The organism is Clostridiales bacterium (assembly GCA_017569285.1).
GTDB lineage: Bacteria > Bacillota > Clostridia > Christensenellales > Aristaeellaceae > Aristaeella.
In genome coordinates, this window is record CP069419.1 from 2,305,629 (window position 1) to 2,420,971 (window position 115,343).

Below are 115,343 nucleotides of genomic sequence, written 5' to 3' on the forward strand. Positions count from 1 at the left end.
ACTATCATGAAGCCGGCAAGGTTGTGCTGGAGAAGACCGGCAAGCCGATGTGCACCTGGGAATCCACCGACTGCTGGAGCCTGTATCCCCTGGTAAACCAGCACGGCGGCGACTGGCTGACCTACGATGGAGAGGTCCGGATGGACGAACCCGTGGTTATCAGTACCCTGGCGTTCATGAAGAGCATGCTGGATGACGGAACGGCTGTTCCGGCCCCCGGCGGATTCCATCACGCGGAAGAATACTACGGTGAGATGAACGGAGGCGCGTTCGCTTCTGTGTGCATGCCGTTCTGGTACCTGAACCGCTTCACCGACTATATGCCTGACTTGTCCGGCAAGATGAAGGTTGCTCCGATGCCCCTGTGGTCTGACGGCGGACACAAATCCGCGCAGATGGGCGGTACAGGCACCGCGGTCGTGAAGACCAGCGCCAACGTGGACATCGCCAAGCAGTGGCTGGCCTACGCGACCCTGAGCTTCGAAGGCTGCGTCAAGACCTGGACGATCCTGGGATTCGACCCGATCATGACCGACGTCTACGGCGCGCCCGAGATGATGGAGCCGAACAAGTTCTTCGACTACTACGGAAATGACATCTTCGACGTGCTGAAGACCGTGCTGGATGATATTCCGGACACCTGCATCTCCGAATACTTCCCGACGGCCAGCGACATCGTCAAGAGCCAGATGGCGTATGACCTGGTCATCGGCGGCGGTGATCCCGAAGAGATTGCCAAGAACTGTGCCCAGGAACTGAGAGACGCGATCGACTAATGAATCCTGAAAGGGGCCGGCCGGCGGGAATCCCCGGTCGGCCTCTTCCTGTTTTATCCAGTTTTCATGAACGGAGGCGATACCATGCAGCAGGCTGCACAAAGAAAACCGAAGGGCGCAGCCGCCTTCTTCACCAACAGGAAAGTGGTTCCCTATGTGTTTGTTGCGCCCTTTGTGATCTATTTTCTCCTGATTTACCTGTATCCGACGATTTCGACGATCCTGATGAGCTTCCAGCGGATTGACGGACCCACAACGAGCACATGGATCGGGCTGAAGAACTACGAAAAGCTTTTCTCCCGGAATTTTATCCAGGCGCTGGAAACAAGCGCCCGGTATGCCTTCTGGGATGTGATTGTGCTCACATCGGTTCCCCTGCTGTTCGCGGTGCTGCTGCATTCCGCGTTTGTCAAGGGATCCGCGTTCTTCAAATCCCTGTTCTTTATCCCGGCACTGACATCCATCGTTGTGGCCGGCATTGTGTTCCGCCTGGCGTTCGGCACACAGGATACCGCACCGGTCAACGCGATGATGATTGCCCTGGGAGGGGAGCCGCGGAAATGGCTGATGTTTGCGGACAGCGGCAACTTTGTGTTGATTGTGCTGACCCTGTGGCGCTGGATGGGCGTCAATATCATCTACTACCTGTCCGGGATCCAGGCAATCCCGAACGACCTGTATGAAGCGGCCGAGATCGATGGGGCCAATCCTATCCAGAAATTCTTCAAAGTGACACTTCCCGGCATCAGGCCGGTCCTGATATATGTGATCACCATTACCGTGCTGGGCGGATTTGCCATGTTCACGGAATCCGTGGCACTGTGGGCCCAGAACAATCCCGGAGGCGTTGGCCGGACGATTGTCGGCTACCTGTACCAGGTGGGGATCAGCAAAGCTAACATGGGAATGGCTTCCGCGGTCGGACTGACCCTGCTGGTGCTGGTCCTGGGTGTGAACCTGATCCAGCTGGTGCTGATGGGATTCTTCCGGAAGGAGGATGCCTGAGATGAAAATGAAAAAGCATTTCAACAAGCGGAAAGCATTCCTCTCCTTCCTGGCGACGAGCCTGATGGTGCTCTGGGCGTTTATCGCCATGCTTCCCTTTGTATTCATGTTCTGCAGTTCGCTGAAACCCGGTGAGGAGATGCTCCGGAAAGGCCTGAGCCTGTCCATTGAACCGGGCGTATCCTCCTTCAGCAACTACAACGCGCTGAACACGTACCGGGACGGTATCTACTGGCACTGGTACAAATCCAGCGTGATCATCATGGTGCTGCAGACGGTGATCGGCCTGTTCTTCGGGTCGTTCGTCGGATACGGCCTGGCCATGTATAACTTCAAAGGCCGGAACCTGATCTTTACCCTGGTGCTGGTTGTGATGATGATCCCCTTCGAGATCCTGCTGCTGCCGCTGTACCGGATGCTGATCCGTGTGAAGCTGGTGGACAGGTACTTCGGCGTGATCCTGCCGTACCTGGTTCCGCCGTTCATGATCTTTTTCTTCCGGCAGTATGTGCTCGGCCTGCCCAAAGAACTGCTGGAAGCCGGCCGGATTGACGGCTGCACTGATTACGGGGTGTTCTTCCGGATCATGGTGCCGATTATGATCCCGGCCTTCGGCGCCATGACAATCCTCAGCGGCATGAACAGCTGGAACAACCTGCTGTGGCCGATGATCGTGCTGAGCTCCAATGAGAAATTCACCATACCGATCGGAATGGGCACAACGATCACTCCCTACGGGAACGCCTATGACGTGCTGATGCCCGGCGCAGTGATGGCGGTGGTGCCGATTATAATCATTTACCTGTGCGCCCAGAAGACCTTCATTGCCGGCCTGACCGCCGGCAGCGTGAAGGGCTGACCTTTCAGGCAAGGAGGAACCATAAATGAAGAAAGCATCCATGATCCTGGACCGGGACTACCGGATCGGCCGGGTGGACCCGCGGATCTTCGGCTCATTCATTGAGCACCTGGGCCGCGCGGTATACGGAGGAATCTATGAACCGGGCCATCCGCTTGCGGATGAGGCCGGATTCCGGAAAGACGTGATCGAAAAGGTCCGGGAGATCGGCGTGCCGATTGTCCGGTATCCCGGCGGGAACTTTGTTTCCGGCTTCAACTGGGAGGATTCGGTGGGTCCCCGGGAACAGCGGCCGAAGCGGCTGGACCTGGCCTGGTTTACGACGGAAAGCAATGAAGTGGGCCTGCATGAATTTGCCGACTGGGCGAAAAAAGCCGGCAGCGAGGTGATGTATGCCATCAACCTGGGCACCCGCGGACCGGAAAATGCCCGGGATATCGTGGAATACGCCAATCATCCCGGCGGAAGCAAGTTCAGCGACATGCGGATCCGGAACGGGCGGAAGGAACCGCTGGGCATCAAAATGTGGTGCCTGGGCAACGAGATGGACGGTCCGTGGCAGATGGGGCACAAAACCGCGGCGGAATACGGGCATATTGCCAATGAAGCCGCCAAGGTGATGAAATGGGTGGATCCCTCCATCGAACTGGTGGCGTGCGGTTCCTCCTCTTCCCAGATGCCGACCTTCGGGGACTGGGAACTGACCATGCTGGACGCGTGCTACGAGAATATTGATTATGTATCCCTGCACCGCTATTACGGCAATCCGACGAACGATACCCCGGGATTCCTGGCCCGGAGCATGGACCTGGACGATTTCATCCATACGGTGATTTCCATCTGCGACGCGGTGAAGGGCAAGAAGCACCTGAAAAAGCAGGTGAACCTGTCCTTTGACGAGTGGAACGTCTGGTATCATTCCAATGAGCAGGACAAGGAAATCTGGAAGCGGGAGAAGTGGGGACCCGCCCTGCCGCTGCTGGAGGATATCTACAACTTTGAGGACGCGCTGCTGGCCGGCAGCATGCTGATCACCTTCCTGCGCAACGCGGACCGGGTGAAGGTGGCCTGCCTGGCACAGCTGGTGAACGTGATCGCCCCGATCATGACCCGGAACGGCGGCGGATGCTGGGCGCAGACGATCTTCTATCCCTACCTGCACGTGAGCCGCTACGGCCGCGGCACCGCCCTGAAGGCGATCGTGGACACGCCGGTGTACGACTGCACTGACTACGAAGGCGTTCCGCTGGTGGACGCCACGGCAACGCTGGGGGATGACGGCAGCGTGACGGTGTTCTGCGTGAACCGGGATATGAAGGAGGACTTCACCCTGGACCTGGACCTGCGGTCCTTTGGCGGGATGAAGCTGGCGGAGCACATCCTGCTCCACCATGACGACGTGAAGGCTGTGAACACGGAAGAGAACCCGGGCAATGTGGCCCCGGCGGCCGGCCCCGGCGGAAGCATCGACGGAGGACGGGCGGAAATCCGGCTGCCTGCGCTGAGCTGGAACGTGATCCGGTTTGAAAAAGCCTGAGCCCGGAAACGGACAGTATCAAGAAACCCTTCGCCGCGGAAAGCGGCGGAGGGCTTCTCTTTTTTCCGGGATTGTGGTACTGTATGGGCAATTGCGGAGGGTGATGAAATGACGGTGAGGAACAGGTCGGTGCTGTGCGTTTTCCTGGCGTCCATGTGTTTCAGCACCGGCGGGCTGTTTATCAAGCTGGTTCCCTGGTCGCCGCTGGCGATCAACGGCGCGCGGAACCTGATCGGCGCGGCGGTCATCGGGATCTACCTGCTGGCGACCCGGCACCGGCTGGTGTTCAGCCAGCGGGTGTTCATCGGCGCACTGTCGATGATCGGCGTGACGACGCTGTTTGCCCTCGCGAACAAGATGACCACCGCGGCGAACACGATCGTGCTCCAGTTTACCGCCCCGGTATTTGTGATCCTGTTCATGGCGGTGATTTACCGCCAGAAGCCGGGAAGGCTGGACGTGATCATCTGCTTTCTCGTGCTGCTGGGAGTGGTCCTGTTCTTCGTGGACGGGATTCAGGCCGGAAACCTGGCGGGAAATATCATCGCGGTCCTGTCCGGCATCTGCTATGCCGGCGTGTTCATGATGAACACCGGGAAGAACGCGGACGCGATCTCCTCCTGCTTCCTGGGCCAGCTGGCGGCAGGAATCATCTTTACGCCGCTGTGCTTCGGGGAAACGGATTTCTCCCTGCCGGTCGTGGCGGCTGTGGCGGCCCTGGGCGTCGTCCAGGTGGGCGGGGCGTATATCCTGTTCTCCATCGGGATCAAAAACACACCGGCGGTGACCGCCAGCCTGCTGACCGGCCTGGAGCCGATCATGAACCCGCTGCTGGTGGCGGCGTTCTACGGCGAACGGGTGTCCACCCTTTCCATCATCGGATCGGTGATCGTGGTCTGCTCCATCCTCACGTACAACGTCTGCCTGACCATGCGGAAGCCGGCCGGCAATGAACCCGGATGAAAAAGGATTTAAATGCCCGGCTGTCAAAGTAATAAGGCAGCGGCAATGACAATATATAAAACAAAGCCCGGGCGTTCCCGAAGGGGAGGCGGCCGGCGCTGAAGAGATGGGGAGAAGATGAGCAGCCAGGAACGCAAAATGCGGGTATCCTTTGATCTGGACGAGGTGCTGTTCGTCTCCCCGAAGACGCACAAAACCGAGCCGGCGCTTCCTTTTCCGCTGCGGAATTTATTCCCTGAGCGGCTGCGCCTCGGTACCCCGGAGCTGATCTGGGAGCTCCAGATCCAGGGATATGAGGTGTGGATCTACACCTCCTCCTTCCGGTCGGAAAGCTATATCCGCCGGCTGTTCCGCTGCTACGGCGTCCGCCTGGACGGGATTGTCAACGGGGACCGCCACCTGAAGGAAGTACAGCGGGACAACAAAACGGTGCTGCCCCAGAAGCTGCCGAACCGGTACCGGATCTCCCTGCATATCGATGACGAGGCCGTGATCTGCACGGCCGCCGGCCAGTACGGCTTCCGGGCATACCAGCTGAACGCCCAGGATGACAACTGGAAGGAGAAAATCCTGGAGCAGGCGGACAAGATCCGCCGGCTGGAGCATTTTGATGAGCCGGGAAAATAAGGGAAACAGCAAACGGCCGGGAGGGAATGCCCCTCCCGGCCGTTGATATTTTCCTGCCGGATGCGAATCAGGAAAGATCCTCCAACAGGAGTTCCGCTTCTTCCTTCATCTCGAAGAGCAGGTTGCTCCGGTCTTTCCACAGCGCCTGCTGGCACTTGATTGCTTTCATGGTGTTGCGGATCCGGCCGATGAAGGCCTTCAGGCTTTCGGCGTCCATGCCTTCCAGCTGGGAGATATCCATCCGCTCCAGCTCCTCATCGGTAAATACCTGATCCTCCTCAGACGCGAGGAGACGGCCCTCACACAGTTTCTCCAGCTCATCGAAGGCGTCATCGATCCGGCTGTAGGGCACATAAAACTCCCGGAACATGCTGGTTTTTCCGAGGGTGGTGACCATCCGGAAGGGGATTTCCCGGTACCTCAGCGCTTCCGCGAAAACCGAGGAATGGTAATTGGCCAGCACGACGATCAGGCACTCATCCGTGCTTTCGGGCAGCCGGGTTTCGGTTCCCCCGCAGCTGGGACACTGTTTGGTTTCAATGATCCGTTTGCATCTCGTACATAAACGCTCCATATCAAAATCCTCCATTTTTGATATACGGCAGGTTCTTTTTGCCGGATCCCCATATATATAGACGCAGAAGAGCTGCTTTTTATCCCTTTTCCGGAAGATTTTTCTGAAAAAAACCCGGCCGGGAGGATCATTCCTCCGGCCGGGCCGGATTATGCCGGTTATTCCTGCGGGGATTCCGGAACCAGGAAAGTGGTGACGGAGTATGGCGCCAGCACGGCGGTGAACCCGTTCCCGTCGGTATCCGGACCCGGAACATCAGCCCAGCGCTCCCCGCTGGCCACGGCGCCGCTGGTGCGGACAGCCTGCACATGGGTTCCCGCCGGAACGGCGCTTCCGAAAGCGGAAAGATCCACGCGCAGGGTCGTCTCCCGGTTCTCTGCGTTCATCGCAACCACTACCAGGCGTTTCCGCTGCGGGTCTTCCGCGGACACCGCGTCCCCGTCCACGGCCAGCAGGCGGCAGCCGGGCCGGATATACCGGGTGAACTGGCCGAATACATAATACTTCATCGTCAGGACCAGCCGCTCCCGGTCATGGTCCGCCACCGCGGTGCCCCAGTAGCCGCCTTTGATATTGACCATTCCGGAATCTTTGCGGCCGAGGTATCCGTCCCTGCAGATATGGCTGTCGATGACCTGCCAGAGGATCCAGGCGGAAGGCGTCAGGCCGTTCAGGTCCGTGATGATCTCCCGGGCCAGCCAGAGGCCGGCACCCATTTCCCCGGCATTTTTGCCCAGGGTTTCCCCACCGTCCACCTCGGACATCCAGAGGTTTTTGCCCTTCGCGAGCGCCTCCCGGCGCAGGGCGTCCCGGCCGGTGCCGGAATAGGCGTGGGTATCCACCCGGCTGACGGCGGCCAGCGCTTCCGGGGACAGCATGGAGAGGGAACGGGCCTGCAGGTCGATGCTGGTTTCATCCGTCCCGGCAAGCAGGATATCATCCAGGCCCTTTTCCCGGAGCTTCGCGGCGGCGGCCGTGAGGATCCGGGACTGGCTTTCGCCGGGATCAAAATGGCAGCCCTCCTGTTTCGGGCTGTATGCCTGCCAGTAGGCGGTATCAGGCTCGTTCATGGGGGAAAGGCTCTGGAAGCGGATGTTCCATTCGGTGCTGAAATGTTCCGCCACATCCGCCAGGTATTGGGCGAAAGCGTCATACGCGTCATCGCGCAGGTTGTTTTTGGAAGGCGTCACAGCCCCGGAGGAGCAGCCGGAAACGGTCATGAAATACGGCGGGGAATTGGAGAACGCCTCCACGATCATATCTTCCCCGGCCTGCAGGCAGGCGGACAGCACGTTCCGCTGGTTTGCATCCTGCGACCAGTCGTATTCCCAGGTATACGTACCGGAGGATTCGTCATAGGCCGGGTTTTTCCAGAAGCCCGGCATCATGGAATCGGTCCGGAATATGTGGTTGTGCGACGGGTCGTCCCCGCCGCCGATATTGTAGCGGAGGATGTTCAGGCCCAGGCCGCTTTCCGGGCTGCAGAAGGCGTCCGCGGCCAGGCGGGAAAGGACGTCCGAATACCCGATCCGGTTGGCCCACCAGCACAGGCTGGTGCCCCAGCCCTGGAATACGCCGCCGTTGAATTCGGACGTATTCCGGGGATCCAGTGTAACGGTCCGGTCCGCTGCCGGCACGGCAGGTCCGGCGCAGGAGGACAGCAGGCAGCCCGCCATTACCAGGGTCATGCATTTTCCCAGTTTATTCATCGGTGGTATATCTCCTTTTCCGGTTGATTCATTATACAATGAACCGTCCGGAAAAGCATCCGGAAACCGTCCGGAAGTTTTCATAAATCCTTCACAGAAGGAACAGAAAACAATAACGCAGCCGGGATATGATACAGTTACAGCAGAGGAGAGATCTGCAGAGGCTCCTCGATCATATAGATCACTGGCCCGCTGCGGAGGAAAAGGATTCCGAACCGCAGCGGGCCAGACGATTGGCCGGAAACACCCGCATGCCGGCGGGAGTTCAGCGGCACAGAAAAACCCCGGGTCCTGTTCTGAAACGGATCCGGGGTTTTTGCGTGCGTCCGGGAGGCCGGGATTTATTTGATTCCGGTCAGGGCAATGCCCTCGATGAACTGCCGCTGGAAAATGGCATAGATGATAATCAGCGGGATCGTGGCCAGCATGGCGCCGGCCATGATGCTGGGATAGTCCGTAATATACTGCCCCTGCAGGTAGCTGAGGCCGGCGGAAAGGGTCATCTTGGCCTTTTCCGTGTTGACGATCATGGGCCACATCAGGTTGTTCCAGGCAAATCGCAGCGTCAGTACGCCCAGGGAGACCAAGCCGGGTTTGATCAGCGGAAGCATGATCCGCAGGTAGGTCCTGCCGTGGCCGCAGCCATCAATCCGGGCGGCGTCCTCCAGCTCCAGCGGAATGGTCATGAAGAACTGCCGCATCAGGAAGGTGCCGAAGGCGCTGAACAGGTTGGGAAGGTAGATAGCGTGCAGCGTATTGAGCAGCTTCATCTTCTGGATGATCAGGTACTGGGGCAGGATCAGGAAAGAGCTCGGGATCATCAGCACGGACAGGCAGAGGACGAAAAGGAAATTCCGCCCCGGGAACCGGATCCGCGCGAAGGCATACCCGGCAAGCGAGCACAGCAGGAGCTGGCCGGCTACAATGATCACGGAGGTGAGGATCGTGTTCCAGTACATCTGGAAGAAAGGCAGCTTATTGCCCAGGGAAGTATAGGCGTCCGTATTCCAGGCGCGCGGAAGGATGGACGGCGGGATGGAGACTGCCTCCATCGAGGTTTTCATGGAGGTCAGGAACATCCAGACGAACGGGGCCAGCGTGATGACGCAGCCCAGGAGGAGCACGATATAGATCACGATCTTTCCGTATTCGGGACGCCTGCGGGGATGTGTGCGGCGGATTGCTGTATCCATTGCTGCTGCCTCCTTTCCTCAGTCATAATGGACCCATTTTTTCTGCATCCGCATCTGGATCAGCGTGAGCACCATGATGATTACGAACAGCAGCACCGCGATTGCGCTGGCATAGCCCTTGGCGGAATATTCAAACGCGTTCCGGTAGAAGTACATTACGATGCTCTGGGCATACTTCATGGCGATGCTCTTTGTCGGAAGCATCATATAGATCGTATCGAAAATCTGGAGCGTGGAGATCACCGTTGTGATGACCACGAAGAAGAGGGTGGGCGTTACCAGCGGAATGGTGATGCTGAGGAACTGCCGGATCTTGCCGGCGCCCTCCAGCTCCGCCGCCTCATAGTAGGTGGAGGAGATTCCCTGGATGCCCGCCAGCAGGATGATCATGTTGTAGCCGATGCCCATCCAGATGGACACAATGCTGATACAGACCAGAACTGTGTCCTTGCCGGAAAGCCAGGGCTGCGGAGTACCGCCGAGGGACTTGATCAGGTGATTCAGGATGCCGAAATCCCCGTTGAAGATCCAGCGCCAGACCATGGCAATCGCGGCGGCCATGGTGACCGTGGGAATGAAGAAGATGACCCGGAATACATCGCGGCCCCGGATCCTCGTGTTCAGCAGCGCGGCAAGGATCAGCGCGAGAACAACGGTCAGCGGGATGATGATCACCGCATACATCAGTGTGTTGCCCAGGGACTGCCACATTGTGCCGTCCTGGAACATTTTGGTATAGTTGCTCAGGCCGGCCCAGGAGGAACGGTTGAAGGCGCCGACATTGTACAGGCTGTCCCGGAATACTTTGAAAACCGGATAAAAGTAGAAAATGCCCAGGCCGGCGAGCAGCGGCAGGATCATGCCGTACCCCCATGCCCAGTCAATCCGCTTCTGCCGGTTGATATGCACTCTGGCTGTCATGCCGGTACCTCCTTTGTTCAGGAATGCCCGGCCCGGGAACCGGGGACGGTTTCCGGGCCGGGGTGTGAATTGCCGGGATGAATGTTTTTACTGTCCCAGACGGGCCATGATGTTGTCACAGGCTTCGTCCACGGTAATCTCGAGGTTGAAGGCCCGGACCAGTTCTTCCCACATGATGTCGCCCCACTCGAGGACATAGGCGGAGGAGGGGTACACATAGGAGTAGTTGGCTGCAGCGTCAGAGAAGATCTTCATGTTGTACTGCGGATAAGCATCGAAGAACTTGTCGGAGTACTCCATGTAGGAGGTGATCACGATACCCGTGGGAGCCAGCTTCTCATTGACTTCAGCGCCGGCCAGGTAAGCGAGCCATGCGTACGCTTCGTCCGGATGCGCGGAGAAGACGGAGAGGCAGTTGGCCTTGCCGTGGATGACGGAGGCACGGTTGCCGCTGGACATCAGGGGCAGTTCCACCACGTCGCAGACATCCTTCACGGTGGAGTCATCGGAGGCATAGTAGGCAACCAGCCAGTCACCGGAGAAGATCATGCCCAGCTTGCCGGCCATGAACCGGAGATAGCCTTCGGTTTCTTCCAGGGAAGCTTCAGAGGGGGATACGTTTTCCTTCATCAGGTCAACCCAGCACTGGATGCCGGCGCGGGTCTTCGGATCGTTGAAACCGAACTTGTCGCCGTCCACGAACCAGCCGCCTTCCGCGAACACAGTGTTGTAGAATCCCTGCTGGTCACTGTAACCCGCGGCGATGCCGTAGATGTCGTCTCCCAGGGCATTGATCGCCTTGGCGGCGGCCGTCAGGTCTTCCCAGGTCCATTCGGGGGTGGGGTAGGCAATGCCGGCCTGGTCAAACAGGGCTTTGTTGTACCACAGGCCGATGGTGTCGTAGTCCATCGGGATGCCGTACTGCACGCCATCGAAATTATACATCTCATTCATGGCTTTGGGATAGTTGTCCAGGCTGATGTCGGAATTCGCGATCCGCTCATCCAGGGGCGCCAGGATGCCGCCGGAAGCGTACTTCTTGATGTTCACGCCGTTCATATGGAAGACGTCCGCGATGGACTCGCCGTTGGCGGCGGCTTCCAGCTTCGTCCAGTACTCACCCCAGGCGGTGGGCTCCAGGACGATGGTTACGCCGGGGTGGGCCGCTTCGAAATCAGCCTTGCACTGCGCGTAGAAATCATCCAGGGTGCTCTGCCAGTAGGCGTAGTGGATCTCGATGTTTTCGGCGCAGGCAGTTCCGGCCACGCCGATGACCAGGGAAAGGACCAGGATCATCGTGAGCATTTTGACCAGTTTCTTCATGTGTTTTCCCTCCTAAAAAATAATGAATGAAATATGCTCTGTCCGGCTTGCCGCCGGCAAGATTCATCTGGTGCGCAGCCTTTCCGTCCAGGCTGCCATATCCACGGCCTGTCCCGTTTTCCGGGATTCTTCCGCCGCAAAGGCGAGCAGGTGGCTCTCCACGGAACGGGAGATCTCCGATGAGGCGGCGGTTCCGCTGCCCAGGGCAGCCAGGAACGCCTTCACCAGGCCGACATCCCCGCCGCTGTGCGCGCCGCTGACCTGCCCGATCAGGATCCGCTCCTGCTCAGCGTTTTCCGTTACGCTGGAGCGGAAATGGCTGACTGTGATTTCACCGGGATCGTCATCCCCCAGAATTTCCCCGTGCTCGCACATGATATGGATGGTGCGGTGCATGCGGTCGGTCATGCCGCAGAGGGTGAACACGGCGGTGGCGCCGTCCTCATACTCCATGGCCACGCTCTGGTGGTCGCACACATCATTGTCGCAGCGGAACACGCAGCGCCCGTAGGGACCGGTCCGGAGCGCTTCCATAATACCGGATTCCGTCTGGTCTTCGGTCAGCACCTGGGCGGGCCATTCCCCGATGACGGGAAGGTAGGCCTTCCGGGCATCGAAGCGGCAGCTTTCCGCAACCGGGCAGTCCAGGCAGCGCCCGGCACTTCCGGCAGGCGCGTTCTCCGGACGGAAGAAGGAAAGGCTTCCCGTGGAGTAGATGCGCCGGACGCTTTTGCCGGCGAGCCAGAGCAGCAGGTCCATATCATGGCAGCTCTTCTGCAGGATGATGGGGCTGGAAAGCTTCTCATTCCGCCAGTTTCCGCGGACAAAGCTGTGGGCAATATGGTAGTTGCCGATGTTTTCGGTATGATCGATGGAGATGATCTTCCCGAGCTCCCCGCTGTCCAGGATTTCCTTCAGCTTCCGATAGAAGGGGGAGTAGCGCAGCACGTGGCAGACGACGACCCGGCGGCCGAGCCGGAGGGCGGTATCCGCAATGGCCAGCGTTTCCGCCGGATCCGGGGAAATCGGCTTTTCCAGCAGGAGGTCATACCCGAGCTCCATGGCCCGGATAGCCTGGGAGTAATGATCCCGGTCCATGGTGGCAATGATGGCGGCATCCGCCATGCGCGGGCGGCTGAGCAGGTCTTCCGCGGTGCGGAAGCAGGCGCTCTCCGGGAGACTGAACGCAGTCCGGGCAGCTTCCCGCCGGGCATCGTCCGGCTCCGCGACGGCGACCACCGTGTGCCCCTGTTCACAGGAATAACGGGAATAGATCATACCGCGCTGCCCCGCGCCGATGAGAATCAGGTTCATCTCAGGATGTCTCCTCTGCAGTTTGTTTACTAAACAATATCACACGTTGCACGAAAATGTCAATAATGTTTCTTAAAAAATCCAGAAAATACATGTTTTTGTTTCGTAACACCTTGACAGGGGGAGGGCCGGGACTTATGATAGAAACAGATGGAAACATATAGCGGTTTCAGTGGAAAGGAGAACTGAAATGGCGAATATCCGCGATGTCGCAAAGCGGGCGGGCGTTTCACCCGCCACCGTATCCAGGGTGCTGAACAACAATCAAACCTATAAAATAACGAACGAAACACGCGAAAATGTGTTGCGTGCCGTTACCGAGCTGGGATATACGCCCCTGATCAAAAAAACCGACCGGTCCGAACGGGAAGCCGTGGACCAGCGGTTCTCCATCGGCTGCCTGCTGGCGACCACCCGCGGCAAGTACAGGGATCCGTATTACCTCTCCCTCCTCAGCGGAATTGAGGCTGAGATGGAGAAGCAGGGCGGCGTGGTTTCCCTGATCCATACCGAGCAGGAGCTGGAGGATCCGGAGATCCTGAACCGGACGCTGGAGGCAGGCTTGGACGGCCTGGTGATGATGCGCCCCCTGGAGGAACCCCTTTTCAACCAGCTGCGGGAGCGGATTCCGCATATCGTTGGAATTGATACCGGGCATATGCCGATTGACAATATTGAATATGACCATTTCCGCGTCAGCCGGATGGCGGTGGAGTATTTATATGGGAAAGGATACCGGGAGATCGGGTTTATCGGCGGCGGCGCGGGAAACCAACCCATGCGGCGCTCCCGCCGGTACCGCAGTTACCTGGAGACGATGGCGGAGCTGGGGCTGGAAGTCCGCCCGGAATGGGTCCTGGACTGCCAGTGGGATGACCGGAAATGCATGGAACTGGTGGAAGCCGCGGCGGCCGGCCCGGGACTGCCCCGCGCGATTTACGCGTCCAGCGACCTGATGGCGATGGCGGCCCTCCGGGCGCTGTACCGCCTGGGCATCCGCGTTCCGGACCAGGTGGCGGTGATCGGGATGACGGATATTGAAATGAGCCAGTATGCCAATCCACCCCTGACCACGATCCATGTGCCGGTGGAGGAGATGGGCCGGACCTGCGCCAGGGTGCTTGCGGAACGGATCCGCGGCGATGAATCGCTGCCCAAACGGATCATCCTTCCTTCGGAACTGGTTCCGCGCGATTCCGCCTGACGGATTTTCCGGCGGAAGCCCGGCGGGAACGGAAACCGGAAACAGGAGAGAAAGACATGGAAGAAATCATTCGGCTGTTCCGGACGGAAGGAACACCGGTCCGCTGCGTACCGCACGGATCGGGGCATATCAATCAGACCTGGCTGGTGGAGACCGACCGATCCCGCCGGTATATCCTGCAAAAAGTGAATACGGCCACATTTCCCGACGCGGACGGGCTGATGCGGAATATCATCCTGGTGACCGGACACCTGCGGAAGAAGGATCCGGCCCCCGGGCATGTGCTAACGCTCGTGCTGACGGCGGACGGGGAGTACTATATCAAAAAGCCCGGGAATGAACTCTGGCGGATGTATGATTTCATCAGCGGCGGCATCTGCCTGGACCGGGCGGAGAACCCGGAGGATTTCCGGCTGAGCGGCACGGCGTTCGGGCGCTTCCAGCAGCAGATGGCGGATTTTCCCGCGGGGGAGCTGACGGAAGTGATCCGCGGTTTTCACGATACCCCCGCAAGATACGCGGCGCTGCACCGGGCCGTCCGGGAGGACCGGGCCGGCCGCCTGGCGGGCGTTCGGGAGGAAATCGATTTCTGCCTGGAACGGGAAGAAGGCGCGGGCCTGATGGTGTCGATGCAGCGGGCGGGAGAACTGCCGCTTCGGGTGACGCACAATGACACGAAACTGAACAACGTCATGCTGGATGAAAAGACCCGGCAGCCGCTGTGCATCCTGGACCTGGATACGGTGATGCCCGGGCTGGCGGGCAATGATTTCGGCGACGCAATCCGCTTCGGCGCATCCACCGCGGCGGAGGATGAACCGGACCTGTCCCGGGTGCACCTGGACCTGAAACTGTACTCGGCGTTTGCGGAGGGCTTCCTCGGGGCCTGCGGAAAGGACCTGACCGAAGCGGAACTGGAGACGCTGCCGGACGGCGCGCGCTTGATGACACTGGAAAGCGCCGTGCGCTTCCTGACCGATTACCTGGACGGGGACGTATATTTCCATACGGCCCGGCCGGAGCATAACCTGGACAGGACGCGGACCCAGACTGCCCTGGTGGCGGAAATGGAAGCAAATGAAGGCCGGATCCGGCAGATGATGCGGCGGATCCGGATGGAGGAAGGCATATGATCCGGTTTGGAACAGGCGGATGGCGGGCAGTGATCGGGGACGAATTTACAAGGGAAAACATCCGGCGCATCGCGGCGGCACTCGCCCGGCGGATGCAGGCGGAAGGCTGCGCGGAACAGGGAATCTGCGCCGGCTATGACCGGCGGTTCCTGAGCCGGGAGGCGCTGATCTGGTTCTGCCAGGTGCTGGCAGGCGAGGGAATCACGGTTTATTTTGTCAACATGAGCTGCCCCACGCCGCAGGTGATGTTTACCGTAAAGGAAAAGAAGCTGCCCTACGGGGCAATGGTCACGGCCAGCCATAACCCGGCCATCTGGAACGGGATCAAGCTGTTCACCGCGGGCGGCCGGGACGCGGCCATAGAGGTAACCGAAGCCATCCAGGAGACCGCCAACCGCCTGAAGGATGAAGAAATCGGGGAGATGGATTTCGAGGAAGCGAAAGCGGCGGGAATCATCCGGATCATTGATCCGCGGGACGCCTACCTGGATTCTATCCTGAAGCAGGTCAATACGGAGGCCATCCGGAAGCGCAGGCTGCGGATTGTGCTGGACCCGATGTTCGGCGTCAGCCTGACCGGGCTGCAGACGATCCTGTATACCTCCCGGTGCGATATCGACGTGATCAACGACCGGCATGACGCATTCTTCGGCCGGCACCTTCCGGCACCGAACCCGGACACCCTGGTGGACCTGCAGTACGCGGTGAAGGAGCACCGGGCCGACGTGGGCATCGCAACGGACGGAGACGCCGACCGCCTGGGCATCATTGACGAGAAAGGCAACTACATCACGGCGAATGAGACGCTGGCGCTGCTGTACCTGTACCTGCTGGAGCACAAAGGCTGGAAGGGACCTGCGGTGCGGAACATCGCCACCACCCATATGCTGGACCGGATTGCGGAGGCGCACGGCGAGAAGAGTATCGAGGTGCCGGTCGGCTTCAAGTATATTTCCGCGGGGATGGAGGAGCATGACGCGCTGATCGGCGGCGAGTCCTCCGGCGGCCTCACGGTGCGCGGGCATATCGCCGGCAAGGACGGCCTGTACGCGGCCAGCCTGCTGGTGGAGATGCTGAGCGTCTCCGGAAAGAAGCTCAGCGAGCTGGTGCAGGATCTGTATGACCGGTACGGCGAGATGCACTCCGCGGAGTATGACTGGGCGCTGACCGTGGAAAAGAAGGAAGAAATCCGCCGCCTGATGATGGAGGAAAAGAAACTGCCGGACTTCGGGAAGCAGGCGGACAGGGTCAGCTATATGGACGGCTGCAAGGTGTATTTCCCGGACGGGTGGGTGATCCTCCGCTTCTCCGGCACCGAGCCGCGGATCCGGATTTTTGCCGAAGCGCCGACGGTGCAGGAAGCGGAAGCCCTCGTGCGGACGATGGCTGGCTTTACGGGACTGGCGTAAAACAATAACCTGGAATCTTCCGGACAGTAAAGGACCCGGGAAGCAGCGCTGCTTCCCGGGTCCGTGCTTTTTTATTCAAACGTCATCAGGCCGAAATCCTGCGGCCGGTGGAAGTCCGGCGTTTCGGAGGCGACCGGGTTCCAGGCCAGGTAATGCTCCTGCCGGGTCAGGTCGCCGCATTTATACACATTGGCCCGGAGGTTTCCGGTGAAGGTGAAGTCCGGCCAAAACAGCCGGAGGAACGAAAGCGGGATCCGATAAAAAACCTCCCATCCGTCCGGAGTTTTCAGCGGGCGGATCGCGAACAGGGTATCCATATCCCTTCGGTACAGGACGGTGCGGTCACCGCGTCCGCGGCCGAACCCGGCGTGCAGGCAGCCGTTGGGATTGATTTCAAAATTGAAGTACCGGTCTTCGTTCTCCGGCATAAAGAAGAACTCCAGGCAGCTGTCCCGGAAGACTGGGGAGAGGGGAGCGGTATACTCCGCACGGATGTTTTCCTCCACTGCGCGCAGGTGCACAAAAAGGAACTGCGCATCGTAGCAGAACTGCCCGAAGGCGCGGATGCCGCAGTCCGGCTTCCAGAGGATCCGGCCGGCTTCCAGCTCCGGAACGGCCGCCCAGTCCGGCTCTCCGGCAGCGGACCGGATCCGGTAGGGATTTCTGATCTCATCCATATTCCTGTTCCTTTTCACAATCTTATAGCTTTTGATTCGCCGCGGAGGGAGACATATACCGGTCAAACACCGCCTGGATTTCATCCGCGATGGCCGCACTGGACGCCAGGATGGCGGCGGGACGGTCATAGCGCATTTCCACGGGCTCCAGCGGCATGGAAACCACCCCGCCGGCTTCCCGGACGATGAGGCTTCCGGCCGCGTAATCCCACGGCTTCAGGTTTAGCTCGAAGAAAGCGTCGTGGCGCCCGCAGGCCAGGTAGGCAAGGTCGATCGCGGCGGAACCGCTCCGGCGGACGTCGGCGCAGGAATGCAGGTACGCCAGGGCCAGCTCCATGCTCTTTTCCGCCAGCTCCGTATGGTACGGGGCGGTGCCGAACGCGACCAGGGCTTTGTCAAACGGGGTTTCGGAAACATGGATTTCCTTTCCGTTCATGCTTGCCCCGCGGCCGGCTTCCGCGTAGAACATCTCCTGCATGTAAGGCTGCCAGATGAGGCCGACGGCCGGTTTCCGGTTTTCGCACAGCGCGATGGATACGGCGCTGCACCGGTAATCATGGATCAGGTTGGTGGTTCCGTCCACGGGATCGACGATCCAGGTCGGCGCGTCGGTCAGGGCGCCGTTTTCCTTCTCCTCCCCGATGACCTGGGAGCCGGGAACCAGGGCAAGGAGCGCCTGCTGCAGGTACTCCTCCACCTCCCGGTCGACATTGGTGACGAAATTCGCGTGGCCTTCCTTCTGGTCAATCTGTGAAAGGGACCGGGCGGAAAAGAAATCCCCCGCGGTCCTCGCAATCTGCATCAGTTGTTCGCGCATCGTGTTTCCTCCGGTTTCCTGTATCGACAGACTATTATACCATGCCGGCGGGCCGGTGTGGTATAATCAACGGGCATACCGGAACAAAAAAAGGAGAGGAAAGCGGATGCAGGCTGTATATCATCTTCCGGGACTGTTTGAGTTTTATGAATTATACCGGGTATTCCTGCCGCTTTTCCGCGAACACCGGAACTGGTTTTATGACTGGTGCACCATCGGCTCGGTTTACGGCGCGCCGGCCGGCTGCCGCTGGGACGGGGGCCGGGCCGGATTCGGGGAGGCAAAGGCAGGGGACGCGGCAGGGCTGATGCGGGAATACGGCATCTCGCCCCGGCTGACCTTCAGCAATTCCCTGCTGCGGGAAGGGGACCTCGCTGACCCGGAATGCAACCGCCTGTGCGCCCTGTTTGAAAAAAGCGGGCCGGTGCCCGCCGGGGTGATCCTCACCTCGGACCTGCTGCTGGATTACCTGCGGGAGAAGTATCCCGGGTTCTACTTCGTTTCCTCCACGACCAAGGTGCTGGATAATTTCCGGCAGCTGGAGGAAGAACTGAAACGCCCGGAGTTCCGCTTCGTGGTGCCGGATTTCCGGCTGAACAGGGAGCTGGAACGGCTGATGGCCCTGCCGGCGGAACTGAAGGGCAAGGTGGAGTTCCTGTGCAACGAGGCGTGCTGGTTCGACTGCCCGGACCGGAAAGCCTGTTATGAGAACGTGTCCCGGAAGAATCGGGGAGAAAACTGCGAAGATCATATCTGCGTATCCCCGTATGCAGACAGGGGATACCGGTTTTCCGACGCGATGGAAAATCCCGGATTCATCGGCATCCGGGAGATCCGGGACAACTATATGCCGAACGGGTTTTCCCACTTCAAGATCGAGGGACGGAGCCTGGGCAGCGCGGTGATCCTGGAGTTCCTGCTGTACTATATGACGAAGCCGGAATACCAACTGCGGGTGCGGGAGGAAATCTACCTGGACAGTTCACTGGACCTGTTCTGACGCAAGAAAAATGACAGCCGGGAGAATACGGGCATCTGCGGCCGGATCTGTGGTATAATGGAACCGGAAAGACAAATGAATAAAGAAAGCCAGAGGTATTCATCCGATGAAGAGCATCCGCAGCGTATACAAGATCGGCCATGGTCCCTCCAGTTCCCATACAGTCGGCCCTTATAACGCCGCCAGGCGATTCGGCATGCGGCATCCGGAAGCGGACGGTTTCCGCGTGACGCTGTACGGATCACTCGCGTTCACAGGGGCCGGACACGGAACCGGGAAGGCCATCCTGTCCGCACTGCCGGGGGCGGAAATCCGGGTGGATGATACCCGGAAGGACCTTCCGCATCCGAATACCATGCTTTTTACCGCTCTGAAGGACGGGCAGGAAACTGAAAGCGTGCGGGTCTTTTCTGTGGGCGGGGGATCTGTCCGCTTTGAAAACGAGCCGGATGATGAAGAACGGGAAGTATATCCGGAGAAGAACCTGACGGAGATCCTGGAAGTGTGCCGGAAGAGGAACCTGACGCTGACGGAACTGATCCGTGAGCGAGAGGGGGAAGGACTGCAGAAATACCTGGCGGAATCATGGCAGGCCATGCGTGAAGCGGTTCAGCGCGGTATCCGGGCGGAGGGAACGCTTCCCGGCGGACTGAATGTGCAGCGGAAAGCCAGAATCCTGTTTGAGAAACGCTGCTACAACGAGAGCGCCGACGTGACCATGAACCGGCTGATCGCGGCTTATGCATATGCGGTGAGCGAAGAGAACGCCAGTGAGAATATCGTGGTCACGGCGCCGACATGCGGCAGCTGCGGTGTGATTCCGGCCGTGTTCTACTATATGCAGGAAGACCGGGGCTTTCCGGAAGCGGAGATCCTGGACGCCATTTCGGTCGCTGCCCTGGTGGGCAATGTGATCCGGACAAACGCCAGCATATCCGGAGCGGAATGCGGATGCCAGGCGGAGATCGGAAGCGCGTGCTCCATGGCCGCGGCAGGACTTGCGGCCCTGTACCGGCTGAACCTGGAACAGACGGAATATGCCGCGGAAATTGCGATGGAGCACCATCTCGGCCTGACGTGCGATCCGGTGAACGGACTGGTGCAGATTCCCTGCATTGAGCGAAACGCGGTTGCCGCCATGCGTGCGATCAGCGCGGTGAACCTTTCCCGCTTCCTGTATGAAACGCGGAAGATTTCGTTTGACACGGTCATTGACACAATGTACCAGACCGGGAAAGACATGGATGAAAAGTACCGGGAAACTTCCCACGGAGGGCTTGCCCAGCTGTACAAAATCTGAGCGGGGAGAAAAACAAAAACGAAGCCGGAAGGAGAAATCCTTCCGGCTTCGCTGTGCCTGCCGCCGGCGGTTACGCCCGGTTCAACGGCACCCAGATGTACACCTTCATATCATCGGAGCCTTCTTCCGGGGGAAGATAGACCTCAATATCATACTCCCCGGCCAGGGTGTATCCCTGCAGCGCCGGAAGCCATTCCGACCAGATCTTCGTGTTGGTGTCCTGCAGTGTTTTGATGGTGCAGGGGAACTGCGCCCACAGGCTGCCGGGGATCACCCGGGTTTCGCAGCCTTCCGGCACATCTTCCCACGGGAAATAGAGATCCGCGATCCAGTAGTCAAAGTCCTTTCCCTTCATGTCGATGCATACGCCGAAGGTGCCCATGATCGGCCGGTCCTTTCCCTGGGCCAGCCACTCATCCCAGAACTTCGGGATCTCCTGGTAGCTGGTGTCGGAATTGAACGGCCGTTTCACGCCGACAATCGTAAACGGTGCTTTTTCAACAATACGGTAATCCATCATACTGCCGCCCTCCATTGTGATTTTGATGTGCAGCGGGGCAAACGACCGCAGGGACGCGCCGGGTTCCCGGGCCATGGACGGGGAAACGCCATGGAAGCGCAGGAAAGCCTTAGTGAAGCTGTCCGGGGAATCATAGCCGTACTTCAGCGCGACGTCGATCACCTTCGCACCGGTCCGGGCCAGTTCCTGGGCGGCCTGCGACATCCTGCGCGCACGGATGTATTCGCCGACCGTCATTCCGCACAATGCGCCGAAGATCCGCTGGTAATAGAAGGGAGACAGCGCCGCTTTCCCGGCGATCTCCTCAATGTCCAGCGGGTCGGTCAGGTGCTCCTCGATAAAGTCGATTGAATGCTGGAGTCCTTCAATCCATCCCTGCATGGTACTCACCTCCGTTGCGCAGTCAGTATAACAGGACGGGAAAACGGATGCCCGACTTTCCGTGCCCTCATGGAACGGGTGGGGGAAATGGATCAATGAAACGGGGAAACGGTCAATCCCGCTGCGTTATCCGACAATGATCCTGGAAGAAACGGATGCCCGGACCAGGTCTTCGGACGCGGAAAGGCCGAAATAGGGCGTTCCGTCCGGCCGGAAGTGCACCCGCCGGATTCCGTCGCACCGAAGCATTTCGGTCAGGCTGGTCTCCGCGTGGTAGGCGATCATCAGTTCACCGTCGCTGCCGGTAAAAAAGGAGTTGTGGCCGGGACCGTATTCGCCGTCCACAGAATAGAACGTCAGGACGGGAGTGATGCTCTTATTCCAGGAGCGGAGGTCCAGCAGGTCGCTGCCGGAATCCGTGGTGAGCAGGCCCAGCGCATAGGTGTAGCGGTTTGCGGAACCGCCGGAGTAGGTCAGGAAAACCTTTCCGTCCCGCAGGAAGGCATACGGCCCTTCGTTGTTGATGGTTCCGGCGACGTTTTCCCAGCCGAGCAGCGGGCGGGTCAGCAGCACCGGATCGCTGGTAAGCCGCCAGGGCTCCCGCTCATCGATAGAGGCGATATACAGCATGGATCCGGAATCCAGCGGCGTTCCGATGTGCTCACGGTAGGACCAGACAACATAGGAACCGCTTCGGGCGCCGATATAAGTCATGTCCAGGGTGATCGCGGCATCCGCCAGCGGGCTTCCGTCTTTCCGCACCACGCGGACCGGGTTTTCCCAGCCGTCCGGATCGGTGATCCGCCCGGCTTTTTTCTTTTTCATCATATGGCACTGCGGACCCCATTCATGGCCGCTGACCGCGAACAGGATATACAGTTCACCGCCGATCACATGGAACTCCGGCGCCCAGAAGGTCTGCTCAAAACCGCGCTCCGGACTGAACGGAAGGATCAGGTGTTCCGTGATTCCCTCCGCAAAGAGCCCTTCGACGGTTTTGGCTTCCCGGACATAAAGGCCGATATCATCCAGGTTGTCATTGGTGGAGATGTAGTACCATCGGCCTTCCCAGCAGAAGATTACGGGATCCCCGTACCCTTCGGCCAGCGGAAAGCGGAAGGACTGCTGGGAAACAGTTCCCTGCGCGGTGCAGGTGCCCGGCCGGTCAAAGCAGACGGTATCCGGATCCCAGGCGATCTCCTTTTTCCGGACGGAGCCATCGCTGTACCGGATGAGGGCGGGGACGCGGGCCAGGTCCTGCATGCTTTCCGCGCGGATCTCCTCCGGGACGCCCGTTCCGGTATGGACAACCGGACTCCAGAAGCGCAGCGCGGTTTCCGCCAGGGCGCGGCTGACGGCCAGGGAGCCGGAGGTACGGCCGGAAGGAAGCGCATCCGTGTCCACCAGGCCGGCCGGTTCAAAATGGACCAGGTCCCGGGTTTTCCACAGGAGCAGTTTTCCGGCGGCGGTTTCGTCCGCATCGCCGTTTTCATAAACCCGTTCGCCGCAGATACCGATCGTGCCGTCCTCCAGGCGGAAGATCCCGGGGTTGCGGACGCCCACGGGGACGATCGTATTGCGGTCGGAAATCCGTCCTTCCGCAAAGAGAATACCGTAGTTTTTGTTGAAGGGGACCATCTCGGTGTCTTCCGCCTCAAAAGCCAGGTGGATGCTGCGGGCCAGGCCTTCCGGATAGCTTTCGGCACTGACGGGCCGGGTGTATACATGGATGACGGCCCGGTCATCCTGCCACGTTTCCCCGGCCAGGCCCTCCAGGATGGAACCGCATGCCCAGGGCATCAGCGCGAACCAGGTGGAAGCCGGGGAACCGTCCGGCCAGGTTTCGGTGAGCAAGCCTTCGCAGTGGCAGAAGCGTTCGGACATCCATCCGGTTTTCCCGTAGCCGAATTCCCTGTCCCGGGTGTTGTGGCACTGGCAGCTCCACAGGACGGTGTCTTCCAGGCGGCTGCGGACATACGCGTCCTCCCTGAAACGCAGGTAATACCGCATTTCGTCCATCACGGAGGAGGACATCGGGTGGATATGCGGATTGGTGACGGAAGTGATGCTGCCGCCGCAGCTGGACCAGCCGACGGTGCTGAGCGGCGGCACCCGGACCGGCGAATTGTAACAGAACTTGAAAAGGTATTCATAGTACAGCGCGTCCCGCAGGTGGTTCAGCAGTTCCTCCTGCCCGGCGCGGCCGTCGGGTTGATCCGCACACCGGATTTCGTGCAGGTTGCGGACCGCGCGGATATAGGCCAGGATCCCTTCGGAATCGATATTTTTGTCAATGTCCAGCGGGCCGCCGTAGCATTCTTCATGCCGGACATAGGTACCATGGTACCATTTTTCGCTTTCCAGCAATCCGGGGAGGTAAGCCCGCTCCCCGGTGAGGCGGCAGTACATCGCAGCCGCGGCCAGGCACCATGCGCCGGAGAAGGAGTCGTATTCCAGGCCGGCGCCGGTTTCCTCCGAAAAGATGTAGGGGTACTCGCCCGTGCTGCTGCGGCTTTGCTCCGTGCGGGCGATCACATCCCGGGCGAACGCGAGCCAGTCGGGATGATCCGTGCCGCATGCTTTTTCCAGCTCGTATGCCTTCAATACCAGGTAAACGCTTTGGCCGACCAGGTAAGCCGCATGCCCGGGAACCGGCTGCTTGTCATACCACCAGCCGCGGTTGCTCCACCGGCCGTCCTGTTCCGCCGTGAAGGGCAGGCCGTTCCGGCTGTTCACGCAGCTGCGCACAATATGGCCGATACAGTCCAGCGCCTGGGCGCGCATCGTTCCGTCCCCGAGGCGGCGGGCGGACATCAGCATCGGCACCGCGGCTGAGAGGCCGTTTGTCCACGAGACAGAGGGGAGAAGGCGGTTTTCGAAATGAGTGCCCCGGTCAAACACAAAACCGGAATAGCAGTGGGCATCCGGAATCCAGGCATCCCGGGAGATGGCGGAGGCGATGTCCCGGACGGTTTCATAGACGGAGCCGGCCCTGCGCGGCGATTCATGCCAGAGCGTGTAAACCTGCTTCAGGATGCTGTGGATTTCCCGTTCGTCCCCGGCCGGGCAGTCGAAACAGTACAGGGTAACGTCAACGGATTCACCCCGGCGGAGAATGAAGCAGTTTTCATCCGGCTGCCTGCGCGGCAGGATATGGTGGGAATCCACAAACAGCCATGGCGCGTTTTCATAGCCCAGGGTGTACCATACTTCGCCGTCCGCAAGAGAACAGCCGAATCCCGCGTACTGGTCAAAGTCCCCGCAGGATCCGGGCTGCCATGCGGCGCGGTTCCCGTCCCGGCGGATATAGTACGGCGATGCGGAAATGCCCCGGACCCTTCCGTCCAGGAACATCAGCGCGCAGGGATGGGAAAGCCGGTCGCTGCGGACCATCCACCAGGGAGAGGCCGGGAAGCCGCCGTCCATCCGCAGGCGCGGCGTTTTGCTGTCGGTTACCAGGGGCGCGCTGCCCCGGTTGGTGCCGAACATGAACCCGGGCAGGTAAAAACGGGCGGAAGGATCCGGGCTTTCCGCACGCATGGCGATCCGGATCACACCGGCAAAGTCAGAATCGGCCGTGACACGGATTTTCACTTCCGCGGGGCTGGCAGGTTCCGGCCGGGTCATCTCCCAGCGGAGGGAATGCCGGCTGAGCGGTTCGTAAGCTTCCGGCCCGCCTTTTGTGCGGGCAGCCAGTCGGAGGTCCATATGCGTCACCCTGCCGGCGCGGCAACGGCAGTTCCGGGAATGAAAACGGGAGCCGCCTGATTTCCCGTAATCAGCCGGGATCCCGTCCCGGCGGTTATGGATCGATTGAGTGCTTTTGAATGCCTGTATTATACCGGAATACCCGCATGATTCCAAGTATTATGGCGGGATTTCATGCGGAGGGACGAAGTGAAAATGCTGCCCGGCCTGCGGGAACGGGCTTTTTCTGCTTGCCCAAAGCGGCCTGTACCGGTTATCATAGGCACAGGAATGAAAAACGGCCGCGGGCCTGAAAGAGGATACGGATATGCAGAAATGGGTTCATGAAAATCCGGAAATACTTCATATTGGAACGCTGGAAGCCCGAAATGAGTTTACGCCTTTCGCTGCCGGACAGGATCCGTTCCGGCCGAAGGAAGAATCGTCTCTTCGCATGTCCATGAACGGGCAGTGGGATTTCGCGCCTTTTGAATCGCCTGAAGACGCGCCGGAGGAGTGGTGGCTTGCGGAGCCGGTGCGGAAAATGCCGGTACCCGGGAACTGGGAGATGAACGGGTACGGAAAACCGGTATACGTGAATATCCGTTATCCCATTCCCTATGACCCGCCCTACGTCCCGCAGAAAAACCCCACCGGCGTCTACCGGCGTTCCTTTTCCGTACACCTGCAGCCGGGGGTCCGCTGGCTCCTGAATTTCGAGGGAGTGGACAGCTGTTTCTACGTCTGTATCAACGGCCGGTTCCTTGGTTACAGCCAGGGAACCCACAATACCAGCGAATTTGACGCGACGCCGCTCCTGGAAGAAGGAATAAACGAGCTGGCTGTGATGGTGCTCAAATGGTGTGACGGAACCTACCTGGAGGACCAGGATAAATGGAGGATGTCCGGTATTATTCGGGACGTATTCTTTCTCCTGCGCCGGGAAAAACAGATCCGCAGGTATGAGATCACCCAGCAGGTCCAGGGTGGCCAGTGCCGGCTTCGGGTGAAATGGCAGGGAGAAGCGCCGGTCACGCTGGAACTGTCGGATCCGGACGGCCGGCTGGTTGAAAAAGCTGAGAACAAACAGAAGGAACATGTATTTCATATCTCTGCCCCCCGTCTCTGGAACGCGGAAGATCCGAAGCTGTATTCCCTGGTCCTGCGGACACCGGAGGAAGTGATCGGGGAGCGTATCGGCATCCGGACGCTGGAAATCCGCCGCGGGGTTTTCTGCGTCAACGGGCAGCCGGTGAAACTGCGGGGTGTCAACCGGCATGAGAGCCATCCGGTCACCGGCGCATATGTTACCCGGGAAGACATGCTGCAGGACCTGTACCTGATGAAACGCTTCAATATCAACGCCATCCGCACCTCCCACTATCCGCCGAACGCGGAGTTCCTGCGCCTTTGCGATGAGCTTGGGTTTTATGTAATCGATGAGGCGGATATCGAATCCCACGGAAGTGTGGAAGCGTCCCTGACCACGGATCATGATTTCGATTATTCCGGGATTGCGCTCCTGGCTAACCGGAAAGACTATGAGGAGGCCATCCTGGACCGGATCCGGTGCATGGTGGAAAGGGATATCAACCGTTCCTGCGTGGTTTTCTGGTCAATGGGGAATGAGAGCGGATACAGCCTGGCGTTCGAGCATGCGCTGCGCTGGGTCGGGCAGCGGGATCCGTCGCGCCTGCGGCACTACCAGAGTATCCATATGCTGAAAGGCGCGCCTGTGCCCAATGAAAGCGCGGACGTGCTGGACATGGTTTCAACGATGTATGCCTCGCCGGAACAGATGGAGAAGTTCCTTCACAATGGGAGCGAAACCCGCCCGTACTTCCTGTGCGAATATGCCCATGCCATGGGGAACGGCCCCGGGGGAGCAGAGGCATACTGGCAAAAGATCTACGCGAATCCGCGCCTGATGGGCGGCTGCGTGTGGGAATGGTGCGATCACGGAATCCGGATCGGAACGGAAGCGGACGGAACGCCCGTTTACCGGTATGGCGGGGATTTCGGCGAGCAGAACCACGACGGGAACTTCTGCATCGACGGACTGGTATTTCCGGACCGGACCCCGCACCGCGGCCTGCACGAAATCGGACAGGTTTACCGCCCGGTCCGGGTGGAAAAGAAAGGAAAGCACTATATTTTCCGGAATATGCTGTCCTTTACCGCCGCGGAGGAGGTCCTTTCCTGCCGCTATGTGATGGAACAGGAGGGAATCACCTGCGGAGAGGGAACCGTTGCCCTGCGGCTTCCGCCGCTGGGAGTTCAGGAAGTGATGCTGCCGGAGAACACGGCCGGCAGCGGAAGGACGGTATGTTTCTTCTTTGAGGCAGCCCACAGCACGCCGTGGCGGAAGCAGGGGGAAACCGTCTGCTTTGAGCAGGTTCGCCTGTCTCCCCCGCGGGCCCGGATTGAAAAGCCTGCCCTTTCCGGCGGGGCTCTCCCGGAAATCCATGAGGATCCAGCCGGGATCCGGGTCCACGCGGACCGCTTTGAATACCGGATCAGCCGGGAAACCGGGCTTCCGGAATCGATCCTCCTGGACGGAAACGAACTGCTTCTGTCCCCGGCACGCTGGAACGTCTGGCGCGCTCCGACGGATAACGACAGCCCGTTCCGGCACAAATGGGAACGCTTTCACCTGTATGACCTAATCCCCCGGGTGTATGAAATCAGCCCGGAGCGCCGGGAAGACGGCGTTGTGATCCGGACAAGGTGCTCCCTTGGATGGCAGAGCCATATGCCGCTGATCCATATTTCATACCGGCTGACGATCCACGCAAACGGCGCCCTGGAAATGAAAGCGGACGCGCAGGTGGCGGAAGGCCGTCCGCCCCTGCCCCGGTTTGGACTGGCTTTCCGGCTGCCCGCCGATATGGAACAGGCGGAATACATGGGATTCGGCCCGGGGGAAAGCTACGCGGACAAAAAGGAAGCCAGCCGGTGGGGGATGTTTACGGAAAAAGCGGATGAAAGCAGGGAAAAGCATATCCGTCCGCAGGAATCCGGCGCACATACCGGATGTACGCTCCTGGACGTTGTGGGAACGTCCGCTGGCCTTCGGATCATATCGGACGCGCCCTTCTCCTTCCGGCTGACCCATTATGACCCGGAAAAGGAAACGGCTGCAAAACACCGGGATGAACTGCAGCCGGAAAAGGAAGTATATCTGTTCCTGGATAAGGCGCAGGCGGGAATCGGCACAGGCAGCTGCGGACCGGTTCCGGCACCGGAATTCCAACTGGCAGGGAAAAACATGCAGTTCCGTTTTTGCATGGAACCATATACACGCGTCGAGCATGGGGAAAAGGATAAGTGAAGCGGAAAAACTGCCCGGCCTGCGGGGCCGGGCAGCGTGATGAGTGAAAAGTGAAAAAGGAGAAACCCCAGGAAACTCATGTACAAGTTTCCTGGGGTTTTGATTTACTTTGCGGTAATGTGCGGTACTTGATCGCAGCACCGCAAACTTTATAGTCGCGACTCCACAACCGTGGAGCTCGCTCCTTAAAGTTTGAGAATGACGCTGACGAGACTCCCCGCACTGCGGGTCGTCAGCGTCATTCCCATTCGATTGTGCCCGTAGGCTTAGGCGTGAAATCATACAGGACGCGGTTGACGCCCTTGACTTCGGTGATGATGCGCTTGACGATGTGCTGCATCAGGTCGAAGGGGATGTTCTCCACGGTGGCGGTCATGGCATCCTTGGTGTTGACCGCACGGATGATGACAGGCCACTCATCGCAGCGGACGCCGTCCCGCACGCCGACGCTCTTGACATCCGGGATGACGGTGAAGTACTGCCACACCTTGTTCTGCAGGTCGTTCTTCAGGAACTCTTCGCGCAGGATGGCGTCGCTCTCGCGGACGGCTTCCAGGCGGTCCCGGGTGATGGCGCCCAGGCAGCGGACTCCCAGGCCAGGGCCGGGGAAGGGCTGGCGGTATACCATGCCGAAGGGCAGGCCCAGGGCCACGCCGACGACACGCACTTCATCCTTGAAGAGGAACTTCAGGGGCTCGACGAGCTCGAAGTCCAGGTCCTCGGGCAGGCCGCCCACGTTGTGGTGCGCCTTGACGGGACCGCTTTCCAGGATATCGGGATAGATGGTGCCCTGCGCCAGGAACTTGATGTTGTCCTGCTTGCGGGCTTCTTCCTCAAAGACGCGGATGAACTCGGCACCGATGATCTTGCGCTTCTGCTCGGGGGCGGAAACGCCGGCCAGCTTGTCCAGGAAGCGGTCCACGGCATCCACGTAAACCAGGTTGGCGTCCATCTGGTTGCGGAAGACTTCGATGACCTGCTCCGGTTCGCCTTTGCGAAGCAGACCGTGATTGACATGGACGGCGACCAGCTGCTTGCCGATGGCTTTGATCAGCAGGGCCGCGACGACGGAGCTGTCCACACCGCCGGACAGGGCGAGCAGGACTTTCTTGTCGCCGACCTGGGCCTGGATCGCGGCAACCTGTTCCGCGATGAACGCTTCGGCCAGCTCGGGTGTGGTAATCCGTTCCATGTTTTCAGGGCGCTTGTTGTTCTCCATTTTACATCCTCCCGTTAACAGCAAAAATGGGGTTCAAATCATACCATAACAGAATAAAAAAAGATGGCAGATGTGTCAATCGGAAATCATGACAAAAGAATGAAGTGATTTTTTCAAAAAAAATAATTTTTGGAAAGGCAGCGAAACTATTAACCAATCTGTTAACTAACATTAGCTGAAATATCGGAAAAACAAAAAATCACAGGCCTTTTGGTTTACAGGATGAATAACAGAGAAAACCTTTGCACACCAACGTTTGCGGGTATTGACAGAATGAAATTCCTGGGTTTATAATGCAGGCAATCAGAGGTTAACATGTTAACCTAACAATTAAAGGAGGAAGACCCAATGAAGAAACTGTTGTCCCTTGTTTTGGCACTGTGCCTGGTCCTCGGTATGGCTTCTTTCGCCATGGCGGAAGATGAGCTGCCCACCTTCGACCAGATCGTGCTCGGAGAGAACACCGACCTGGCCGCGAAAATCCATTTCGCGTACCACCGGACCGACATCCCGGACAAGCTGAACGGCTATGTGGAAGAGTTCCGGAAGACCTACCCCAACATCGAGATCGAATATGAACTGATCACCGACTACGCCGAGAACGCCCTGCTGCGGGTCGACAACACCGACTGGACCATCATGGGCATCCCCACCGTGCAGAAGGATGAGCTGTCCAAGTACTTCGTGCCGCTGGGTTCCCTGGAGACCCTGGACGGACTGTACAACTTCATGAGCTCCCAGTCCTTCGAAGGCGTGTGCTACGGCATCCCCTCCACGGGCAACGCCAACGGCGTGCTGTACAACAAGCGGATCTTCGCGGAAGCCGGCGTGACCGAGCTGCCCAAGACCCCCGATGAGTTCATCGCTGCCCTGAAGGCCGTGAAGGAAAAGACCGACGCGATCCCGCTGTACACCAACTATGCTGCCGGCTGGACCATGGGTGCCTGGGACGCCTACATGGGCGTTGCGGCTACCGGCCGTGCCACCTACATGAACCAGGAACTGGCCCACACGAAGGATCCCTTCGCGGACCAGGGCAACGGAACCGGCCCCTACGCCGTGTACAAGATCCTGTATGACGCGGCTGCCGAAGGCCTGATCGAAGACGACTACACCACCACCGACTGGGAAGGCTGCAAGCCGATGCTGAACAACGGCCAGATCGCCACCATGGTGCTGGGCTCCTGGGCCTTCACCCAGATGCGTGACGCCGTGGGCGGCGAGCATCCCGAAGACGTGGGCTACATGGCGTTCCCGATCACCATCGACGGAAAGCAGTATGCTCCCGCCGGCGGCGACTACAACTTCGGTATCAACGCCAAGGCCTCCTATGAAGAGAAGCTGGCTTCCCTGTACTACCTGAAGTGGCTGACCCATGAGAGCGGATTCGCCTACAGCGAAGGCGGCGTGCCGATCGACAAGAACGGCGAATATCCGGACCTGTACGCGGCTTTCGACGGCATCGACATGCTGTCCGACGCGGACGCCCTGGAAGGCGAGGAGACCCTGCTGAGCGAAATGAACGCCGAGTCTGAACTGAACTTCAACAACGCCGGCAACACCAAGGTCCAGGAGATCATCGAACACGGCTTCAACCATGACAAGTCCTTCGACGACATCATGGCTGACTGGAACGAAGCCTGGAGCGAAGCGCAGGCTGCGCTGAACGTTGAGGTCAAGTAATTCCCGGATACATGAGAACCCCCGGCGGGGCCATGAGCATGGCTCATGACCCCGCTTTTTTTCAAGCGACCCGCACATCGGAGGTGTGATCCATGAGCTTCGTCGGTACAGTCCAGCCGGACCTGCGGCGGAAACGCGTGAACTGGCAGAAGGTGCTGGTGATCGTCCTGTTCGCCATCGTCCCCCTGTTCCTGCTGATGCTGTTTACCTATGTCCCCTTCGCGAAGATGATCCAGTTCAGCTTCCACAACATGAGCTACACGAAGGACAAGGGCTTTGTGGGGCTGGACAACTACCTGCGGATATTCACCAAGGAAGAGTACATCGGGGCCATGCTGCTGAGCCTCTACTACATGGCGGGCGCGGTGGTCCAGCTGGCGCTGGCGCTGTTCCTGGCCTCCGTGCTGAGCCTGGAGCGGATCCGGGGATCGGGCATCTTCAAGGCGATCCTGTTCTTCCCGTTCCTGGTCAACGGCATCGCCATCGGGTATATCTTCAAATACTTCTATACCCGGGGCTTTGTGCTGGACTCGGTGCTGCAGGCGATCGGCATTCCGCTGGAGAGCCTGCCGTACTGGCTGCGGGACCAGAGCATCAACAACTGGTCGCTGGTGTTCACCTCCGTATGGAAGTACTGCGGGCAGAACATGGTGCTGTTCATCGGCGCGATCGCGTCCATCGATCCCACGCTGTATGAGGCGGCGACGATCGACGGGGCGAACCGCTGGCAGCAGTTCAAGGCGATTATCCTGCCGGGCATCAAAACGGTGTTTATGCTGAACCTGATCCTGTCGATCACCGGATCGCTTTCCGCCTTTGAACCGGCATACGTCGTGGGCAGCATGGGCGCGAACGGAACAGCTACGTTCTTCATCAAGATCCACCAGATGGCACACGTGTCGCAGAAGGTCGGCCAGGCCTGCGCGATGGCGATGGTGCTGATGGCGCTGATCCTGCTGTTCACGGTGCTGCAGCGGCTGTTCTTCCGGTATGTGATGAAGGATTCCGAAAACACGTTCAACGCCAAGGCCAACAAGGCCAAGGCGCTGTGGTGAGGAAGGGGGAGAGCGGAATGACAAACGCGGCGATGGCAATCCGAAACACCAACAACGGCGCCCGGACAAAACGGATTATCATCCGGACGCTGGAATACCTGGCCATCCTGCTGGCCTGTTTTATCGCGCTGCTGCCCATCTGGTCCTCCTTCACCACGTCCTTCAAGACGGCGGAGGAATACGGAACGACCAACGCGATGGCGCTGCCGCAGAACTGGCTGAACTTCAGCAACTATGCCCAGGTATGGACGGAGGGCGACATGCTGCGCGCCTTCCTGACCTCGGCCTCGGTGGTTGTGGTGGTCGTGGCGGTTTCCGTGATGATGGGCTCCATGCTGGCGTATGTGCTGAACCGGTTCCGTTTCCCGGGCAACGGGCTGATCCGGAACCTGTTCATGATCGCGACGCTGATTCCCGGCATCGCGATGCAGGTGACCACCTACCAGATCATGAAGGACCTCGGGTTCCTGAACTCGATTGTCGGCTACATGATCCTGATGAGCGGAACCGACGTCATCTCCATCTACATCTTCCTGCAGTATTTTGAAAACCTGGACGGCGCGCTGGACGAATCGGCGGTGCTGGAGGGCTGCACGTACTTCGGTGTGTTCTTCAAAATCCTGCTCCCGCTGACCAAGCCCGCGATCATCACGGTGGCGGTGCTGAAGGGCGTCGGGGTTTACAATGAATATTACAGCGCGAACCTGTATCTCCAGTCCAATTCCTGGCGGACGATCTCCACGGCGCTGTATTCCTTCTCGGGGCCGTTCAAGAGCTCCTACAACATTATCTGCGCCGGCGTGCTGCTGACGCTGATCCCCAGCCTGATCGTTTTCCTGATCTTCCAGAAGCAGGTGTACGCGGGGCTCGCCAGCGGCTCGGTCAAGGGTTGACAGGGCCCTGCGCAGGGTTATAATATGGTTAACAGAATGATTAACAATTAAGGAGCACTTTATGTTCAGGGATGAGGTACGGGAACATCTTGAGCAGAAAATCATTCCGTTCTGGCAGAACCTGAAGGACGACGTGTCCGGCGGCTTTACCGGTTATGTGGGAGAAGACCTTCGCCCGGACAAAACGGCGGACAAGGGCTGCATCCTGAACAGCCGGATCCTGTGGACATTCTCCACCGCGGCCAAAGTGCTGAACCGGGACGACCTGCGGGCGTACGCGGAACAGGCGTACCGCTTTGTGGACCGGTTTGAGGACCCGGAGAACGGCGGGGTGTACTGGTCGGTGACGTATGACGGAAAGCCGGCGGACACCACCAAGCATACCTATTGCCAGGCTTTTGCGGTGTACGGGCTGGCGGCCTATTACCGCCTCACGGGATGCCAGGGCGCGCTGCGGAAGGCGGTCCGGCTGTTCCGGGTGATCGAGGAGAAGTGCCGGGATGAAAAGGGCTACCTGGAAGCGCTGAACGCGGACTTTACCCCCGGCAGCAATGAAAAGCTGAGCGAGAACGGCGTGATGGCCTCCCGCACGATGAATACCCTGCTGCATGTGATCGAAGCCTATGCGGAGCTGTGCCGGGCGTATCCGGACGAGGAGGTCCGCATGGCCGGGGAAAAGGCACTGGAGCAGTGCCTGCACACGATTTACAATCCCGCGAAACGGCGGATGGAGGTTTTCTTTGACGACGACTTCCGCCCGCTGCTGGATATGCAGAGCTACGGGCACGACATCGAGGGCAGCTGGCTGCTGTGGGACGCGGCGGAAACGCTGCTGGAGCCGGAGAAGCTGAATGCGTACCAGGAGATGTGCCTGGACCTGGCGGAGAGCGCGACGGAACGCGGCTTTACGGACCACGGGCTGCACTATGAGATCGTGAACGGCGAGGTGAACACCGTCCGCGCCTGGTGGCCCCAGGCGGAAGCGCTGCTCGGCTTCGCGTTTGCCCTGGAGATCACCGGGGACGCGGTGTGGGCGCAGCGGATGCGCACGCAGTGGAACTATATCCTGCGCGCGGTCGTCGATCCCCGGGAGGGGAGCGAATGGCTCAATGAGATCACCGAGGAAGGGGAATCCCTCCACAAGCCGCTGGCGGAGGAGTGGAAGTGCCCCTATCACAACGGGAGGATGTGCCTGCGGCTGTACCAGCTGGAACTGCCGGAGGGACTCTAATATATCATCAGGGAGACAAAACCAGTGAAGAGACCAACCATGAGGGACATCGCGAAGGCCGTCGGGACCAGCGCGGTGACCGTATCCAAGGCCATGGCCGGAAAACCGGGCATGAGCGACAAGCTGCGGGCGAAAATCCTGAAGAAAGCCGCGGAGATGGGATACGAATATCCCGGCACGGATCGTGTGGTGCTGCGGCAGCACCTGGACATCGGCGTGCTGATTCCGGACCGGTATTTTGAAACGGAATCCTTCTACGCCCAGATGTACAAGAAGCTGATCCAAAAGCTGAGCGAGCAGGGACATTTCGGCCTGCTGGAGATCCTGAGCGCGGAGGATGAGGAGAAGCTGGTTCCGCCGATGCTCATCCGCAGTGGAAGGGTGGACGGCATGATCCTGCTGGGCGAGCCGTCCAAGGCATACTACCGCATGATCGCGCAGCAGAACACGCCGGTGGTCTTCCTGGACTTCTATGACGAGCACGGCAGCGCGGACGCGCTGGTCGGTGACAACCTCTACGGCTGCTACCGCCTGACCAGCCACCTGATCCGCATCGGGCACCGGAAGATCGGCTACGTCGGCAGCGTGCGGGCCACGAGCAGCATCATGGACCGCTTCCTCGGGTACTACCGGGCGATGCTGACGCACAACCTGCCGGTGCGGCCGGACTGGATCATCCCGGACCGGAAGGACAACGGCGAGCTGATCCCGATTGAACTGCCGGAAGAGCTTCCGACCGCCTTCGTGTGCAACTGCGACGTGGTGGCCATGGCCCTGATCCGCGCGCTCAATGAGCACGGATACCGGGTGCCGGAGGACGTTTCGGTGACCGGTTTCGACGATTTCGTGACCGGGCCGGAACCGGAGATCCGCCTGAGTACCTTCAAGATCAACACGCCCGCCATGATCGAACTGGCGGTGAAGACGATGGCCGAGCGCTGCAGCGGCGCGCACGGCCCCTTCGGCCGCACGGTTATCAGCGGCCAGCCGGTCTACCGGGATTCGGAAATCCCGCTGGAGACATCAATTGAGGATTGATGGTCTCCACCCAATATATTTTTAGGAGATTCCGCGTCTGCGGACGCGGCCAGGGCTTTCCTTTTATTTGACGCTTAAACCGCCTTCATCCGCCACTGGCGGCGGCGGTATAAGCGCCCCGGACCTTCGGTTGGATACTTATTTGTAATTTCGAATTAACCGTAAAATGAATTCAGGAGGAAGAAGAAATATGAGCAAGGTAAAGATGATCAATGTGGACGCGCTGCCGAACATTCCCTGGCAGGACCGGCCGGCGGACCTGAAGACGGAAAGCCCGGTATGGCGCTATTCCGAAAACCCGGTGATGGGCCGCAACCCCACGCCGGCCATCGCGCGGATTTTCAACAGCGCCGTGGTGCCGTGGGAAGACGGCTTCATCGCGGTGCTTCGCGGCGAGCAGATCAACGGTGTTCCCTATGTCTACCTCGGACATTCGAAGGACGGCATCCACTGGGACGTGGAAAAGGAAAAGGTGCCCTTCACCGATGAGAACGGCAACCCGAAGATGCCTAACTACGCGTATGACCCCCGCCTGGTGAAGGTGGAGGATACCTATTACATCATCTGGTGCGGCGATTTCTACGGCGCGTCCATCGGCATGGCGAAGACGAAGGACTTCAAGACCTTCACCCGGCTGGAGAATCCCTTCATTCCCTTCAACCGCAACGCGGTGCTGTTTCCCCGGAAGATCAACGGCACCTACAAGCTGCTGAGCCGCCCCTCCGACAGCGGCCACACCCCCTTCGGCGACATCTTCCTGAGCGAGAGCCCGGACATGGTGTACTGGGGCAAGCACCGCCACGTGATGGGCAGCGGCGGGGAATGGTGGCAGGGTGTCAAGATCGGTGCCGGCGCGGCCCCGATTGAGACCAGTGAAGGCTGGCTGATGTTCTACCACGGCGTGGCCACCACCTGCAACGGCTTTGTGTACTCCATGGGTGCCGCGATCCTGGACATCAATGAGCCCAGCAAGGTGCTGTACCGCTGCGCGAACCACCTGCTGACGCCGGAAGAGCCTTACGAGACCACCGGCTTTGTGCCGAACGTGGTGTTCCCCTGCGCGACGCTGCAGGACGGCGAGACCGGGCGCATCGCGATCTACTACGGCGCGGCCGATACCAATGTTGGCCTGGCGTTCACGACAGTGGATGATGTGGTGAAGTACATCAAGGAGCACAGTGTCCTCCATTACGGTGACGACGTCGCGGTTCATAACTATTGATAACTTCCCCTTCCCCTGCTCCGCACCCTCAATAGTCGCAACTCCACACTGTGGAGACTGCTCCTTTTCGGGTGACCTCACCACCGACGAAACTCCTGCCAATGGCAGTCGTCGGCGGTTCGCCCCCTTCCCCGCAAACAAACAGGCAGCAGTTTGATGTTGGCTGATGCGGGGACGGGGATTAGTTAGGGGTGGGGCTTCGCCCCACAGCCCTTCCGTGGACATGCTGCTTGATTTGCAGTACAGGCGGGCTTTGTTTTGATAAAAACAGGCAGAAAGAAAGGTTTTGCCATGAGAAGCAGAAGTTTTGATTCCCTGATGGAAGCCTACGAGCGGCTGCTGGCGCGGCCGAACCCGGCGGACGAGCATTTCTACAACGGGCTGTACATCCGCTACCGGAACCCGGTGCTGACGCGGGAGCATATCCCGCCCTTCTGGATGTACGACGCGAACCCGGATACCAATCCCTTCATGATGCAGCGGCTCGGCGTCAACGCGACGATGAACAGCGGCGCCATCAAGCTGAACGGGAAGTACTGCATGGTGGTGCGCGTGGAAGGCGCGGACCGGAAGAGCTTCTTCGCCGTGGCGGAAAGCGACAAACCCACCGAGGGCTTCCGCTTCCGGGATTACCCGGTGATCCTGCCGGACACGGAAAAGCAGGAGACCAACGTATACGACATGCGGCTGACGCAGCATGAGGACGGCTGGATCTACGGCGTGTTCTGCTCCGAGAGCAAGGACGAAAACAACCCGGACCTTTCCGCGGCGGTGGCCGCGGCCGGCATTGTCCGGACGAAGGACCTGGAAAATTGGGAACGCCTGCCGAACCTGAAGACCCTGCGCTCCCCGCAGCAGCGGAATGTGGCGCTGCATCCGGAATTCGTGGACGGGAAGTACGCGTTCTATACCCGCCCGATGGACGACTTTATCGAGACCGGAAGCGGCGGCGGTATCGGCTTCGGCCTGTGCGACGACATCACGCATCCCGTGATTGACGAGGAGAAGATCCTTTCCCGCCGGAAGTACCATACGATTACCGAGAGCAAGAACGGCGCCGGCGCGGTGCCGATCCGCACGGACCGGGGCTGGATCCATATCGCCCACGGCGTGCGCAACACGGCCGCGGGACTTCGGTATGTGCTGTATGCCTTTGCCACCGACCTGAAGAATCCGTCGAAGATTATCGCGGAGCCGGGCGGACTGCTGCTGGGACCGCTGGGGCGCGAACGCACCGGCGACGTGAGCAACGTGGTGTTCACCAACGGCGCCATCGCGGATGACGACGGCAAGGTGTATATCTACTATGCCTCCTCCGATACCCGGATGCATGTGGCGGAGACCGACGTGGACCGCCTGACTGACTATGTGTTCAACACGCCGGAGGATCCGCTGCGCAGCTCGGACTGCGTGCGGCAGCGGGCGGAGCTGATCCGGAAGAACCTGGAATACCTGAAGAACAGGGGATAAGCCAGCCATATGGAAAAGAAGCTGAAGCCGTCCGCACTGTTTACGGACGGCGCGGTCCTGTGCCGCGGAAAGGAAATCCGCCTGTTCGGCGAGGCTGCCGAAGGTGTGTGTGTTTCCGCTGCCCTGACGGACGCGGCGGGAAAACTGCTGGCGCGGGGCGAAAGCACTGCGCGGGACGGGAAGTTCCTGATCAGCCTGCCACCGCAGGAGGCGCAGGAAGGCTGCCGGATCACCTTTGCAGCCGGCGCGGAGACCGCGGAAGCGGGGGACATCGCCATCGGCGAAGTGTACCTGGCCGGCGGGCAGAGCAATATGGAACTGGAGCTGCAGTACGCGCTGGAAGGCCCGGAAACCCTTCCGGACCTGAAGGACCTGCTGCTGCGGTTTTTCAACGTGCCCAAACAGGCGTATGACGACGGGAATGAGCCGCAGTTTGACCGCACCCGCTGGCACATGGCGGACCCGGAGAATGGAAAGTATAACAGCGCTGTGGCAACGCTCTTCGCGCGGAAAATGCGGGAAAAGCACCCGGATATCCCGCTGGGGATCATCGGATGCTACTGGGGCGGGACCTCCGTCACCTGCTGGATGGATGAGGATACCCTGCGGGAAACCGGCGAGGGCGTACGGTATACCGAAAGGTATAACCGGGAGTGCGGCGAAAAGACCATCGAACAGTTTCTCCGGGAAGAAAAGGAATGGCGGCGCACGATGGACGCCTGGGACAAAACCGTCGCGGATTTCAAGGACGGGCATCCGGGATGCACGTGGCCGGAAATCACCGCGGCCTGCGGACCGTGCCCGTGGTTCCCGCCGAAGGGACCGGGGTCCCCGTTCCGGCCGCACGGCCTGGTGCATATGATGTTCGACAAGGTATGCCCGGTTTCGCTGACCGGTGTGCTGTATTACCAGGGCGAGGAAGACGCCGGGCAGACCGACCGCTATGATGAGCTGATGGCGGCCATGATCCGGCTGTGGCGGAAAAAGCTGCGCGCGCCGGAGCTGCCTTTCCTGTTTGTCCAGCTGCCGATGTGGCTGGACTTCGAAGCGGAGGATACCTTCCAGTGGGCGAAGACGCGGCTTTCGCAGGCCGCGGTCCGGGACGCCGTGCGGAATATCGGGATGATCTGCCTGCTGGATGAGGGCGAATACGGCAATATCCACCCGGTGAAGAAACGCCCGGTGGGCGAGCGGCTGGCGGAGCTGGCCCTGGCGATGGCCGGCGAAAACGGGGAAGTCTCCCCGCGGGCGCTGGACATGTACGCAGATGGGGATACCCTGGCGGTCCGCCTGACGCAGCCGGTGAAAACATCCGACGGGGAGGCCCCGCGCCTGCTGGAAATCGCCGGCGGGGACGGAAAGTTTGTTTCCGCGGAAGGCGAAATCAGCGGAAATACCCTGCGCCTGAAGGCGGAAGGCATCAAGCATCCGGTGAAGGCCCGGTACGCCTGGACGGACTGGTCCGACAAGGTGAACCTCTTCGGCGGAAACGGACTGCCGCTGGAACCGTTCAGCCTGTAAACTGAGAACAACCCTGACGAGAGGGGCTGCCTGTATGAAAAAACTGAATCTGTGCGGAACATGGGAAATGACCGGGGAGGACGGACACAGCTTTCCGTCCGAAGTGCCGGGCAGCGTACTGAATACCCTGCTGGAGCACGGGGAAATTCCCGATCCGTTTGACGGAATGAATGAGTTCACCGCCTGTGCCGAAACCCGGCGCAGGTGGTGTTTTGCGCGTTCCTTCCGCGTGACCGCGGAAGAACTTGCACATGCGCACGCGGACCTGGTGTTTGAGGGGCTGGATACCCTGGCGGCGGTGGAGGTGAACGGGCAGGAAACTGCCCGCACGGACAACATGCACCGCACCTGGCGCTTCCCGGTGAAGGAACTGCTGAAGGAAGGGGAAAACAGCATCCGCATATCCTTTGATCCCGCGATGGACTATGTGGAAAACGCGGCGAAGGAAAACCCGGAGGTATCCTGGGACGGCGGAAGCGAGCTGAAGGGCACCGGCTTCCTGCGCAAGGCACACTACATGTTCGGCTGGGACTGGGGCCCCCGGCTTCCGGACGCCGGCATCTGGCGCCCGTGCCGGATTGAGTTTTACGACAGCCGCCTGGAGGACATCCGCATCCGCCAGGTGCACAGCGAAAACCGCGCGGACCTGGAAGTCTGTATAGAAACCGGCGCGGAACGGGTATCCCTGGAGCTGCTGGACCCGGACGGCAATCCCGCAGCCGCCGCGGAAGGAATGCCCGGGGAAACCATCCGACTCACCGTGGAGAACCCGCGGCTATGGTGGCCGAACGGCCTGGGCAGCCAGCCGCTGTATACCCTGAAGGCGGCCGCCCTCACCGGCGGAAAGGCGGAAGACGAAAAGACCCTGCGCGTGGGCTTGCGGACGATGACCGTTTCCCGGAAGAAGGACGAATGGGGCGAAAGCTTCGCCCTGTGCTGCAACGGGGTGGACTTCTTCGCCATGGGCGGGGACTACATCCCGGAGGACAACCTGCTTTCCCGGGTGACGAGGGAGAAGACGGAACAGCTGCTGAAGGACTGCCGGGACTGCCATTTCAATTCCATCCGCGTATGGGGCGGCGGCATCTATCCGGATGAGACGTTCTTTGACCTGTGCGATGAGATGGGACTGGTGGTATGGCAGGACCTGATGTTCGCCTGCAACACCTACAAGCTGACGGACGCTTTCCGGGAGAGCATTGCCCGGGAGGCGGAGGACAACATCCGCCGCTTCCGGCACCACGCGTCCCTGGGGCTCATCTGCGGCAACAACGAGATGGAAACCGCCTGGCTCAGCTGGGGCGGGGTGAAGGACCAGCCGGAATACCTGAAGCAGGATTACCTGGAGCAGTTTGAGCACCTGCTGAAGGACGTATGCGCGAAGGAAGCGCCGGACGTGTTCTACTGGCCGTCTTCGCCGTCCTCCGGCGGCGGGTTTGACGACCCGAACAGCCTGGACCGGGGCGACGTGCACGACTGGTCTGTGTGGCACGGGCGGCGGCCCTTCTCGGATTTCACGGAGCGGTATCCGCGGTTCTGCTCGGAGTTCGGCTTTGAGTCGTTCCCCCGCATGGATACGCTGAAGACCTTTGTGCATGAGGAACGGGAGATGAATCCCTTCTCTAGGGTGATGGAAAGCCACCAGAAGTGCCGCAGCGGCAACGCGACAACGCTGTATTACCTGAGCCAGACGCTGCGCTACCCCTTCTCCATGGAGAAGCTGGCCCACGCGAGCCAGTGGCTGCAGGCGGAGGCGGTGCGCGCGGGCGTGGAACACTGGCGGCGGAACCGCGGCCGGTGCATGGGCGCGATTTACTGGCAGGTAAATGACTGCTGGCCGGTGGCCAGCTGGGCGAGCATCGACTCCCTGGGCCGGTGGAAGGCCCTGCAGTACCGGGCACGGCATTTCTTCGCGCCGACGGCGGTCACGCTGTGCCGCGGGGAAAACGGATATACGGTCCATGTGACCAATGAGCGGCGGGAGCCTTTCCGGGGTACCGCGCAGTGCGTGGTCCGGGACGATGAAGGCCGGAAGCTCCGCGAGCTCCGGCTGGAAGCGGACTGCCCGGCAATGGCCAGCGTGAAGGCCGGCGAAGTCCTGCCGGAAGGCGGGGAAGAGCCGGAGATCGTGCAGTGCGTCCTGCTGGACGGGGATGGAAACCCCGTGAGCGAATGCATGGAACTGGGCACGCTGCCGAAGTATTTCCCCTTCCGGGAGCCGAAGATCCGGATGATCCGCTCGGGCCGGCAGGTCACCCTGCAGGCGGACACCTTCTGCACGGGCGTGGAGCTGCAGGCCGGGGAGGCAAGGTTCTCGGATAACTGGCTGACGCTGTATCCCGGGGAAGCCCGGACGGTAACCGCGGACCGGGATTTCAGGGAAGATGAACTGCGGGTACTCTGGCTGGAATAAGGCGGTACGAACAAAAAACAACGGAAACCGTTGACAAGCAACGGGGAAAAGCGTAAACTCCCGTTAAAGGCTTTGAAGGAGAGGGCAACAGGAATTCGGCCATCAGAGACGCGGCGGTTGGTGCGAGCCGCGGGAAGAACCTGTCAGCTGTCGCTCCGGAGCCGGAAGGAAGAAAGCGGAAACGCGAGTAGAGCCTTCCCGAACCAGCCGCGTAAGGGCAAAAGGGCTTGACGGAGCCTGAAGGGGCGGTTTTTCAGGAAACCGCAATTTGAGTGGTACCGCGGGTATGATATTCCATGCTCGTCTCAAAGCAATCCTTTGAGACGGGCATTTTTTCATGCGGGATATTGGAGGGCTTTCCGAGAGATTGGGGGGCTTTCCGCAAGGAATCGCACGCGCACCGCGGGCGGGATCCCCGCCTCGCGCACCGCGCGCGGCAGCGCCCACCCCCTTCGGATCTCATAAGGATTAAACTTTGAAACCGTTATTTAAATCTTTGAGAAGATTTCGCATCTGCGGATGCGACCAGGGCTTTCCGATCGCCCTGGACCTTCGGTTAGGAGGTTGTTGAGTATGGCACAGATGACGGGACTGAACTTCAAGATCCAGGAGATGGCACACCGGATCCGGGAACTGCGCGAGATTGAAAACCTCACGATTGCGGAGATGGCCAGCAAAACCGGCGTGACGGAACAGGAATACATCGACTGCGAAATGGGCCGGTCAGACCTGAACTTCGCGTTCCTGTACCGCTGTGCGCTGGCGTTCGGCGTCGACGTCGGCGATATCATCGAGGGCTCCAGCCCGAACCTGAACTCCTTCACGGTGACCCGGAAGGGCGAAGGCCAGCGCATTGAGGAAGCCCACGACATGATCTACTACAACATGGCGGCTTCCTTCCGGAACCGGATCGCGGAACCCCTGTACGTACAGGCGGCCTACAGCCCGGAAGCGGAGAAGGAGGATATCAAGCTGACCACCCATGAAGGGCAGGAGTGCGATATCGTCATCGAGGGTTCCCTGAAGGTGCAGGTGGGCGAGCATATCAGCATCCTGTATCCCGGCGACTCCATTTACTACGATTCCGGCACCCCGCACGGCATGATCGCCGTGGGCGGCAAGGACTGCCTGTTCTACGCAATCGTCCTGAACCCCACCGGCGCCCCGATTCCGGAACTGACGCCGGAGAAGGCCATGCCCGGCACCGCCCTGCAGGAGTTCCCGGCGGAGAACGGCCGCACCCGTGTGTGGCACCGCTATGCCGACGTGGAAAAGGACGAGAACGGCACGCCAACGAAGATCACCTTCAAGAATACCGAGAAGTTCAACTTCGCCTTCGACGTCATCGACGCGATTGCGGACGAAGTGCCGAACAAGCTGGCCATGCTGCACCTGGACCGGGAGAAGAACGAACACCGGTTCACCTTCAACGATATGAAGCGCGCGTCCAACCGCTGCGCCAACTACTTCAAGTCCCTGGGCATCAAAAAGGGCGACCGCGTGATGCTGGTGCTCAAGCGGCACTACCAGTTCTGGTTCTCCATCCTGGCGCTGGAGAAGATCGGCGCCATCGCGATTCCCGCCGTGGCCCAGCTGCAGGAGCATGACTTTGAATACCGCTTCAACGCCGCCGGCGTGAAGGCGATCATCTGCACCGCGGACGGGGATACCGCCCACCAGGCCGACCTGGCCGCGAAGAACGCGCCGGGCCTGGAACTGAAACTGATCGTGAACGGCACGCGGGAAGGCTGGCACAACTTCGACGAGGAATACCAGATGTATTCCACCCATTACAACCGCACCGAGGATACCCCCTGCGGCGATGACCTGATGCTGATGTACTTCACCTCCGGCACCACAGGCTATCCGAAGATCGCGGCCCACAGCTACAAGCACCCGCTGGGCCACCTGCATACCGCAAAGTACTGGCACTGCGTGAACCCGAACGGCCTGCACCTGACGATTTCCGACACCGGCTGGGCCAAGGCCGGCTGGGGCAAGATTTACGGCCAGTGGCTGTGCGAGGCGGCAATCTTCGTATACGACTTCGATCGCTTCGACGCGGCGGATATCCTGCCGCTGTTTGCCCGGTACAATATCACCACCTTCTGCGCGCCGCCGACCATGTACCGCATGCTGTGCAAGCAGGACCTGAGCAAGTACGACCTGAGCTCCGTGACCCATGCCTCCAGCGCCGGCGAAGCGCTGAACGCGGAGGTTTACCGGCAGATCGAGAAGCAGACCGGCCTGCAGATCATGGAAGGCTTCGGCCAGACGGAAAGCACCATGATCATCGGCAACCTGGCCGGCGCGAACCACAAGCTGGGTTCCATGGGCAAGGTCGCCCCGATCTACCATGTGTGCCTGCTGGACGCGGACGGCAACCCCGTTCCCGACGGTACGCCGGGTGAGATCTGCGTGGATATCTCCAACGGTATCCCGATCGGCCTGTTCCGCGGCTATTACCGCGACGAGGAAAAGACGAAGGAAGTCATGCACGACGGCTGGTACCATACCGGCGACCTGGCCTGGTGCGATGAGGACGGCTTCTACTGGTACGTGGGCCGCGCGGACGACGTCATCAAGTCCAGCGGGTACCGCATCGGGCCGTTCGAAATCGAGAGCGTGATCATGGAGCTGCCCTACGTGCTGGAGTGCGGCGTGAGCGCGGCACCCGACGAGGTGCGCGGCCAGGTGGTCAAGGCCAGCATCGTGCTGACCAAGGGCACGGAGCCGACCGAAGAGCTGAAGAAGGAAATCCAGAACTACGTCAAGCAGCACACCGCGCCGTACAAGTATCCCCGGATCGTGGTGTTCCGCGACGAGCTGCCCAAGACCGTCAGCGGCAAGATCCAGCGCGCGCTGCTGTAACAGAACCGGTATTATATTGCTCCCTCCATGGAAAACAGTTAAACTGTTTCTATGGAGGGTTTTTTGAAATACAGCCGGCCAAAAAGAAATTTCCATAGAAGAAAACCATTTGTCATTCTGATTCGTCATATAGACGGAACCTGAAAAAGCGCTGTTCAGGAGGGTCTTCGTGCAGCGGACGCGCAAACGAAGATGTGGAGGAGAATAATGTCGTGGATGCTTTGATGTTTCAAGCGGAAGTCAGGCGGATTGAGAAGCTGCTTTACCGCGTCGCGTGGTCCTATATGGGCAATAACGCGGATGTGGAGGACGCGGTACAGGATGCATTGATCAGGGCCTGGGAAAAGAGGGACACGCTGCGGGACCTGAAGCAGTTCAGGCCGTGGATGGCGCGGATCCTCACCAACCGGTGCCGGGACATGCTGCGAAAACGCAAAAAATGGAGCTTCATCCCCCTGGAGGACGCTGCCGCACAGGAAGTGGAACCGCCGGAACCGGATTCGCCGGTGCTGGAGGCGGTGGGGAAGCTGAAGCCGGAGCTGAGGACCCTGGTGACGCTTCATTATGTGGACGGATACTCCATACAGGAAATGGCGGAGGCCCTGGGAATTCCGGAGAACACCGTCAAAACCCGTATGAGGAGCGCACGGAGACAGCTGGGCAGGACCATTCTCCTGGAAAGGGGGGCAGAATGATGAATACCGATGAATTCAAAAAGCAGCTTGCTTCTGTAACCCCCGATGTTCCGGAGCATTTCCACAACCGGGTGGAAATGACGCTGGAGAATATCGTTTTACAGGAGGCACAAATGAAAGAAAGTACAAAACAGGCGATTAAAACCGCCGGACGGTTCAGCGGACGCACGCTGGTGATCGCAATCGCCCTGGTGGTCATGATCGCCGCGGCGGCGCTGGCTGCGACCCAGTGGAACCTGTTCGGGCAGCTGCCGCACCTGGCCGGTGAATCACCGGTGAACGCGGACAGCGTGATGCAGAAGGACCTGCATACGGAAACGGTCAACAATGTGGAGATTTCGATTAAAGAAGCCGGATATGACGGCCGCACCCTGCTGATCCAGCGCAGCTACCGGATACCGGATGCGGAAGAAGCCTTCGGCAAGGAAGAAATGCTCGGTGACGTCGAAGAGAAACTGTATAAAGACTACCATGTCGGCTGGTGGATCGACCATATCTGGTTCAACGGGAAATGCATGAATATGCCGAGCGGCTCGGAAAGCATGATCTCCGGCAGCGACGTCCCCGGGGAAATCATCATCACGGAAGCCTGGCGGCTGTACGAAGAAGGCGTATACCTGGACGGGCCGACGGAGATCAGTATGCCGATCGGGGAAATCCAGGATATCGACAACTATTACCATCATCCAGAGAAGAAGGACGCGGACGGAAACCTGCTGGTACCGGACAAGGGCATGGTGACCTTCACCTTTGATCCCGGGGACGTGCAGTCCCGGGTGAAGACCTTCCATCCGGAGCAGGAAGCCGTGCTGCCGGAACTGACAGCGAAGACTGTGGACGCGACGTTCACGCCTCTGATGACCTACATTACCCTGGATATCAAGGTCAATCCGGAAACCATGGCGGCTTATATCGAGGAGAACGGGGCATATGTCCTCGACGATGACGGAACTCCCCTGTGGGAACGAGACGAACTGGATATCGTGGATCCATGGGCGATGAGCCTGGCCCTGGTGGACGGCAGCGGGAATATCATGTTCCCGGATCATGACGGCTTTGACAGCGACTGGGCAACCGGCGCGTCGTTCCTGTACCCGTACCTGGAAATCATTCCGGATGAACTCTGGATGGCGCCCGTGGACGAGGAAGACGGAACCGTGGATATGAGCCGCGCCGTGCTGGTGAAGCCTGCGAACGAGTAAATGAAAGAAAGCCGGAAGGGGGCGCAGGGGTGCCTGCGCCCCTCTGACAGGAGGAAGATATGATCAGGAGAATTGCTGCCGGTATTCTGGCATTACTGGTGCTGCTATCCGCATCCGCAACGGCTGAATATGAACAGTACCGGCTGGAAGTGCCCGAGGAAGGGGACGCGGTGCAGCTATGGGAGGTTTTTCCGCTGGACGCGCATAACGTGATTGTCCGGGTATACTCACCGGAGGTACCGTGGCATGTGGACTGGTACCGGGACGGGAAAAAAATCCGGAGCCTGACGACGGGCGGAGACTATGACCGGAAGACGCCGCCGGAACCGGTGATCGGGCCGGAAGGCCTGGTCTGTATGCTCTGCCGGATTCCATCTGAAGAGGGAGCTGCGGAAAAATGGCCGCCGCTCAACGCGACAGCCCGGTGGGAGGACAGCGGGCTGACGGAGGTGACTCCTTTCAGCGAACGCGTGAAGGCGACGCGCTGGGATAACCGGATTATTATTTATGAAACGGAAGAAGCGGACCGGATCTGGTACAACGGAACAGACACGTTGGTCAAACGTAAACTGGCAGACAAGCTGCATTCAAGTTATGCGATTGCCCTGGAAGACGGCGTCTTTATAATGACATACCGGGATTTCAGCATCCCGGACGGGCCAATCGAAATGATCTGCCTGGATCACGGGGAAGAGCGGTACAGGCTGGATGATGAATTTTCCAGGAATATGCTGCCGGACGGAAAGGGAGGATTCTACTCCGCCCGGTGGGAGTATGTTGAATGGACGTCCAGGCGGGACTCCTCCCCGGTGCGCCTGCTGCATGTGAATCGGGACGGGCAGCATGACCGGACCTGGAACCTGCAGGGGGACAAGGTGGCCCTGACACCGGACCGGACTTTTTATGATCCACAGGCAGGAACGCTGACCATATACGGCAACGCGGTGAACACCGCCCGGAAGGTCCTCGCGGTTTTCGCCATGACGCTGGATGATGGCATGAACATCACTTCCCTGGACGTACGGAATATTGATCCGGATTACATCGGGTGCGAAGCCAAAACATACCTGACCCCGGACGGCGTTCCCTATGTTTATCTCTTTGACCGGGATCACAAGGACAGGATCTGCCCCGCTGTGATTCCGTTCTCCCTGGCTGGGCAGAGCAATGACGATTACGGAATCACAATCCGCCCGGCGGAGTGAAAGCGGAACAACCGGCGAAGATAAACCTGGAAACATAACTGAATCGCGACGGGCCGGAAGCCGGGAAGGCTTCCGGCCTTTCTGCGGACCTGCGGGTGTTTCTTATTTTCTGAATCGGGACTGTTCACGGAAGCTTCCGGCCGGTATAATCGGCAGTGGAAAAAGAAGCGGAGAATTGTTTCCCCGCAGGTGCGGGAGGCTCCGGAGGACATACAGGAGGCTATGTATGACGAAGGTACAGTTTTATGACCGGGTGGACGACGGGAAGCTCCGGTTTGCGGTGATCATTACCCGGACGGAGGGACACTGGGTGTTCTGCAAGCACCGGGATCGTGACACCCTGGAAGTGCCCGGGGGACACCGGGAGCCGGGAGAGGGTATCCTGGATACCGCGAAGCGCGAGCTGTACGAGGAAACCGGAGCCATCGACTTCACCATGGAGCCGGTCTGCGTCTATTCGGTGACGGCGCCCGGGAATTTCGACGGGCAGGAGACCTTCGGCATGCTGTTTTCCGCGGACGTGCGGGAATTTGAAAAAGAACTCCACAGCGAGATTGAACGGATTGTGATCCGGGATGACCTGCCGGAGGCGTGGACGTATCCGGAGATCCAGCCGCTGCTGATGAAGGAATGGGAAAGGCGGACCGGCAAGGGCGGACAGTGAATCGCCATCGCGGGGAATAGAAGGAATATTTATCGCTTCGGCAGGATAACGGATGCGGGCAGGTGAACTATATTCTGACAGGAAAATTCTGTCCGGTTTGGAGAGACCGAAAAAAGAATATGGAGGATTGTTTCCTATGCGCGGCCTGAAAATTGTCCTGAGGATCCTGACGGTCCTGCTGGTCCTGGTACTGCTGGTCGGCCTTGCCGGCTTCCTGATGTTCCGCCACCGTTCCAGCCCCAATGACATCATCCACTATGAGACGAGCAACTCCTTTATTACGGGGAAGACCCAGGTGAGCGCGCACCGCGCGGGCGGCGGCATCATGCCGGAAGAAACCATGATGGCGCTGAAGAACTGCACGAAGGACGTGGACTTTTCCATTGACGTGTTTGAGTTTGACCTGCACCTGACAAAGGACGACGTGCTGGTGCTGCTCCATGACAACGAGATGGACCGCACCTCCGACAGCGTGGAGGTATTCGGGCGCGAGCATGTGCGGCCGGAGGAAATGACCTTCGACGAGCTGCGGAAGCTGAACATGGGCGCGAAGTTTGTGAGCGACAGCGGGGAAAGCCCCTATGCTAACCTGCACGGGGAAGACGTGCCGGATGACCTGCGCATCGTGGCCCTGACGGAAGCGCTGGATTACCTGGAAAGCATCGGCCGGTACTACTACATCATCGAGATCAAGAACGGCGGGGAGATCGGCTTCCGCGCGGTGGACCAGCTCTACAGCGAGCTGAAGGCGCGGGACATGGTGGACCGCGTGGCGTTCGGATCCTTCCACGGGGAAGTTTCCGAATATAAGGACAAAACCTATCCGGACCTGATGCGCGGCGCGTTTGCCGGCGAGGTGATCAATTTCTACCTGGCGGCCGCACTGAACAAGCAGGATTATACGCCGCCCTGCGGGATCCTGCAGCTGCCCTTCAACGACCCGAAGGAGAGCAAGTATATCAACCTGGGCACCGCCCGGGTGATCAACTACGCACACGCGCACAACATGGCGGTGCAGTACTGGACCGTGAATGATGAGAAGGACATGGCGTACCTGCTGTCCATCGGTGTGGACTGCATCATGAGCGACTATCCCGACCGCCTGTGGCGCGTGAAGCAGGAAATGGGCCTCAATCCATAACACGGAACATGCCGGAGCTGTATGGCTCCGGCTTTTTGGCGCAAAGCGGGAACCCGGAAAAAGCCGGCAAAAAAATATGGGGAAATCCGCGCCGGATATGATATAATCACCTTACAGAAAAAAGAATAAGGGGGCTTGGCGATATGTGGTACAATCCGCCGGACGGACAGCGCAGGGACAGTTTCCATAACGGAAGCTGCGCGGACGCGTATGACTTCCTCGGCGCGCATCCCGTGGAGGAAGACGGGGAACTGAAATGGCATTTCTCCGTCTGGGCGCCCAATGCCCGGGCTGTATCCCTCGTGGGCGAGTTCTGCGGCTGGGACCGGGAAGCTTACCCCATGGAAAAACAATATGACGGGATCTGGGAGCTGCGGCTGCCGGACGCGCTGTTCCGCCCGGAACGCGACCCGGAGCGGTACAATTACCCCGAAGCGGCGGACCGGCTGCGCACGTATAAGTACGCGGTCCTGTGCGCGGACGGGGAATGGTATATGCGGGCCGACCCCTACGGGTTTGAAATGGAGATGCGGCCCAGCAACGGCAGCCGGCTGCGGAACCTTTCCGGGTATGAATGGCATGACAGCGAATGGATGGAATCCCGGAAGGAAGGGGAGCCCATCCGCAAGCCCATGAATATCTATGAGATGCACCTGGGCACCTGGCGGCGGGGAGAAGGCGGGCGCATCCTGAACTACGCCGAGATTGCCGATGAGCTCGTGCCCTACCTGCAGGACATGGGCTACACGCACGTGGAGTTCATGCCGGTGATGGAGCATCCGTTTGACGGCTCCTGGGGTTACCAGGTGATCGGCTATTACGCGCCGACCTCCCGCTACGGCACGCCGGACCAGCTGCGGTACCTGGTGGACAAGCTGCACCAGGCGGGCATCGCGGTGATCCTGGACTGGGTTCCCGCGCACTTCCCCAAGGACGAGGCAGGCCTGCGCCTGTTTGACGGAACACCCTGCTATGAGCACGCGGATTCCCGCCGGGCGGAGATGCCGCAGTGGGGAACGCTGCTGTTTGACTATGCCCGGGGCGAGTCCGCCAGCTTCCTGAAATCCAATGCGCTGTTCTGGCTGAAGGAATACCATGCGGACGGCCTGCGCTTTGACGCCGTCAGCTGCATGCTGTACCTGGACTTCGGCAAGGATCCGGGCCAGTGGCTGCCCAACCAGTACGGCGGGCGGGAAAACCTGGACGCGATCCGCTTCCTGCAGACCCTGAACGAGACCGTGAACCGGGAATGCCCCGGCGCGATTACCGTGGCGGAGGAATCCACCGCGTTCCCGAAGGTCACCCATCCTGTGGAGGAAGGCGGCCTGGGCTTCAGCTTCAAATGGAACATGGGCTGGATGAACGACATCCTCTCCTATATCGAGATGGACCCGATCTACCGGAAGTACCACCACGACAAGATCACCTTCTCGATGATGTACGCGTTCAGCGAGCATTATGTGCTGCCCTTCTCCCACGATGAGGTGGTGCACTGCAAGCACTCGATGATCGAGAAGCAGCCCGGCGACCTGTGGCAGAAATTCGCGGGCCTGCGGGCACTGTACGGATACTACATGGTGCACCCCGGCAAGAAGCTGCTGTTTATGGGCGGGGAGTTCGGCCAGTTTGTGGAATGGCGGGACACCGAACAGCTGGACTGGTTCCTGCTGGCGTATGAACGGCATCCGGACCTGCAGAAGTACATGAAAGCCCTGAACCGCCTGTACCGGGACGAGCCGGCCATGCATACGGTGGACGACAGCTGGGACGGCTTCAAGTGGCTGAACGTGAACGACAAGGACCGCAGCGTGGCGGCCGTGATGCGCTCCGACGGGGAGGACGGGTATATCGCCTGCGCGGTGAACTTCACGCCCCAGCCGTACCTGGAATACCGCATCGGGCTGCCCTTTGACTGCGAACTGACGGAAATCCTGAACTCCGACCGGGCGGAATTCGGCGGGAGCAACCTCTACAACGGCACGGTCCGCCGCGCGGAGGAAATCCCCCAGGAGGAGCATCCCTTCTCCTGCGAGATTGTCCTGCCACCGCTGGCCGCGGTGTTCTTCCGGGTAAAGAAGGTTGAAGAAGAAAAGGAATAATCCCATACGGAAACCAGCCCCGGGCGGCGGGAAGATCCCGCCGCCCGGGTTTTTTGCGCCAGGCCCCTTTACTTTTCTCCAAAAACAACTTACAGTAGAAAAACAGGCAGATGTCCTACCGGAATTTAAACTTCAGTTGAAATCCGCTGTTCCGCTCAACCGAAAGTGGTGTTATGGTGGTATCGTTCCAACCGGCGCGCAGCGGAATGAGAAAAAAGGAGGACGACATCATGTCATTCGGAAGTATTTTACAGGGTCTGCGGAAAGAGGCCAAAGTCACCCAGGAGGACCTGGCGCAGAACCTGGGCGTGAGCGCCCAGGCGGTATCGAAATGGGAAAACGGGAGCTACCCGGAGGGGGACCTGATTCCCCGGATCGCGGATTTTTTCCATGTGCCGATTGATTACCTCTACGGACGCGCTGAAAAGGACATGGGGATTGAACAGCGGGTGGTACGGGAACTGAACCGGCTGTGGGAATCCTTCCGGGAGTCCGGCGCGGATGCGGACAGCGCCTCCCGGGCGTTTATCGACAAAATCCATGGGATCCTGTGGGCATTCCAGATCGGCGCCTGGGTGGAGAACAGCGATTACTGGCCCCTGCCGGACGGCGGGGACGGGAGCAGCCGGATGGCCAGCACCTATGCCTGCAACCATGGATTTACCTATATGTCGCTGGCGAAAGACCGGGAGTTCTACGTTTTTCAGAAACAGCCCAGCGGGGAAGGCTTCGGCCGGTACCTGGAAGAGTCGGATGATATCCGGGCCCTGTTCCGGTTCCTCTCCGACAGGGCGAACACGGCACTGCTGAAATACCTGTACGGCCTGAAGGGCGGCGAGTATGTCCGGCGGGATACGCTGGTGAAAGCTCTGGGGGTGAGCGGCGAGAAGATCGACAAAGCCCTGGAGTACCTGATGAGCATCCGGGGAAACCACGGGAACGATCCGGTGGTATCGATCTCTGTTGTAAATGAAGGCGGGCAGGCGGAGACGGCTTACGGTATCAACATGACGCAGGGCGGACTGCTGTTCAGCCTGCTGGCGGTGGCGGATGAATATGTGCACTCGCCCTGCGGGTACAAGAACCAGATTATGAACCGTTCAAAACCCTGGGCATAAAAAAGAGGTGGAGGAACATGAAAAACATACCGGACAGCCTGAAGATCTATGAGCTTTCCAGGATCTGGAAGGAGGCGGCCTACAATTTCGCGTTCTGGGACAAGGTGGACATCGACTGGGACGCGGAATACCGGAAGGCGCTGGAGCGGGTTCTGGCAACAGACAACGCATATGACTATTACCGGGAGCTGAAGCGCTTCCTCGCGCTGCTGAATGACGGCCACACGGACGTCACCCTTCCCGGGGAGATTTACAGCGATCCGGAGTATTGCGCCATGATTCCCGTGATCCTGGGGAAGATCGGGCAGTTTGTCGTGCTGCAGACCTCGGAGGAACTCCGGGACCGGATTCCCCTGTTCAGCACCCTGGTGAAGATCGACGGGACGGACGTGGACGAGTACGTGCGGGAAAACTGCCTGCCGTATTTCTGGCACGCGCACGGGGACGCCTGCGGGATTACGGCGGCCAGCGAGATCATGACCGGCCGGCGCGGAAGCAGCGCGGTATACACATTTGAGAAGGACGGCAAGCCGTTCGATATCCGGCTGGAAAGGGAAGACCCGTCGAAAATCACATGGCACAAGCCGGAGTATGCCGCCCGGGCGGAGGATGGCCTGCGGCAGGTCAGCGGCTCGGATACATATCAGGTCCGGGTTACGGATGACGGGATCGCGGTGATCCGGATGGTTTCGTTCATGGATGATTCCATGCCGGAGAAGATTTATGCCTGCTTCGACGAACTGAAAAACGCGAAGGGATATATCATCGACGTCCGGGGAAACACCGGCGGGAACAGCGGGAATGCCGACAAAATCGCGGCGCTGTTTATCGGCGGGGAATTCCGGAGCTGTTTCGCGGAAACCCAGGTGTATGAGCCGACGTACAAGGCATGGGCCATGAACCGGGAGGATTTCCGGGACCTGACGCCGGGGGAGGCACAGGCGAAATTCGAAAACGAGGCATGGAACCTGAAGCTCTACCGGATGGGAAGGAATACATTCTACACCCGGGACGAAGGGAATACGGTCCATGCCGAAACGCCCGGAAAGCTGGAGGGCCCCGTCGCCGTCCTGATGAATGAATATACCGTTTCCGCGGCGGAGGATTTCATCGACGTGATGAAAATGTACACGGACGCGGTGTTCATCGGGAACAATACCGCGGGCACCAGCGGCCAGCCCCTGTGTGAGCGGCTTGAAAGCGGCGGATTCTTCCGGATCTGCACACGCAGGTGCATTGCCCAGGACGGGGAGGATATCTACAACAAAGGGTTTTCCCCGGATATCCGGGTCCTCCCGACAGTTGAGGGTTTCCAGGCAGGACAGGATCCTGTTTTTGACAAAGCGCTGGAAATCATCCGCGGGAAGATTTCCGGATAAGGAGACAAAAGAAAAAACCGGACGGCAGGAACTCCTGTCGTCCGTCTTTTCAGCATTCCTTTTTGTACACCAGCATCCCGTTTCCGTACGGGTCGTCCTCCGCGCCGAACTCCTCTTCGGCGAAACGGTAGCCGTTCTTTTCCAGCACCCGGGCGGAGGCTTCGTTTCCGTGAACCACACGCCCGTGCATCACCCGGATGCCGAAGCGGGAGGCGATGAACCGGGTGGCCGCCTCCACCAGCTCGGCGGCATATCCTTTGCCGCGGTATTCGCGGCCGATGCAGTAGCCGATTTCCGCTTCATCCGGCCGGCCTTCCACCTCGCTGATGCCGGTGTCGCCGATCAGCTCCCCGGTTTCCTTCAGCACGACGCCGAGGACGTAGGGCAGGCGGCCGTTGTCCACGCAGTCCGCGTAGAAGCGGATGGCGTCCAGGGCTTCCGCCTCGTCGGCGTAGCACTCATTCGGGAACCAGCGGCGGACCTCGTCGTCCATGTGGTTTTCATACAGCTTCCGGGCGTCTTCGTCCCGGAATTTCCGGACGGAAAGGCGCGCGGTTTCAAACAGGTTTTCCATGGGGCACCTCACGTAAAAAGAAGATGATAAAGAGAATCCGCGATGGCATGATCGGGCATCGCGGATGAAATAACCGGAAAGGGATGGATCAGGGATGGACGAAGGTACCGATGTCGCTGCCCTCGAGCACGCGGATCAGGTTGTCGGGATCGTCCAGGCCGAACACGCGCAGCATGGGCACCTTGTTCTCCGCACACAGGGCGAAGGCGGCGGCGTCCATCACCTTGAGGCCGCGCTTCAGGGCTTCGGTGTAGGTGATATCCTTGATCAGGGTGGCGGTGGGATCCTTCATCGGGTCGGCGGTGTACACGCCGTCGATGTTCTTGGCCATCAGGATGGCGTCCACTTCCATCTCCACGGCGCGCAGGGCGACGCCGGAGTCAGTGGAGAAGAACGGATTGCCCGTGCCGCAGGCGAAGAGGACCACGCGGCCCTCGGACAGGTGGCGGCGGGCAGCCATGGCGTTGAACGGCTCCGCGAAGCGGTTCATGTCCACAGCGCTCTGGACCACGGCGTCCAGTCCGGCATGGCGGAGGGCGTCCGCAACGCACAGGCAGTTGATCACGGTGCCCAGCATGCCCATCTGGTCCGCAGTAACGGCGTCCATGTTGGCCGCGGGGCCCTGGCGGCCGCGCCAGATATTGCCGGCGCCGATGACGATGCCGACTTCCACGCCCATATCGTGGATTTTCTTAATGATTCCGGCTGTGCGGTTTACCTTTTCAAAATCAAACAGGTCACGGTCTGACTTCAGCGCTTCACCGCTGAGCTTGAGCATAATCCGATGATAAACTGCCATGCTATTCCTCCCATGCGTTTGATCTGCATCCTGTTCAGTATATCACGTTTCCGGCCGGCGATAAAGACAGAATTCACGGGAAGTTTACAAACGGCTCGTTGAACTTCCGTTTCAGATCATGTATAATGCTTGCATCAGGAAGGCTGCGCCTTCCCAGTTGAAAACCGGAGGAAACAAAGATGATGAAACGGATAATTGCCGTACTGACAGCCCTGATGATGCTGATCTCCGCGGCCGCGCTGGCGGAAGGCAGCGCTGAAGATCCCGTACTGGTCACCGTGAACGGCCAGGAGCTGCGGGAAAGCAGCGAGGAGTACCGGGTATGGCAGGATTACCTGACCTACCAGGCCGGCCAGGACTCGGAAGAATATGCCGTGATGATCCAGCAGTACGCGATGGATTACGCGATTCGCTATGTGGCCATGGCCCAGAAGCTGAACGAGATGGGTAACAGCGTTCCGGAAGAGGAACTGAATGCCGGCCGGGAAGAAGCCCGCGCGGGCTGGGAGAGCATTGTGGCGGACTTCATGCAGAGCCAGTACGGCGTGGGCGCCGATGCCACCGATGAGGAAAAGGCGGCGGCGAAGGCCGACACGCTGGCGTATATCCTGGAAAACTACGGATATACCGAAGAGAGCTACGTGGAAGAGGCCATGATGTATACCCGCCTGAACGCGGTTTACGACCGCGGACAGAAACTCGCCGAGGAAGGCATCGAAGTGACCGACCAGGAAGTGGAGGATCACTTCAAAACCATCGTGGCGGAGGATGAAACCTTCCTGAACCAGATGGTCCAGCCGGAAGAAGGGGAGGAAAAGACCCCCGAGCAGATGAGCGATGAGCTGGTGCAGGCCTACGAGTTCTACAGCCAGTACTACGGATATGATTTCAAGTATTTCCCGGAAGGCTACCGGGGCATCACCCACATCCTGCTGAAGGTGGAACAGGAACTGCTGGACAAGTGGCAGGAGCTGGCCGCGAAGCTGGAAGAGCAGAACGAGCCCAAGGAAGAAGTCGCCCCCGAAACGGTTGAAGCAACAGACGCGGAACCCACTGCGGAACCGGAACCCACTGCCGAGCCGGAAGAACCCGTGACCCCCGAAATGGTGGAAGCGGCGAAGCAGGCGATCCTGGACAGCGTGAAGGACACGGTGGATGAGATCAACGCGAAGCTGGAAGCCGGCGCGAACTTTGAGGACCTGATCCTCGAGTACGGCACGGACCCGGGCATGCAGGCGGAAGAAAACCGCACGAAGGGCTACGCGGTGCATCCCTCCAGCATCATGTTTGAGCAGAACTTCACCGCCGGCGCCGCGGCGCTGGAAAAGGTCGGCGACGTCAGCGATCCCATCGTGAGCCAGTTCGGCGTGCACATCCTGCACTACCTGCGGGATATCCCCGGCGGCGCGGTGGAACTCACCGATGCCCTGAAGGAAGAACTGCGCGCGGACCTGAAGAGCGAAAAGATCCAGGCGGCGTTTGACGCGCTGCAGGAGAAGTGGGTTGCCGAGTCCGAGGTCGTATGGACCGAAGCCGGCGAGGACTGGAAGATTGACGAGGCGGCCCTGGCGGCCGAACCGGAAACTGCTGAACCGGCCGAAGAGACCGAAGCGGTTCCGGCAGAATAATCGACCCGAAGATGACGGGAGAGCGGATCACAGCTGCTCTCCTGTTTTTGTTTCCGGGAATATTACCGGAAAACGGCAACAAACTGCCGCCCGGATTCGTCTATATATCTGGGAACACATAACGGGAAAGGACGGAAAACAACCATGAAAAGGATCTGCGCCCTGCTTTTTGCGCTCTGCATGCTGGTATCCTGCGCGTATGCGTCCGTGGAAAAAGAAGAACGGCGTACGCCTTTGTCCAATAAAACCCTGGTCAAAATCCTGGAAAATAACGGATACAAGGGCTGGACGCTGTACCAGCCCGGCCCCTGCGAGACGGAAACCAACACGTCCTCCAAAACGTTCCTGCGCCGGGTCAGTATCTATCCCATCGTGGCCGAAAAGGACGGGGAAACGCACCTGGTGATCCTGCGGAAGAAGGGCAAGGACTGGAAATTCCAGCTGGCCAGCGACAAGGCAGTCTCCCGGGACGGCTTCCGGATGTATGATTTTTCCATGGATGAGAATATCAGCAGTGAAAGTAAAACCCTGTATATCTGGTTTGACTACGCGGACGGACAGGATCGGAGATATACGCTGGAGCTGGATCTCAGCGACACGTACAATTCTTACTTCAGGTACCTGGAGCTGCCGGGAGAGGATACGGCTGACGGCCGGATCTACCGGACGATCATTATGAATTACCTCCGGGATTTTGACTTTGAACTGAGTTATTACGGCGGCTCTTTCCGGGAGACCATCGGTGTGCAGCCGTGGAAGACGCATGAATTCGGAATCGAGGAATTTTCCCTGGCAGAGATGCCGCTTTCCCTGGCGGACCTGACAAAGCAGGCCGTTGTGAAGAACGCGCCGGACGGAGCGCCCCTGTACCGCCGGCCGTCGGAAACCGGTGAGCCGATTGCGGTGCTCCATGAAGGCGAACCTGCGAACATTGTCCGGCTGGAGTACAGTGACAAGTGGATGATTGTATACATGCAGGACGATGTATATTACGCGCGGAGCGCGGCGTTTGAATAACGCAATAAGAAAAGGCCCGGTGGATTAACCGGTTCTATTTTGCCGTTTTGGCCCTGTTTTGACGCTGTGTATGGCTATATGATATCATTAAACCGGATAAATCGAAAGGATAAGTTTCTATGGACCCGACAACAGGACCCCGGAAGACCAACTTTGGATATAACCGCTTTGCGGATCTGTTCTATTACCTGCTTGCCCACATGCCGCTGGACTGCGCCGCGGACGTGTACGACGCGGAATATGTGGCGCAGATGGCGGGGGAGCTGGGCGTTTCCCCGCAGGTTCCCCAGCGGCTGACGGAATACTACCAGGAACATTTTGACCGCCTGAATATCATCAACTTTTTCCCGCTGGCAGCGGACAACATCCGGCATCTCCGGGAAGGGCTGGCATCCTGCGGACAGCTGACGGAAGAGGATATGAGCCGATTCGTGGATCCGCTGCTGGAAATCTGCGAACGGGTATCCGGCCCGTTCTACAAATGGTGGGAACAGCACCACGCCGAATCGGCGGAACGGAAGGAGAAGGTATACGACCGGTTCAGCGCCCTGGCGGCCCGTTTTGCCCCGTTCCTGGACAAAGCCGCCGGCACTGCGAAGGTTCTCTTCTCCTACAGCCTGCAGAAGAACGGCCGGGCCTTTTTCCAGCCGGACGGAATCACGGTTTACCTGACCTTCCCGGAAAAGGATGAGGAGATTGCCGGCTGCTTCCTGCAGTACCTGCATGAATGCACCCACGGGGTCACCGACCCGCTGATGAACCGGAATATCCTCATGGCGGACGGATCCCATGACGTCTCCGAATACCAGGTGCTGTGCTTTGACGAGTACCTGATCGGGGCGCTGGCCCCGGACATGGCGGAAATCTACCGGACCTGGATCAGCCGGGAATACCTGGATTATTCCCATGAACAGCTGGGAGCGGAAGGCGAACAGCGGCTGAAGGACTGCCTGAAGGAAATCCTGGAACGGTAATATACCGGAACAAGATCCGGAGAAACAGAAACGAACGGAGAAGGAGGACATCAGGATGAAACGGATAATCTCATTGCTGCTGGCGGTTCTGCTGCTTTCGGCGGTTTTGACTGCCGGCGCGGAAGAAGCCGGGTACGTGAAGGAGGAAAACACCGCACGGGATGCCGTGAGCTATCCGTACCTGATCCGGACGCCGTCGGCGGTATGGCATATCTCCAAAGCGGATATTGAACTGCTGGGAGAGGATGCTTACTACGAAGGCCTGTACGCGGTCATGGGCCTGGCGGAGGCCGACTTCGCCGACGCGCGGGCGGCACTGGAAGGATATATTTTCGATGAGATCCCACCGATTGACATCTACACGGATTTCTGCAACAAAGGGGAGCTTTCGTTTATCGCATGGGCGTATTACGACGGCAACCGAAATGAAATCCGGCTGTTCAATGGGTGGGAAAAAGCGTGCACCGCGCTGCAGCATGAATATGTGCACTACCTGACCATGCACTGTGCGGATCCCGCGACGCCGCCGTATTACTGGGCGGAAAGCGTCGCCGACTATGTCACGCATTACGTGTGCAAAAACCGCCTCGCACGTTCTGTGAACATGGGCAGGGATTTTACACTCGATCCGCCGGAAATGCGGGAAGCGATATGGGACGAAACGGAGAACTGCGTGGATCCCCGGCGGGCCTACATGGTGTGGGGCATATTCTATACGCGCGGATACGTTATCGGCGAAAGGTATTTTGACGTCCGGAACCAGTGGATGACGCGGACGGAAGATCTCCAGGGCCGCCTGACGCCGGATATGATTTCCTATTATGAGGCTGCGGGAATAATGGCCTACCTCGTGGACACCTATGGGAGAGAGACGGTCTTCGGCAGCTGGACGGCCGACCCGAAACACCTGGAAACCGTGTTCGGCAAAACATTCCGGGAGCTGTATGCCGATTGGGCAGCCTGGAACGAAGAACAGTGCATACAGGAGGGAATCATCGTCCCCGACCTTTTCGCACTGGCGGAACAAGCCCAATAAGGAACAGAACCTGATCCGGCCCGGGAGAGATTCCCGGGCCGGTTTCCTTATCCGGTTTGCTTTGACAGGCGGGCGGCAGAAGGCTATACTTGAAGCAGAAAAACGATCCGGAGGAAAAAACAATATGCAGTACAGGCGCCTTGGAAAAACCGGCCTGATGGTGAGTGAAATCGGCTTCGGCGGGGAATGGCTGGAACGGCATGAGGAGAGCGAATCGGTCGCCCTGATGAAGTATGCCCACAGCAAGGGGATCAACATCGTGGACTGCTGGATGCCGGACCCGAAATCCCGGGATATCATCGGGCAGGCGATCGCGGAAGACCGGGCCGGGTGGTACGTCCAGGGGCATGTTGGCTCTACCTACCAGAACGGGCAGTACACCCGCACCCGGGATGTGGAACAGTGCCGGATTGCCTTTGAGGACCTGCTGGCCCGGCTGAAAACGGATTATATCGACCTGGGCATGATCCATTATGTGGACCAGGAAAGCGACTGGGAGCTGGTTTCCCGTCCGGGTCTCTACCTGGATTATGTGACGGAGCTGAAAGCGAAGGGAACCATCCGGCACATCGGCCTGTCCACCCATAACCCGGTGATCGCCCGGAAGGCCGCGGAAAGCGGACTGGTGGAGATGATCCTCTTCAGCGTCAACCCGGCTTTTGACCTGATGCCGCCGACGGATGACATTGAAGATTACTTCGCCGGACGCTATGCGGACGACCTCAGCGGGGTTGACCCGGTGCGGGTGGAAATGTACAAAGTCTGCGAGCAGCAGGACGTCGGGATCACCTGCATGAAGCCGTATGCGGGCGGGCGCCTGTTTGACGCGGCGCGGTCGCCCTTCGGCACGGCGCTGACGCCGGTGCAGTGCATCCACTACGCGCTGACCAAACCGGGCGTCGCTTCTGTCCTGTGCGGATACGATACGCCGGACCAGGTGGACGCCGCTGTAGCCTATGAGACCGCGGATGACAGCGAAAAGGACTACGCGAGCGTGCTGGCGAACGCCCCGAAGCATACGTTCGCGGGCGGGGAATGCACCTACTGCGGCCACTGCAAGCCCTGCCCGATGGATATCGACATCGCCATGGTGAACAAGCTGTACGACCTGGCGGTGATGCAGCCGGAGGTGCCGGAATCCCTGAAGCAGCACTACCTTTCCCTGGAACACCACGCGGGCGAATGCGTCGGCTGCCGCGGCTGTGAGAGCCGCTGCCCCTTCGGCGTGAAGGTGGCAGGCCGGATGGAACGGACGGCGGAACTGTTCGGGGAATAATGGCGGAATAATATAACAAACAGGGAGCGGATTGATCCGCTCCCTGTTTGCTCTACCTGCTGTGATTTCCGGACCCAGACCGCCCGATGACGGTATGCGGCTTATTCCGCTTCCAGGTTCGGGAGAATCCGCAGCAGGGTCCAGTTTGCCATTTCAATGGTGCCTTCATACGGGTTGTATTTCGGGTTTGCAATCACCAGGATATAGCCGTCCAGCATCCCTTTTTCCTCATCGAAGAAGGCAACGAAGGATTCGGGATCATTGGCTCCTGAGAAAAGGTTGACCGTTCCGGTTTCATCTGCTGCCAGGGCAACCACGGGATTGAGCACCTGGATGACTTTCAGCAGCAGCATGCAGTCGCCGCATTCTCCCTTGGCATCCATCCATTCCTGAATGGTGACAAACTTCGGCCCCTCTTCGGCCTGGGCAAAGCATGAAAGGGAAGCAAGGACGAGGACAATGGAAAGTGTCAGTGCGATGGTTTTTTTCATTGAGGGTCAGCTCCTTTCAGTTATGCTGTTATGATATGAACCATCATAGCAGATATTTATATTTGACGCAATATAAATCTGCGAAGCCCAGTTTCTGAAACGTTTTCCGAAATGTATATCCGGAACCGGCCCATGGATATACTACTGATGAATCAGAACAGATCATGGCATAGAAAACAGGGAAAAGAGATTCCGGAGGAACGAAAAAAGGGAACCGGCTGATTCAGCCGATTCCCTTTTGGGCAGGCAGGTTACACGATCTCTTCACCCTTGCTCCGGGCCTTGGCGCGGAGGGAGTGGTCCAGCTGGCGCTTGCGCATGCGCAGGTTCTGGGGAGTGATTTCCAGCAGCTCATCGTCATCGATGAACTCCAGGCATTCCTCCAGCGTCAGCGGGTGCACGGAGATCAGGCGCATGGCGTCTTCCGAAGCGGAGGCGTTGCGCATGTTGGTGACGTGCTTCTGCTTGCAGACGTTGACCACCAGGTCGCCCGGGCGGGCATTCTGGCCGCAGATCTGTCCCATGTAGACGTTCTCGCCGGCCCCGATGAACAGGGTGCCGCGCTCCTGGGAGTAGAACAGGCCGTAGCTGGTGGTGACGCCGGTTTCAAAGCAGATGAGGGCGCCGGCGTTGCGGTGCGGGATATCGCCCTTCACGGGCTCGTAGCGCTCGAACACGGAGGACATGATGCCTTCGCCCCGGGTGTCGGTCATGAATTCACTGCGGTAGCCGAACAGGCCGCGGGAGGGAACCAGGAACTCCAGGCGCACGCGGTCGGAACCGCTCATGTGCTCCAGCGTGCCGCGGCGGCGGCCGATCTTTTCAATGACGGCGCCGGCGGATGCCTGGGGCGTATCGACGATCAGGCGCTCGACGGGCTCGCACTTGATGCCGTCGATCGTCTTGTAGATGACGCGGGGCTTGCTGACCGCGAACTCGTAGCCCTGGCGGCGCATGTTCTCGATGAGGATGGACAGGTGCAGTTCACCGCGGCCGCAGACCTCGAAGGAGTCTGTGCTCTGGGTGTCGTTCACCCGGAGGGAGACGTCCGTCTGCAGCTCCCGCATGAGGCGGGCACGCAGGTGACGGCTGGTGACGTACTGGCCTTCCCGGCCGGCGAAGGGGCTGTCGTTTACGGAGAACGTCATGGTGACGGTGGGCTCGGAAATCTTGACGAAAGGCAGGCCTTCCACGCAGGAAGGATCGCATACCGTATCGCCGATGGAGATATCCTCGGCGCCGTACAGGGCCACGATATCGCCCATTTTGACTTCGGAAGCGTTCACCCGCTTCAGGCCGTCATACTGGAACAGGCCGCCCAGCCGCCATACGGGGCTGGTGACGCCGGTTTCCAGGTTCGTGTGCACGACGTTCATGCCTTCGGTGAAGGTGCCGCGCACGATGCGGCCCACGCCGATGCGGCCCACATACTCGCTGTAGTCGATGGTGGAGATCAGCACCTGGGCAGGGCCTTCCGCATCGCCTTCCGGGGCGGGGATGTACTTCAGGATCGCGTCGAACAGGGGGCGCAGGTCGGTGCCGGGGGTCTCCAGGTCCAGCGTCGCGGTTCCCTTGCGGGCGGAGACGTAGAGGATCGGATTCTCGATGGTGGATTCATCGGCATCCAGGTCGATGAGCAGGTCCAGGATCTCATTGACGACTTCGTCGCAGCGGGCGTCCGGGCGGTCCACCTTGTTGATGACGATCAGCACCTTCAGCTTCAGCTCCAGGGCCTTCTTCAGCACGAAGCGGGTCTGGGGCATGGGGCCTTCAAAGCTGTCCACCAGCAGCAGCACGCCGTCGACCATTTTCAGCACGCGCTCCACCTCGCCGCCGAAGTCGGCGTGGCCGGGGGTGTCGACGATGTTGATCTTGTGGCCGCTGTAGTGCACCGCGGTGTTCTTGCTCAGGATGGTGATGCCGCGCTCGCGCTCCAGGTCATTGGAGTCCATGACGCGGTCCACGGTCTGCTGGTTTTCACGGTATACGCCGCCCTGCTTGAGCATCTGGTCGACCAGGGTGGTCTTGCCGTGGTCGACGTGGGCGATGATGGCGATATTGCGGATATCTTCACGTACCATAAATTGATTTATCTCTCCTTATAAATCCAGGTTACCTATCAGGGGTTTCGTGCCTGCGGGCACGACCAGGGCTTTCCGATCGCCCTGGACCTTCGGACAATCATTTTTTGATGATTGAACTCTTTCCCCTTATTGAATAATCAGTATTTTACCTATCGGAGGTTTCCTTCAGCTCCAGGCCTTCGTTGTTTTCGCAGGCGAGGCGGATGCTCCATTCGTTTTCAAAGAGCAGCACGTCCCGGCCGTGGCTGTCCTTCGCCCGGCCGGATGTGGAGGTCAGTTTCAGGTCCTCCACGGGCTTGGGCGTCTTCACGACCCAGCGGACATACCGGAAGGGCATGCCTTCCATGACGATTTCCGTCTGGTACTCCGTTCGCAGCCGGTGCTCGAGCACTTCAAACTGCAGCACACCGACGACGCCGACCATGAATTCTTCGCGGCCCGTCTCGGTGCGGATGAAGGTCTGGATGGCGCCTTCCTCCGCCAGCTGGCTGATGCCCTTCTGGAACTGCTTGCGCTTCATGCTGTCCAGCGGGCGGACGCGGTTGAAGAATTCCGGCGCGAACACCGGGATGTTGGCGTAGTGCAGCTTGGGTCCGGTGGACAGGGTGTCGCCCAGGCGGTATATCCCGGGGTCGAACAGGCCGATGATGTCGCCTGCCCATGCCTCCTCCACGGCTTCCCGCTCGTCCGCCATAAACTGCTGGGGCTGCTTCAGGGCCACCGGCTTGCCGGTGCCGCTGTGCCATACTTCCATACCCTTTTCAAAGGCGCCGGACACAATGCGCATGAAGGCAAGGCGGTCGCGGTGCGCCGGGTTCATGTTGGCCTGGATCTTGAAGATGAAGCCGGAGAAGAAAGGCTCCTCGGGCGTGATCAGGCCCTGGTCGCTTTCCCGGGGCAGGGGCGGCGGCGTGAAGGAAAGGAAGCGGTCCAGGAACGGCTCGACGCCGAAGTTGGTGACCGCGGAGCCGAAGAACATGGGTGTCAGCTCCCCGGCGCGGACCTTCTCCAGGTCAAACTCATCGCCGGCTTCGTCCAGCAGCTCGATTTCCTCCTGCAGGCGGTCGCGGTAGTGCTTCTCCAGCACCTTTTCCAGCGCGGGATCATCGATGGCGATATCGGTCTTTTCGACCATTTTCTTGCCGTGGTCCCCGCCGGTGTACAGTTCCACCATCTTCGTATCCCGGTGGTAGACGCCCTGGAAGTCCCCATCCACGCCGATGGGCCAGTTGATGGGGCAGGAACGGATGCCGAGCACCTGCTCCAGCTCCTCCATCAGGGAGAAGGGATCCTTGGCGGCCCGGTCCATCTTGTTGACAAAGGTAAAAATCGGGATGTTGCGCATACGGCAGACCTTGAACAGCTTGATGGTCTGGGCTTCCACGCCCTTGGCCGCGTCCAGCAGCATGACCGCCGCGTCCGCCGCGACGAGCACCCGGTAGGTATCCTCGGAGAAGTCCTGGTGGCCGGGGGTATCCAGGATGTTGATCCGGTACCCGTCGTAGATGAACTGCATGGCGGAACTCGTGACCGAGATGCCGCGCTGCTTTTCAATCTCCATCCAGTCGGAGGTCGCGTGCTTGTCCGTTTTCCGGGCCTTGACGCTGCCGGCGCTGCGGATCGCTCCGCCGTACAGGAGCAGCTTTTCGGTCAGGGTGGTTTTACCCGCGTCGGGGTGGGAAATGATCGCAAAGGTGCGGCGTTTTTCCACCTGCTCATGGAGCATGGCGCGGAATTCGGCTGTATCGTTCGCTGGCAGCATACGGATCCTCCTGAAGTCTTCTGGCGCTTCCGCCACCGGGCGGAAAACACAACAGGGTATTTTATATCGCGGGAGCCCGCATTGTCAAGAAAAACAAGCGTTTGGGGACCCAAAAGCACGAAAAAAGGGAGGCGGGGAATTCATTTCCCTGCCTCCCGGGGTTGTACAGGTATCAGGGGGACTCAGGTATCCAGGAAAGGAAACCGGGCCAGCGGAACCTGGACGATCCATTCCCCTTCAATTGCGGGATCGGCTTCTGTGACCGTCACTTCCAGCCGGAGATTTTCCAGGGCTTCCGGATCACAGGGGAAAACATACTCCTCGAAGTCCGCAATCCCGTCGCTGTTTGTATCCCATGCCATCGGCCGGGTCCAGGCGGGAAGGTCCGCATCGGTGCCGCACTCATTGCAGGACACCTGGACTGTCCTGGATGCGTACTCATCACTCTCACCGATATATTTCAGCTGCAGATGGAGCATTCCTTCCGCCGTGCCGATCGCGCTCACGCGGATGCCGTCGCCCAGGTGCTCCAGCTCTTCACCGCTTTCCAGGATCTTCAGGCCCAGTTTCCGGTAATCCTCGTTGGTGTAATACCGGATATTCCCGCCGAAATTGTTTTTCACCTTGTACTCGAGCAGCACCGGCAGGTCCACCAGGTCGGCATGGCCGTCATACTCCCGGAGCAGGTTTTCCAGGTGCCAGGTTTCACTGTGAAGGTTCTGGATGCCGCAGATGGCCAGCCCGATTTCACCGTTCCGGCTGATTTCGGAGAGGTTATTATATCTGTAATGGACCACACCGGTATACCGGCCGACCGGATCGTCATATGCCAGCTGCGTATAGGCTGCGCGCACCGGGAGATCTGAATCGGGAACCGGACGGGCGGACACACTTTCCATGATCCGGGCGCCTTCCAGGTCCTCAACGGAATACACAAACAGGGCTTCCTTTTCTGTGACTGCGCCGCAGATGATATCCATCCGGATTCCCTGGTCCTCAAAGCTGAGGTCGACCGGGACCAGGCAGTCGTTGAACTGGGGATAGTTTTCCTTTACATAATCGGGGATATTCTCCTTTTCAATCCTGCGCGAGATTTCCGAATAAGACGCTTCACCCGTCCATATACACGTCAGGGGAATCTCGACTTTCCAGCCGGCATTCAGCACCTGTGCGGTTTCGGTGAGGTCCACCCGGTATTCCAGGGCCCCGGCCGGCTTGCCGTTGAGGGTGAACACGAATTCCTCAAAATCCGTATCTCCGTCGCCGTCTGCGTCCCACCGGTAATGCTGGTCATATCCGGGCTGGTTTTCGAGGGATACAGCCACATCCACGAACGGAGCGTATTCCGAGTTTCCATTGAGCGGAACAGGCGCGGTGTCCACATAGCGGAACTGCACGCGGAACTGTCCGTCTACCACCCCGGCCTGGCTGACCCGGACATGGGTGCCCAGCGGGACGTCCTGCGGGCTGGAATAATCCATTACCTTAAGGTCCGGCTTTTCGGTGTTTTCAGCGTACCAGTCCGCCTGCTCCGGCATGGCCACGAGGGCAGGGGATTCACTGCTGTCCGGATTTACCTGCATGACAGCGGTTTTGGATTCGGTCACATCCAGGTACGACATGTTCAGCGGGAAAACAGGACCGTCCAGGCAGTGTGCCAGGTCCTTATACCGGACGTGGATGCCGTAAGTGCACCGGTTACCGGCTTCATCATATTCGGCCAGGACGTTTTCATAGCTGTCAAAGCTGCCGATGTCCGGGTACACCGGATTATAGGTGCGTTCATTGATCCGGCCGCCTTCGAGGTCCTCAACGGAATACACCAGCAGGGCTTCGGTTTCCGTGACTGCGCCCTGGAGCACATCCAGGCGGATTCCGGATTTTTCATAGCTGAGGTTCACCGGAACCAGGGCGTCCATGAGATCCCGATCCATGGAATCAATCCAGGTGTGGTAATTCAGGCTTACTTCCGGTTCAGGCTGCACCGCTGTTTCCGGCGTTCCTTCCGGCTGGGCCAGGGGGACAAAACCGGTAGGTTCGGGCTGGACGGCGGCCAGGTCCCCGGTGGTGCGGACCTGGTCCGGATGGCCGGCCAGGAAGCCGTTTCCGGACAGGACCGGAACGCCAATACCCAGCAGCAGCACCAGCGCCGCGGCGACCGCGGCGAGCCGGTAGTAAGGCCGGTAGCTGCGGGCAGGCTTTTCATCCAGCTTATGGAGGATCTGCGCCCTTTGGGAGGGCATGGAGCCGATTCCGGCACGGTATTGCTCAAAGGTTTCACGGATCAGCTGATCCTGTTTGTTTTCACTCATGGTTTTTTTCTCCTCCTTCCAGGATATTCCGCATCAGGCTGTAGGCCTTCCGCATCCGCTTGGAAACCGCCATTGGTGTCAGGCCGAGCAGGCCGGCGATTTCCTCGTTGTTCAGCCCCTGGTCATACTTCAGCAGGATGACCTCGCGGCTTTGCAGCGGCAGTTTCAGGATTGCGTCCATCAGGTCAATGTGGGTTTCATCGGGGGGCAGGACGGCGCCAGGCAGTTCCGCGGAGATCTCCAGGCTCCGGTGCCTGAACCATGCCGCCCGGCGGATATCCTTGCAGGTGTTGATGACGATCCGTGTCAGCCACGTCTTTTCGGAAGACGCCCCGCGGAAGGTATCAAAGCGGGTATAGGCCTTGAGAAAGCTTTCCTGCAGTGCTTCCTGCGCGAGGTCCATATTGCGCAGGTAGACAAAGCACAGCATCAGCATATCCTTCTCATACTGGACCACCATCCGGCTGACCTGCTCTGTGCGGGTATCCGTAATCGGTGCTGTCATTGCTGCCTCCAAAGTCCTTTCTCACTCCTTTCACCCGGATTAGACGCAATCTGGAAGAAGAAGTAAACCGAATCATATACGATTTTGAAATTTTATTCAAATTTCCGGTCCCCGGGAACGGAAGGCGCCCCGCGGCGCCGGCCGCGGGGCAGGGAAATGGTTTTTTTTATTTCCGCAAGCTGTCCGCCTGGATTTCGATCTTCCAGGGACCGTGCGCGAAACTGCTGGTGATATAGACAGCTGCTTTCAGTCCCTCCTTGTTGAGGGATTCACGCGTGCACCGGTAGGCATATTCGACCCAGCTTTCTGCTCCGTCTTCATCGGTGGCCCATTCGATAACGGATACCTCTTCTGAAGGATTATATTCTTCAAACGGTCTCCAGGCGGAAACGTTGAAGATCGGACGGTATTCATAGCCGCTGCTGTCCGCCAGCTTGCCGTTGTTGATCACATGCATCCGGATGTGCAGCCGGCCGTCTTCAGGATAACCGATTCCGTCCAGCGTTACGTTTTCGGCAATCGGAATATCCAGCGAATCGGTACTGTCGAGCACCTTGATGTCCATCTCTTTTGCATACTTCCTATATTCAGGATAATCCGGGAACGGTATTGCATTCTCCGGCAGATCCACCAGTTTCCAGGTTCGGTCCTCATACTTCCGGAGCAGCGGCAGCAGGTCGACTTCTTTCTCCTTGTAGAACAGCAGGTCCCTGCTCAGGCTGCAATTCAGGTTTCCTTCGATGTTATACAGTTGATCACCCGGGATATACATCGCGTAGCTGGCGTAGTGCTCTTCAGCATCCTGTTCCAGGTACGAAACCGACCAGCCGTCCATAGGATAATCGACACCGCTGATATGCAGCCAGGGAGCATATTCCTCATGCCGGCCCACGCGGTCTCCCGTCAGGTCCTTCAGCGAATAGAGGATCAGGGATCCTTCTTTCTGAATGGCGGCAGATATGATTTCCAGGCGGATACCGTCCGATTCGCAGGTGAGGCCAAGCGGAACCAGGGAATCTACCAGCGAAGGATGATTGCTTTTAATGAAGGACATAGGATCCGAACTGGTTACGGTACCGGCATCGGCAGAAGGGAAATAATAGTCCCTTCGGCTTTCCGCCCGCGCCATCCGGAATTTCAGGATTTCTTCCGCAGTCATCGCTTTGCAGTCCCGCAGGCTTTCCGGGTCCAGGTACCAGAGGCCGTCGGCTTCCTTCCGCATGGAAACGGCTGCATGGTACCAGGTTTCCCGGGCCGAACGGCTGCGGAGGATGCAGTCGGCGGTGTATTCCGTTTCACCGGACTTCAGGGGTGTTGAATCAACGATCTCCGGATTGCCGAACGGGAAGAGGGTTTTCAGGGTTTCCAGCGAATCAGCGGCCTGTTCCTTCCAGGCCGGGACGCACAAGTCCAGCAGCCCCTGCCAGTTTTCCGCACGCCACAGCTGGATGCACTTCAGCAGCCGGGTGTTCGCGTAGGGGATGATTTTGGCTTCAGCGGTCTCTTCCGGTTCCGCAGCAGGGGTTTCCGCCGCTTCCGCGATCTCCCCGGTGCTGACCCAGATCTGTTCAGTCGGGATCTCAATGCTCCAGGTGCCGGAAACGGCTGTTGAAAAACAGTCTGCTGTCATGATCAGCGACGCGTCATCCCGGATTTCGCCGTTCAGCTTCAGCTGCACTTCCAACCAGGGCCCGGGGACCCGGCTGTTTCCGTCCCAGTAAAGATGGGAAGGCCGGTCCGGCTGAATGAAATCTTCCTCCTGGATGATGCCGGAAGCGGATTGGATGGTCGGATAAGTATAGCCATAACTCTTTGGATAACGCAGCTGCACGTGCAGGATTCCGTCCTTATCCAGGTCAATACCGGACAGGATTACATAATCGCTCAGGGGGATTTCCCGGGAACTGGCGGGATCCAGGACTTTGACGCCCAGGTCCCGGATCTGTGAATCGGTAAACCGCGTGTCCCAGGGGACGCGGTGGATGTGGCCGTTTGTCACGATCGGCGGACTCGTCAGCGCCCGGGGCTGGCCGCCGTATTCCCGCAGCAGCGGGATCAGGTCGATTTCCAATTCATGCAGGGTACGCAGGTTTATCATGGAAAGGGCAGCCATCCGATCAAAATCCGTGAGATCTGCCGGTTCAAGGAAACTGGTACATGCTGCAAGGATGACCTTGTTTGCTGCCGGGTCCACATATCTGTAAGGCAGGTACGTACTCCACGAGCTTTCGTCATATGACGGGCCGAGGGACAGTATCGGGAATTCCAGGTTGGGATCCCCGGTCAGCCGGCTGCCTTCCAGATCCTCCAGCGAGTATACGACCAGGGCACCCTCTTTCGACAATGCGGCGGAGATGATCTCCAGCTTTATACCGGAAGATTCACAGGATAAGCCAATCGGTACCAGGGACGCAGCCAGGACCGGATCCGCCTGCACGAGGGCCTGCATGAGCCGCTCTTCCTCCGGGATCTCCTCTTCCGCGGTTTCCGGAAGGTGCCGCGAAGCCAGGACAGTATAATCCTTCAGGGAATCCGGATTGATATACCAGAGGCCGCCGTTTTCCTTCTTTACGTTCAGGCTGATCATGTATTGTGTTTCGGGTTTCTCTATGTCACTGACCGTAACGTTCATGACATACCCGGCGTCCTCAGTTTCTTTGATGCCGGTGATTGCGTCAAATTCGAGCGTATCGGGGGTCATGAATCCGGTGAGGTCCGCCAGCGAGGCGGCCGGGTCCGGCTGCCGGTCCCGCCATTCCTGGGAGCACATTTCCAGCAGCTCCGCCCACTTGTGATCCCGCCACCGGCTGAAAAACCAGACCGCCTGGACATTTGCCTCGGGTACAGGCTCCACGGTGGGCACGACCGCGCCCCACTGATCCCAGGTGACGCTGTTTCCTTCGAGCACGACGGTATCGGTTCCGCCTTCGCCTTCCGGCTGGGCCAGCGGGACGAAGTCCGTCGGCAGCGGCTTTTCGGCCACCAGGGTGGCGTCTGTTTTGAGCGGATCCGGATAGGGCTGCGAGCCCTGCAGGCCGGAAAACACCCCGATGCCGGCACACAGCAGCAGAGTCAGCGCTGCCGGGAGGGCGATGGCGCGGAAAGCGATCCGCCCGGTGTGTGCGGGGGCTTCCGACAGCTTTCTGGTGATTTCCGCCCGTTGGGAGGGCAGGGTATCGATTCCGGACAGGCACTGCTCGAAGGTTTCGCGCAGTTTCCGGTCCCGCTTTTCATCATTGGTCATTCGGGTCATCTCCTTCCAGTACATCCCGCAGCCGGGCATATGCCTGGCGCATCCGTTTGGACACCGCCATCGGCGTCAGGCCAAGCACCCCGGCAATCTCTTCGTTGTTCATGCCCTGCTGGTATTTCAGCAGGATCACCTCCCGGTTTTTCACCGGCAGTTTCATGACCGCGTTCATCAGGTCCATATGGGCCTCATCCGGCGGCGGAACAGCGTCCGGAATCTGGTCCGCGCACAGTTCCGAGCCGCGGCGCCGGAACCAGGCGGACCGGCGGAAGTCTTTGCAGGTGTTGACCACGATATGGGTCAGCCATGTTTTTTCGGAAGATTCCCCGCGGTAAGTGTGGTACCGGGTATATGCCTTAAGGAAGCTCTCCTGCAGCGCCTCCTGCGCCAGGTGGATATCCCGCAGGTACACATAGCAGAGCTTCAGCATTTCCTTTTCATACTGGATGACCATCCGGTTGACCGCTTCCGTGCGGTCGGATTCCCCGGTCATGGTGATGGACGTCTCCATTCCTGTTGCCTCCAATTCCGGTTCGCCTCCTTCACAGGGATAGACGAAGCAGAAGGAAGAAAAGTAAACCGGCCGGGTTATTTGTTTCCCGTTATCTCAAAACAGAGAAAATGGGAGGCAGGGAACTCCTCCAGGGCCGAAGCCCGTTCCCTGCCTCCCGGCTCTCCACGGGAGAAGCGGTTTATGCCCCGGCGGGCCCGCTTTCTCCCACCCAGATATCCTGTACCGGAACCTCAGCGGTCCAGTTCCCGTTGACCACATCCACCAGTTCGGTGATGTAAACCTTGATGCCCAGGCGGTATCCGGCCAGCTCGTCCCAGGGAATGATGAACTCCTGGAAGTCCGCCCAGTTTCCCTTATTGCTATTCCATATGATGTCGCTGTTCCAGCTGTGTATGCAGTCGTCCCTGCCGTTGACCGTTCGGCACACGTCTACAACCTCGATACGGGGACAGCGCCGGGAACCGTCTGCTTTGAAATGCTCATTGTCAATATAATGGACCTGGACGTGGAGCTGTCCGCCGACGACGCCGATGCCGCTCAGCTCGAGATTTTTGTGCAGGCGGACGGAGAGGGGATCCTGGTAGTCCAGGACCCTGACGCCCGCCTTCCGCAGGTCTTCGGTGGTATAAAACTCAGTGCCTTCGGGGCCGTCGCTTTTGACATACCGTTCCTGAATCTCCGGAACTTCCACCAGCTTCGCCCGGCTGCCGTATTTCTGCAGCAGGCCCAGGATGGACTGCCCGGTGCGGCGGCATACATTGAGGTAAGGTGCCTCCAGCCGGAAGGCGGAGCCGGTGTCCAGGGCTTTTTTGCCGTCTGCCTTAAAATGTGTGGCGAAACAGGCTTTCCCGGCAGCTTCGTCATAATGCAGCGGGAATATGGTCTGTCCATCATCAATCGGGGAAAGGACATTCACGATCGGGTAGGAAAGGTCATTGATCCGGCTGCCTTCCGGGTCTTCCATTGAATAGACGGCCAGGCCGGCGGTTTCATTGATGGCCGCGGAGATCAGTTCGAACCGGATGCCTTCTCTTTCACAGACACTGTGAAGGGGCACAAGCTTATCCACAAGATCCCGGATTTCGGCCGGTTCGCCGCGGAGGCGGGCTTTGAGTTCATCCTGCCAGTCATACGGGGCCGGATCGGCCGCCGGGGCGGCTTTAGCTGCGGAGGCCGCGGCTTCGGCCGGCGTGACAGATCCCTTCCATACATCCGCCAGCGGGATGCCAATATTCCAGTTGCCGAAAATCTCTTTCGCGATTTCGGTGATCTGCACCCGGATTACCGGCCGGTCTCCCTCCTTCGGATTCCAGGGGAAAATGAATTCCTGATAATCCGGGAGATATTCATTCCTGTCGACAGCCCATGAGACTGAATTTTTCCAGGACCCCCAGTCCATATAATTCCCGTTAAACCCGCAGTTCACCCATACGCTGCTGATTGAATGGAGGGCAGTTGGCCAGGAACGGTGGGCATTTTCCAGGTAGTGGACCTGGACGTGCAGCTTCCCGTCCGCCACAGCGATGCCGCTCAGTTCGAGGTTTTTGTGAAGACGGACAGAGAGCGGGTTTTTGTAATCCAGGACCTTGACGCCCGCGTTCCGGTAATCCTCTGTGGTGTAGTATTCCGGGTTTTCAGGATCATCATTCTTCGGGTACCGTTTCAGAATCTCCGGGACATCCACAAGATCTGAGCGGCTGCCGTATTTTTCCAGCATTCCCTGGATAAACAGGTCGGACGTGTGCTCGACCTGCAGGGAAGACATGCTGGCTGTAATCTTTTCAGGGAGTTCAGCCGGAGCGTCAAACTGAAGAAAGGCGATATAAGTGACCTTTGGATCTGTTTCGCTGTGATGCAGGAAGGTATAGGTGCCGTGACTTCTGACAGGAGCGCAGGAAAAATCCACAATCGGGAAAACGAAATCAACATCGATTTTTCCCTCCAGGTCCTGCAGGGAATAAACAAACAGGGCCTGCTGCTCCTTTACAGCGCCGGCAATGATTTCCAGCCGGATTCCATTGTCCTCACAGCTGAGATTCAGCGGGACCAGGTCGTCCACGATTCCTTTCTCCTCATCAGGCACACGCCAGAAGTGAGACCGGATGGCTTCCGACGACAGGAGAGATTCCGCCGGGGCGGCGGACGGAGCAGCCTGTTCCGGCGCGCCGGCGGTTTCGGCTCCCTCACCGAAGCCTGGAATGACCGCCAGCAGCAGCGCCAGCGCCGCGGCGGCGGCCAGGAGCCGGCATAGGATCTTATTGATTGGGATATCTTTCATGTTCCGTTTGTTTTCATGTTTCATCGGGTTATTCTCCTTTCAGGACGTCTTCAGCGCCTGCGGCCGCGGCGCGGCCTCCATTCCGCGCCCCGCGTAAACGCCGGGGTTCCTCCGGGTTCAAAATCCCCTTTATATAATAGACGTATTAAAACAGCAAAAATATACCGGCATTTTTACAAAAATATCAAAATCCGGCATAAAAAAGGGGAGGCAGGGCTATCTGCCTCCCGCGGCGGGCTGTGCTTTACCGATTTTCCGAAGTCCGGTTCATCCGGATCAGGTGGCGGAGCCAGCACAGCAGGGCGGCAGCTGCGCCCATGGCCGCAATGGGAATCAGCACGGTTGCAAAACCCGGCAGTTTCAGTCATCCTTCCTTCCCATATTTTCCGTTTCCCGCCGGGCGCGGATCCCTTTGATGATCCGGCGGATGAGGAACAGCAGCACGGCAAAAGCGCCTGTGATCACCCCGAAGAGGATGACCGGGAACCGCGTGCCCGCGAAAACCCCGGGGAAGAAGCCCAGGACCAGCAGCGCGAACATCAGTGAGAATACCCACACCAGCAGGTCCCCGACCCGATAGAAGCGGTAAATCCGCTGCCCATCCTTGCGCTCGACGCTTCTCAGCCAGTAAAACCCGTTGGGGCGGCGCATCTGGAAACCATCATCCTTTCTCGGCGGACAGGCCGGGTATAAAAAGAGGCAGGGACCCCTCCAGGGCTTTCGCCCGATCCCTGCCCCGGCAGGCTGCCGGATCTGCTCACTTGGAGAAAAACCTGCGCAGCACGGCGCGAAGGAAGAACAACAGCCCGGCGATCCCGGCCATGATGCCGGCCAGGACCATGCCCGGGAAGCGCGTACCCGACGTGAGGTCCGGGCAGAATTCCGCGACGATCAGGACGCAGAAAAGGCCCAGGGCGCACATGGCCGGTCCCACGGTCTTCCGGAAGAGAATCGAAAGACGGTCCTCTTCCTTCCCGCGCTTCGACGGGAGATAATAACTGCTGCTCAGGCGGCTCATCAATTCATTCCATCCTTTCACGGGTGAGGGCAGGGGCGGTTATATCGTCAGCAGGCCTTCGCAGTAGAGATGGCGCTGCTGCTTGTAATCCACATACAGGTACGGCTGCTGGCTGTCATTGATGTACGGATCATCGCGGAGGCGATCCGCGCGGACATCGGCGGCATTCATTTCCGGACTGGTTTTTCCTTCCGCCGGAACGGTTCCGGCAGATCCATCGGGGAACGCATAACGGACAGGCTCGAACTCTTTTTTCATCTTTCCAATCCCTCCTGGGAGTCATTACAGAAATAAAGACACACAAAGTTTCTATTTTTTGCAGCTTTTTGGAATTTTTTTTATATTTTTTTTCGAAAATGAAAAACCGGGCGGCCGAAAGGCCGTCCGGAAGGCAGAAATGGTTCAGTTTTCAGCCGGGCTTTCCTCCCACGGCGCCAGCAGGCCGCCCAGGAGGAAGGCCGTGGGGGCGCCGCACTGCTCGCAGAAGCGGGCATCGGGCGGGCAGGTGTGCCGGGGCGCCAGGCCGTCCTTCGGCCGGCAGAGGTTGCGGCGGCTTTCCCCGCAGCGGGGGCAGTAGTCCTTCTCCGGCAGGAAGTCTGTATTCCCGCAGCCGGGGCAGCGGAGGGCCAGGCCGCCGGCGGTCACTTCGGACGTGCCGGGATAGATCATTCGGCATCCTCCTCCTTTGCGAGCTGCCGGCGGATAAACGCCCCGCGGACGTCTTTCCATTCCGGCAGGAGCCCGCGGCGGGCGTATGCGGTTTCACTGCCGCAGGACGGGCAGAAGCGGGCCCCGGGATGGCAGGCCCGGGCACAGGATTCATCGGCGCAGGTGTTGAAGGCGGGCGTGCCGCAGATGCGGCAGAAGCGCGCGTTTTCCGAAAACTCCGTATTCCGGCAGAGGGGGCACCGGGTGACCCGGCCGGTTTTATCCGCCGGGGCCGCCGGATACGGAACGGGGAGAACACCGGGGGCCGGGCCGGATTTCCGGCCGCAGGCGGCGCAGTATGCCGCGCCGGGAGCGGACAGCAGGCCGCAGCGCAGGCAGATGTTTCCCCGGACCGGGGTGAAGATATCCGGGTTTCCGAGGTTTTCCAGCCGCCGGGCGGCCGCCTGCTCCGAAACGAGGAAGGCTTCCGCCAGGGCGGAAAGGTTCCGGGGGCGGCAGGCGCGGACAAGCCCGGCAGGCATCAGCAGGCGGCCGGCAAACTCATCCGCCTCCAGGTCGTCCCGGAGGCGCTCCTCCGGGGATTTCGCCTGTCCGGGAATCGCCAGGTGGCCGCAGAAAATATGCCCCAGCTCATGGGCCAGGGTGAAATTGCAGCGCCGGTCCGGGGAACGCTCCTTCCAGCGCTCCGGGACCGGCTTCATGACGATTGCATAGCTGTCGACCGACGGGAAATATCCAGCCACGGCGTCGAACGCGGCGGACAGCCGGCTGGTTTCCAGGATATCCAGGCGGATGAGCTGCTTTTCGCGGATGGTATCCAGCAGGCGGAAGCAGTTCAGGGGAAAGGAACAGACGTCATATTCCCGGATGAAGCGCCGGACGCTGCGGCCGACGACAAAAAGGCTCTCCGCGGAAAGCCGCGGGTTCACGACTTGCCTTCCTTTGCCTTTTCGGCGCGGCGGCGCTCCAGGTATACGTTGGCCATGTCCATGAGGATCTGCCGGTCGCGGTCGCTGAGCTCATGGGAGACGCGGTAGGCGATATTGGCCCAGGCGGCGTCCTTCGAGAGCATTTCCCGCACGCCGCGGACAACGTCCACAATTTCCCCGTTCTCATCCCGGAAGACCTGCTCGAAGGTCTGCTCCGCCTCGTGGGTTTCCTGGCTGTAGCCGGCCAGGGCCATCAGGGCGGGATAGCTGATGACCAGGGCGTCGGCCACCGCCTTCAGGATCGTGGGGGACGGCTTCTGCCGCTTGCCGGATTCCACACGGGAGATTTCAGCCGAGCTGATTCCGCACTTTTCGGCCAGCTCCCGCTGGGAGACGCCGCGCTCCGTGCGGGCGCTGATCAGGTATTCTCCTAAGGTCATCTGCACACACCTCCATCCCTATCATACCTGCTTTGTTACCAAATGTCAAACGAAAAGATACAAACATTACCAAATGGAAACCACAACAGGAGGCAATTTCCCGGATGAACCTGCCAAGCGCGTTCATTGACAGGGACGGTCCCTGTCCTGTATCCTGCAGATATAAAGGAGAAAGTGCTTTGGAGGAAACCACAGATGGATTACGCGAAACTGTTCAATGAAATGCACCCCGGTTTTTTTGACCAGGGGTATATCCGGGAGATGCCGGAAGAATATGCGTTCGCCGAGCTGGTGATGGACCTGCGGAAGGAGCGTCCGGCGGTGCCGGCGTACTGCCCGCCGGAAGGAATCACCTTCGGCGTGTACCGCGGCGGCATCGCGGCGCTGCGGGAGGCGGTGGCGCAGGTGGACGACGACTGGGTGCAGTACTTCCACGAGACCACTCCGGTATTCTGCGCCTTTGACGGGGAAGAAATCGCGGCGTTCTGCATCCTGAGCGACTGGGGGACGCACGGCGGCCTGCGGATCGGCGGGCCGGGATGCGTCGGTACGGTGCCGGCATACCGCGGAAAGGGCATCGGGCTGGAGATGGTGCGGCTGGCCACGGAGCAGCAGGCCGCGGATGGCTTTGACATCTCCTGGATCCACTATACGCACCTGGAGAAGTGGTACAGCCGCCTGGGCTACCGCACGGTGCTGAAGTGGAACCGCACCGGTTTTATCTTCGCCGGGGAATAAGCGGACAGACAGCGAAACGGTGAGGGGAAATCCCCCTCATCGGTTTTTTTGTTTTTGGGGGTTGACAATCTATATCGGATGGCGATATAATCCGATTACGATATATCGGATGCCGTTATATCGATGGGCGATAAAAGAGCGAAAAGAAGGTGAATGTGATGGAAATACAAAACAAAAACGAAAATAACGCAAACAAATCATTCTGAATGGTGTAACAAACCGGGAGCCCGGGCGTCTATATATATGATGGACTGTTATACGGGAATGATACCCGGAGGATATATACGAGGGGAGAGAAGGAGAAAAATGGCAATCGAGGTAAACGGGATCAGCAAGACCTATACCGGGAGGAAAGCCGTGGACAACGTTTCCTTCACCGCGGAGGCGGGGAAGGCGCTGGGGCTCCTGGGGAGGAACGGGGCCGGCAAGACCACGACCATCCGCGTCCTGATGAACGTGATCCGCCCGGAGAGCGGAAACGTGACGCTGGACGGGAAGCCGATCAACTACGACAGGGTGCGCATCGGCTACCTGCCGGAGGAGCGGGGCCTGTACGCGAAAAAGGAGATCTTCACCCAGCTGGTGTATTTCGCCCGGCTCAAGGGCATGGAACGGGCGGACGCCGCCCGGTCCGTGGATGGATGGCTGGAGCGCGTGGGGCTGGCGGAATACCGGAACAAGAAGCTGGAAACGCTGTCCAAGGGCAACCAGCAGAAGGTGCAGCTGATCACCGCCCTGGCGCATGATCCGCAGATCATCATCCTGGACGAGCCGTTCTCCGGCCTGGACCCGGTGAACGCCATGATGCTGGAGGAGATTGTGAAGGAGCAGATCGAAAAGGGGAAGATCGTGCTGTTTTCCAGCCACCAGATGAACTACATCGAGGAGTTCTGCGACGACATTGTCATCCTGAACCACGGCAGCCGGGTGCTGTACGGCAACCTGCGGGAGATCCGGCGGTCCTATCCCCGCACGAAGCTGCTGGTCCGGTCCGACCGGGCGGATGAGATCCGGGCGGCCTACGGGGATGCCTGCCGGGATTATGAGCGGGACCTGCTGGAGATCACCCTGGCGGACGCCGGGGAAAAGCAGGCGGCCATGGCACGGCTGGTGGAGCATTTCAGCCCGGACGAAATCCGGGTGTTCGAGCCTTCCCTGAACGATATCTTCATTGAATACACACAGGAGGCGGAGGAGACAAAATGAGCAGGTTCCGTACGGTATTCGGGTTTGAGCTCAGCAGCTACCTGAAGAATAAAGTGATTATCGGGGTGACCGTTTTCCTGGTGCTGGCCAGCGCCATCATGCTCTCCTTCCCGCGGTTTACGCAGGGCGGGGGAAGCGGAACAGACACAGGCGATTCTGCGGACCGTCCCGTGATGCTCATCATCGCGGGCGGGGAGGAGGATACCGCCCGCATGCGCGAGGTGTTCGCCGGAGTGTTCCCCGGGTATGACGTCCGGGAGTCGGGCATTACGGCGGAAGAGGCGCAGGAGCAGATCCGCTCCGGCGAGGCCGGGTGCGCGTTTGTCTTCACAGCGCCGGATGCCTGCACCTATTATGTGGACAACCTGGGCATGAACGACGCCGCGCCGCGTACGGCGGCCGCCGCGCTGCAGGCGGAGCGGCGCCGCAGCGGGATGATCGAGAACGGCGTGGCGCCGGATAAGGCGGATGAGATCCTTGCCGGCACGGTTTCCGTGGAGACGGTGAAGCTGGGCAAGGACCAGTCCTTCACCTTCTTCTATACCTATATCATGATTTTCGCCCTGTACATGGTGATCCTGATGTACGGGCAGATGATCGCCACCAACGTGGCCAACGAGAAGAGCTCCCGGACGATGGAGCTGCTGGTGACCAGCGTGAACACCCACGCGATGATCTTCGGCAAGGTGCTGGCCTCCTGCCTGGTGGGCTTCCTCCAGCTGGGGGTGATCTTCGGGTCGTCGATCCTGTTCTTCAACCTGAACAAGGGGTTCTGGGCGGATGACATGATCATCAGCTCCATCTTCAACCCGCCGCCGGCATTGCTGCTGCACCTGCTGCTGTTCTTCTTCCTGGGCTTCCTGGTATACGCGTTCCTCTACGGCGCGGTGGGCTCCACGGTTTCCCGCCTGGAGGATGTGAACACCGCGGTAATGCCCGTGACGATGCTGTTTATGATCAGCTTCTTCCTGGTGCTCATTCCCCTGGCCGGCGGGAACGTCGAAAGCACCCTGATCAAGGTATGCTCCTTTGTGCCCTTCACCGCGCCCATGGCGATGTTCACCCGCATTGGTATGAGTTCGGTGCCGCCGATTGAGATCGCAGTTTCCGTGATGATCCTGGCGCTGTCCGCCCTGCTGATCGGCTTCCTGTCCGCAAGGATCTACCGGGCAGGCGTGCTGCTGTACGGCGTGAAGCCGACCCCGGCGCAGATTATCGCGATGCTGAAAAAGGAAAAGCAGGCCTGAAAGGAGGATGCGCCATGACAAAGGAATTCCTGAAGGAAAAGATTTTTACCATCCTGATGATCCTGCTGTCCCTTGGGATCGTCATCATGGACATCACCAAAGGGGACACCAGCCACATGGTGTGGTGGCTCCTGATTGCAGGACTGAATGTTGTTACCCTTGTGCGGGATTACCTGCGGGAAAAGAAGAAATGAACGGATGCGGCGCGGCCTTCGGGCCGCCCCTTTTCACATGGAAAAAACGGAACAGTTTTCCGGATGTACGGACAGGAAAAAGCCGCCGGCCCGGCGAAATAATAAAAGCGGTTTTTGGACAACAGGACAGACAGATGACCCGGGAGGGACAAGAAAATGCTGTACAACAAAGCCTGCGGGGAGGAGCTTTCCCGGCTGGGTTTCGGCTGCGGCGCCTGCGCGGCAGTGTGCCCGCAGAACATCGACATCCCGGCGGCCATGGCGGAGCTGGCGGAAACAATCGCGAAGATGCCGAGCTGGGCGGAGATGTGCCGCCAGCGGGAAGAGGCAGCCCGGAAGCTGAAGGAACAGAAAGCGTAAAGGATTTACCAACCGACCCAAACAGGAGGGAAAACACATGGAATTCGCGGGAAACAAATCGGTGATTACGCCGGAAGCGGTATTCATCATCGGGACGTATGACGAAAACGGCGTGCCGAACGCCATGAACGCCGCCTGGGCGATGCAGAGCGACATGAACGAGATTACGATCATGCTGTCGAAGCACAAGACGACGGAAAACTTTGAGAAAACCGGCGCGTTCACGGTGGCCTTCGGCACCGTGGATACCATGCTGATTTCCGACTATTTCGGCGTGGAAACCGGCAAAAAGGTAAACAAGATCAAGAAGGCCGGCTGCCATGTGCACAAAAGCGCGCACGTGAACGCCCCGATCATCGAGGAATATCCGCTGACGCTGGAATGCAGGGTGAAATCCTGGGACCCGGCCACCGGGTACGTCATCGGGGAGATCGTTGCCTCCCAGGCGGACGAGCGCATCCTCACGGACGGGAAGGTGGACCTGGGCAAGCTGAAGCCCATCATCTTCGATCCGTCCTTCAATGCCTACCGCGTGGTGGGGGAAATCGTCGGAAATGCCTTCAAAGACGGGCTGAAACTGAAATAATCATTACAGGAGGAACTGACCATGACCAACCGGGAACTGCAGGACATCTGGTTCGGGGCTTATTCTTTTGAGGAGACGGGGGACGGATGGCTGCAGGCTTTCCAGTACACCAAGGCCCAGATGGAATACTTCCGGTCCGCCTTTGATTTCTGGTATGACCGGAGCATGGCGACGACCGCCAAGACGCTGGAATTCACCACGGACGCGGAAACCGTTTCCTTTGAGTACCGGTTTACCTGGACGGGCTCCCAGGATTCCTTTGAGCTGGCGGTAGACGGCCTGATCACGGAGATCCGCTATGTGAAGGACCTGCCGGAGGAAGGGAAGCTGGAATGGAAGCTGCCCGAAGGGAAGAAGGACGTCGTGATCTACCTGCCGGCGGACGCGACCGTGGAGCTGCGGAGGTGCGAAATCGGCGGCGCGTACACCCCGGCGAAGAAGAACGAAAAGGTGCTGTGGCTCGGGGATTCGATCACCCAGGGCTACGGGCCGCTGCGCTCCGCCATGACCTACGTCAGCGTGGCCAACCGCCTGCTGAACTACGACATCATCAACCAGGGCATCGGCGGATACATCTATGACAAAAAGTCCCTGATGAAGATGGACGGCTACACGCCGGACAAGATCATCGTGGCGCTGGGCACCAACCAGTTCGGCTGCGAGACGATGAAGGACGTGGAGGAATACTACGAAACCCTCATCGGCCTGTACGGGGAGACGCCGGTGCTGTGCGTGACCCCGCTGTGGCGCGGCGACGTGCCGGACGGGTTCCCGACCCTGAAGCGCTTCTGCGAAAACGTGAAGCAGATTGCCGGAAAGTACCCGAATGTGAAGATCGCGGACGGCTTCACCCTGGTGCCGCACCTGCCGGAATATTTCCGGGACAACCTGCACCCGAATGAGCTGGGCTGCGAGACCTATGGCCGGAACCTGGTGGAAGAAATCCGGAAACTGGAATTCTGACGAAATTCAACGGCACTTGTAACAAAAACGCAACAAACAGTCCATTTATTAAGGATTCTGTAACAAATTTGACCGCTTTTGAGCAAGATTAACACCCAGCCGTTGTGATATGATATACTCGCAAAGAAAGAATCCCTTGCTGAGAAAACAGCAGGGGATTTTTCATTGGGAAAGGAGGCAGGGGCATGCCGGATACCGGGACCCTGAAGGGCCTGCGCCGGGAGATGACCCGGGAGATGTTTGAGGAGCTGGCCGCGCTGCAGTGCGAGGTGCCGGAGATCCTCGGATACGTCGGCACCACGGCGGAGAAGCTGGAGAAGTGGTGCCGGAAAACCTACCGCCATCCGCTGGATGAAATGCTGCGGATGATCCGCCAGGACGGCCTGGTCGCCATCCGGCGGGCCTCCTTTGACCAGCTGAAGAAAAGCGCCACCGTGATTACCCAGCAGTACAACCGCTTCCTGCCGCAGGCCGGGGCGGAGGACCGTTCCCAGGCGGACAGCGCGATCCGCGCCTTCACCGCCATGATGAATCCCTCCGGGGATACGGTCCGGGAGCTGTTCGAATAGCGCCCTTTGTGCTGCAGCCCCTGTCGCGGAAGCAGAAGCAGGCGATCGCCTGGTGGATGCCCGGATCGGGCCATGAGCACGACCGGATCATGCTGGCGGACGGAGCCATCCGCTCCGGTAAGACAATCTCCATGATCCTCTCGTTTCTCCTGTGGAGCCTGTCCTCCTTCCGCGACGCGGACTTCATCGTCGCCGGGGTCACCGGCGGCGCGCTGCGCCGCAACGTCCTTTCCCCCATGTTCCGGATGCTGGAAACCTACGGCGTCCCGTATGAGTGGAAACGCAGCGAGGCGAAGGTCGTGATCGGCACGAACACCTACCACCTGTTCGGCGCCGACAAGGACAACGCCCAGGACAAGCTGCAGGGAATGACCGCCGCCGGCGCCTACGCCGACGAGGCGGCGCTCTTCCCGCGGTCCTTTGTGGACCAGATGATCGGCCGCTGCTCGGTGGCGGGCAGCAAGATCTTCATGAACTGCAACCCGAACGGCGCGTACCATTACATCAAAACCGACTTCATCGACCATGCCGGGGAAATCGGCCTTTTCCGCCTTCATTTCACCATGGATGACAATCTGACACTCTCACCCGGGATCAGGGAAAGCTACGCCCGGTCATTCCAGGGCGTTTTTTACCGTCAGTATATCCTGGGGGAATGGGTGAGCGCGGAAGGCGCCGTGTATCCCATGTGGGATGACGGCGCCAATTCTTTTGAGGATGAAGGTTCCGGGATGTATGAGGGTACGCGCCGTTTCGCGGCCATCGACTATGGCACGGTCAATCCGTGTGTGTTCCTGGACGTACGCGACGACGGGCACACCTTCCGGATTGCCAATGAGTATTACTGGGACTCCGCCGCCAGGCAGCGCCAGAAGACGGACGCGGAATACGCGGACGACCTGCTGGACTTCCTCGGCGGGGATCTGGATACCCTGGTCATTGTCGATCCAAGCGCCGCAAGCTTCAAAACGGAGCTGCGGAACCGGGGCTTCCGGGTCCGGGACGCGGTGAACAGCGTCCGGGAGGGCATTGCCACCACGGCCGTGCTCATCGGGAACCGCCAGGTCCTTGCCGAACGGACCCGGTGCCCCAATTTATTCCGCGAAATCCATGACTATGTATGGGACGACCGGGCCCGCCAGCGCGGCGAGGAGCGCCCCCTCAAGGAGCACGACCACGCGATGGACGCCCTGCGCTACCTGTGCCATACGCTGACAGACCGTTTCAGGAGGTAAAAGGGGTTGGAAAAAGAACAAAGTTCTTTTTTCGCTGATATGGACCGTTTCAGGAGGTGACAAATGAGCCGGAAAAGAAAACACCGCGGGGCAGGGGACGGATACGTCAACCTGCCCGCGCGGCTGGGCGGTGCAAGCACGCTGCTTTCCGCCGGGACGTATGAGCGGACGTTCCCGTTCAACCCCGCGCTGCTGACCAGCCTGTACCGGGAGTCCTGGATCGCCAAGCGCATCATCGACATGCCGGGCGAGGACATGACCCGGGGCTGGTACACGATGCCGCTGGAGGAGAAGCAGGCGGAGGAGCTGCGGGCACTGGAAACCCGCCACGATATCCGGCGGGAGATCACCGACGCCATCCGCTGGGCGCGCCTGTACGGCGGCGCCCTTGCCCTGATGGTGATCGACGGCCACGAAGGTTTCCTTTCGGACCCCCTGGACCCGGACACGGTGATGCCCGGGTCTTTTTGCGGGCTGCTGGTGCGCGACCGGCTCAGCGTAACGCCCTCGGCGGAGCTGGAGGACGACCTCAACGACCCGGATTTCGGCTACCCGATGTACTACGACCTGCAGGCGGACACCGGCGCTCCGGGCGGAATGCCCGGCACCCTGCGCGTGCACCATTCCCGGGTGCTGCGCTTTACCGGGCGGGACCTTCCCCGGGCCGAGGAAGCCGCGGAGCAGTACTGGGGCGCCAGCGAGCTGGAGCATATCTGGGAGGAGCTGCAGAAGCGGAGCGCGACCAGCGCGAACATCGCGCAGCTGGTGTTCCAGGCGAACATCACCACGCTGCGCATGGGCGACTTCGGCGAAATCCTCGCCATGGGCACCGACCAGCAGCGCCGCCGGGTGCTGGAAGCCCTGGAGCAGGAGAACGCGCTGCGAACCTCCTTCGGCCTGCAGCTGCTTTCCGCCGGCGACACGATGGAAAACCACCCGTATTCCTTTGCCGGGCTGAGCCAGATCTATGAGGCTTTCATGCTGGACATGGCCGGCGCGGCAGGCATTCCCGCCACGCGGCTGTTCGGCCGCAGCCCCCAGGGTATGAATGCTACCGGGGAAGGCGACCTGAAGAACTACTATGAGCTGATCACCGCCATGCAGGAGCGTCACCTGCGCCCCGCCCTGGAAAAACTGTTTCCCGTGATGGCCATGAGCCTGTGGGGAGCGGTTCCGGAGCGCCCGGACATCACCTTCCCCTCCCTGATGCCCGTTTCCCCGCCGGAGGAGGCGGAGGTGCAGGCCCGGCAGGCGGAAACGATCACCCGCCTGACCCAGGCGGGACTGATGACCCCGGCCGAGGCCCGTTCCCGTCTCACGGCCCTCGGCATTCTCTGAAGACGCAGCAAATGAAAGGAGTGATGTGAATTTGCTGTATTTTGCCGAACGACTGAGCCCGCACATGGCGGAGAGCGCGGAGGGTTACCTGATCTGCCGCGGGGTGCCGGTGGCCCGCAGCGGCACGCAGATGTACCTGCCCGCCGAGCTCGGCCTGCCGCCGGGCACCGCGCCGGACCCGGTGCCGGTGTACCGGCCGGAAGGGGAGGTTTTCTCCCCGGCGTGCATGGCCTCCTTTGAGGGCAAGCCCGTGACGGAGGACCACCCGGACCTGCCGGAGGGCGTGAGCGCGGAGAACATCCGCCTGTACCAGAAAGGCCACGCGCAGAATGTCCGCCGCGGGAAAGGCGCGCAGGGAAACCTGCTGCTGGCCGACCTGGTGATTACCGACCCGGAGACCATCCGCCATATCCGGGACGGGAAGCGGGAAATTTCCTGCGGGTACACCTACACCCTGGCAGAGGAAAACGGCCGCTATGTCCAGCGGGATATCCGCGGCAACCACATTGCCGTGGTGGACCGCGGGCGCGCGGGATCGCGCGTCCGCATCAACGACTCAGAAAGGAGCATGAAACCCATGAAGAAACCCAACACACCCGATACCCCGGTGCGCCTGCTGGCCCGCATGGCCGCATCCGCCCTGCGGGGCAATGACCTGGAACCGGAGGAACTGCCGGAGGTGGCCAGCCTGCTGGAAACCGTAGCCGGAATCGCAGAAACCGCCGCTGAGGAAGAAAATGGCGGGGAGCCGGAAATCCGGATCACCCGGACCGAAACGGAAATCCCGGCCCCGGAAGGGGAGGAACAGCCGGAACAGTCCGTAAATGCGGCTGACACAGATCCGGAAATCATTTCCAGGCTGGACCGGATCATCTCCCTCCTTGAAACGATGGGGACTGTCCCCAGCGTTTCAGATTCTTCGGATGAAACAGCCGGGACTGTCCCCGATGTTCCACCGGAAGCCGAAAAGGTGGAGGAGGAAATGGAAAACCTGGAGGAGGCGGTGGCGGAGCTGCTCTCCGCGGAAGAAACGGAAGAGGAAGCGGCTCCCGGAACCGAACCCGGGACGGAAGCCGGGGCCCCGGATGAGAACGAAGAGAGCGGCTTCCTGTCCGCCTCCGACCGGATGGTCCGCGCCGCCGTGCGGGCGCTGAAGCCGGTGATCGCCCGCCTGCCGGAAAAGGAACGCGCGTCCGCCGCGGACGCCGCCCTGCGCGCGATGCGCAGCCTCCCGAAAGGGGAGAAGCCCGCACGGAGCACGTATGCCGCGCTGGCCGGGGCGGCCCGGGCGGAGGATCCCGCGGACCTCGGAAAGCGGATTATCAGCAGCCGGAATATCAACTACCGCAGATAAAGGAGGAAGATGAATGGGAAAAGTACTTTCTGAATTCCGGCGCGGCTGGCCCGGCGCGGTCACCCGCTCCAAAGATGACGTAATCGTCTCCCTGAAAAATGCCGATATGAACCCGATTGCCTTCGGCGCCCCGGTATTCCTGGACGCCGCGGCCGGCGGCGCGGTGAACTTTGCCGCCGGGGAGACCGCGGCGGAACAGTTTATCGGTTTTGCCGTGCGCGTACCGGACAAGACGCCGGACACGTATGCCTCCGGGCAGAACCCGCCGGATACCGCGGGCGCCTGGGCCCCCGGGAATGCGGCGGATATCCTGGTGCGCGGCAGCGTGGCAGTGCCGGTCCAGACCACGGGCGCGAAGACCGGGGACAAGGTGTATATCCGCCTTTCCGACAAAAAGCTGGTGACCGCCGCCGGCGAAAGCGGCACCACGGTGCTGCTTCCCAACGTAACCGTCCGCAACGCCCGGGACAGCAAGGGCTTCTGCGAAGTGACCGTGACCAAACGCAACCTGATCTGACAAAGGAGTGAACGCTATTGATCCGTAATCCTTCCGCCATGCGCCGGCTGGCTGCCGGCGACTCCTACACCTTCCTGATGAAGGAACTGGAAAAGGTGGACGACGTGATCCTCGAGCCCCTGACCGGGACGGACTGGCCGCGCGACATGCCGGTGATCACCGGCGGCGGCCTGCTGGAATCCATCGCGTCCATCGACGTGACCTATGCCTCCTCCGGCGGGGACGATGACAATCTCTTTTTCGAGGCGGCCAACGATATCCCCGTCATCCAGGCGGACATGTCCAAATCCATCGCGCGGACGTTCAACTTCGCCGAGTACATGGCCTTCTCCGTGCTGGAAAAGGAAAAGATGGTGCAGGTGGGCCGGGACCCGGAGACCTTCCTCAACAAGGGCATCCGCCTGCACTGCGACAAGGTGATCGACCGCAACGTCTACCGCGGCTTCAGCAAGGTTTCCTCCACGGGCTTGGTGAACAACCCGTCCGTGCTCCGTTCGTCCGCCGCGCCGCATACGCCCGGCGGCAGCGACACCCAGTGGAGCGGCAAGACCGCGGATGAGATCCTGGCCGATATCAACACGGCGATCTCCGCCGTGTGGGCGGCCAACGACTGCTCGGGCGACGCGCTGCCGAACCATATCCTGATTCCCGTGGAGCAGTTCGGCCAGCTGGTGACCCGCAAGGTGTCCGACGACTCCGAGCGCTCCATACTCACCTATGTGCTGGAGAACAACCTGGCGGTCCAGCAGGGCAGCGACCTGGTGATCTCCCCCTGCAAATGGTGCAGCGGTGCGGGCACCGGCGGCACGGACCGCATGGTTGTTTACGCCAACCGCGTGGACCGCATCTGCTTCAACCTTACCCAGCCCCTGCGCCGCATGGAGACCGAGTATGCCGACATGCGCATCAAGATCCCGTACTTCGCGCAGTTTTCCGAGGTCCGTTTCCTGTATCCGTCCACGGTCCGGTACATGGACGCGATATAACCTGCAAGGGTAAAAAAGATGGCAGGGGAGTTATCCCCTGCCATCTTCATGAATCCTTTTTATCTGCTTCCGTTGTCGGCCAGGACGATGATTGCGAATGAGCGGGACTGCAGCTTTCTCACGAGCGACGCGTCCACCTCGGCACGCAGCCGGTTTCCGATCAGCCTGGTTGGTTTTTTCAGCACTTCCCAATGTTCTCCGGCATCATCACGGTATACCAGGATCATAATCAGATCAAGGTTCAGAGGGAATTCCTGACTGCCGGTATAATCCAGGCTGACCCGGTCTGCAAGGTCAGAAAATTTTTCCAGTCTCCAGACCTTTGCCTCGATCAGTTTTAAGGCATAAGGCGGAATATTCGGTAAAACCGAATCGGGTTCTGTCTGGAAATAGACTCCGCTGTCATCGCTGAAAATCTGATGAATGACAGAATGCTCCAGTTCCTGTTCTTCTTCAAGGAATACCGGCTGGATGATCCGGAGTACCGATTTTTTCGGCGCGATGACGATTTCAGCATCCGGCTTGCCGGTGCCTTCTTCTTTCGTGTCCGGAACCGGTACCGGTTCCGGCAGGGCAGGCAGTTGATTATAACGGTACTCCAGCTCCAAACCGCAGACTGTGCAGCAGATTATCGTTTCCTCGAAGCCGGCTTTGCCGACCTGAGGTTCCTCCCGGGCTGTTACGACCGGCTCTCCCGGGGTATGGCCCGGCGCTGCGATTTCCCTGTAGGTGGTGTAGCTGCACCGGGAGCAGGTATCATAGGCATCCCAGCCGGCTTCGGTGCAGGTGGCTGCCTTTCCCTCATGATGTGTGAGGTCATGACCCAGCGCCGGGATTTCCTTGTAGGTGGTGTAGTCGCAGCCTTCACGTTTGCAGGTATCGTATGCTTCCCAGCCGGCTTCGGTGCAGGTGGCAGCTTTTCCCTCGTGATGTGTGAGGTCATGGCCCAGCCTGGCCTGCATGATCAGCAGGGTGGTGTAATTGCATCCCTCGCGCTTGCAGGTGTCGTAAGCCGGCCAGCCGTCTTCGGTGCAGGTGGCGGGCTTTGCAGCATGGTGTTCGATATCATGTCCAAGCGCCGGGATTTCCTTGAAGGTGGAGTAATCGCAGCGGGAGCAGGAGTCGTAGGCGTCCCAGCCAGCTTCGGTGCAGGTGGCTGCCTTCGCGTCATGCTTTACCAGGTCATGGCCCAGCGCCGGGATTTCCTTGTAGGTGGAATAATCGCAGCGGGAGCAGGTGTCGTAGGCATCCCAGCCGGGTTCGGTACAGGTGGCAGCTCTCGCTTCGTGGTGTACGAGGTCATGACCCAGCTTTGCCTGCTTTACCAGCAGGGTGGTGTAATCGCAGCCCTCGCGCTTGCAGGTGTCATAAGCCGGCCAGCCCTCTTCGGTGCAGGTGGCAGGCTTTGCGTCGTGGTGTTCCAGGTCGTGGCCCAGCTTATCAATTTCCTCGTAGGTGGAGTAATCGCAGCCCTCGCGTTTGCAGGTGTCGTAGGCATCCCAGCCGATCTCTGTACAGGTGGCGGGCTTTGCGTCATGATGTTCCAGGTCATGGTTCGTCAGATCGAAGTTCCCGTATTCCAGACCGCAGAGGTCGCATACGGCTTTGGCGACACAGGTGGCTTTTCCGCCTTCATGGGTGCATTTCCGTTCGCAGACTGTGCATATGCCATTTTCATATTGATGGCCTTCTGATTCGAAAGCTCCGCACATAGTGCAGTTGCGCTGATGGCTGTACGGATCCACGGACAGCCATTCGCCCCATTCATGGGGTGTGGTTTCCGTTTCCCCGCATCCTTCAACGGAGCATACATGCTTATGGGTTTTTCCGTCTTCCTGGGGAACCCAGGGTTTCCACTGATGGCCTTTGGCCTCGATGATCCAGGAATCCTCTTCAATCGTGGTTACCCCGTCTGAGTCGCCGAAGAAAGCCCCGCAATCCGCACAGGACCAGTATTCATTATTTCCGTCTTCGGTGCAGGTGGCAGGTTTTGCCTCATGATATTGGATGTCATGGAGTGCCGGATTTTTATCCCCGTATTTCTGGCCGCAGAATTCGCATACGGCTTCGGATATGCAGCTGGCGGAACCCCCGGAACACTTCATGATGACTTCCGCACCGCAGACGGTACAGGTACCCTGATGGGTATCGGTCCCTTCAATCCGGGTGCAGTTTTTTAAGAAATGGGGTCCTTCATTTTTCTTGTATGTACATTTGCTACAATACTGATAATGATTCCCGTTTTCTTTGTCAATGCACCATTCCCATGTACAAATACCAGCCTCATTATAAGAGTCGGTGCCCAGAAAATATATGAATTCATAACAGCAGGAAAAGCACTTGAAATCTGTTATAACATCATCTTCAGGTGTTGTTACAACATCAAGAGTTATATTGGTTGAACCGCAGCAAGGGCAGGTACCATCTACGACAGGACAATCCGCTGATGCCGGCACAATCATAATCCCAAGCACCAAAACAAGAACCAACAATACCGGGATAATTCTCCGCAGTTTCTCCATGATCTCCATCCTCCATATGTAACCGGGCTTTTTTCTCCATGTAAAAAGTATACTTTTTTACGTTCAAATTTACAAGACCAATGTTTTAAAGGAGGCAATCCACCATGATGATTCTTTCCCGTGTATGTGCCCAGTTTCACAACGCGAAAGGCGAAACCATGTTCACGGTGACGCCCGCCCTGCGCAACCTCTTTACGGAGGCCCCGGAGGAGATCCGGGAGGACCCGCTGTTCCGGCTGCTGATCCGGGACGGGTCCCTGGAAGCCGCCGTGACCGAGAAACGGAAGAAACTGCTGGAAAACGACCCCGCGCAGGGAACGGACGCTTCCGGTAAAAAGGCGGAGGCGGAGAAGCCGGATGCCCCGGTCCGCAAAGGCCGGGGAAAGGCTGCCCCGGGAGCGGAAGTTCCCGCTGTGGAGGTTCCTGCCGCGGAGAACGGTGAGGCAAAATGACGGAAGCTTCCTTCCTCTCCTGGTATCCGCAGTTTGAATCCTTCATCCCGGCCTTTGTGCTGCGGGAGACGGTTTCCCGGGCTAACGGCCTGTTTGCCGGCATGGAGCCGGAGGATGCGGAGGAAGCCCGGCGCCTATACACGGCGCACCGGCTGACCCTGTATACCCTGGCGCAGCCGGAGAGCGGCGCCGGGCCGCAGGCGGCTGCCGCGGCAGGGAAAACCGCCCTGCAGCGGATTGCCTCCCGGAAGGTGGGCGAGGTTTCCGTGACCTACGCGGAAAACGCTTCCGCCGGACAGGCCGGGTGCTTTGCGGACCTTGCGGAAACCGCCTGGGGAATCCAGCTGCTGGGCCTGATGCGGCTGTATCCCGGCACGAGGTATATTCCATGAAGCTCACATTTACCGAGGATGCGGGCCAGGCGCGGAAGCGGCTGGAATGCATCCGTTTTTTAAACAGGACCAAGGTGGACGTCGGCCTCACGTCAAGTGCTTCCGAAAGGAGCCGCTGGCTCATGGCGCTGCATGAGCACGGGGCCCCGGGCGCGCATATTCCCGCGCGCCCGGTTATTCTTCCGGCGCTCAGCGCGGACAAAGCCCGGGAGGCCGTCGGCCGGGAACTTCGGGAAGCGGCATCCGCCGCCAACGCGGGAGATCGGCAAGCGGTTCAGGCCGCCCTGGAAAAGGCCGGGGAGGCCGGCGCGGACGCCATCCGGGCGTATATTGACGCCGGCGTCCCGCCGCCCAACGCGCCGCTGACCGTGGAAGGCGGATGGATCCGGAATTTTACATCCAAGAAGCCGGTGCATGTGGAGGGAAAGGGGTTCAGCAAACCCCTTTATGACACCGGGGAGCTGTACGACGACTTTGACTATGAAATAACCGAAAGGTGAAAGGAGAACCCATGACGGATATCACCCGGGCGCTTTCGGATCCGGAGCTGGGCAGCACCCCTTTCCGGGTGATCCGCCCGGCGTACCGGATTTCGCAGGGGACCACCGTGGAAACCACGCAGGTGTTTTCCGCGTCCGGCTGCATTCAGCCCGGCAGGGCGGAAACGCTGAAACTCCTCCCGGAGGAGGAGCGCCATGAAACGCATATTGTGATCTATACCGTGTTTCCGCTTTCGCTGGGTGAAAACAGCGGCGGGGACGCCTGGACCGGCGCCGACCGGATCGCCTGGGGCGGGAAAATATGGAAGCTGGTGAGCCTGCAGGACTGGTCGCCGTTCCGGTTCTTCCGGGCGGCGGCCGTGGAGACGGAACAGGACGGCCAGGGCTGAAAACAGCCGGGAGGGAAATGCTATGACAGATGAAATCCGCCGCGCCGTATACCGCGCCCTGTGCGCCTGCCTGGAGATGACGCCGGAATCCCGGGAGGCTTCCGGAATGATCCGACCGGTGATGCCGGAGGGAGAAAACCCGCCGCGGATGCCGCGGAGCGAAAACGTGATTTACTATGACCTGCTGCCGGAGAACGCCCCGGACGCCGGATACGCGGTGACCGCGGCGGAGAACCCGGAAGCGGGAACCGCGGTTCCCGCGGTGACATCCTTTATGCCGTACCGGCTGGTGCTGGTATGTTATGGGCCGGGGAGCGAATGGAACGCCCGGCGGATCCGCGCCTTCCTGTACCTGGACGGCAGCGGGTATCCCCGCCGCATCCTGCGCGAAGCCGGAATCTTTCCGGTGCCCCGGCCCCCGATGCCGGTGCTGCTGCAGGAGGAAGCCGGCGGGATGATCCGCCTGCGGGCAGACCTGGTGATTCCGCTGCGGATCCGGGAAACGCTGGCGCGCGCAGGGCGGCGGTACGGGATCGCGGCGGCGCCGGCGGTGATCATCAGGCGCCGATGAACACGGAACGAAAAAGGCCGTCCCCGGCGGGACGGCCTTCCATGATCAATCAGGTTACTTGACGTAGGTGTAATACACGAATCCGACTTTTCCGGATGCCGGATCGGAGACCTGGTACCAGTCGGTCAGCTCGGCAATGACGGTGAGTTCATAGCCGTCGCCGAGGGTCAGCAGGGTTTCCGCATTCTTGGTGGGGAACCAGCGGACATACACCGAACCTTTGGATGTGGTGGGGTGAACGGTGACAGAGTAGGGGGTGACGAACTTCGCGGAAGCGGCCAGTGAGTTCAGCTGGGCGACGTTGGTTGCTTCCTTGACGTTGAAGGATCCTGCTTTCTTCGCACCGGAGCCGCCGGAGGAGCCGTCATAGGGAGCGGGCTTTTCCTTGACCAGGTATTTGGCCATGATGTATCCGGTGGCGTTGCCGTAGTCGATCATCAGCCAGCCGTCTTTGCCGCCGTAGGTGATGACCTTGGAGCCGTAGCGCAGGGAGCCGATGACATTGCTGTCATCCGCTGAGCTCATGCTGGAACGGACGTTCAGGGCTTTTCCGTTCGGGGTTTTGACGTACATGGTGGTTCCCTGGCTTTCGGACACAGCCACGGAAACCGCCAGCACAAGAAGTACGGCTGCAATCAAGACGCTTATGAACTTTTTCATATGGATCATCCTTTCGTGTTTCGATTTGAAAAAACGCATATTTCACGCTTGGAATGTACTGTTTATATTGTACCAATTAATTGAAAAGAGTCAAGCATAAATACAGGCCGCCGTCACGCGGACGGCGGCCTGCAGGAAAGAACGGAAGGATTATCCGATGAGGGTCATGGACAGGAACGCGAAGAATGCCGTGAGGCCGATGAGCAGGACCAGCTCCTGCTTCCAGCGGCTGGCGATGAGGCCGATACATTCCCGCATGAAGGCATTGGGCCAGAACCACCATCTGGTGCGGCTGCTGATGCCTTCCGCGTCCAGGCCGGCCCGGGCCGCCCACATACCGCTGCGGAACACATGGTAGTTCGTGGTGGCAAAGACACAGCGGAGGGGCAGGCTGTTTTCCGCCATGATGCGGCGGGAGAAGAGCAGGTTCTGGAAAGTGCTGGTGGACTTTGTTTCCGGGAGGATCCGGTTTTCCGGAATGCCCCGGCGGATGAGATATGCCCGGAGGGCTTCGGCCTCCGGCATGGGCTCATCCATTCCCTGTCCGCCGGAGGGGATGATGTACGCCTCACGGCCGGTTTGCTCGAGGGTGTCCTGCCAGTATTCGACTGCCCGGTCCGCCCGGCCGCGGAGCAGCGGCGGCAGCGTGCCGTCCGGCCGGAACCAGCAGCCCAGGACGATGATGACCTCCCGGCCCGGAGGGACCCGGTGCCGGGCGGCCCGGATTCCGCAGATGACCGCGCCGGCCAGGATGCACTCAAAGTAGACAAAGGCCGCGCAGCAGACGTTGCGGACGGTGTTGTCAATCCGGTATTCCAGGAGGGAACCGGAAAAATCCCGGATATAGGCCAGCCAGATACAGAAGGAATCCCCGCCGATGATCAGCACGCTGATGAGCAGGCCCAGGACATTCTGAAACCGGGGCCGGTTATGGCGCAGCAGCGCGATATTGCTGACGGCGAGGGCCAGCGAAAAGGCGAGGAGCAGCGGGAAACTCAGGGTGAGGAAAAACGCCGCGGAACTGCCGATGGACGAATAGACGTACCGCATGGAATATGAACCCGGCCGGATCATATGGCCCAGGGCGGCACCGGCTACGGTGATTCCCGTGATCAGCGCGAAAAAGAAGAAGCCGATGTAGAACATCGTGGAATAGGAATAGAGCTCTGGTCCCTTCGCGGTGAGGAAGCCGTGGAGCATCATGGCGCTGATGAGGAACAGGAACAGGGCGATGAGCGCCATCACCGCCAGGTCGCCGGGGAATTCGCCGGTTTCCAGGCTGGAGACGGTGCCGGTGCGGGAGACGGACAGATACAGCGTATCGATAATCTCGCCGTCCGGGCCCGGAACGGCAACGGTGGCAGAGCCGTGATTCAGCGGAACAACGTCAAATGTGAGAATGCCGTTTTCCAGGGACAGGTTCTCGATGCGGGCATTTTCCGTTTCCTCCACCTGCACATCGGGCAGGGGATCCCCGGGAGAACCGGGCCACGGGACAGAAGCCCGGAAAGCGTTTCCGGCCAGCAGGCGGGCAGCGGTCAGCGCAACGAGGAGGATTCCCATGAGCACCAGCACCTGCCGCCTGTACCTGCGCATGATCCCGCCTCCGTTCCGTAATCCGCGGGCCGGCAGGCTGCCTGCCCGGCACACGCGGTGATCCATATGCACATGATTATACCGCCGGAAGGAGGAAACTGAAAGGGAGAAAGGAAAAAAGGTTTTTCCGGCCTGCTGCCGGCGCTGGACGGGAGCCTGGAATCCGCGGTGATCAGCGTAAATGTGCAGATGTAATATGATTCTATATAGATGAAATGAATGCAAAAATATTACAGAAATGTGAAATAAAAAGATTAAAAATAGATGAAAAGTGTTTACAATTTTGTAACAAAATGCTATAATCCGGATAACAGAAACAGGCGGTTCATTGGAGAGTGAACAGCCGGGAACCGGATACCGGAGGAGGACGGTAAGATGAAACGATTTGGATTCGGAAGAAAGCTGATGATTTCCCTTCTGGCCATTTGCCTGTGCATGGCCATGACGGTGCCGGCGCTGGCACTGGATCCTTCCACCCTTTACAACGGATCCACCGGGGAGGAAGTAAAAGCCCTGCAGCAGAAGCTGATTGACCTGGGCTACCTGGAAGGCACGGCGGACGGCATTTTCGGCAACAAAACCGAAAAAGCGGTCCGGAGATTCCAGTGGAAAAACGGAATGACAGCGGATGGCCTGGCAGGGAAGAGAACCCTGGCCGCACTGGGAACGAAAGCCCCCGCGGCGGAGACGGCTGCTGCAGCCCCGGCAGCGGCTCCGACAGCAGCTCCTGCCGCGGCACCGGTTGCAGCACCAGCGACGGCACCGGCTGCCGCACCGGTAACAGCCCCGGCGGCGCGCCCAGCCGGCGTGAAGAACCCTTCCACCCTCTACAACGGATGCAGCGGGGAGGAAGTCCGCGTACTACAGCAGGCGCTGATCGACCTCGGTTATCTCGAAGGCACAGCGGACGGCACATTCGGCGACCAGACGGAAGCAGCCGTCCGGGCTTTCCAGAGCGCATACGGACTGAAAGCCGACGGCCTGGCCGGAACAAAGACCCGTACAAAGCTGGCGAAGGTGCAGGCCAGGCGCATGAGCAGGGAGGCCAGCAACAGCAGCAGTACCTATGTGGATATATCCGCCGGCCAGGTAGCGGAGATCAGTCCGCCGGAGGGCTGCGACTGGGGCGCCCTGGAGCAGAAAGCCCGGCAGGAGCTGAAGAATGGAGGGTTCAGCACAGAGGGACTGAACTATATCACCCATTTCTATGCTCCGAGGGGAACCAGCGGGCTTCGGTATGATTATTACCGGTTAACCTTCTACGAGTCCAGGGACACCAAATCGTTTGACTGGACGTACAGCGTCGATTTTGACCAGAACGGGAAGCTGGCCAGGCTGGAAACCAGACCCTGGGGCGGAGGAAACGGAAAGAAGCTGTCACATATCAATGAACCTACTGTCAACGATGTGGACAAGGAACTTGAGAAGAAGGCAAAAGAAGGAATCAAAGCCTGGCTGAAAGAGCACGGCTATTCATCCCTTGTCAACAAAGTCAGCAAGCTGTATGTGACCCAGATCACCTTCTCGGAGAACAAAACGGAGACCTATTATACATTCGCGCAGGAGTTTATGTGCCGCGTCCGGGTTCTTCCGTCCATCCGCATCGACTACTTCAGCCAGCCATAACTAATCAGATCCGGCAATGCTTCCGGACTCGTCACAATGTGTGACGGGTCCGTTTTTGTTGGCCGGGAGGCGGTGATCAATGGCTGATATCCATCTTCGGATAGACGCGGATAAAGTCCAGATCACCGATCAGATAATCATGGGTGGAATTGTAATCCGCCAGGCCGATGCCATCCTGGTATTTCTGTGTCCGGTGGATCGTGAGCACCGATTCATCTGTGAACACGCCGTCCGTCACGGTATAGTTCCCGCAGCTGAACAGCACGTTTTCGTTTCCTTCCGCAACCGCAAACTGCCGGAACGACCCATCGTCATAGTAAAACCAGAGGGTGGGAAGATAGGTCTCGCTGCCGTCCGCCCTGACCAGCTTTTGCTTGTCCACCTGCATAAACGCAGCGGTAAGCTGCTGAACCGGATTGGTATTGTCCGGGTACAGGCAATATTCCATTGCCCGATCCAGGTTTACATCATAAGTGAGATCAGCCGCTTCTGTCTGATGATCATCGGTATGGATCTGCTCAGCGTGAATTGTGAGGATATGCGGTGCCTTATCCTGCCAGCCCGGCTCCGTCCAGTCAAAATTGACTTCAAATGTTCCTTTGCTGTAAATCTCATACCGTTTTTCATGTTCCACATACTGGACGTAGGAATGATCCTGATACAGAAAGATTACGGTATCGGCCAGCTCTTTGGACTGATCATTCCCGGTGATGATCTGTGCCTCCGGGCAGGAATAGACCGCCAGGATCTCCGGCTGTTCTTTTTCCCCGGCAACTGAGCAGCATACGATGCAAAGCAGCGCGGCCATCAGCAGAACAGAAATCAGCTTTTTCACCAGAATACATCTCCCCTCATTTTTATCCGCCTGAATTCATGAATTTGTTTTCAAAGATCCCGCCATGATTGATGATGGATTCAGCCGAGTCCATATGATCCTTATCACAAATCATCAGTATTGCAGGAACAGCTTCTCCAGGTATTCCTGGTTTACTTCCCCGGTCAGCGCCAGCCTCAGGAGAATTGCTGCCTTCTGCGGGGAAAGATTGTTTGCAGCCACAGTATTCCTGCACAGCAGATTGTCTTTTGTGATCACGCCATCATCGATTCGGGAACTGATGACAACGGGGATTGAAAGCTCCGAGATGATTTCGATCCACTTTTCACTGAATTCACCCGCGCCGGCGCCGGCAATGACCAGACCGTCCGAATGCCCGGCAGCATAACGCAGAAGCTCCGGATCTGCATCTACAGAAAAGTAAAGGATCGAAACTTTGGGAAGATCTGACAAACCCATTATATCAAACTCCGTTTCGGTTGTATGCGCCTTTGACGGGCTGTCGTACAGATAAACGGTTCCGTCGCGGACAATTCCCATCGCTCCCATTTCACCGGCTGAAACTGCCATGACACTGTAAGTGCTGGTTTTTGTTACGGAACGCGCGGCATAAATCCGATCAGAGAAAACGATGAGCACGCCTTTTCCGACCGCAGCATCCGATGCGGCAACGCAAACCGCCTCATACAGATTCATCGGCCCGTCTGCCGAGATGGATGTGGCAGGACGCATGGAACCAGTCAGTACAACCGGCTTATCCGTCTTCACCGTAAGGTTCAGGAAATATGCCGTTTCTTCCATGGTATCCGTTCCATGGGTGATGACGAAGCCTTTGACAGCAGGATCGGCTGCAAGCTCATTGATTTTACCGGCAAGCGCAAGCCAGATTTCCGCTGTGATGTCATCGGAGTTGACGTTGCAGATCTGAATTGCTTCGATCTGGGCCACTTTTTCCAGATCAGGCACAGCGAGCAGCAGTTCTTCAGCTGTCAATACACCGGGTATATATCCGGCTGTTTTTCCCTCTTCTCCGATACCGGCAATTGTTCCACCTGTGGCCAGGACCACAATTTTCCCTTTCCCTTCATGGCCGGCGGTTTCACCGGACGTTTCCGCAATGGCGGCGACAAAAGGCAAAAGCATAATGAAACAAAGCACAAGAACCATTGTTTTTTTCATTTTCTGTTCCCCCTCAGCAGTTGGCATCACAAGTTCCGATTGTTGACGGTCACCCAACTCAAAAGTTTGCAGTTGTACTGTTACCACAATAATTCTGCATCATACCAGTGGAATTCCTGCATGCAGGGATTCTTTTGGAGGTTTAAAAAAGGAGGTTCGTCCTCATGTGATCGCCGTTATCTGTCCTTTCTTCGCTTTTCGCTCGAAACGACAGACGGCTGTAACATGGGACTCTCCAAACCTTTTTCACTTCGTCTTCGACTCGCAAAAAAGGAGGTTCGTCCTCATGTTGAGTATTGATACCATTGCCCGGGTTGTGGTGAATGCGGCCCGGACTACCGCCGCCCCGTCTGTTTTTGATACCGGCCTTTTGCTGGTGAAGGACAGTAATTTTACCGCCGCGAGACGCCTGAAGGCTTACACTTCCGGAACGGACGCCGCGGCCGGACTTATTGCGGATGGATTTGCCGCAACCACGGAAGCCTATAAATCCGCGGTGAAATACTTTGCCGCATCCCCGGCGCCGGGAAAACTGCTTGTTTCGTGCTATCCGTCCTCGGAGACGCCGGCACAGGCTTTGGCCGCGGTCCTGAATGAGACCGCGGATTTTTATGGAGTCGCCCTGGGGGCCGCGGAGACGGATGAGCGGATCCTCGCGCTGGAAGCGGCGGTCTCTGCCGGAGAAAAGCCCTGCATGCTGTTCCTGCAGCTGTCCGGAACCCCGGCGCAGGCTGCGGCGGACAGCAGCCTGCTGCATACCCTGCATGACCGGTCCTCGAAGCGGACGGTTGCGACCTATGCCTCCGCGCTTTCCGACGCGGCGGCTGTGATGGGCACCGCCATGGGCCTGCAGCTGGCGAATCCGGGATCCGCATTTGCCCTGTGTTACAAGACGGTTTACGGAATGGTTCCCTCTGAACTGACGCAGACGCAGATTGACGCCATCCAGGAACTGGGCGGGAATGTGTATGTGACCCGGAACTATTCCTTCCATCTGCTGGAGAAGGGGAGTACGCCCTCCGGATACCGGTATGACGAGATCCTGTATATGGATATGATTGCCGCGGACCTGCAGTCCGCTGCGGTTTCCCTGCTGGCGCAGAACACCGGGAAGCTGCCGCAGACGGATGATTCCACCGCGATTTTCATCAACCGGTTCTCCGGGATCCTGGCGGGATATACCGCCCGGGGCGTGCTGGCGTCCGCTCAATGGAGGGGAGCCGCACTCGGCGGCATCCAGCCGGGGGATGTGCTGGAAAACGGCTTTGCCCTCTGGGCGGATTCCTATGACAACCAGCCGGACGCGGACCGGCAGGCGCATAAAGCCATGCCGATCCAGGCGGCGCTGACGCTGGCCGGGAGCCTGGAGTCTGTGGTAATCAACGTGAATGTGCAGGTGTGAGCATGAAAAGACCGCCGGTTCATTCGGACCGGCGGTATGCGTTTGGTGAACTTTGGGGCTGGGCTTTGAATGATTAACTTCCGAAATTTCTTATCAACAGGTATTCCGGCAAACTGGAATTTGCCGTTATTTGTTTCCTATGCCCAGATTGCCATCGCCAAAGTGCCGACAACGATCAGAATCAACCCGGCAAGCGCCTTTCTGCTCAACTTTTCTTTGAATACGAAATAGGAAAAAGCGACGGAAACGATAATGCTGAGCTTATCGATCGGTACGACAACGCTGACGACGCCGTTCTGTATGGAGTAATAGTAACAGAGCCAAGATGCGCCTGTGGCAATCCCGGACAGAGCTATGAATACAAGTTCTTTGGAATCAGTATTTTTCAGTTCAGCACCTTTGCCTTTAACGAAGACGATCAGCCAAGCCATAACAAGAACAACACCTGTACGAATCGCCGTCCCGAGATTTGATTCTACATCCGTTATGCCAATCTTTCCCAGAATAGAGGTCAGGGCAGCAAAAACAGCGGAACCGATTGCGTAGGGCAGCCACGTGCGCTTTGTGTCCTTTGCTTCAGTTTTCTTCTTTTCGATCATCAGAAACACGCCTGCCGCAAGAAGCGCAGTACCGATCAGCTTGACCGCCAGATGTTCTGTCTCACTGAAAAGGATGATTGCGAGAAGCACTGTCAGAACCGTGCTGGATTTATCGACGGGAACGACCTTGTTCACATCGCCGACGGACAGGGCTTTAAAATAGCAGATCCACGAGGCTCCTGTCGCAAGGCCGGACAGAATTAAGAAGAGGATAGATTTTGCCGATATTTCCGTGATCGTTCCGGCAGAGCCAACGATAAACACCATGATCCAGGCAAAAAGGAGTACAACGACCGTCCGCAGAGCAGTCGCCACGTCTGAATCAGTCTTTTTGATCCCGCATTTCGCAAGTATCGCCGTAAGTCCGGCAAAGAGCGCGGACAAAGCCGCCATGATCAGCCACATATCTTCCCCTTATTCATTGTCATATATTCTGGTAATTCTCGTCCATCAATTATCTCTAAGAGAAATCCCGAGATTTATCGATATCTCGACAAATTGCGATTTGTCGATGTCCACATAACTCAAAATATATCTTCTGAGATTCTTTTCCAGCGGGTATCCCCAATTCAGGGAATCGTCATAAAGCGCCTTTAGGGCAGTTCTTCACGCACTCCATGCATAAGATGCATTCTGTTCCATTTTCACGTTTCCTGGAATTATCAGTCACGTCTACATTCATCGGGCATACGCGTTTGCATTTACCGCATGCAATACACTTTTCCTTATCACATTTCACACGGAACAGGGAATAATAACTCATCGGCTTCAGGAATACTGTAATCGGACAGATATATTTGCAAAACGCACGGTTGTCCCGAAATACAAATGCGAGGATAATCCCTGTCGCATAATACAGGATATTGCCAATGATGAACGCCCAGAACATAATCCTCCCGATGTTCCCAACATGCGCAAGGAACAATGACGCAACAAAGATGAGTGCGGCGGCAAAGGTTATATATCTGATCCAGCCCAGCTGCTTTCGCGGATGCTTTGGTACTTTATAAGGCAGGAAATCCAGTACCATGGCTGTCCAGCAGGCGTATCCGCACCATCCGCGTCCGAAGATCAGCGGCCCGAATATCTTTGCCACGGCATAATGGATCGTTGCCGCCTCAAATACACCTGTGAAGAGATAGTACCAGAATCCCTCAATCTGCATGTTTTCATTGCAGATCAGTCCGAGATAAACAAGCATGTACAGACCGACAAGCAGCTGAACAATGCGCCGGGCATGCTTATATTTTTTGATAAACAGGAAGACACCCAGTGAAACGGATATGCCGATATAGCTGAAATTGAACAGATAGAACAGATTGCCCTTTGTCAGCCATAATGTGATTGCGACTGCTTCAAATACAGCCAGCATAACGACCGGCATTGCATATTTCTTCATCTCTGCATCCCCACAAATCCCGAATGTCCTGGCCGACAATTTCAAAAGATAGTAGTTCTACTATTCCCAATTATATTCTGCGTCATACTATTGATATTCCTGCATGCAGGAATTCTTTTCGACTCGCAAAAAAGGAGGTTCGGCCTCATGTATAACGTTTATTCTTTCCCGGATATCAAGGCGGTGATTTACCACGAGGATATCGGGCAGTGCAGCCTGCATGAATCCGGGCTGGGGAAGATCACGGTTTCCGCGGCCGGGGATCTTTCGTCCCACACCACCACCGCGGACGGCTATGTGATCGTGAACCGGCTGAAGAGCACCAACGGGACGATCACCCTGGAGGTGCCGCAGGGCTCCGTGGCGGACTGGTTCCTGCGGAAATGGGCGCGCTGGGCGCGTTCCCTGCAGAACCCTTCCCGCATCGCCCTGGGCGTGCTGACGATCCAGGATACCGTGGGCGGGAACACGATCTCCGCCACCGGCGTCTCCCTGCAGAAGGCGCCGGACCGCGTATTCGACCGCACCGCCGGGAACATCGCCTACACCTTCCTGGCGGCGACAATAAGTGAGTCGTAATGCGGTGAGCGTCTGCGACTGACGAGCAAAGCGAAGTCAGAGCAGGTAACGCCACCAATGCTACAGCCGTCCATTGTCACGAGTCGAAGACGAAGTGAGAATGGGTAACGGCGATCGCACGGAGGAAATGACATGAGAAATATCACAAAGAACATTCAGATCCCCATTGACGGAAACCCGACCGACTTCCGGCTGACGAAGCTCGACGCCTTCTCCGGCGCCGAGCTCCTGCGCATGCTGGCGAAAACCCCGGCGGGGAACGGGGGAGCGGAACAGGCGGTTTCCGCCGCCTTCGCCGCCCTGGACGCCGGGGACCTGCGGAGCCTGATGACCGCGTGCCTGAACCACACGGAGGTGCTGCTTCCGGCGGGATACCAGCGCGTGATGCAGGGAGAGAGCTGGGGCTGGCCGGACCTGGAGCATGACGCCATGACCTGCCTGAAGCTGGCGATGGAGGAGGTGGCCTGGACGCTGGAGGGTTTTTTCGGCGAAGGCGGCCGGAGCTCCCGGCCGCCGGCCCCGGATACACCCCCTTCCGCGCCCCGAACCTGAACGAATTCCTGTTCCTGCCGGTTTCCGCGGGACTGTGGCGTCAGCACGAAATGTGGGACGGGACCTACACCCTGGACGACCTGCTGGACGCCGCAGAGCTGATCCTCGTGCGGCGGGAAAACGAAAAGCGCGCCGCCGAAGCGGCGCGCCCGGAATAAGCACGCATCAGTCGTCCGCGAAGTGCTCGCGGGCATGGAAGGTTTTGCAGATGGTCTGGTAATCCCCGAAGACGGTGAGTTTGTCACCGGGTTCGAACACCGTGTCCGCGTGGGGCGCTTCCGGCTTCCCGCCGTTGCGCTCCACCAGCATCACGGAGATGCCGGTATCCGCGCGCAGCTTGGTTTCGGCCAGGGTGAGGCCGCGGTATTCATCCGGAATATGGCGGATGGTCACCTGGGCGATGGATTCGGAGCCGATGTAGTCCACCAGCATGACGGCGTTGAAGGTTTCCTGCCGGTCGAAGATCCGATCCGCGGTACGGCGGAGGAGATTGTCGCCCCAGGCATGGATCTTCGGCACGCGCATGAAGATGAAGATGACCGCGACGGCGGCCAGGGGGATCAGCAGGCTGAGGAATTCATACCCGACCTGGACCAGCTTCATGGACAGGAACACGTTGATGAACGCGGATACGATGGTGACATTGAACACGTAGCCGAAGAGCATCGTGATCCGGGCCAGGCGGCGGCGCCGGCGGGAGGAGAGGATCATCTCGCTCTCCCGGGTGGTGAAGCCGCAGCCCGTCAGCAGGGAAATCACCTGGAAGCGGGCCTTCTCCGCTGGAAGCCCGGTGAGGCGGAAGATGAAGGTGAATACTTCCGTAATCACCCAGTACAGCAGGATGATGAACGAGAACAGCAACAGCGCGAGGGTGATATCCATTTCTTCTGTGCTCCTTGCAGATGGCCGCCGGGCCCGGGCAGCAGCTGCCCGGGCCCGGATGGTTCATGGAATATAATCAGTCTTCAATTTCGCACCAGGCGTACGCTTCGATGGTGGTGATTTCGACGCCCTTTTCGTTGAGCATCTTCACAAAGCGGTCGTCCAGGTTCTGCTTCATGATGAGGGAGCTGCCGGAGGTGAGCTCATGGCGGTACAGGGAGGTTTCCTCCACCAGCCAGGGCGTGCCTTCCGCATCCTCAAGGCAGAAGATTACCTGGGGAGTAGCGGGGTTTTCGGTCTGATTGGTGACCGTGGTCTGCATCCAGGAAGTGGCGTAATCGCCTTCACCGAAGGTGAAATCGGAATCTGCGGCGGTGAGTGCGAAATCCTTCCGGTAGGGATTCGGGGAGACCTCCAGGGCCCGTTCGCAGGTGACTTCGATATTTTCGGGAATGTCCGCTTCCATGGAAACGAAGGTGGTTTCACCGGGCTCGAGGTAATAGGAACCGCGGTTGGAAAGGTAGGTGGCGCTTCCCACCAGGCTGCCTTCCGCATCCTTTACCTGCAGGCTGCCGCTGCGGATATACACGGGGTTCTGGTTCATGTTGATGACCTTGGCGAGCCATACGGCGCGGTAGCCGTTGTAGCTCTCGACGACGTAATGGTTTTCCGAGATGATATCCACGGTATTGCCGGCGGCGGCAGAGGCCTGCGCTTCAGCGGCGGCCTTTTCCGCCATGAGCCGCTGGTATTCCGCATAGAAGTTCTTCCCGACGGTTTCCACGTCTTCCTTGGTCATGCCTTCCGGCAGCTCGTATTCCTCCCCGCTGAAATAGGCGGAGATGATCTCGTTGGGTACCCGGCCTTCCTCCCGGATGACCGGGAACATCAGCTCAGGGCTGAAAAGCATGGTTCCGTCCCAGGCGAAGTCGAGCGCCTCCCCCTCGAGGGAGATGGTGACGGTTTCGCCTTCCGCGGACCATTCGCCGTCCACTTCGCCTGTGCCGATGAGGTTGGCATGCACGGTTCCGTCCTCATTGAGCTGGAAAGATCCCAGGTCGACTTCGGCCAGGACCACATGCCACAGGCCGCTGAAATCCTCGGCCAGGACGGGAACGACAGAGAGCAGCAGGCACAGGGCCAGCAGCAGCGCAAAAATCTTCTTCATGTTCAGTCTCCTTTCAAAACAATGAAAATCATCCAACAGATGTATCATACCATGTTTTGACAGGGAGGTCATCTTTTTTTCTGTATTAAAAAAGGAGGAAAAACATATGCCCCAGGAATTCCTGGCATCCTTTGCCGTGGACATCGACGAGGGCGGGGTCAACCGCCTGGAACGGATCCTGGAAAACAACCGGGAGCTGGCAGGAAAGCTCGCGGACGCCTTTGACGCAGCCAGGAATGCCATGGAAGGATTCATCCGCCCGATGGCGGAGGACCTGGAAGGGATCCTGCCCTTCCCGCAGCCGGAGGCGGCGGGGGAAACCCCCGGCATCGGCGGGACTTTCCCGGTGGGCCTGGACTTTGCGGAAGCCGGAAAGCAGCTGGAGACCTTCGTCACCGGCGCGAAAAAGCAGCTGCGCCTTTCCGCGGACGGATCGGGCATCGTTTCGGCGGTGTCCGCGGCCATCTCCCGGGCCCGGTCTATGCTGGCGGGGGCGGGGCTGACGCTGCCGGTGCGGGTGGAAACATATGGGGCGGGGATTCCCGCCGGCGCGGCGCCGGCGGCATATGCCCCGGCCGCAGCCCCGGAAACGCCCCCGGCCGGAACAATCCAAACAGGCGGGTCCCCGGCCGCCCCGGCGGAAAGCGCCGCGCTGTTTGCCGGCATCCCCGCGCTGCTTTCCGGCGCCGCGGACGCCGCGGCCCCGCGGGTGACGCAGAACACGACCACCCGCAACGTTTCCGCCCCGGTGAACATCCGGGTGGAAGCCACCTCCGCGGACCCGGAGGCCGTGGGCCGTTCCATCTACAACACCGCGGAGCAGCACCTGCTCCGCACCCTGCAGGAGGCGTAACATGGCCCGTTCCGGAGCATATATCATCATCAAGGGGCAGGGAACGAGCCTGCACTTTACCGGGGTGACGGAGATCTCCCACCAGATCCGCCTGAAGATTTTCGACAAGGCGGATATCACAGAGGCGGCCTCCTTTGTGAACGGCGCGAAGAACGAGCCGGACCGGGTGACCCTTTCCGTGATCGAGACGGACGCGGCGCACGAAGCGGCCGGCTGGTCCGCCCGGATGCTGGAAATCCTGTATACGGTGAAGCGGGACCGGATGCTGTGCGAGGTGGTCACCCCGCAGAAGGCATACAGCGATATGCTGCTTTCCGAAATCTCCGCGGTGCACAACGCCGAAATCCCGGACGGCTGGAGCGGGGAGCTGACCTTTACGGAATACATCCCGCTGGCAGTCCTGGGCGAAACGAAGGCGGACGACAATGCCTCCACCCCGCGGAACACCGGCTCCGCCGCCCCGCCGGAAAAGCTGGAGGCCGCTGTGGTGATGAGCGCCGTCACCGTCGGCACCGCCGCATCCGCCGGGATCATCACCGGGTATGCCGCCCTGTCCGCCGGCAGCACGCTGGAGCGGAAACTGGCTTCCGCGGGCGTGCTGGAGGCCGGGAAGGTACTGTACGTGATCTGAAAAGGAGAAGCGAAAAATGACCAAGCAGCTTTCGTATTCCGTGCTGCCGCTGACGAATGACCCGTACCAGGTGTTTACCACTGACGTGGCACCGGATGGCACCCCGCTCCACGCGCGGATCGAAATCCGGTATCTGGCGGCGGCCGGACGGTGGGTGGTTTCCATCTTTGACCACGCCGCCGCCACTTTGCTGGCAAACCAGGTTCCCATGGTGGTCAGCAGCGGATTCCCGCTGGACCTGCTGTATCCCTTCCGCTACCTGCGGGGAGGAAAGGGCATCGGAAGCATGTTCCTGCTGCGCGGCGGGGACACCGGCGCCCGGGACCCTGGGCAGGATAACCTGACCGAGTATACGCTCCTGTATGGGTCGCTTTTAGGGTGACAATGCGGACGATCACAAAAGGCCGGCGCTCGTACAGAGCGCCGGCCGGGGAAATAGGGTCATTTATTTCCCCCATGTGCGGTAATACCACCCGTCACGGCCGTCTGTGCCGGACGTTCCTCCAGTGATGGTATTGAAACCGCCGTAGTAGGTGTCAAAGGGGCTTGCGCCGCCGGAAACCGGCAGCAGGAAGGGATCGGTGAGCAGGGCGTCGGTTTCCGGGCTCATCGCCTCGCCGAAGAAGAAGGCGCGCATGTACTCCGCGGTGCGCTGCCGCTGGGCGTCGTCCGTGCCGTGGGGATCGCCGTCCTGCACGGAACGGTAGTTGAACTTCACGAGGGAATCCGCGTCCAGGCCCAGGTTCCGGTAGACGGATTTGGCAATCTCCAGGCCCAGGGCGTCAGCCTCGGCGCCGTCATTGTAGTCATTGACGGTGTTGACCAGCAGGATGGCCCGGGGCGCAAGGGTGGCCACCAGGTCGCTCTGGTCATAGGGCAGGCGGGCGCCGTAGCCCCAGGCGCCGGGCAGCCGCTTATAGAAATTGCGCGGGGTGAGGAACTTGCGGAACACTTCGGTTTCGCGCACGCGGTTGTGCCGGATGCTGTTGCCCAGGGTTTCTGTGCCCCAGGATACCTGCTGCGCGGGGGCGGCGACGCCTTCCGCCGGGGCAAAGGGCGTGCCGGTCCAGTCGTACTCATGGCCGGTGTACACATACCGCCAGGGGGAAGGGCCGGAAGCGCCGGCCGCGCCGGGGATGCACAGGTCGATCCGCTCGTCGAATACGGCGGCCACGAAGGCGTACTTTCCGTTGATCGAGAATCCCGTGACGGCGAGGTTTTCCGGGTCCGCCGCGGCGGCGATTTCATCCGCGTATTCGATTCCGCAGCCCTCCAGCAGGGACAGGCTGTCGATGACCCGGCCGGCCGCCCAGGCGGCGGCCATCTCGCTGCTGACCTCCTTCAGGGCGCCTTCGCCGTTGCGCTCATAGGGATACAGCTCGTAGAACGCGCCAGAGCGCTGGCCCCAGGCGTATTCATTGGTGCGGACGTCGCCGCCGCTGCCGGCGGGCGTCTCGATGACCACGAACCCGGCGTCGCGGTAAACTGCGCTGTCACCGTCATAGGAAAGGAGCACGGGGTTCTTCTGCCCCTGCCGCCCCGCGGCGGCGAGCTGCTCTTCCGTGGGCAGGTAAACGGTGTACTCCAGGGACGCGGTTTTTCCATTGTCCGTCACCGCGATGGCCACCACGTCGGTGGGGCAGTCCACGGTGACGTCCATGGGCCAGAAGCCCCAGAACAGGATGGTCCGGGTGTCGCCCGGGTTGAAGTGCGTAACGGACGTGATTTCCACCTTCTCCGGCGCGGCGGGCATGCAGCCGTATTCATAGAACTGCGCCAGGTCCAGGATCTCCGCGCGGCGTTCCGCCCAGTCCGCGGCGGTTTCCACCGTGCGGTCCCCGGCGAAGAAGCGGTAAGGATCCGGAAGCGTCATGAATTCCGGCAGGTCCGCGGGATCCGGATATTTCGTGTCCGCCCAGCGCAGGCCGTCCAGGGAGACGATGAGCTCATCCGCGGCGGCGTCCACGGCCACCTGGTCGGTGCTGCCTTCGTCCAGCAGCGCCTGGGCCGCGGCGCGGGCCGCGTCCAGCCGGGCCTGGGTTTCCGCTGTGTAGACATCCTTCGCGAAGGCCACGGAATCCAGGAAACGGATGGTGTTGGAAATCCGCCAGGAGCTGAAGGCGAAGGCGGCGGAGCCGTCCCACCCGGCGAGGGTGAGGGTGCCCCAGTCCAGGTTCCGGGGATCCGAATCGTTGATGGAATCATACAGGGAATCGTTGCGGTGGCTCCACCACACGCGGTTTTCCACGGTGGAGGTGATCACCGGCTGGCCCCAGGCATCCGTGCCGGGGACCTTTTCCTCCTCGGTGGGCGTCCGCGCGTCGTTGATGACCACTTCCAGGCCCAGGCGGAAGTCCGCGGGGTCCATCAGGTCCTCAATATGCAGGGCCGCCTCCACGCAGTAGCCCTTCTCTGTGAGCTTTCCGGCGGCCGCCGCCAGGCGGCCGGTGTACTCCGGCGCCTCCGGGTCCGCGATGACCGAGCTCTGGGACGCGATGTTCCCGCTGCGGAAGAAGTACAGCTGCCCGTCCGCCCCGACGGTGAACGTTCCCACGGTGTCCGTGCCGAAGTTCACCTTGTCGTTCCACAGGTCGATGCCGAAGGTGACGCTGTCCGCCTGCGGCGGGATGGCGGGGTTGCTGCCCACGGGGCCGGCCTGCGCCGGCTCCAGGGAAACGGATGCGTCCTCCACCTCCACCAGCAGGTAGAGCATGGGGCCGTCCCACGCCGCGTACAGCGTGCCGGACGCGGCGGGCGCCTCACTGCCGTTGACCGGCTTCACCTGGGCGACGGCCTGGGCCTCGCAGGCGCCGTACGCCGCGTCGCGCTCGCCGTCCACCAGGACCGCATCCTGGGTGAAGGCGGCGGAGATGGCGCCCGGCAGGTCCACGGCGGGATCAAAACCGCCGGTGTATGGAATGATGTTGCTTTCGTTCTCCGCGGCGGCCGCGCCCAGCGCGCACAGCAGGCACACCGCCAGCAAAATGGAAACCAGCCTCCTCATGGAAAACCCTCCTTTATGGGCAGAACCCACGAAAACGCCCTGCCCTGGAAGGCATGGCCCGATATTCAGTTTCCGCCCGTTTTCTGCCTTTATTCTAAGATGGCCCCAGTCAAACCGGAAGAAACGAAAATTTCGCAGACCGCAGGAAAAACCGCATCCCGGCGCCCCGCCGGGATGTGCAGATTTTTTGGATATGTGCCCAAAGCACAGAAAGGATGAAAAAGTGGCCGACCGATCTTTCAACCTCCTCGCGGACGGAACCCCCGTCCCGTTTGCCGGCAGCGCCCGCCTGGAGGGGGAGGACTCCCTCTCCCTCTTTCCGGCGCTGTTCCGCCTGGAACTCCGGAACCTGCCGGAGGAAACATACCTGCACCTGACCCGCGCAAAGACCCTCTCCGTGAACCACGAAGGCGCCTGCCTGGTCTCCGGCCGGATCACGGACGCCTTCCGCCGCCCGGCGCCGGGCGGCACAGTAACCGAGATCGCCGTATGCGCGGGGCTGGACCTTTGGAAGGCCCGGGTGTCCCTCTCCGTACCGAAGGGCACCCGGGTTTCCGAAACCGTCCGGAAAATCCTGGAGGACTCCGGCACCGGCATCCCCCTGCTGGCAGACCCAACCCCGGACCCCGCATTCCTCCGGCCGGGCTGCTACTGGGGGCGGGCGGCGGAGTGCGCGGAACGGGCGCTCTCCGCCGCCGGGTGCTGCGCCGCGCTGACGCCCGCCGGCATCATGCCGGTGCCGCAGGGCGGCCTGGAAACCGCCTGGCGCCTCACCCCAAACGACCTGCTGGAGGAGCCTGCCTTCGCCGGCGGCGCCGCCCCCGGCGAAACGAAATATATGATCCTCACCGCCCGCCTTTCCGGCTGGCGGCCGGGGGAGACCGTTGAAGTGAACTGTAGCAAAACCAGGGCCAAAGGCATCATCGTACGCCGCGCCGTCTCCGCGGACACCGCCGCCGGGGAGTGGAAGACGGAACTATTGGCTGAAACAATATAAAAAGTGAATGAGCCGAAGGAGTTCAGGGGCGAAGCTCTGCCGACCCGCAGTGCGGGAAGTCTCGTCAGAGCTGAGGTCAACCGAAAGGGAGCAAGCTCCCCGGTGGGGAGTTGCGACCTTTGAGGTTGCGGATGCGACCGGAAAGCCCCCTGAGAAAGGAAGAACATGCAGCATATTTCCCGTGAAGAGATCGAGGCGCTGAAGCTCGATCTTTTTTCTTCCCTCCGCTGCGCCCTGCCGGGCACGGTGGAAGCCTGGGACCCGGAAACCCAGACCGCGGACATCCGCCCGGCCGTGCCCGGCAGGCTCCCCGGAAGCAGCCCCCCGAAACCGCTTCCCGTCCTCAAAGACGTCCCGGTCTTCCTCCCGCGGGGGCTGGAAAGCCAGTGCGCCGTTTCCCCGGGCGACGGCTGCCTGGTAATCTTCTGCGACTACCCGCTGGACGCCTGGCTGACCGGTGACGACACCGCCCCGGCCCCCGACCGGAGGCATGACCTTTCGGACGCGGTGGCACTGATAGGCTTCAGAACACAAACCACACAAGGAGGTGAGCGTCCGTGATTGACAAGCGAAGCGAAATAACAGCAATCCGCAACCTCAATCGTCGCGACTGTCCACTGGACAGATCGCTCGTTTCGGTTGACCTCAGCCATTACGAGGTATCCGCCACTGGCGGTCGTAATGGCTTCGCCCCTGCTACAGGAACCGGCGATTGGCGAGCCAAAGGCGAAGACAGAGCCGTAGTGACGATCGCACATGGAGGTGACCCGTAATGCGCATGCGCCCCACCGACGGCACCGGCGACATCCTGCCGGTGCGAAGCACTGCTGCCCTCCTCACCGGCGCAGGAGCGGCCGCCGAGCTGGTCCGCTGCCGCCTGAACCTCCTGCCGGGGGAATGGTGGGAGAACCCGGACCACGGCTGCGCCGTATTCCGCATGCTGCGGGAGGAACGGCTGACCGCAGAAGGCAAAACCGCCCTGGCCGCCTACCTCACCGCGACCATCCGCGCCACGCCCGGCGTCCGTGCCGTGGACCGCGTCTCCGCCGCCGTCACCGGAAGGCAGTTCACGTATTCCTGTGAAATCCGCACGGATGATGGCACCGCGGATGTTTCCTTTTCCCTCTCAACCTGATGAAAGGAGAATGCTCCATCGCTTATTTCGCACCCTACATCGACGATACCGGCCTCCACATGCCCACCTACGCGGAGCGGCTGGAAGCCCTGACCGAAGCCTATTACGGCATCTTCGGCATCGACGCGGAGCTCTCCGAAGCCGTGCCGGACTACCAGCTGCTGTCCGTGATTGCCCGGGCCCTGGACGACCTGTCCCAGCTGGTGCTGGAGGCATACAACAGCCGCAATCCGCTGTACGCCTCCGGGCAGGCGCTGGACCTGCTGCTGCCCCTGTACGGCCTGCGGAGGCAGGAAGGGGAGACGGACGCCCATGCCCGCGGCCGGATCCTCCCAGCCCTGGCGGGAAACGGGAACGCCTCGGCGGAAAGCATCGCCGCGGCGATCCTTCAGGTGCCGGACGTGCTCCAGGCCCAGGTGCACGAAAACGACACCGACCAGACCGACGGGAAAGGAATCCCGCCCCACAGCATCTGCTGCGTGGTGGACGCCGGGAAGAAGGCGGACGTCGCGGACACCATCTTCCGCAAAAAGGCGCCGGGCATCGGGACGCACGGAACCACCGCCGTTTCCGTAACCGACGGAAACGGCGTTTCCCATACCGTGCGCTTTTCCCGCCCGGCGCAGTCTCCCGTGAACGTCTACATCGACATTACGGCCTATGCGGGATATGACCCTGAAACGACGGACGCCGTCGGGCGGGCGGCGGAGGACTACCTGAGAAGCCTCCGGATCGGCCAGTCCCTGGTGGTGCCCCGGCTGTACGGGGCCTGCTACGCCGCGGCGGGAGGGCAGGCGTCCGCCTTCGCCATCTCGGATATCCGGGCGGACTGCCCGCTCATACCCGAAATCACCCGGGAACTGGTGCCGGCAGGCTGGAACACCCGGCTGTATACCGCCTACCCGGACCGGGTGTTCATCACCGTGACGGACGCGTAAGGAGGGGAGAACCATCGACTACATGACCCTGTTTCCCGCGTATACCCGCCGGAAGCCCCGCTTCTGCGCCCTGGTGCAGGCCATCCTCTCCCAGGCGCAGGACCTGGAAACCGCCATCCGGGCAATCCCCGCGGCCTTCTCCCCGGAGGGGGCCGGGGGCGCCCGGCTGGACGCCCTAGGCAGCGCCTCCGGTCTGCCAAGGCCGGAAGGCATGGCGGACGAGGACTACCGGCAGTACCTCCTGGCGAAGTTCACCCTCTTCACCTGGGACGGCACCAACGGGACTGCCCAGCCGCTCCTCGAATCCGTCTTTCCCGGCTCCACCATCTCGGACAACGGGGACGGCACGGTGTCGGTCCATCCCGTCTCTGCGCTGCAGGAAGCCTTTCACCTTTACCCGGTTCCTGCCGGCATCTCTGCAGCGCAGAGATAACTCTTCACTCTTCACTCATATCTCTTCACTCATCACTCCAACCCCCACGAAAGGAGGAACCCACATGCCCGTTACCGGACGCCAGCTCGCGCAGACTGTCCTCACCGCCCTGGAAAGGCAGGGCGGGTATATCTGGGGACAGTCCGGCGCCACCTGGACCCAAAGCAAACAGAAAAACCTGGAAAAGAAGTACAGCAGCAACCCGGAAGCCTATGCCGACTACAAATACTCCGCGAAATACGGAAGCAAATGGATCGGCCATCCCGTGTGGGACTGCTCCGGCCTGTGCCGCTGGGCGATGAAGCAGCACGGGATTGCCATCGCCCACGGCTCCAATTCCATCTGGGACCGTTACCTGCAGAAGAAAGGAAAGCTCACCGATACCACAGTCCTCCCGGAAGGCGCCGCCGTGTTCACCGGCACGGACCAAAAGAAACCGCACATCGGCACCTATACCGGGGACGGCCTGGTGACGGAGGCTTCCGGCGCCATCGCCGGCGTGGTCCGGACGAAGCTCTATGGCGGCAAGTGGAAATACTGGGGCCTCTTCAAGGGTGTCCAGTATGACACCCCGGCGGAAGACCCGGCGGCCCAAAGCCCAGCCGCAGAAAGCCCGGCCGATCCAACTGCCAGCACGCCTATACCCGACGCTCCAACAGCCCCGTCCGCCCAACCTGCATCCTCAACCCCCGTCTCAACTGTCCGCCCCACCCTGCGCAAGGGCGCGAAAGGGGAGCCCGTTACCGCCATGCAGCAGGCGCTCATTCGGGCGGGCTTCCCGCTGCCGAAGTACGGCGCGGACGGAAAATTCGGCAATGAAA

Annotated in this window: 103 protein-coding genes (2 of these 103 cut by a window edge); 66 read left to right on the forward strand and 37 right to left on the reverse strand. The window is 59.6% G+C overall.

Annotation, left to right across the window (positions count from 1 at the left end; all coding sequences use genetic code 11):
- The 6 genes from JNO48_09960 to JNO48_09985 all read left to right on the forward strand — a co-directional run.
- Window positions 1-776, forward strand: the 3' portion of a protein-coding gene (locus JNO48_09960; protein QTE67523.1) for an extracellular solute-binding protein. It extends 499 nt beyond the left edge of the window; the window shows 776 of its 1,275 coding nt (coding positions 500-1,275); the start codon falls outside the window, past its left edge; the stop codon is at window positions 774-776.
- A gap of 84 nt (window positions 777-860) precedes the next feature.
- A complete protein-coding gene (locus JNO48_09965; protein ID QTE67524.1) occupies window positions 861-1,781 on the forward strand; it encodes a sugar ABC transporter permease in 921 nt (306 codons plus the stop codon).
- A 64-nt stretch (window positions 1,782-1,845) separates the two neighbouring features.
- Window positions 1,846-2,640 carry a carbohydrate ABC transporter permease gene (locus tag JNO48_09970; GenBank protein ID QTE69740.1) on the forward strand — a complete coding sequence of 265 codons (795 nt, stop codon included), beginning with the start codon at window positions 1,846-1,848 and terminating at the stop codon, window positions 2,638-2,640.
- Between the two features lie 25 nt (window positions 2,641-2,665).
- Window positions 2,666-4,177, forward strand: a complete 1,512-nt coding sequence (locus JNO48_09975) for an alpha-N-arabinofuranosidase (protein QTE67525.1) — start codon at window positions 2,666-2,668, stop codon at window positions 4,175-4,177.
- Window positions 4,178-4,285: 108 nt separating this feature from the next.
- Window positions 4,286-5,140, forward strand: coding sequence for an EamA family transporter (locus JNO48_09980; protein ID QTE67526.1), 855 nt, complete (start codon window positions 4,286-4,288; stop codon window positions 5,138-5,140).
- Window positions 5,141-5,278: 138 nt separating this feature from the next.
- On the forward strand, window positions 5,279-5,767 hold the full coding sequence (locus tag JNO48_09985; protein QTE69741.1) for an HAD family hydrolase: 489 nt from the start codon (window positions 5,279-5,281) through the stop codon (window positions 5,765-5,767).
- A gap of 67 nt (window positions 5,768-5,834) precedes the next feature.
- On the opposite strand, the gene JNO48_09990 is transcribed toward JNO48_09985, so the two are convergent.
- The 6 genes from JNO48_09990 to JNO48_10015 all read right to left on the reverse strand — a co-directional run bounded on the left by JNO48_09990 (window position 5,835) and on the right by JNO48_10015 (window position 12,801).
- Complete coding sequence (locus JNO48_09990; protein ID QTE67527.1) at window positions 5,835-6,341, reverse strand: hypothetical protein; 507 nt, start codon at window positions 6,339-6,341, stop codon at window positions 5,835-5,837.
- A 158-nt stretch (window positions 6,342-6,499) separates the two neighbouring features.
- A complete protein-coding gene (locus tag JNO48_09995; GenBank protein ID QTE67528.1) occupies window positions 6,500-8,050 on the reverse strand; it encodes a hypothetical protein in 1,551 nt (516 codons plus the stop codon).
- Between the two features lie 341 nt (window positions 8,051-8,391).
- Window positions 8,392-9,243, reverse strand: coding sequence for a carbohydrate ABC transporter permease (locus JNO48_10000; GenBank protein QTE67529.1), 852 nt, complete (start codon window positions 9,241-9,243; stop codon window positions 8,392-8,394).
- A gap of 18 nt (window positions 9,244-9,261) precedes the next feature.
- On the reverse strand, window positions 9,262-10,164 hold the full coding sequence (locus JNO48_10005; protein ID QTE67530.1) for a sugar ABC transporter permease: 903 nt from the start codon (window positions 10,162-10,164) through the stop codon (window positions 9,262-9,264).
- 87 nt (window positions 10,165-10,251) lie between these two features.
- The gene (locus JNO48_10010) at window positions 10,252-11,487 is read right to left on the reverse strand and encodes a sugar ABC transporter substrate-binding protein (protein ID QTE67531.1); all 1,236 of its coding nucleotides are present in this window, start codon (window positions 11,485-11,487) and stop codon (window positions 10,252-10,254) included.
- 63 nt (window positions 11,488-11,550) lie between these two features.
- Window positions 11,551-12,801, reverse strand: a complete 1,251-nt coding sequence (locus JNO48_10015; protein ID QTE67532.1) for a Gfo/Idh/MocA family oxidoreductase — start codon at window positions 12,799-12,801, stop codon at window positions 11,551-11,553.
- Window positions 12,802-12,991: 190 nt separating this feature from the next.
- On the opposite strand from JNO48_10015, the gene JNO48_10020 reads away from it, so the two are divergent.
- From JNO48_10020 to JNO48_10030, 3 genes are read left to right on the forward strand one after another with little or no spacing between them, the layout of a single operon-like run.
- Window positions 12,992-14,005 (forward strand): LacI family DNA-binding transcriptional regulator, encoded by a 1,014-nt coding sequence (locus JNO48_10020; protein ID QTE67533.1) that lies wholly within the window; start codon window positions 12,992-12,994, stop codon window positions 14,003-14,005.
- A 56-nt stretch (window positions 14,006-14,061) separates the two neighbouring features.
- On the forward strand, window positions 14,062-15,138 hold the full coding sequence (locus JNO48_10025) for an aminoglycoside phosphotransferase family protein (GenBank protein QTE67534.1): 1,077 nt from the start codon (window positions 14,062-14,064) through the stop codon (window positions 15,136-15,138).
- On the forward strand, window positions 15,135-16,547 hold the full coding sequence (locus tag JNO48_10030) for a phosphoglucomutase/phosphomannomutase family protein (GenBank protein QTE67535.1): 1,413 nt from the start codon (window positions 15,135-15,137) through the stop codon (window positions 16,545-16,547). The genes JNO48_10025 and JNO48_10030 overlap by 4 nt, the downstream gene beginning before the upstream one ends.
- Window positions 16,548-16,618: 71 nt before the next feature.
- Here the strand turns inward: JNO48_10030 and JNO48_10035 are convergent, their stop codons facing one another.
- Together JNO48_10035 and JNO48_10040 are read right to left on the reverse strand one after the other, a co-directional pair.
- A complete protein-coding gene (locus tag JNO48_10035; protein ID QTE67536.1) occupies window positions 16,619-17,224 on the reverse strand; it encodes a hypothetical protein in 606 nt (201 codons plus the stop codon).
- A gap of 22 nt (window positions 17,225-17,246) precedes the next feature.
- Complete coding sequence (locus JNO48_10040; GenBank protein ID QTE67537.1) at window positions 17,247-18,041, reverse strand: inositol monophosphatase; 795 nt, start codon at window positions 18,039-18,041, stop codon at window positions 17,247-17,249.
- Between the two features lie 106 nt (window positions 18,042-18,147).
- Here JNO48_10040 and JNO48_10045 point away from each other — a divergent pair, with 106 nt between their 5' ends.
- Together JNO48_10045 and JNO48_10050 are read left to right on the forward strand one after the other, a co-directional pair.
- Entirely contained in the window at window positions 18,148-19,041 is an 894-nt protein-coding gene (locus tag JNO48_10045; GenBank protein QTE67538.1) for a hypothetical protein, read from the forward strand.
- A 106-nt stretch (window positions 19,042-19,147) separates the two neighbouring features.
- Window positions 19,148-20,341: an L-serine ammonia-lyase, iron-sulfur-dependent, subunit alpha gene (locus JNO48_10050; GenBank protein QTE67539.1), complete on the forward strand. Its 1,194-nt coding sequence runs from the start codon at window positions 19,148-19,150 to the stop codon at window positions 20,339-20,341.
- 70 nt (window positions 20,342-20,411) lie between these two features.
- On the opposite strand, the gene JNO48_10055 is transcribed toward JNO48_10050, so the two are convergent.
- Window positions 20,412-21,242 (reverse strand): AraC family transcriptional regulator, encoded by an 831-nt coding sequence (locus tag JNO48_10055; protein QTE67540.1) that lies wholly within the window; start codon window positions 21,240-21,242, stop codon window positions 20,412-20,414.
- A gap of 126 nt (window positions 21,243-21,368) precedes the next feature.
- The gene (locus tag JNO48_10060) at window positions 21,369-24,950 is read right to left on the reverse strand and encodes a family 43 glycosylhydrolase (GenBank protein ID QTE67541.1); all 3,582 of its coding nucleotides are present in this window, start codon (window positions 24,948-24,950) and stop codon (window positions 21,369-21,371) included.
- A 307-nt stretch (window positions 24,951-25,257) separates the two neighbouring features.
- Between JNO48_10060 and JNO48_10065 the strand changes: the two genes are divergently transcribed.
- Entirely contained in the window at window positions 25,258-28,260 is a 3,003-nt protein-coding gene (locus tag JNO48_10065; GenBank protein ID QTE67542.1) for a glycoside hydrolase family 2, read from the forward strand.
- A gap of 238 nt (window positions 28,261-28,498) precedes the next feature.
- On the opposite strand, the gene guaA is transcribed toward JNO48_10065, so the two are convergent.
- Entirely contained in the window at window positions 28,499-29,479 is a 981-nt protein-coding gene (gene guaA / locus JNO48_10070; GenBank protein QTE67543.1) for a glutamine-hydrolyzing GMP synthase, read from the reverse strand.
- Between the two features lie 348 nt (window positions 29,480-29,827).
- Between guaA and JNO48_10075 the strand changes: the two genes are divergently transcribed.
- The 18 genes from JNO48_10075 (at window position 29,828) to JNO48_10160 (ending at window position 54,379) form a co-directional block, all read left to right on the forward strand.
- Window positions 29,828-31,162: a carbohydrate ABC transporter substrate-binding protein gene (locus tag JNO48_10075; GenBank protein ID QTE67544.1), complete on the forward strand. Its 1,335-nt coding sequence runs from the start codon at window positions 29,828-29,830 to the stop codon at window positions 31,160-31,162.
- A 92-nt stretch (window positions 31,163-31,254) separates the two neighbouring features.
- Window positions 31,255-32,217, forward strand: coding sequence for a sugar ABC transporter permease (locus tag JNO48_10080; protein ID QTE67545.1), 963 nt, complete (start codon window positions 31,255-31,257; stop codon window positions 32,215-32,217).
- Between the two features lie 32 nt (window positions 32,218-32,249).
- Window positions 32,250-33,110, forward strand: coding sequence for a carbohydrate ABC transporter permease (locus tag JNO48_10085; protein ID QTE69742.1), 861 nt, complete (start codon window positions 32,250-32,252; stop codon window positions 33,108-33,110).
- Window positions 33,111-33,171: 61 nt separating this feature from the next.
- Window positions 33,172-34,341 (forward strand): AGE family epimerase/isomerase, encoded by a 1,170-nt coding sequence (locus JNO48_10090; protein QTE67546.1) that lies wholly within the window; start codon window positions 33,172-33,174, stop codon window positions 34,339-34,341.
- 24 nt (window positions 34,342-34,365) lie between these two features.
- Window positions 34,366-35,379, forward strand: a complete 1,014-nt coding sequence (locus JNO48_10095; protein QTE67547.1) for a LacI family DNA-binding transcriptional regulator — start codon at window positions 34,366-34,368, stop codon at window positions 35,377-35,379.
- 190 nt (window positions 35,380-35,569) lie between these two features.
- A complete protein-coding gene (locus JNO48_10100; GenBank protein ID QTE67548.1) occupies window positions 35,570-36,601 on the forward strand; it encodes a glycoside hydrolase family 130 protein in 1,032 nt (343 codons plus the stop codon).
- 291 nt (window positions 36,602-36,892) lie between these two features.
- The gene (locus JNO48_10105; GenBank protein QTE67549.1) at window positions 36,893-38,071 is read left to right on the forward strand and encodes a glycosidase; all 1,179 of its coding nucleotides are present in this window, start codon (window positions 36,893-36,895) and stop codon (window positions 38,069-38,071) included.
- 9 nt (window positions 38,072-38,080) lie between these two features.
- On the forward strand, window positions 38,081-39,592 hold the full coding sequence (locus tag JNO48_10110) for a hypothetical protein (GenBank protein QTE67550.1): 1,512 nt from the start codon (window positions 38,081-38,083) through the stop codon (window positions 39,590-39,592).
- 34 nt (window positions 39,593-39,626) lie between these two features.
- On the forward strand, window positions 39,627-42,005 hold the full coding sequence (locus JNO48_10115) for a glycoside hydrolase family 2 protein (GenBank protein ID QTE67551.1): 2,379 nt from the start codon (window positions 39,627-39,629) through the stop codon (window positions 42,003-42,005).
- A gap of 582 nt (window positions 42,006-42,587) precedes the next feature.
- Window positions 42,588-44,876 carry an AMP-binding protein gene (locus JNO48_10120; protein ID QTE69743.1) on the forward strand — a complete coding sequence of 763 codons (2,289 nt, stop codon included), beginning with the start codon at window positions 42,588-42,590 and terminating at the stop codon, window positions 44,874-44,876.
- A 224-nt stretch (window positions 44,877-45,100) separates the two neighbouring features.
- Window positions 45,101-45,571, forward strand: coding sequence for an RNA polymerase sigma factor (locus tag JNO48_10125; protein QTE67552.1), 471 nt, complete (start codon window positions 45,101-45,103; stop codon window positions 45,569-45,571).
- Window positions 45,568-46,773, forward strand: a complete 1,206-nt coding sequence (locus JNO48_10130) for a hypothetical protein (GenBank protein ID QTE67553.1) — start codon at window positions 45,568-45,570, stop codon at window positions 46,771-46,773. Before JNO48_10125 ends, JNO48_10130 begins: the two co-directional genes overlap by 4 nt.
- A gap of 59 nt (window positions 46,774-46,832) precedes the next feature.
- Window positions 46,833-47,978 (forward strand): hypothetical protein, encoded by a 1,146-nt coding sequence (locus JNO48_10135; protein ID QTE67554.1) that lies wholly within the window; start codon window positions 46,833-46,835, stop codon window positions 47,976-47,978.
- Window positions 47,979-48,204: 226 nt separating this feature from the next.
- Window positions 48,205-48,642 (forward strand): NUDIX domain-containing protein, encoded by a 438-nt coding sequence (locus tag JNO48_10140; GenBank protein ID QTE67555.1) that lies wholly within the window; start codon window positions 48,205-48,207, stop codon window positions 48,640-48,642.
- A 136-nt stretch (window positions 48,643-48,778) separates the two neighbouring features.
- Window positions 48,779-49,783, forward strand: coding sequence for a hypothetical protein (locus tag JNO48_10145; GenBank protein ID QTE67556.1), 1,005 nt, complete (start codon window positions 48,779-48,781; stop codon window positions 49,781-49,783).
- A gap of 143 nt (window positions 49,784-49,926) precedes the next feature.
- Window positions 49,927-51,882 (forward strand): 1,4-alpha-glucan branching protein GlgB, encoded by a 1,956-nt coding sequence (gene glgB, locus JNO48_10150; protein ID QTE67557.1) that lies wholly within the window; start codon window positions 49,927-49,929, stop codon window positions 51,880-51,882.
- Between the two features lie 230 nt (window positions 51,883-52,112).
- The gene (locus JNO48_10155) at window positions 52,113-53,000 is read left to right on the forward strand and encodes a helix-turn-helix transcriptional regulator (protein ID QTE67558.1); all 888 of its coding nucleotides are present in this window, start codon (window positions 52,113-52,115) and stop codon (window positions 52,998-53,000) included.
- 17 nt (window positions 53,001-53,017) lie between these two features.
- Complete coding sequence (locus JNO48_10160) at window positions 53,018-54,379, forward strand: hypothetical protein (protein ID QTE67559.1); 1,362 nt, start codon at window positions 53,018-53,020, stop codon at window positions 54,377-54,379.
- A gap of 49 nt (window positions 54,380-54,428) precedes the next feature.
- On the opposite strand, the gene JNO48_10165 is transcribed toward JNO48_10160, so the two are convergent.
- Window positions 54,429-54,953, reverse strand: a complete 525-nt coding sequence (locus JNO48_10165) for a GNAT family N-acetyltransferase (protein QTE67560.1) — start codon at window positions 54,951-54,953, stop codon at window positions 54,429-54,431.
- 88 nt (window positions 54,954-55,041) lie between these two features.
- Complete coding sequence (locus JNO48_10170; protein QTE67561.1) at window positions 55,042-55,752, reverse strand: UMP kinase; 711 nt, start codon at window positions 55,750-55,752, stop codon at window positions 55,042-55,044.
- A gap of 179 nt (window positions 55,753-55,931) precedes the next feature.
- On the opposite strand from JNO48_10170, the gene JNO48_10175 reads away from it, so the two are divergent.
- The 5 genes from JNO48_10175 (at window position 55,932) to JNO48_10195 (ending at window position 61,683) form a co-directional block, all read left to right on the forward strand.
- On the forward strand, window positions 55,932-57,380 hold the full coding sequence (locus JNO48_10175; GenBank protein QTE67562.1) for a peptidylprolyl isomerase: 1,449 nt from the start codon (window positions 55,932-55,934) through the stop codon (window positions 57,378-57,380).
- A 144-nt stretch (window positions 57,381-57,524) separates the two neighbouring features.
- Window positions 57,525-58,397, forward strand: a complete 873-nt coding sequence (locus JNO48_10180; protein ID QTE67563.1) for a hypothetical protein — start codon at window positions 57,525-57,527, stop codon at window positions 58,395-58,397.
- 119 nt (window positions 58,398-58,516) lie between these two features.
- Complete coding sequence (locus JNO48_10185) at window positions 58,517-59,371, forward strand: hypothetical protein (GenBank protein QTE67564.1); 855 nt, start codon at window positions 58,517-58,519, stop codon at window positions 59,369-59,371.
- A 55-nt stretch (window positions 59,372-59,426) separates the two neighbouring features.
- Complete coding sequence (locus JNO48_10190) at window positions 59,427-60,407, forward strand: hypothetical protein (protein QTE67565.1); 981 nt, start codon at window positions 59,427-59,429, stop codon at window positions 60,405-60,407.
- Between the two features lie 124 nt (window positions 60,408-60,531).
- Complete coding sequence (locus JNO48_10195) at window positions 60,532-61,683, forward strand: aldo/keto reductase (GenBank protein ID QTE67566.1); 1,152 nt, start codon at window positions 60,532-60,534, stop codon at window positions 61,681-61,683.
- A gap of 101 nt (window positions 61,684-61,784) precedes the next feature.
- Here JNO48_10195 and JNO48_10200 read toward each other — a convergent pair whose 3' ends face one another.
- The 14 genes from JNO48_10200 to JNO48_10265 all read right to left on the reverse strand — a co-directional run bounded on the left by JNO48_10200 (window position 61,785) and on the right by JNO48_10265 (window position 77,935).
- Window positions 61,785-62,174, reverse strand: a complete 390-nt coding sequence (locus JNO48_10200) for a hypothetical protein (GenBank protein ID QTE67567.1) — start codon at window positions 62,172-62,174, stop codon at window positions 61,785-61,787.
- Between the two features lie 251 nt (window positions 62,175-62,425).
- Window positions 62,426-64,255 (reverse strand): translational GTPase TypA, encoded by a 1,830-nt coding sequence (gene typA / locus JNO48_10205; GenBank protein QTE67568.1) that lies wholly within the window; start codon window positions 64,253-64,255, stop codon window positions 62,426-62,428.
- Between the two features lie 148 nt (window positions 64,256-64,403).
- Window positions 64,404-65,984: a peptide chain release factor 3 gene (locus JNO48_10210; protein QTE69744.1), complete on the reverse strand. Its 1,581-nt coding sequence runs from the start codon at window positions 65,982-65,984 to the stop codon at window positions 64,404-64,406.
- Window positions 65,985-66,202: 218 nt separating this feature from the next.
- Window positions 66,203-68,332, reverse strand: coding sequence for a hypothetical protein (locus tag JNO48_10215; GenBank protein ID QTE67569.1), 2,130 nt, complete (start codon window positions 68,330-68,332; stop codon window positions 66,203-66,205).
- Window positions 68,325-68,837 carry a sigma-70 family RNA polymerase sigma factor gene (locus JNO48_10220; protein QTE67570.1) on the reverse strand — a complete coding sequence of 171 codons (513 nt, stop codon included), beginning with the start codon at window positions 68,835-68,837 and terminating at the stop codon, window positions 68,325-68,327. Before JNO48_10220 ends, JNO48_10215 begins: the two co-directional genes overlap by 8 nt.
- 166 nt (window positions 68,838-69,003) lie before the next feature.
- Window positions 69,004-72,081: a hypothetical protein gene (locus tag JNO48_10225; protein QTE67571.1), complete on the reverse strand. Its 3,078-nt coding sequence runs from the start codon at window positions 72,079-72,081 to the stop codon at window positions 69,004-69,006.
- Window positions 72,071-72,598: a sigma-70 family RNA polymerase sigma factor gene (locus JNO48_10230; GenBank protein QTE67572.1), complete on the reverse strand. Its 528-nt coding sequence runs from the start codon at window positions 72,596-72,598 to the stop codon at window positions 72,071-72,073. The genes JNO48_10225 and JNO48_10230 overlap by 11 nt, the downstream gene beginning before the upstream one ends.
- 181 nt (window positions 72,599-72,779) lie before the next feature.
- Window positions 72,780-74,903 (reverse strand): hypothetical protein, encoded by a 2,124-nt coding sequence (locus JNO48_10235; protein ID QTE67573.1) that lies wholly within the window; start codon window positions 74,901-74,903, stop codon window positions 72,780-72,782.
- Between the two features lie 336 nt (window positions 74,904-75,239).
- Window positions 75,240-75,530 (reverse strand): hypothetical protein, encoded by a 291-nt coding sequence (locus tag JNO48_10240; GenBank protein ID QTE67574.1) that lies wholly within the window; start codon window positions 75,528-75,530, stop codon window positions 75,240-75,242.
- 106 nt (window positions 75,531-75,636) lie between these two features.
- The gene (locus tag JNO48_10245; protein ID QTE67575.1) at window positions 75,637-75,897 is read right to left on the reverse strand and encodes a hypothetical protein; all 261 of its coding nucleotides are present in this window, start codon (window positions 75,895-75,897) and stop codon (window positions 75,637-75,639) included.
- A 39-nt stretch (window positions 75,898-75,936) separates the two neighbouring features.
- Entirely contained in the window at window positions 75,937-76,155 is a 219-nt protein-coding gene (locus JNO48_10250) for a hypothetical protein (protein QTE67576.1), read from the reverse strand.
- A 144-nt stretch (window positions 76,156-76,299) separates the two neighbouring features.
- Window positions 76,300-76,566, reverse strand: a complete 267-nt coding sequence (locus JNO48_10255; protein QTE67577.1) for a hypothetical protein — start codon at window positions 76,564-76,566, stop codon at window positions 76,300-76,302.
- The gene (locus JNO48_10260) at window positions 76,563-77,495 is read right to left on the reverse strand and encodes an ImmA/IrrE family metallo-endopeptidase (protein ID QTE67578.1); all 933 of its coding nucleotides are present in this window, start codon (window positions 77,493-77,495) and stop codon (window positions 76,563-76,565) included. The genes JNO48_10255 and JNO48_10260 overlap by 4 nt, the downstream gene beginning before the upstream one ends.
- Window positions 77,492-77,935, reverse strand: coding sequence for a helix-turn-helix transcriptional regulator (locus JNO48_10265; GenBank protein ID QTE67579.1), 444 nt, complete (start codon window positions 77,933-77,935; stop codon window positions 77,492-77,494). The genes JNO48_10260 and JNO48_10265 overlap by 4 nt, the downstream gene beginning before the upstream one ends.
- Window positions 77,936-78,130: 195 nt before the next feature.
- On the opposite strand from JNO48_10265, the gene JNO48_10270 reads away from it, so the two are divergent.
- The 13 genes from JNO48_10270 to JNO48_10330 all read left to right on the forward strand — a co-directional run bounded on the left by JNO48_10270 (window position 78,131) and on the right by JNO48_10330 (window position 89,228).
- Window positions 78,131-78,673, forward strand: a complete 543-nt coding sequence (locus JNO48_10270) for a GNAT family N-acetyltransferase (protein ID QTE67580.1) — start codon at window positions 78,131-78,133, stop codon at window positions 78,671-78,673.
- A 306-nt stretch (window positions 78,674-78,979) separates the two neighbouring features.
- Window positions 78,980-79,879 (forward strand): ATP-binding cassette domain-containing protein, encoded by a 900-nt coding sequence (locus JNO48_10275; GenBank protein ID QTE67581.1) that lies wholly within the window; start codon window positions 78,980-78,982, stop codon window positions 79,877-79,879.
- Window positions 79,876-81,126 carry an ABC transporter permease gene (locus JNO48_10280; protein QTE67582.1) on the forward strand — a complete coding sequence of 417 codons (1,251 nt, stop codon included), beginning with the start codon at window positions 79,876-79,878 and terminating at the stop codon, window positions 81,124-81,126. The genes JNO48_10275 and JNO48_10280 overlap by 4 nt, the downstream gene beginning before the upstream one ends.
- A gap of 14 nt (window positions 81,127-81,140) precedes the next feature.
- Window positions 81,141-81,320 (forward strand): hypothetical protein, encoded by a 180-nt coding sequence (locus JNO48_10285; GenBank protein ID QTE67583.1) that lies wholly within the window; start codon window positions 81,141-81,143, stop codon window positions 81,318-81,320.
- Window positions 81,321-81,476: 156 nt separating this feature from the next.
- The gene (locus tag JNO48_10290; GenBank protein ID QTE67584.1) at window positions 81,477-81,680 is read left to right on the forward strand and encodes a hypothetical protein; all 204 of its coding nucleotides are present in this window, start codon (window positions 81,477-81,479) and stop codon (window positions 81,678-81,680) included.
- A gap of 37 nt (window positions 81,681-81,717) precedes the next feature.
- Window positions 81,718-82,266, forward strand: coding sequence for a flavin reductase family protein (locus JNO48_10295; GenBank protein QTE67585.1), 549 nt, complete (start codon window positions 81,718-81,720; stop codon window positions 82,264-82,266).
- Between the two features lie 21 nt (window positions 82,267-82,287).
- Entirely contained in the window at window positions 82,288-83,229 is a 942-nt protein-coding gene (locus tag JNO48_10300; GenBank protein ID QTE67586.1) for an SGNH/GDSL hydrolase family protein, read from the forward strand.
- A gap of 185 nt (window positions 83,230-83,414) precedes the next feature.
- Complete coding sequence (locus tag JNO48_10305; GenBank protein QTE67587.1) at window positions 83,415-83,798, forward strand: hypothetical protein; 384 nt, start codon at window positions 83,415-83,417, stop codon at window positions 83,796-83,798.
- Between the two features lie 56 nt (window positions 83,799-83,854).
- Complete coding sequence (locus JNO48_10310) at window positions 83,855-85,033, forward strand: PBSX family phage terminase large subunit (protein QTE69745.1); 1,179 nt, start codon at window positions 83,855-83,857, stop codon at window positions 85,031-85,033.
- Window positions 85,034-85,096: 63 nt separating this feature from the next.
- Window positions 85,097-86,371, forward strand: coding sequence for a DUF1073 domain-containing protein (locus JNO48_10315; GenBank protein ID QTE67588.1), 1,275 nt, complete (start codon window positions 85,097-85,099; stop codon window positions 86,369-86,371).
- A gap of 31 nt (window positions 86,372-86,402) precedes the next feature.
- Window positions 86,403-87,725 (forward strand): DUF2213 domain-containing protein, encoded by a 1,323-nt coding sequence (locus tag JNO48_10320; protein ID QTE67589.1) that lies wholly within the window; start codon window positions 86,403-86,405, stop codon window positions 87,723-87,725.
- 13 nt (window positions 87,726-87,738) lie between these two features.
- Window positions 87,739-88,242 (forward strand): hypothetical protein, encoded by a 504-nt coding sequence (locus JNO48_10325; protein ID QTE67590.1) that lies wholly within the window; start codon window positions 87,739-87,741, stop codon window positions 88,240-88,242.
- A 17-nt stretch (window positions 88,243-88,259) separates the two neighbouring features.
- Entirely contained in the window at window positions 88,260-89,228 is a 969-nt protein-coding gene (locus JNO48_10330; GenBank protein QTE67591.1) for a DUF2184 domain-containing protein, read from the forward strand.
- Window positions 89,229-89,287: 59 nt separating this feature from the next.
- On the opposite strand, the gene JNO48_10335 is transcribed toward JNO48_10330, so the two are convergent.
- Window positions 89,288-91,333: a hypothetical protein gene (locus JNO48_10335; protein ID QTE67592.1), complete on the reverse strand. Its 2,046-nt coding sequence runs from the start codon at window positions 91,331-91,333 to the stop codon at window positions 89,288-89,290.
- 521 nt (window positions 91,334-91,854) lie between these two features.
- Here JNO48_10335 and JNO48_10340 point away from each other — a divergent pair.
- Genes JNO48_10340 through JNO48_10360 form a run of 5 tightly spaced genes read left to right on the forward strand, consistent with a single transcriptional unit; the run spans window position 91,855 to window position 94,054 of the window.
- Complete coding sequence (locus tag JNO48_10340; GenBank protein ID QTE67593.1) at window positions 91,855-92,202, forward strand: hypothetical protein; 348 nt, start codon at window positions 91,855-91,857, stop codon at window positions 92,200-92,202.
- The gene (locus JNO48_10345; GenBank protein QTE67594.1) at window positions 92,199-92,594 is read left to right on the forward strand and encodes a DUF4054 domain-containing protein; all 396 of its coding nucleotides are present in this window, start codon (window positions 92,199-92,201) and stop codon (window positions 92,592-92,594) included. The genes JNO48_10340 and JNO48_10345 overlap by 4 nt, the downstream gene beginning before the upstream one ends.
- Window positions 92,591-93,094: a hypothetical protein gene (locus JNO48_10350; GenBank protein QTE67595.1), complete on the forward strand. Its 504-nt coding sequence runs from the start codon at window positions 92,591-92,593 to the stop codon at window positions 93,092-93,094. The genes JNO48_10345 and JNO48_10350 overlap by 4 nt, the downstream gene beginning before the upstream one ends.
- Window positions 93,095-93,105: 11 nt before the next feature.
- Window positions 93,106-93,483 (forward strand): hypothetical protein, encoded by a 378-nt coding sequence (locus tag JNO48_10355; GenBank protein QTE67596.1) that lies wholly within the window; start codon window positions 93,106-93,108, stop codon window positions 93,481-93,483.
- A gap of 22 nt (window positions 93,484-93,505) precedes the next feature.
- A complete protein-coding gene (locus tag JNO48_10360; GenBank protein ID QTE67597.1) occupies window positions 93,506-94,054 on the forward strand; it encodes a hypothetical protein in 549 nt (182 codons plus the stop codon).
- A gap of 54 nt (window positions 94,055-94,108) precedes the next feature.
- On the opposite strand, the gene JNO48_10365 is transcribed toward JNO48_10360, so the two are convergent.
- Together JNO48_10365 and JNO48_10370 are read right to left on the reverse strand one after the other, a co-directional pair.
- Window positions 94,109-94,714, reverse strand: a complete 606-nt coding sequence (locus tag JNO48_10365) for an SH3 domain-containing protein (protein ID QTE67598.1) — start codon at window positions 94,712-94,714, stop codon at window positions 94,109-94,111.
- 150 nt (window positions 94,715-94,864) lie between these two features.
- A complete protein-coding gene (locus tag JNO48_10370; protein QTE67599.1) occupies window positions 94,865-96,310 on the reverse strand; it encodes a YdcF family protein in 1,446 nt (481 codons plus the stop codon).
- 618 nt (window positions 96,311-96,928) lie between these two features.
- Between JNO48_10370 and JNO48_10375 the strand changes: the two genes are divergently transcribed.
- Complete coding sequence (locus JNO48_10375; GenBank protein ID QTE69746.1) at window positions 96,929-97,936, forward strand: peptidoglycan-binding protein; 1,008 nt, start codon at window positions 96,929-96,931, stop codon at window positions 97,934-97,936.
- Between the two features lie 76 nt (window positions 97,937-98,012).
- Here JNO48_10375 and JNO48_10380 read toward each other — a convergent pair whose 3' ends face one another.
- Window positions 98,013-98,771 carry a hypothetical protein gene (locus JNO48_10380; protein ID QTE67600.1) on the reverse strand — a complete coding sequence of 253 codons (759 nt, stop codon included), beginning with the start codon at window positions 98,769-98,771 and terminating at the stop codon, window positions 98,013-98,015.
- Between the two features lie 114 nt (window positions 98,772-98,885).
- A complete protein-coding gene (locus JNO48_10385; protein QTE69747.1) occupies window positions 98,886-99,914 on the reverse strand; it encodes an asparaginase in 1,029 nt (342 codons plus the stop codon).
- 322 nt (window positions 99,915-100,236) lie between these two features.
- Between JNO48_10385 and JNO48_10390 the strand changes: the two genes are divergently transcribed.
- On the forward strand, window positions 100,237-101,352 hold the full coding sequence (locus JNO48_10390) for a DUF3383 family protein (protein ID QTE67601.1): 1,116 nt from the start codon (window positions 100,237-100,239) through the stop codon (window positions 101,350-101,352).
- Window positions 101,353-101,489: 137 nt separating this feature from the next.
- Here JNO48_10390 and JNO48_10395 read toward each other — a convergent pair whose 3' ends face one another.
- Window positions 101,490-102,356, reverse strand: a complete 867-nt coding sequence (locus JNO48_10395; protein ID QTE67602.1) for an EamA family transporter — start codon at window positions 102,354-102,356, stop codon at window positions 101,490-101,492.
- A 175-nt stretch (window positions 102,357-102,531) separates the two neighbouring features.
- The gene (locus JNO48_10400; GenBank protein ID QTE67603.1) at window positions 102,532-103,350 is read right to left on the reverse strand and encodes a 4Fe-4S binding protein; all 819 of its coding nucleotides are present in this window, start codon (window positions 103,348-103,350) and stop codon (window positions 102,532-102,534) included.
- Between the two features lie 147 nt (window positions 103,351-103,497).
- Between JNO48_10400 and JNO48_10405 the strand changes: the two genes are divergently transcribed.
- Both JNO48_10405 and JNO48_10410 read left to right on the forward strand, forming a co-directional pair.
- A complete protein-coding gene (locus tag JNO48_10405) occupies window positions 103,498-103,929 on the forward strand; it encodes a DUF3277 family protein (protein ID QTE67604.1) in 432 nt (143 codons plus the stop codon).
- Window positions 103,930-104,061: 132 nt separating this feature from the next.
- Window positions 104,062-104,481, forward strand: coding sequence for a hypothetical protein (locus JNO48_10410; protein ID QTE67605.1), 420 nt, complete (start codon window positions 104,062-104,064; stop codon window positions 104,479-104,481).
- Between the two features lie 165 nt (window positions 104,482-104,646).
- Here JNO48_10410 and JNO48_10415 read toward each other — a convergent pair whose 3' ends face one another.
- Together JNO48_10415 and JNO48_10420 are read right to left on the reverse strand one after the other, a co-directional pair.
- A complete protein-coding gene (locus tag JNO48_10415; protein QTE67606.1) occupies window positions 104,647-105,363 on the reverse strand; it encodes a TrkA C-terminal domain-containing protein in 717 nt (238 codons plus the stop codon).
- Between the two features lie 76 nt (window positions 105,364-105,439).
- Entirely contained in the window at window positions 105,440-106,531 is a 1,092-nt protein-coding gene (locus JNO48_10420; protein QTE67607.1) for a hypothetical protein, read from the reverse strand.
- Window positions 106,532-106,637: 106 nt separating this feature from the next.
- On the opposite strand from JNO48_10420, the gene JNO48_10425 reads away from it, so the two are divergent.
- From JNO48_10425 to JNO48_10435, 3 genes are read left to right on the forward strand one after another with little or no spacing between them, the layout of a single operon-like run.
- Entirely contained in the window at window positions 106,638-107,384 is a 747-nt protein-coding gene (locus JNO48_10425; GenBank protein QTE67608.1) for a hypothetical protein, read from the forward strand.
- Window position 107,385: 1 nt separating this feature from the next.
- The gene (locus tag JNO48_10430; protein ID QTE67609.1) at window positions 107,386-108,015 is read left to right on the forward strand and encodes a hypothetical protein; all 630 of its coding nucleotides are present in this window, start codon (window positions 107,386-107,388) and stop codon (window positions 108,013-108,015) included.
- Window positions 108,016-108,031: 16 nt separating this feature from the next.
- Window positions 108,032-108,397 carry a hypothetical protein gene (locus tag JNO48_10435; GenBank protein QTE67610.1) on the forward strand — a complete coding sequence of 122 codons (366 nt, stop codon included), beginning with the start codon at window positions 108,032-108,034 and terminating at the stop codon, window positions 108,395-108,397.
- Between the two features lie 63 nt (window positions 108,398-108,460).
- Here JNO48_10435 and JNO48_10440 read toward each other — a convergent pair whose 3' ends face one another.
- Entirely contained in the window at window positions 108,461-111,019 is a 2,559-nt protein-coding gene (locus JNO48_10440) for a hypothetical protein (GenBank protein QTE67611.1), read from the reverse strand.
- A 223-nt stretch (window positions 111,020-111,242) separates the two neighbouring features.
- Here JNO48_10440 and JNO48_10445 point away from each other — a divergent pair, with 223 nt between their 5' ends.
- The 6 genes from JNO48_10445 to JNO48_10470 form a co-directional block, all read left to right on the forward strand.
- Entirely contained in the window at window positions 111,243-112,016 is a 774-nt protein-coding gene (locus JNO48_10445; protein QTE67612.1) for a hypothetical protein, read from the forward strand.
- A gap of 165 nt (window positions 112,017-112,181) precedes the next feature.
- Window positions 112,182-112,577 (forward strand): hypothetical protein, encoded by a 396-nt coding sequence (locus tag JNO48_10450; GenBank protein ID QTE67613.1) that lies wholly within the window; start codon window positions 112,182-112,184, stop codon window positions 112,575-112,577.
- A 211-nt stretch (window positions 112,578-112,788) separates the two neighbouring features.
- Window positions 112,789-113,151 (forward strand): hypothetical protein, encoded by a 363-nt coding sequence (locus JNO48_10455; GenBank protein QTE67614.1) that lies wholly within the window; start codon window positions 112,789-112,791, stop codon window positions 113,149-113,151.
- Window positions 113,151-114,089, forward strand: a complete 939-nt coding sequence (locus JNO48_10460) for a hypothetical protein (GenBank protein QTE67615.1) — start codon at window positions 113,151-113,153, stop codon at window positions 114,087-114,089. The genes JNO48_10455 and JNO48_10460 overlap by 1 nt, the downstream gene beginning before the upstream one ends.
- A 22-nt stretch (window positions 114,090-114,111) precedes the next feature.
- Complete coding sequence (locus tag JNO48_10465) at window positions 114,112-114,522, forward strand: hypothetical protein (protein QTE67616.1); 411 nt, start codon at window positions 114,112-114,114, stop codon at window positions 114,520-114,522.
- Between the two features lie 64 nt (window positions 114,523-114,586).
- Window positions 114,587-115,343, forward strand: partial view of a peptidoglycan-binding protein gene (locus JNO48_10470; protein ID QTE67617.1) — the 5' portion only. Its footprint extends 92 nt past the window's final position; 757 of the gene's 849 nt are visible here — the first part of the coding sequence; the start codon lies at window positions 114,587-114,589; its stop codon lies beyond the right edge, outside the window.

Bases quoted from the DNA above. Each gene is read 5' to 3' on its own strand.
- JNO48_09965 (QTE67524.1), top strand. From the start codon at position 861: ATGCAGCAGGCTGCACAAAGAAAACCGAAGGGCGCAGCCGCCTTCTTC.
- JNO48_09970 (QTE69740.1), top strand. From the start codon at position 1,846: ATGGTGCTCTGGGCGTTTATCGCCATGCTTCCCTTTGTATTCATGTTC.
- JNO48_09975 (QTE67525.1), top strand. From the start codon at position 2,666: ATGAAGAAAGCATCCATGATCCTGGACCGGGACTACCGGATCGGCCGG.
- JNO48_09980 (QTE67526.1), top strand. From the start codon at position 4,286: ATGACGGTGAGGAACAGGTCGGTGCTGTGCGTTTTCCTGGCGTCCATG.
- JNO48_09985 (QTE69741.1), top strand. From the start codon at position 5,279: ATGCGGGTATCCTTTGATCTGGACGAGGTGCTGTTCGTCTCCCCGAAG.
- JNO48_09990 (QTE67527.1), bottom strand. From the start codon at position 6,341: ATGGAGCGTTTATGTACGAGATGCAAACGGATCATTGAAACCAAACAG.
- JNO48_09995 (QTE67528.1), bottom strand. From the start codon at position 8,050: ATGAATAAACTGGGAAAATGCATGACCCTGGTAATGGCGGGCTGCCTG.
- JNO48_10000 (QTE67529.1), bottom strand. From the start codon at position 9,243: ATGGATACAGCAATCCGCCGCACACATCCCCGCAGGCGTCCCGAATAC.
- JNO48_10005 (QTE67530.1), bottom strand. From the start codon at position 10,164: ATGACAGCCAGAGTGCATATCAACCGGCAGAAGCGGATTGACTGGGCA.
- JNO48_10010 (QTE67531.1), bottom strand. From the start codon at position 11,487: ATGAAGAAACTGGTCAAAATGCTCACGATGATCCTGGTCCTTTCCCTG.
- JNO48_10015 (QTE67532.1), bottom strand. From the start codon at position 12,801: ATGAACCTGATTCTCATCGGCGCGGGGCAGCGCGGTATGATCTATTCC.
- JNO48_10020 (QTE67533.1), top strand. From the start codon at position 12,992: ATGGCGAATATCCGCGATGTCGCAAAGCGGGCGGGCGTTTCACCCGCC.
- JNO48_10025 (QTE67534.1), top strand. From the start codon at position 14,062: ATGGAAGAAATCATTCGGCTGTTCCGGACGGAAGGAACACCGGTCCGC.
- JNO48_10030 (QTE67535.1), top strand. From the start codon at position 15,135: ATGATCCGGTTTGGAACAGGCGGATGGCGGGCAGTGATCGGGGACGAA.
- JNO48_10035 (QTE67536.1), bottom strand. From the start codon at position 17,224: ATGGATGAGATCAGAAATCCCTACCGGATCCGGTCCGCTGCCGGAGAG.
- JNO48_10040 (QTE67537.1), bottom strand. From the start codon at position 18,041: ATGCGCGAACAACTGATGCAGATTGCGAGGACCGCGGGGGATTTCTTT.
- JNO48_10045 (QTE67538.1), top strand. From the start codon at position 18,148: ATGCAGGCTGTATATCATCTTCCGGGACTGTTTGAGTTTTATGAATTA.
- JNO48_10050 (QTE67539.1), top strand. From the start codon at position 19,148: ATGAAGAGCATCCGCAGCGTATACAAGATCGGCCATGGTCCCTCCAGT.
- JNO48_10055 (QTE67540.1), bottom strand. From the start codon at position 21,242: ATGCAGGGATGGATTGAAGGACTCCAGCATTCAATCGACTTTATCGAG.
- JNO48_10060 (QTE67541.1), bottom strand. From the start codon at position 24,950: ATGGACCTCCGACTGGCTGCCCGCACAAAAGGCGGGCCGGAAGCTTAC.
- JNO48_10065 (QTE67542.1), top strand. From the start codon at position 25,258: ATGCAGAAATGGGTTCATGAAAATCCGGAAATACTTCATATTGGAACG.
- guaA (QTE67543.1), bottom strand. From the start codon at position 29,479: ATGGAGAACAACAAGCGCCCTGAAAACATGGAACGGATTACCACACCC.
- JNO48_10075 (QTE67544.1), top strand. From the start codon at position 29,828: ATGAAGAAACTGTTGTCCCTTGTTTTGGCACTGTGCCTGGTCCTCGGT.
- JNO48_10080 (QTE67545.1), top strand. From the start codon at position 31,255: ATGAGCTTCGTCGGTACAGTCCAGCCGGACCTGCGGCGGAAACGCGTG.
- JNO48_10085 (QTE69742.1), top strand. From the start codon at position 32,250: ATGGCAATCCGAAACACCAACAACGGCGCCCGGACAAAACGGATTATC.
- JNO48_10090 (QTE67546.1), top strand. From the start codon at position 33,172: ATGTTCAGGGATGAGGTACGGGAACATCTTGAGCAGAAAATCATTCCG.
- JNO48_10100 (QTE67548.1), top strand. From the start codon at position 35,570: ATGAGCAAGGTAAAGATGATCAATGTGGACGCGCTGCCGAACATTCCC.
- JNO48_10105 (QTE67549.1), top strand. From the start codon at position 36,893: ATGAGAAGCAGAAGTTTTGATTCCCTGATGGAAGCCTACGAGCGGCTG.
- JNO48_10110 (QTE67550.1), top strand. From the start codon at position 38,081: ATGGAAAAGAAGCTGAAGCCGTCCGCACTGTTTACGGACGGCGCGGTC.
- JNO48_10115 (QTE67551.1), top strand. From the start codon at position 39,627: ATGAAAAAACTGAATCTGTGCGGAACATGGGAAATGACCGGGGAGGAC.
- JNO48_10120 (QTE69743.1), top strand. From the start codon at position 42,588: ATGACGGGACTGAACTTCAAGATCCAGGAGATGGCACACCGGATCCGG.
- JNO48_10125 (QTE67552.1), top strand. From the start codon at position 45,101: ATGTTTCAAGCGGAAGTCAGGCGGATTGAGAAGCTGCTTTACCGCGTC.
- JNO48_10130 (QTE67553.1), top strand. From the start codon at position 45,568: ATGATGAATACCGATGAATTCAAAAAGCAGCTTGCTTCTGTAACCCCC.
- JNO48_10135 (QTE67554.1), top strand. From the start codon at position 46,833: ATGATCAGGAGAATTGCTGCCGGTATTCTGGCATTACTGGTGCTGCTA.
- JNO48_10140 (QTE67555.1), top strand. From the start codon at position 48,205: ATGACGAAGGTACAGTTTTATGACCGGGTGGACGACGGGAAGCTCCGG.
- JNO48_10145 (QTE67556.1), top strand. From the start codon at position 48,779: ATGCGCGGCCTGAAAATTGTCCTGAGGATCCTGACGGTCCTGCTGGTC.
- glgB (QTE67557.1), top strand. From the start codon at position 49,927: ATGTGGTACAATCCGCCGGACGGACAGCGCAGGGACAGTTTCCATAAC.
- JNO48_10155 (QTE67558.1), top strand. From the start codon at position 52,113: ATGTCATTCGGAAGTATTTTACAGGGTCTGCGGAAAGAGGCCAAAGTC.
- JNO48_10160 (QTE67559.1), top strand. From the start codon at position 53,018: ATGAAAAACATACCGGACAGCCTGAAGATCTATGAGCTTTCCAGGATC.
- JNO48_10165 (QTE67560.1), bottom strand. From the start codon at position 54,953: ATGGAAAACCTGTTTGAAACCGCGCGCCTTTCCGTCCGGAAATTCCGG.
- JNO48_10170 (QTE67561.1), bottom strand. From the start codon at position 55,752: ATGGCAGTTTATCATCGGATTATGCTCAAGCTCAGCGGTGAAGCGCTG.
- JNO48_10175 (QTE67562.1), top strand. From the start codon at position 55,932: ATGATGAAACGGATAATTGCCGTACTGACAGCCCTGATGATGCTGATC.
- JNO48_10180 (QTE67563.1), top strand. From the start codon at position 57,525: ATGAAAAGGATCTGCGCCCTGCTTTTTGCGCTCTGCATGCTGGTATCC.
- JNO48_10185 (QTE67564.1), top strand. From the start codon at position 58,517: ATGGACCCGACAACAGGACCCCGGAAGACCAACTTTGGATATAACCGC.
- JNO48_10190 (QTE67565.1), top strand. From the start codon at position 59,427: ATGAAACGGATAATCTCATTGCTGCTGGCGGTTCTGCTGCTTTCGGCG.
- JNO48_10195 (QTE67566.1), top strand. From the start codon at position 60,532: ATGCAGTACAGGCGCCTTGGAAAAACCGGCCTGATGGTGAGTGAAATC.
- JNO48_10200 (QTE67567.1), bottom strand. From the start codon at position 62,174: ATGAAAAAAACCATCGCACTGACACTTTCCATTGTCCTCGTCCTTGCT.
- typA (QTE67568.1), bottom strand. From the start codon at position 64,255: ATGGTACGTGAAGATATCCGCAATATCGCCATCATCGCCCACGTCGAC.
- JNO48_10210 (QTE69744.1), bottom strand. From the start codon at position 65,984: ATGCTCCATGAGCAGGTGGAAAAACGCCGCACCTTTGCGATCATTTCC.
- JNO48_10215 (QTE67569.1), bottom strand. From the start codon at position 68,332: ATGAGTGAAAACAAACAGGATCAGCTGATCCGTGAAACCTTTGAGCAA.
- JNO48_10220 (QTE67570.1), bottom strand. From the start codon at position 68,837: ATGACAGCACCGATTACGGATACCCGCACAGAGCAGGTCAGCCGGATG.
- JNO48_10225 (QTE67571.1), bottom strand. From the start codon at position 72,081: ATGACCAATGATGAAAAGCGGGACCGGAAACTGCGCGAAACCTTCGAG.
- JNO48_10230 (QTE67572.1), bottom strand. From the start codon at position 72,598: ATGGAGACGTCCATCACCATGACCGGGGAATCCGACCGCACGGAAGCG.
- JNO48_10235 (QTE67573.1), bottom strand. From the start codon at position 74,903: ATGAAACATGAAAACAAACGGAACATGAAAGATATCCCAATCAATAAG.
- JNO48_10240 (QTE67574.1), bottom strand. From the start codon at position 75,530: ATGCGCCGCCCCAACGGGTTTTACTGGCTGAGAAGCGTCGAGCGCAAG.
- JNO48_10245 (QTE67575.1), bottom strand. From the start codon at position 75,897: ATGAGCCGCCTGAGCAGCAGTTATTATCTCCCGTCGAAGCGCGGGAAG.
- JNO48_10250 (QTE67576.1), bottom strand. From the start codon at position 76,155: ATGAAAAAAGAGTTCGAGCCTGTCCGTTATGCGTTCCCCGATGGATCT.
- JNO48_10255 (QTE67577.1), bottom strand. From the start codon at position 76,566: ATGATCTATCCCGGCACGTCCGAAGTGACCGCCGGCGGCCTGGCCCTC.
- JNO48_10265 (QTE67579.1), bottom strand. From the start codon at position 77,935: ATGACCTTAGGAGAATACCTGATCAGCGCCCGCACGGAGCGCGGCGTC.
- JNO48_10270 (QTE67580.1), top strand. From the start codon at position 78,131: ATGGATTACGCGAAACTGTTCAATGAAATGCACCCCGGTTTTTTTGAC.
- JNO48_10275 (QTE67581.1), top strand. From the start codon at position 78,980: ATGGCAATCGAGGTAAACGGGATCAGCAAGACCTATACCGGGAGGAAA.
- JNO48_10280 (QTE67582.1), top strand. From the start codon at position 79,876: ATGAGCAGGTTCCGTACGGTATTCGGGTTTGAGCTCAGCAGCTACCTG.
- JNO48_10285 (QTE67583.1), top strand. From the start codon at position 81,141: ATGACAAAGGAATTCCTGAAGGAAAAGATTTTTACCATCCTGATGATC.
- JNO48_10290 (QTE67584.1), top strand. From the start codon at position 81,477: ATGCTGTACAACAAAGCCTGCGGGGAGGAGCTTTCCCGGCTGGGTTTC.
- JNO48_10295 (QTE67585.1), top strand. From the start codon at position 81,718: ATGGAATTCGCGGGAAACAAATCGGTGATTACGCCGGAAGCGGTATTC.
- JNO48_10300 (QTE67586.1), top strand. From the start codon at position 82,288: ATGACCAACCGGGAACTGCAGGACATCTGGTTCGGGGCTTATTCTTTT.
- JNO48_10305 (QTE67587.1), top strand. From the start codon at position 83,415: ATGCCGGATACCGGGACCCTGAAGGGCCTGCGCCGGGAGATGACCCGG.
- JNO48_10310 (QTE69745.1), top strand. From the start codon at position 83,855: ATGCCCGGATCGGGCCATGAGCACGACCGGATCATGCTGGCGGACGGA.
- JNO48_10315 (QTE67588.1), top strand. From the start codon at position 85,097: ATGAGCCGGAAAAGAAAACACCGCGGGGCAGGGGACGGATACGTCAAC.
- JNO48_10325 (QTE67590.1), top strand. From the start codon at position 87,739: ATGGGAAAAGTACTTTCTGAATTCCGGCGCGGCTGGCCCGGCGCGGTC.
- JNO48_10335 (QTE67592.1), bottom strand. From the start codon at position 91,333: ATGAAGTGTTCCGGGGGTTCCGCCAGCTGCATATCCGAAGCCGTATGC.
- JNO48_10340 (QTE67593.1), top strand. From the start codon at position 91,855: ATGATGATTCTTTCCCGTGTATGTGCCCAGTTTCACAACGCGAAAGGC.
- JNO48_10345 (QTE67594.1), top strand. From the start codon at position 92,199: ATGACGGAAGCTTCCTTCCTCTCCTGGTATCCGCAGTTTGAATCCTTC.
- JNO48_10350 (QTE67595.1), top strand. From the start codon at position 92,591: ATGAAGCTCACATTTACCGAGGATGCGGGCCAGGCGCGGAAGCGGCTG.
- JNO48_10355 (QTE67596.1), top strand. From the start codon at position 93,106: ATGACGGATATCACCCGGGCGCTTTCGGATCCGGAGCTGGGCAGCACC.
- JNO48_10360 (QTE67597.1), top strand. From the start codon at position 93,506: ATGACAGATGAAATCCGCCGCGCCGTATACCGCGCCCTGTGCGCCTGC.
- JNO48_10365 (QTE67598.1), bottom strand. From the start codon at position 94,714: ATGAAAAAGTTCATAAGCGTCTTGATTGCAGCCGTACTTCTTGTGCTG.
- JNO48_10370 (QTE67599.1), bottom strand. From the start codon at position 96,310: ATGCGCAGGTACAGGCGGCAGGTGCTGGTGCTCATGGGAATCCTCCTC.
- JNO48_10375 (QTE69746.1), top strand. From the start codon at position 96,929: ATGACAGCGGATGGCCTGGCAGGGAAGAGAACCCTGGCCGCACTGGGA.
- JNO48_10385 (QTE69747.1), bottom strand. From the start codon at position 99,914: ATGCTTTTGCCTTTTGTCGCCGCCATTGCGGAAACGTCCGGTGAAACC.
- JNO48_10390 (QTE67601.1), top strand. From the start codon at position 100,237: ATGTTGAGTATTGATACCATTGCCCGGGTTGTGGTGAATGCGGCCCGG.
- JNO48_10395 (QTE67602.1), bottom strand. From the start codon at position 102,356: ATGTGGCTGATCATGGCGGCTTTGTCCGCGCTCTTTGCCGGACTTACG.
- JNO48_10400 (QTE67603.1), bottom strand. From the start codon at position 103,350: ATGAAGAAATATGCAATGCCGGTCGTTATGCTGGCTGTATTTGAAGCA.
- JNO48_10405 (QTE67604.1), top strand. From the start codon at position 103,498: ATGTATAACGTTTATTCTTTCCCGGATATCAAGGCGGTGATTTACCAC.
- JNO48_10410 (QTE67605.1), top strand. From the start codon at position 104,062: ATGAGAAATATCACAAAGAACATTCAGATCCCCATTGACGGAAACCCG.
- JNO48_10415 (QTE67606.1), bottom strand. From the start codon at position 105,363: ATGGATATCACCCTCGCGCTGTTGCTGTTCTCGTTCATCATCCTGCTG.
- JNO48_10420 (QTE67607.1), bottom strand. From the start codon at position 106,531: ATGAAGAAGATTTTTGCGCTGCTGCTGGCCCTGTGCCTGCTGCTCTCT.
- JNO48_10425 (QTE67608.1), top strand. From the start codon at position 106,638: ATGCCCCAGGAATTCCTGGCATCCTTTGCCGTGGACATCGACGAGGGC.
- JNO48_10430 (QTE67609.1), top strand. From the start codon at position 107,386: ATGGCCCGTTCCGGAGCATATATCATCATCAAGGGGCAGGGAACGAGC.
- JNO48_10435 (QTE67610.1), top strand. From the start codon at position 108,032: ATGACCAAGCAGCTTTCGTATTCCGTGCTGCCGCTGACGAATGACCCG.
- JNO48_10440 (QTE67611.1), bottom strand. From the start codon at position 111,019: ATGAGGAGGCTGGTTTCCATTTTGCTGGCGGTGTGCCTGCTGTGCGCG.
- JNO48_10450 (QTE67613.1), top strand. From the start codon at position 112,182: ATGCAGCATATTTCCCGTGAAGAGATCGAGGCGCTGAAGCTCGATCTT.
- JNO48_10455 (QTE67614.1), top strand. From the start codon at position 112,789: ATGCGCATGCGCCCCACCGACGGCACCGGCGACATCCTGCCGGTGCGA.
- JNO48_10460 (QTE67615.1), top strand. From the start codon at position 113,151: ATGAAAGGAGAATGCTCCATCGCTTATTTCGCACCCTACATCGACGAT.
- JNO48_10465 (QTE67616.1), top strand. From the start codon at position 114,112: ATGACCCTGTTTCCCGCGTATACCCGCCGGAAGCCCCGCTTCTGCGCC.